The organism is Streptococcus oralis (assembly GCF_002386345.1).
GTDB lineage: Bacteria > Bacillota > Bacilli > Lactobacillales > Streptococcaceae > Streptococcus > Streptococcus oralis_S.
Genome location: NZ_CP023507.1, coordinates 1,440,875 through 1,556,217, shown reverse-complemented (window position 1 = coordinate 1,556,217; position 115,343 = coordinate 1,440,875). Strand labels below are relative to the sequence as shown.

Genomic DNA, 115,343 nt, shown 5'->3' with positions numbered 1-115,343 from the left:
AAGTCGTGCATTGAAAAACACTAGCTACTTTGGTTCCTTTATGCCAGATGACCTCCCAGCTGCTCTTGAAGGTAGTTTTGGTTTGGTCTGGGACGGAGACAGCTCAGAAACCTGTCAAGGTTCTTACGGAAACTACCTACGCTTTAACAACTCGCACAAGGCTTCTCTTTATTTGGCATCAGGTTTCCCACTAGTAGTGTGGAAGGAATCGGCTCTGGCCCACTTTGTACTGGACAAACAGTGTGGAATAGCAGTTGATTCTTTACATGACCTCCAAAAGTCACTAGACGATTTGACAGATCGAGATTACATGAAACTGTCAGCTAATGCTAGACAAGTAGGAGTAGCGCTTCGAAATGGTGATTATCTGAAATCGGCTATTTCTAAATTGAAGTAAGAATTTGAAGCTACTCATTAATCAGTTCGTTAGAAAGGTTACTTCATTATGAAAGGTATTATTCTTGCGGGTGGTTCGGGAACGCGCTTGTACCCACTTACTCGAACTGCATCAAAACAGCTGATGCCAGTTTATGATAAACCCATGATTTACTATCCTTTGTCAACCTTGATGTTGGCTGGGATTAAGGACATTTTGATCATCTCAACACCACAGGATTTACCCCGTTTTAAGGACCTGCTCTTGGATGGTTCCGAATTTGGGATCAAGCTTTCCTATGCGGAACAGCCTAGTCCCGACGGACTTGCTCAGGCTTTTCTTATCGGTGAAGAATTTATCGGTGACGATAGTGTTGCATTGATCTTGGGGGATAATATCTATCATGGACCTGGTTTGAGCAAAATGCTTCAAAAGGCAGCCAAGAAAGAGAAGGGTGCGACTGTTTTTGGCTACCAAGTGAAGGATCCAGAGCGTTTTGGTGTGGTCGAGTTTGATACAGACATGAATGCCATTTCCATTGAAGAAAAACCAGAGAATCCTCGCTCTAACTATGCAGTGACAGGTCTTTATTTCTATGACAATGACGTTGTGGAGATTGCCAAACAGATCAAACCGAGTGCTCGTGGCGAGTTGGAAATCACAGATGTTAACAATGCTTATTTGAAGCGTGGGGATTTGTCAGTTGAAGTTATGGGACGTGGTTTTGCCTGGCTGGATACAGGGACACATGAGAGTCTGTTAGAAGCATCCCAATATATCGAAACGGTTCAAAGGATGCAAAATGTTCAGGTTGCCAATCTAGAAGAAATTGCCTACCGAATGGGTTATATCAGCCGCGAAGATGTGCTGAAGTTGGCGCAACCTCTCAAGAAGAACGAATACGGGCAATACTTGCTCCGTTTGATTGGAGAAATTTAGATGACAGATAATTTTTTCGGCAAAACACTTGCAGTGCGCAAGATTGATGCCATTCCAGGTTTGTTAGAGTTCGACATTCCGGTTCATGGTGACAATCGTGGCTGGTTTAAGGAAAATTTTCAGAAAGAAAAGATGCTACCGCTTGGTTTTCCTGAAAGCTTCTTTGCAGAAGGAAAACTGCAAAACAACATCAGCTTTTCTCGCAAAAATGTTCTCCGGGGCCTCCATGCTGAACCTTGGGACAAGTACATCTCAGTAGCAGATGGTGGCAAGGTTCTGGGTTCTTGGGTTGACCTACGTGAAGGTGAGACTTTTGGAAATGTTTATCAGACCGAGATTGATGCAAGTAAGGGAATCTTTGTCCCTCGTGGCGTAGCCAATGGTTTCCAAGTCCTATCGGATACAGTTTCTTATAGCTATCTGGTCAATGACTATTGGGCACTTGAACTCAAGCCTAAATATGCTTTTGTCAACTATGCAGACCCAGCTTTGGGAATCCAGTGGGAAAACCTAGCAGAAGCAGAAGTTTCGGAAGCAGATAAACATCATCCACTGCTCAAGGATGTCATACCTTTAAGAAAAGGAGATTTGTAAAAATTATGAGATTGTCAGAATATTCAGAAAGCCGTGAAGCTATTAAAGCTAAAGTAAATTTTGGTTTGTCTATAACTTTGCTATCAATTGTTTCTGTTATAAAAGGTGCGATAAACAATAGTAGTGAATTTCAATATTTAGATTGTTTATCAATATCAGTAACCGGCTTTCTCATCATGTTTGTTAGTTTGTTCTCTAATCAAGAAGTTTTTGATGAGTGGAAAGAAAGATTTCGAAAGCATACAAGAAATCTAAGGTTCTTATTTTTAGGAGCCCCAATCTTATTAATCGTAGTAATTATTGGCATAACTTGGTTTCTAAGAGATTTCAAATTTATGCCAAATTTGTCAGATTTGGCTTCTTTCCCTGAAACATATGATATATTTCGTATCGTTTTCTGGATTTTAGAATTTATTTTCCGTTCGGGAATTAATTTTATATTTTATTTTACGGGTAGTGCTCTACTTTCTATGGTGTGGATTTCTTTAAGTGCATATAGTTACGATTTCTTTTATAAAAAGTTGTTAGAAGGCCAAGATGAGAAAGGAAAAATCAATGACTGAATACAAAAATATCATCGTGACAGGTGGGGCTGGTTTTATCGGTTCTAACTTTGTTCATTATGTCTATAACAACTTCCCAGATGTCCATGTGACAGTACTGGACAAGCTGACTTATGCGGGTAATCGTGCCAATATTGAAGAAATTATAGGTGATCGTGTTGAGTTGGTTGTTGGAGATATTGCTGATGCAGTCTTGGTAGACAAGCTGGCAGCTGAAGCGGATGCTATCGTTCATTATGCGGCAGAAAGTCACAATGACAACTCGCTCAATGATCCGAGTCCCTTTATCCATACCAACTTCATCGGGACCTACACTCTTTTGGAAGCAGCACGTAAATACGACCTTCGTTTCCACCATGTGTCGACTGACGAAGTCTATGGGGACCTGCCTTTGCGTGAAGATCTGCCAGGTCATGGAGAAGGTCCAGGTGAGAAATTTACGGCTGAAACCAAGTACAATCCCAGCTCGCCTTACTCATCAACCAAGGCAGCTTCAGATCTGATTGTCAAAGCTTGGGTGCGCTCATTTGGTGTTAAAGCGACTATTTCCAACTGTTCAAACAACTATGGTCCTTACCAACATATCGAGAAGTTTATTCCGCGCCAGATCACCAATATCTTGAGTGGTATCAAGCCAAAACTCTATGGTGAAGGTAAGAATGTCCGTGACTGGATTCACACCAATGACCATTCATCAGGTGTTTGGACGATTCTAACCAAAGGTCAAATCGGGGAAACCTACTTGATTGGTGCGGATGGTGAGAAGAACAATAAGGAAGTCCTGGAACTCATCCTCAAGGAAATGGGACAGCCAGCTGATGCTTATGATCATGTGACAGACCGTGCGGGTCACGACCTTCGCTATGCTATCGATGCTAGCAAGCTCCGTGATGAACTAGGGTGGAAGCCAGAGTTTACTAATTTTGAAGCAGGTCTCAAAGAGACCATTAAGTGGTACACAGACAACCAAGACTGGTGGAAATCTGAAAAAGAAGCAGTCGAAGCCAACTATGCTAAGACACAACAAGTAATTAACTAATCAGATACTAAAAAGCAAGAGAATTTAAAGCCTCTTGCTTTTTATATATGTCATAAACTTTTATTTTCTTACTTCTTGTTTATAAAATTCTTTAAGGGCATCTTGCCAGGTTGGAATGACGAAACCTGTCGCCTTCGCTTTGGCTAAACTCATGGTTGAATTGAGGGGGCGTTTAGCCTTGGCAGGAAACTTGCTGGAGTCTACTGGAACTACTTCAACATCACTGTCTTTAAGAATCTCGACAGCGAAGTCATACCAAGTGGTATCTTCAGTGGAGTCATTTGATAAGTGGTAGTAGCCATACTCTTTTTGATTATCAGTCAGGTAGGTCATAAACTCAGCCAAGGTATGTGTCCAAGTTGGGCGGCCGTGTTGGTCGTTGACAACAGTGAGAGTTTTATGGGTTTTGGCAAGATTTTGCATTGTAAAGACAAAGTTTTTGCCATAATTTCCAAAGACCCAAGCAGTGCGGATGATGTAATACTGTGACGTAAGGGTTTCAACAAGTTCTTCCCCCATTCGCTTGGTACGCCCATATTCTGTCTGCGGATCAGGTAGGTCATCGACTTCCCATTCTTGTCCGACGGGTTTCTTTCCATCAAAGACGTAGTCTGTCGAGATATAGACCAGAGTAGCTCCGTATTTCTCAGAGGCCTTGGCTACATTTTCAGTTCCAGTTACGTTGATGGCAAAATCCAGTTCTTTCCCCTCGTCTTCTGCAGCATCAACAGCAGTGTAGGCTGCACAATGATAGACCAGAGTTGGCTTGACTTCAGCAAATACCTTCTCAACCATTTCAGCATTCGTGATATCCATTTCGGCCACATCAACTGCAACATAGTCTACATTTCGTTCATCTAGTAAATAACGTAGTTCGGTACCGAGTTGACCATTCGCACCTGTAATTAATATCATTGTCTTCTCCTTAACTTTTATTCTATCTAATCATAGCAAAAAAATGATAAAAAATCTGATTTTCGGTCCTTGTTTTACTGGTTTCTATCCGATAAGAATCTGTTTTTGAAATGAAACTGTTTATTAGATTCTTTGAGATAGAATTTTTTTATAGCTGTAAAGCGATTCTTAAAATTCTAAGCGTTAGCACTGTTCAGAAAAGAGAAAATTTTAGTGAATTTTACCTATTTCCTATTGCTTTCTGGTCTTTTATTTGTTATATTAAAAGTACAATTATTTTTTATTTATAACAGTTAAGCAGAGCACTTTCAGAGAAAGGAGTATTTTTTAAAAACGAAATGTAAACGCTTACTGGAAAATGAAAGGATTTAGGAGTTCATGGATAAACGATTTTTTGAAAAACGCTGTAAGTTCAGTATTCGTAAGTTTACGCTTGGAGTAGCTTCGGTGATGATTGGAGCGACTTTCTTCGCAGCTAGCCCAGTATTAGCTGATCAAGCAAGAGTTGGTTCAACAGATAATTTGCCGAGTGAACTAGCTGATTTGGATAAGAAGGCTAGTGATGAGGGGCACGATTTTGACAAGGAAGCTGCCGCTCAGAATCCTGGTTCAGCTGAAACTACTGAAGGCCCACAAACAGAAGAAGAGTTGTTGGCTCAAGAAAAAGAAAAGTCTGAAAAGCCAAGCAATCTGCCAAAAGAATTAGAAGATAAGTTGGAGAAAGCTGAAGACAATGGGCGCGAAGTTGACAAGGATCAATTGGCCCAAGATACTGGCAAGCTCGTCCCAGAAGATGTGGCTAAAACGACCAATGGGGAATTAAACTACGGCGCGACTGTTAAGATTAAGACGCCATCAGGAGAAGGTAGCGGTATTGTCGTTGCTAAAGACCTTGTCTTGACGGTTTCTCACAACTTTATCAAGGATAGCCAAGACGGCAATATCCGTAAGGTTGTGGATAATGACCAAGGGGATGGAGATATCTATAGCATCTCATATCCAGGATTGCCAGATGTCAAGTTTAGCAAGAAAGATATTATTCATTGGGATCGTGAAGGCTATCTGAAAGGCTTCAAAAATGATTTGGCCCTTGTGAGATTGCGTACAGTTCTAGAAAATACGCCTGTTGAAGTAACTAAAAAGCCAGTAGTTAAGAAAATTGGAGATAAGCTCCATGTCTTTGGTTATCCAGAAGGAAAATTGAATCCGATTGTCAATACTACAGTTGATTTTGCGGAACCATACGGAGAAGGTGTCCAAGGGATTGGTTACCAAGGAGGAAAACCGGGTGCTAGTGGCGGCGGTATCTTTGATACAGAAGGCAAACTAGTCGGTGTTCACCAAAATGGTGTAGTTGGAAAACGGAGCGGAGGCATTCTCTTCTCACCAGCTCAACTAAAATGGATCCAGGACCACATACAGGGAATTTCAAGTGTGAAACCAGCAGACTTGGAAGAGAAAGAAAACCGGCTGAAGAAAAACCAAAAGAGGATAAACCTGCAGCTACTAAACCTGAAACACCTAAGGCAGTAACTCCTGAATGGCAAACAGTAGCGAATAAAGAGCAACAAGGAACCGTCACTATTCGTGAAGAAAAGGGTGTTCGCTACAATCAATTGTCTTCAACGGCCCAAAATGACAATGATGGCAAACCAGCTTTGTTTGAAAAACAAGGATTGACTGTCGATGCTAATGGAAATGCGACAGTTGATTTAACCTTCAAAGATGATTCTGAAAAGGGCAAATCACGCTTTGGTGTCTTCTTGAAATTTAAAGATACCAAGAACAATGTTTTTGTTGGATATGACCAAGGTGGCTGGTTCTGGGAATACAAAACTCCAGGTAATAGCACATGGTATAAAGGCAACCGTGTGGCAGCACCAGAACCAGGTTCTGTAAATCGTCTTTCTATCACTCTCAAGTCAGATGGACAACTCAATGCCAGCAACAATGATGTCAATCTCTTTGACACAGTGACCCTACCTGGGGCGGTCAATGAGAATCTTAAAAATGAGAAGAAGATCCTTCTCAAGGCAGGAACTTATAGCAATGATCGCACGGTTGTCAGCGTTAAAACAGACAATCAAGAAGGTGTAAAAGCGGATGATACTCCTGCCCAGAAAGAAACAGGTCCGGCCGTTGACGATAGCAAGGTGACTTATGATACGATCCAGTCTAAGGTTCTCAAGGCAGTGATTGACCAAGCCTTCCCTCGTGTCAAGGAATACACCTTGAATGGACATACTTTGCCAGGACAGGTGCAACAGTTCAACCAAGTCTTTATCAATAATCACCGAATCACCCCGGAAGTCACTTATAAGAAAATCAATGAGACAACAGCAGAGTACGTGATGAAGCTTCGCGATGATGCTCACTTAATCAATGCGGAAATGACGGTTCGTCTGCAAGTTGTGGATAATCAATTGCACTTTGATGTGACCAAGATTGTCAACCACAATCAAGTCACCCCAGGTCAAAAGATTGATGACGAAAGAAAATTGCTTTCTACGATTAGTTTCCTTGGTAATGCTTTGGTCTCTGTTTCGAGTGATCAAGCTGGTGCTAAGTTTGATGGGGCAACCATGTCAAACAATACCCATGTCAGCGGGGATGATCATATCGATGTAACCAATCCAATGAAAGATTTGGCTAAGGGTTACATGTATGGATTTGTTTCTACAGATAAGCTTGCTGCAGGTGTTTGGAGTAATTCTCAAAATAGCTATGGTGGTGGTTCGAATGACTGGACTCGTTTGACAGCTTATAAAGAAACAGTCGGAAATGCCAACTATGTCGGAATTCACAGCTCTGAGTGGCAATGGGAAAAAGCTTATAAGGGCATTGTTTTCCCAGAATACACCAAGGAACTGCCAAGTGCCAAGGTTGTTATCACCGAAGATGCCAATGCTGACAACAAAGTCGACTGGCAAGATGGTGCCATTGCTTATCGTAGCATCATGAACAACCCTCAAGGTTGGGAAAAAGTCAAGGATATCACTGCTTACCGTATCGCGATGAACTTTGGTTCTCAAGCACAAAACCCATTCCTTATGACCTTGGATGGTATCAAGAAAATTAATCTCCACACAGATGGTCTTGGGCAAGGTGTTCTCCTTAAAGGATATGGTAGTGAAGGCCACGACTCTGGTCACTTGAACTATGCTGATATTGGTAAACGTATTGGTGGTGTTGAAGACTTCAAGACCTTGATCGAAAAAGCGAAGAAATATGGAGCTCATCTAGGTATCCACGTGAACGCATCTGAGACCTATCCTGAGTCTAAATACTTTAATGAAAATATTCTTCGTAAGAATCCAGATGGAAGCTACAGCTATGGTTGGAACTGGCTAGACCAAGGTATCAACATTGATGCTGCTTATGACTTGGCGCATGGACGTTTGGCTCGCTGGGAAGACTTGAAGAAAAAACTTGGTGATGGTCTCGACTTTATCTATGTGGACGTTTGGGGCAATGGCCAATCAGGTGATAACGGTGCCTGGGCTACCCACGTTCTTGCTAAAGAGATCAACAAACAAGGCTGGCGCTTTGCGATCGAGTGGGGTCATGGTGGTGAATACGACTCTACCTTCCAACACTGGGCAGCTGACTTGACCTATGGTGGCTATACTAATAAAGGTATCAACAGTGCTATCACCCGCTTTATCCGCAACCACCAAAAAGATTCTTGGGTTGGGGACTACAGAAGTTACGGTGGTGCAGCCAACTACCCACTTCTAGGTGGCTACAGCATGAAAGACTTTGAAGGCTGGCAAGGAAGAAGCGACTACAATGGCTATGTAACCAACTTATTTGCCCATGATGTCATGACTAAGTACTTCCAACACTTCACTGTAAGTAAATGGGAAAATGGTACACCAGTTACCATGACCGATAATGGTAGCACCTATAAATGGACTCCAGAAATGAAGGTTGAGCTAGTCGATGCAGCAGGTAACAAGGTTGTTGTGACTCGTAAGTCAAATGATGTCAATAGCCCGCAATACCGCGAACGTACAGTAACGCTCAACGGACGTGTCATCCAAGATGGTTCAGCTTACTTGACTCCTTGGAACTGGGATGCGAATGGTAAGAAACTTCCTACTGATAAGGAAAAAATGTACTACTTCAATACGCAGGCCGGTGCAACAACTTGGACACTTCCAAGCGATTGGGCAAATAGCAAGGTTTACCTTTACAAGCTAACTGACCAAGGTAAGACAGAAGAGCAAGAACTAACTGTAACAGATGGTAAGATTACCCTAGACCTTCTAGCAAATCAACCATACGTTCTCTACCGTTCAAAACAAACCAATCCTGAAATGTCATGGAGCGAAGGCATGCACATCTATGACCAAGGATTTAACAGTGGAACCTTGAAACACTGGACCATTTCTGGTGATGCATCTAAGGCAGAAATTGTCAAATCACAGGGTGCAAATGAAATGCTTCGTATCCAAGGTAATAAGAGCAAGGTCAGCCTTACTCAGAAACTGACTGGCTTGAAACCAAATACCAAGTATGCGGTTTATGTCGGTGTTGATAACCGTAGTAATGCTAAGGCAAGTATCACAGTGAATACTGGCGAGAAAGAAGTGACTACCTACACCAATAAGTCACTCGCTCTCAACTATATCAAAGCTTATGCTCATAACAATCGTCGTGAAAATGCTACAGTTGATGATACAAGTTACTTCCAAAACATGTACGCCTTCTTTACAACTGGATCGGACGTATCAAATGTCACTCTGACATTGAGTCGTGAAGCTGGTGATGAAGCAACTTACTTTGATGAAATTCGTACCTTCGAAAACAATTCAAGCATGTACGGGGACAAGCATGATACAGGTCAAGGAACCTTCAAACAAGACTTTGAAAATGTAGCTCAAGGAATCTTCCCATTTGTAGTGGGTGGTGTCGAAGGTGTCGAAGACAACCGGACTCACTTGTCTGAAAAACACGATCCATATACACAGCGTGGTTGGAACGGTAAGAAAGTCGATGATGTTATCGATGGAAATTGGTCACTCAAGACTAACGGACTGGTTAGCCGTCGTAACTTGGTTTACCAAACCATCCCACAAAACTTCCGCTTTGAGGCAGGTAAGACTTACCGTGTAACCTTTGAATACGAAGCTGGATCAGACAATACCTATGCTTTTGTAGTTGGTAAGGGAGAATTCCAGTCAGGTCGTCGTGGTAGTCAAGCAAGCAACTTGGAAATGCATGAATTGCCAAATACTTGGACGGATTCTAAGAAAGCCAAGAAGGCAACCTTCCTCGTGACAGGTGCAGAAACAGGCGATACTTGGGTAGGTATCTACTCAACTGGAAATGCAAGCAATACTCATGGAGATGCTGGCGGAAATGCCAACTTCCGTGGTTATAACGACTTCATGATGGATAATCTTCACATCGAGGAAATTACCCTAACAGGTAAGATGTTGACAGAAAATGCTCTCAAGAACTACTTGCCAACGGTTGCCATGACCAACTATACGAAAGAGTCTATGGATGCTTTGAAAGAGGCGGTCTTTAACCTCAGTCAGGCAGATGATGACATTAGCGTAGAAGAAGCGCGTGCAGAGATTGCTAAGATTGAAGCCTTGAAGAATGCTTTGGTTCAGAAGAAGACAGCCTTGGTAGCAGAAGACTTTGAAAGTTTGGATGCGCCAGCTCAACCAGGTGAAGGTCTAGAGAATGCCTTTGATGGCAATGTTTCTAGCCTATGGCATACATCTTGGAATGGAGGAGATGTAGGCAAGCCTGCAACCATGGTCTTGAAAGAACCTACTGAAATCACAGGACTTCGCTATGTTCCACGTGCCTCTGATTCAAATGGAAACTTGCGAGATGTGAAACTGGTTGTCACAGATGAGTCTGGTAAGGAACATACTTTCACCGTAACAGATTGGCCAAATAACAACAAGCCAAAAGACATTGACTTTGGCAAGACAATCAAGGCTAAGAAAATTGTCCTTACTGGTACCAAGACTTACGGAGATGGTGGCGATAAATACCAATCTGCAGCGGAACTCATCTTTACCCGTCCACAGGTAGCAGAAACACCACTTGACATGTCTGGCTATGAAGCAGCTTTAGCTAAGGCGCAGAAATTAACAGACAAAGACAATCAAGAGGAAGTAGCTAGCGTTCAGGCAAGCATGAAATATGCGACGGATAACCATCTCTTGACGGAAAGAATGGTGGCCTACTTCGCAGACTATCTCAACCAATTACAAGATAAGGTTGCTAAACCAGACGCTCCTACAAGCAGCAAGGGTGAGGAGCAACCTCCAGTTCTTGAAGTTCCTGAATATACAGGTCCTTACGGAACAGCTGGAGAAGAAGCGGCTGTTCATGACCTACCTGAGTTCAAAGGCGGCGTCAATGCAGCAGAAGCAGCTGTACATGAGGTTCCTGAGTTCAAGGGCGGCGTTAATGCAGTTCAAGCCTTGGTTCACGAATTACCAGAATACAAGGGTGGAGCCAATGCGGTTCTAGCAGCTACAAATGAAGTCCCTGAGTTTAAGGGTGGCGTCAATGCGGTTCAAGCCTTGGTAAACGAGAAACCAGCCTACACAGGTGTATTGGCTACTGCTGGAGATCAAGCAGCTCCAACAGTTGAAAAACCTGAGTACCCGCTCACTCCAAGCCCAGTAGTTGATGCCAAAACTCTGGAAGATAAAGAAGAGCAACTTCCTGCTACAGGAGAACATGGTTCAGAAGCAGCCCTCTTCTTAGCAAGTGTGAGCATCGCTTTATCTGCTGCGGTCCTTGCGACAAAACGTAAAGAAGAGTAATGAGATTTGATTTCAGCAGTTCAAAGCAACTCGAATCAAAAAGGAACAAACAGCCGGAGAGGACCTCTTGGTTCTCTCCTTTTTCAAAGGAGAAATGATACCGCTTACTCAGGTATGCGGATGAAAGGAATAGGAGAAAGATGGATAGACATTTTTTTGAGAAACGCTGTCACTATAGTATAAGAAAATTTGCAATCGGTGCAGCCTCCGTGATGATTGGTGCTAGTATCTTTGGCGCCAATATGGTTCAGGCAGCAGAAACAGCAGCTCCTTCAGAAACAGAGGGAAGCATCACCCATGTTGAAGCACTGGATAAGTTACCCGATGATTTAGCCGATGCGCTTAAAAAGGCGGATGCAGAAGCTGCAACAGAAGCAAGTCATGAAGAAACTCCAGCGACTGATGAGGGAACCAATCCTGCAGCAAGTGAAGAGACAAAACCAGAGACAAGTCCTGCAAGTCCCAAGCCAGTTGAAACGCCGAAACCGGTTGAAACACCAAAGGCAGAAAATCGACCTGCGGAAACTACTACACCAGCAGTAAAACCAGCTGAAAAGACAATCGAAGATAGAGAGGATATCAATCATCTCGAAGGTGCTACTGCCCAAGCAAACAACCATGAGACTGGTACCAACTTTACTGCGGATAAGGCTATCGACGGAGATGACAATACTCGTTGGGCTACAGATAGAGATGCAGTAAAACCAACTTTTGAATTAACTCTTCCAAAAACTACCCTCATCAAACATGTGGAAATAGACTGGGATCGTCGTCTTCGTAATGGGCAAAATGATCCAAATATCAAATCTTGGAGTCTCTATTACGCAGGCCAAGAAGATGTGGGGGCTAATGGAGAAAAACAATGGAAACTAGCTCATACCAAAACTGGAGAACCTGTTTTAGATGAGAAAGTTGACCTAGCTGAAAGTATTCAAGCTAAATATCTTAAGTTAGAAATTAACGACTATCAAGCGGGCACAATGGGTTGGAGAAACGTTGGCATCCAAGAAATTCGAGCTTATTCAAACGTTCCGGACCATAGTAGGGTAACGGATATCCGCCAAGTAACCGAACTAACAGTAGCAGAAGACGGACAGTCTCTTGTCTTACCAACTTTGCCAGGGAAAGTTAGCCTTATCGGAAGCAACAAGCAAGGTGTGATTGACCTTCAAAATCACATCTATAAGCCTTTGACAGACCAACGCGTCAAGGTCATGGTGCAACAAATCAGAGACAGTCATACCTTTACAAAAGAGTTTGAAGTAGTCATCAAGGGGCTACATCAGGACGAAGGTGTGGGTATGAAGCCAAAAGTAGCACCAGCTGTTCAACAATGGTATGGGAAAGAAGGCCAATCTGCTATCACTTCAGATACAGTTCTTGCGACGGGTGATTCTGGCTTTGATCAGGCTGCAACCTTCTATCAGTCAGACCTTGCCAGCCGTGGATTGGAACTAGCAACAGGTGACAAGCAAGCTCAAAAACGAATTGAATTTAAAAAGGTTGAAAACAAGGGTTATGGTAAAGAAGGGTATGGCATCACTATCCAAAATGATGTGATTACCATCGAAGCTGCCACAAACACAGGAGCCTTCTACGCCACTCGGACTCTTCTTCAAATGGGAGAAACAGACCTACAAAATGGCGAAATTCGTGATTTCCCAAGTTTCAGCCACCGTGGCTTTATGTTGGATACAGGTCGTAAATTTATCCCTTACGACACCCTTGTGGACATCATGCTCAACATGGCTTACTACAAGATGAACGACTTGCAGTTGCACCTCAACGATAACTATATCTTCCTCAAGGAACACTTGGCAGGTAAGAATCTTTCTAAAGAAGAAGAACTCAAGTATGTACTTGAACATGCCAAGACTGGTTTCCGTGTGGAGACAGACATTGTCGGTAAGAATGGTCAAAAATTGACATCAGATGAGCATTATACCAAGGAAGAAATGCAAAATCTGATTAAACTTGCCAAGGCCTTACATATCAATCTAGTGCCAGAAATTGACACACCAGGTCACGCCTTGTCCTTTGTCAAAGTCCGCCCAGACCTCATGTATCAAGGTAGTTTGAGTGATTATGCTGGCAAACACAATGTTGAACGTGTTGCCATGCTGGACCTAGATAATAAATATGATGAAACGCTAGCTTTTGTCAAATCAGTTTATGACAAACTCCTCGATGGTCCAGATGCACCGCTTCATGGCGTGTCCACTGTTCATATCGGAACGGATGAATACTATGGCAGCAGAGAAAGTTACCGTCGCTATGTCAATGATTTGACCCAATATATCAAGTCTAAAGGTTACACCCCTCGTATCTGGGGCTCACTCAGTGCGAAACGTGGAAACACTCCTGTTGATTGGAACGGAGTAGAGGTTGATATCTGGAGTATCGGATGGCAACGACCAAATGAAGCCATTGCTCAGGGAGCTAAGATTATCAACATCACGGATGTACCGACCTATAGTGTTCCAAGTGGAAGCAATAGTCAAGCAGCCTACGGGGACTATGCTAACTACGAACGTCAGTACAATAGCTGGACACCAAATGATTTTAGAACAGGTGGAGGTCCACTTCTACCAGCTTCTCATCCAAGTATCCTTGGTGGTGGTCACGCAGTTTGGAATGACAATATTGACCTTCATGAGACAGGTTTGACCTCTTATGATATCTTTAAACGCTTCTTCAAGAGCATGCAAACTACTGCGGAACGCACCTGGGGATCCGATCGTGCAGCTGCGACCTTTGCAGAACGCACCCTACCAACCAGTCCTTATGCGCCGCAGTCAAATCCTGATAAAGAGATTGATCAAAGCGACTTGTTTACCATCAATCCTGAAACAGTCAAGAACTATGCAAGCAAGAAAGTGAAGGCAAGCGAACAGGGATTGGCTTTTGAGAAAGATAGCAGTATCGAAGGCTTGGCTGGTGATGTTGGTCCAAGTCATGTCTTGAAGTTTGATGTAACTGTCACTGGAGACGGGGAACAAACCTTCTCAACAAGTGGGGACAACCGTATCTATCTAGCTGATAAAGACGGCTACCTTGCTTATCAATTTGAACAGTTCCATATCCAATTCAATAAAAAACTTGAAAAGAACAAACGTTATCAAATCTCTATCGTAACCAAACCACAATCTACAGAAGTCTATGTGGATGGTGAAAAGATTGAGCGTATTGCAAATCCAGCCCACCCTCGCTTTGCCCACAATAGCTTGGTACTACCGCTTGAAAGCATCGGTGGTTTCAAAGGGATCTTGCATAGTGCAGAGTTGTCAGACAAACCATTTGTAAATCCTCGTTTGATTTCAAATGATAAGATTACTGCAACGGCAAGCAGTCAGCAACTTCCAGGAAACGCGACTGAAGGCGCTGTTGAAAAGGCCTTTGACAATGATCCAAATACCTTCTGGCATACTAAGTGGACTGGTGACACTGCGCCATACACCCTTACTATGACCTTGAAAGAAGCAGAAAAAGTCAATGGCTTGACTTATCTCCCACGTCCAGGTGGTGGAAATGGTGTCGTGACGCGCTACGAAATCTACGCACAAAAAGATGGCCAAATGGTCAAGGTTTCAGAAGGAAACTGGGACAACAACGCCCAAGAAAAAACAGTCAACTTTGCGGCGGTGCATACCAACAAGATTGAGTTGAAAGTATTGGAAGGCGTTGGTGGTTTTGCAAGTGCAGCCGAAGTTCATCTATTAAAACCTGTGAAAGAAGAGCAAGAAACGCCTGCACCAAGTCAACCAGAAAAACCAACTACACCAGAAAAACCAAATGTAGACCAAACAGGTGATGGAACAGTTGAATTGGCAGATCAATTTACTGCAAGTAAACCAGCTAGCGAAGACAGCATTGCAGCTGCCAGCAAGAGCGCAGACTATCTCAAGAAAGAGTACAAGGTCTTCCCAACTCCACAAAAAGTGACTTATGGAGAAGGTGTCACAGCTCTTCGCAAGCAAGTCAATCTGGTCATGGGCGATCAACTCGATATCTATACTCGCAATCGCTTGAAGAGTGTTTTGCAGGACAATCAAGTATCTTATACAACTGGTAAGGCGGCAATCGTTGGCGCAACCAATATCTATCTTGGAGTGCATGGACAAGGTTCACAAGCAGAGCAAAACTTGTCCAATGTTTCAGCAGGTCTCTTTGACAAGATTGACGCCTATGTCTTGAGCATCAAGGATAACTCGATTTCCATCGTCGGAAAAGACACAGATGCAGTCTTCTATGGTTTGACAACCTTGAAACACATGCTCAAGGAAAGCCAAGTACCAGTCCTTCGCAATGTGACAGTAGAAGATTACGCAGAGCTCAAGAACCGTGGTTTCATCGAAGGTTACTATGGAAATCCATGGTCTAATGCCGATCGTGCAGAGCTCATGCGTTATGGTGGCGATTTGAAATTGAACCAATACTTCTTTGCACCAAAAGATGATCCATACCACAACAAGAAATGGCGTGAACTCTATCCAGAAGAAAAATTAGCTGAAATCCGTGAACTTGCTCGTGTCGGAAATCAAAGTAAAACCCGCTATGTCTGGACTATCCATCCATTCATGAACAACCGCATCCGCTTTGGCAATGAAGCGCATTACCAAGAAGATTTGGCAACCATCAAGGCTAAATTTACCCAGTTGATGAAAGTGGGTGTCCGCGAATTTGGTATCCTTGCAGATGATGCTCCAAGCCCAGTCGGAGGCTACAATAGCTACAACCGCTTGATGCAAGATATGACCAAGTGGTTGACTGAAATGCAGGGAACCTACAGCGGTCTTCGCAAAGAAATGATCTTTGTTCCTGGCCAGTATTGGGGTAATGGACGTGAGGATGAGTTGAAATCCCTCAATGAAAATCTCCCAAGTTCAACATCCATGACCTTGACGGGTGGTAAGATTTGGGGTGAAGTCTCTGAAAGCTTCCTTTCAACTCTCAAGAACAATCTATCCGCAGGTGGCAAAACCTATCGCCCCGTTTCACTTTGGATTAACTGGCCTGTAACAGATAACTCTAAACAACACTTGATTCTAGGTGGTGGTGAGAAATTCCTTCATCCAAATGTGGATCCTAGCTTGCTATCTGGTATCATGTTGAACCCAATGCAACAGTCTGAACCATCTAAGATTGCCCTCTTTTCAGGAGCTCAATACTCATGGAAACAGTGGAAATCAGAAGAAGAAGCTAAGAAAATCAATGATATTGCCTTCAACTTTGTAGAAAATGGTCATTTTGAAGATAGCAAGGTATCGGCAGCCTTCCGTGAACTTGGTAAGCACATGATCAACCAAAACATGGATAATCGTGTCGTCAAACTAGAAGAATCGGTAGACTTGGCTCCAAAATTAACAGACTTTATGACCAAGCTTAAAGCAGGTCAGGATGTGACTGCAGAACGTGCAGCCTTGCGTGCAGAATTTGCCAAGATTAAAGAAGCAGCTGAACTTTATAAAGCATCAGGCGATAAAAAAATGGTTGCCCAAATCCACTATTGGTTGGATAATGCAATCGACCAAATGAATGCTCTCGATGCCTTCCTTACAGGAACTGAAGCCATGGCTACAAACGATGCAGCCAAACTTTGGGATAGCTACTATAAAGGTTTGAAATTGTACGAACAGTCTCAAACTCACACCTTCCATTATGTAGACCATATGGAAAAAGCTGAATTGGGTGTTCAACATATTCGTCCATTTATCCTATCCTTGAAAGAAGTTCTAGCGTCTGAAGTTCAAAAAATCTTGCATCCAGACCAAATCATCAGCACATTTATCACCAATCGAACAGGTGTAGAAGGTGGTTTGGCAGAAGTAACGGATGGCGACTTGGCAACTCATGCGATTATTAAATCACCAAATAGCATCAAGACAGGTGATTATATTGGTATGAAGTTCAACAAGCCGGTATCAATCCAAACCTTGACCTTTGCAATGGGAACGCAGGCAAATCCACGTGATACCTTTAGTAAGGCAGAAGTGCAGTATCTAGATGAAAATGACAACTGGGTAACCTTGAAAGAGCCAAGCTATGTCGGAAATGAATCCCTACTTAAGTTTGAAAATCTCAATATCAAGGCCAAGGCAGTTCGCATGATTGCGACAGCAGACCGTGAGAATACTTGGTTTGCAGTTCAGGAAATTGCAGTCAACCGTCCAGTTGAAAAAGCTCGTAGCCAACAAGCAACGACAGTTAGTCTAAGCTCAAACTTAGTTTACAAACTAAATACCTCAGCTCGTCAAATCACTGATGGCAAGGACAATACAGAAGCCATGATGGCAAATGCTGATGGAAGCAATACAACTCCAGTAGATGCCTGGGCACAACTGGACCTCGGTGAAGTCAAGTCAGTCACTAAAGTACGACTTCGCCAAGGAACGGGTGATAAGCTTGCCGCAGGTGTACTTGAGTACTCTACAGATGGGACTGCATGGCAAGAGTTAGATCGCCTATCAGGAGAACAAACCAAGGAAGTGACCAGAGCTATTAATGCTCGTTACATCCGAGTCCGCAATACCAAGGCTCTCGACCTCTGGTGGCGTATCCAGGACTTCTCTGTTGAGACACGTTCTGGAAATAGTGAGTTAACAGACACCAACGTGGAATCATTGAAGGAAACGCCGGTAGTGGATAGCTTAGGCAGTTACGAGCTTCAAATTCCAGCTGGAACCAAACTCCCTGCTCATAGCTATCTAGGTATGAAGCTTGACCGTATCCATCAGGTCAAGAGCATCCAGCTCCAAGGTCAGGCCAATCCAGCTCTTACTCTAGAGTACTCTGCAAATGCGCAAGAATGGACGCCGGCTAGCCAATTGACAGACAGAACTTTTGCAACCCACTTGGTTCGTTATGTTCGTCTGGTCAATAAAACAGATCAGGAACAAGCTGTGACAGCCACTTCTCTCCTTGTGACAACCAAAGAAGTACAACCAACCAAACTAGAATCTACAACTATGGGCATTCATCCAACATACGGAAGCAATGATGTTCGTAAACTGAACAACCTAGATCAACTGTTTGACGGTGTTTACAACAACTTCGTTGAGTTTTCAGACTATGCCCATAAAGATGGCCACGTAACCTTGAAACTTGGTAGCGAACGTACTATCAAGAAGATTAGAGCTTACATCCAAGACGGAACTCAAAACTATCTTCGTGATGGTAAGATTCAAGTCAGCCAAGACGGTAAAACTTGGACTGATGTCGTTACAGTAGGAGATGGTGTGGCCAACAGCCAACACGATGATTCATTGACAGATGGTTGGACACACGATTCTAAGATGCCAGGAAATCGCTACATCGAGGGTGAATTGACGACACCAGTCAAAGCCAACTATCTCCGTGTCCTCTATACAGCAGACTATGATGCCCGTTTTGTAGGATTTACAGAATTGGTCATCAACGATGTTGAGTTTGTCAAACCAATCAATGATCCAACAGTAGAAGGAAGTAGTGGAGAAAGCCAAGGCAACCTTTATAATAATCTTGTAGACGGCAAAGTCTTGACCAGCTACAAGTCTGAAAAAGATAAGGGTGAATTGGTGTATCACTTGTCAGAACCAACCAAAGCTAACCACCTTCGTCTTGTTTCTAGTCTTCCTGAAGGAGCGCAAGCACGTGTGCTTGCTAGAACACTTAAGGATGGCCAAGACAGTTGGCTAGACCTCGGTGCCATTACATCCAGCCTCCAAACCTTCGCTATCCGAGATGGTGGCTCTCTTCTAGACGTCAAATTAGTCTGGGAAGGCGGCAAGGCTGAGTTTTATGAATTGGCAAGCTTCCATCAAGAATTAACAGAAGAACCGGTTCAATCAAGCAAGGGTGAAGAACCAGCACCTGTTCTTGAGGTTCCTGAATTCACAGGTGGTGTCAATGCAGTTGAAGCCCTAGTACATGAACTTCCAGAGTACACAGGCCCAATAGCGACAGTAGGTGACCAAGCTGCTCCAACAGTAGAGAAACCTGAGTTCAAGGGTGGTGTCAATGCAGTTGAAGCCTTGGTACATGAGCTTCCAGAGTACACAGGCCCAGTAGCAACAGTAGGTGACCAAGCTGCTCCAATAGTAGAGAAACCTGAGTTCAAGGGTGGTGTCAATGCAGTGATGGCTCTAGCACATGAATTGCCAGAATACACAGGCCCGCTAGCAACAGTAGGTGATCAAGCTGCTCCAACAGTAGAGAAACCTGAGTTTAAACTTAGCTCACTTGCTTCAGATGAAGGTAAGGCACCGGCACCGGAACTAAAACAAGAAGTGACGAAGCGAGAAACAGCTGAACAAAGCTTGCCAGCAACAGGTGAGAGTCAATCTGACACAGCCCTCTTCCTAGCAGGTGTTAGCCTAGCCCTATCTGCTCTCTTTGTAGCAAAAACAAAGAAAGACTAGTATTTAGTAAAACCTCTTAACAAGATTACGAAATCCGTTTCCTATCTTTCCCAATGAGGTTTAAAGTACAGAAAAAGCCTGAGAAGATGTCTTCTCAGGCTTTTGTTAAGCATATAAATGCAATAGTGCTATGAAAAAATCACCCAGAGTATTTTATTTTAATAGTCTTTTTACAGAAAATAATTTTTTAAATTCAATAAATGTTCACATATACATTATTTAACTTTTTAAGACTCAAGATAACTTACAAATTTTATCCCCGTATTCTGAATCATGATTTTTCTTCCTGTCTATTTTATTACAAAAAATTCTGACAACTACTCAAAAATACTTTATCAGTAGTTTTTAAAGTGAATATTATTAAAGATTTCTGCCTTTAAATTAATTAAAAGTATATTACCTAAACTAGGTATATTTGTGTTATCAAATACCTCTAACAATATCGCTATAATATCCCTTAGAACAAATTTTTCAGTAGAATCGTCAATATTTTTTTCATCTCTTAATACACTTAGATTTCTCCGCATACAATCAATAAAATCCATCATGAAAAAAGTATCAATATCATCCAATGAATCAAAATAACCAATTGCTCTAGGTAAATTATAGACTATATAGGATTCTTTATTCAATATATATTCTATATTAAAATCAAATTTTTTAATTTCATCAAAACAATCTGTGTTGTATTTTAAAATATCTAACACATCTTGCAATACTGCATACACACTGGAAAGTTCCACTGTATTTGCTTCAATTTCATATGAAAAGAACATGAATAAGGAATGTAAAAGTTTATTGAAATTCCTTGATTCTACAATATCTTTAACTTTATTTGTATTCAGAAAAACATTTTCTCTAATGTCGTATGTGTTATAAAAGAAAATTTCAGAAAACGTTGAATCAGTCGGCACACTAATATTGTTGTAGTCTCCCCAATCTTTAGAAGACGATTTATCACTATAATTTCCAATACCAGGATGTAATGCATTCCCCTTCGATTTTAAATATTTATAAATCTTTATGCCTCCATTGAGATACCCAAAAAGAATTTCCTCACCAATTATTGTTGTAGCTGTAATATAAAATGAACGTGGTATTTTTTTAGAAACAATATCTCCCGACTTTAAAGATACTTTACTAATACAATTTTTCGTATTATCACTAGAATCATAATACTTTACATTCTCTATATATAAAGTATCTTCTCGCATTATCAAGATTATACCTTTAGTAGCATCAACCACAAAACTAGGTCTATAATGATCTTTATATTGCTCTAATTCTTTTTCCTTTTCTTTTCTATCTTTTTCACGTTCTTTTTCACGTTCTTTTCTATCTTTTTCACGTTCTTTTCTATCATCACGGTATCTATTCCTTTCATTACTGACAAACACAAATACTGTGAAAGAAATAGTCAGTGCAGTTGAATAAAACGAAAAGTTCTCAACCACAACATTCAATGCTAACTTCAAAGACTCTGTAGGAATTGTAGCACCGTAATAAACGAAGTACCTAACCGCCTTAACTATAATCGGGAAAATGAATATAAAAACAATAAATAATATAAGTGGCCAAGTGAAGAACTTAAAATCATCTTGTTTATTCTTCTTATTTTTCAAGATATTTTCTCCTTATTTTAAATATGTACATAGAATAAAAAATAATTTATATTTGATTTTTTTACTTAAACAGCTATTAGATTTTTGCAATGGATTTCTGCTTTAAGAGGAGATAAGAAGGCTTCTCAGGAGTCCCGTATTTTTTCGCAACTATTATAAGTAGCGTGTGAAAGGTAAATTTTCAAACTCTATCCATTAGTTTTTTGTTGTATCGCTTTTTCTTGATTTCAAATCTAGACATATAAATTCATTACCTACCTTTTTTAAAAGTTTTATTCAATTTTGGTATGACTTTTTTGCCTATATTTTACTCTGTTGTTATATTAAATAAGTTTAGATTTAAACCTCATCCCAAAAGGTAGAAAAATTTAACTTTTGGAGTGAGGTTCAAAAGAGGGTTGAATAGATTTTATGGTTGTGCTGGTTGAGGATTCTGATTTTGGTTCTGGTTTTGTTGACCAGGCGTTGTATTTGGTTGCTGGTTATTGGTATTATTGTTTGCACTATTATTCGTACTTGGAGTAGTTGAGCTTGACTGTGTAGTTGAACTTTCTGATGTCGAGCTCGAACTTTCAGGTGTTGGGGCCTGTTGCGGAGCAGGGGCAGTCCATGCAGAACGAGCACCGTTTTTAAAGACGAACTCACCACTTCGATAGAGGCCTTCTGGCATAGTCCAGTCGCCAGGGTTGTTATCCTCAGACAGATAAGTCATCATTGAACGGTAAACCTTAGCTGCAACATAGAAGCCATCACCAACGATAGGAGTAAGGCGGTTTGAGTAACCTGTCCACACAGCCATTGAATATTTGCGAGTATAACCAACAAACATTTCGTCTGGAGCTACATAACCAGTATTTTTGATGTAGTTTTCAATTTCATCATCTGTATAGTTTGATGTACCAGTCTTACCAGCTTGAGGTAGCCAAGGGAGATAAGCACCACGACCAGTTCCGTATGCCAAGACAGTCTTCATCATTTCTGTCATCATATAGGCGGTCGTCTCTTTCATGGCACGAGTACCAGGATCAGCGTATTCTTTTGAGCTACCATCGCTAAAGACGATTTTGTTGATATACATTGGTTTATGGTAGATACCACCGTTAGCAAAAGCAGCGTAAGCAGCAGCCATTTTCTCACTACTTGCTCCATACTTTTTGTTTGACTCAGTCGTATTACTTGAAATCGCGTTGGCATAGTGCATATCTGGATAGTCAATGCCGATTCCATTTAGGAAGGTCTTGGCTCTATCCAAACCGACTTTGTTCAAGGTTTCTACAGCTGTAACGTTCCGTGATTGTTGGAGCGCATATTGGATGGTAATATTTCCAAAATAACTTCTATCCCAGTTGTAAACAGGGGTATCTGTTCCAGGATAGTTATAAGGAACATCATGTACAATCGAAGCAGTTGAGTCGTAGATGTCATACTCCAAGGCAGGAGCATAGTCTGTGATTGGCTTCATGGTAGAACCCCAGTCACGGTTGGTTTCAACAGCTTGGTTGATTCCGAAGGAGACATTGCTTGATTGGTGACGAGAACCTAACTGAGCAATGACTTTCCCATTTGTCACATCCACAATCGTTGAAGCTACTTGCATTTCATCATCTGGATAGTTGACATACTCGTCGGTATTGTAGATATCCCAGAGATGTTGTTGAACTTTAGGATCAACGTTGGTGTAGACATCCATACCAGTCGTTAAGAGGTTGTAGCCTGTTTCTTGTTCGACTTGATCGATTACCTCTTTGAGATAGTTGTCCATGTATGGAGGATAACTATTAGCCGATTTTAGACTTTGAAGTCCATCTGTAATCGGAGTATTAATCGCTTTTTCATATTGCTCAGCTGAAATGTAACCTTGCCCCTTCATCTCAGAGAGGACGAGATTACGACGTTCTTGAGCAGCTTCTGGATGCGAGTATGGATCATACTGGTTTGGAGCCTGAGGCATACCAGCAAGGAGAGCCAGTTGAGGAATACTTAGATCTTTGAGATCCTTGCCATAGTAACTTTGGGCAGCTGTCTGCATTCCGTAATTACCGTTTGACATGTAAACCTTGTTGATGTAGTAGGTCAAGATCTCTTGTTTAGTCGCTTTTTGTTCTAACTGAACGGCTAACCAAGCTTCCTGAGCCTTACGAGAAAGAGTTTGATCAGAAGTTGACGTAGAGAAATAGGTTAACTTGATCAACTGCTGTGTCAAGGTGGAAGCTCCTTGCAGACCTCCACCACCACGAAGGTTTCGTAGGGTAGCACCTAGGATACGGATCGTGTCGATTCCTCGGTGATTAAAGAAGCGATGGTCCTCAATCGAAACAATAGCGTTGACCAAATCTGTCGGTATTTCGTTTGCTTGGGCATTGACCCGACGTTCCGATCCAAGATCAGCGATAAGTTCATCATTGCTATCATAGATCTTACTTGACGTTGTAGCGACTAGTTTACTTTCAGAAAGTTCTGGAGCCTTGCTAACATAGTAGAGGAAGAGACCTCCACCAAGCATTACAGCTGCGATAAATACAGTTAAGAGACTGATGCTGACATACTTAGCTATTCGCAGAAAAGTTTGTTTGTTCATCTTGTTTTACCACCTAGTAAATGTTCTTTGATAACGTCGAGGTAGGGAATTTGAGGAAAGGCCCCAGGCTCAATCCTATATCCATTTTCTCGAATATATCCAAGTGGCATTGACTTCTGTCCCTTATCTTGATGATAGAAACGGATGAGATCAATAGCCGGTAATAAGTAGGTTTCTTGCTGAGAAGAAAAGTGAAGGAGTACAAAGCAGATTCCTTGCTGGGCAAGGACTTGTTCCATATGCTGGATCTGATGGAGATGAAAATTCTTCATCGGTATCGCATGTTTTTGCCTGGTTTCCTTTGCTTCAAAGTCGATGTAGTATCCATCATAAACCCCTGAATAGTCAGTAGTTGAGGCTTGTCTAAAGTAGGCTTCAACGATCTTGGCTCGACTTCGTTGGGGATAGTCGACACGTACGATTTGGATGGGAGTCGGTTTCTTGTGAATAACAGCTAACCCATGCGACAAATAGTAGTCGTTCGTAGCATTGATCATCTTTTCAAAAGACATTCCCCGATTTGCGAAATTTTTAGTTTGTGACAGGGGTGCTTGTCTCTTTTGAGATGAAATTTTATGTGGATAGTTGACCATAATTCTCCTTATTGGTACAATAACATCACTCTATTATATCATAAATTTACAAAGAAAGGGTTAAAAATGACATCAGCCTTGATTTTAGGCTATTCAGCCTTCGACCTTGGTCTCTTTAATGACAAGGATATTCGCGTTGATATTATCAAAACAGCCATTCGGAGAGACCTGGAACGTCTAGCAGAGGATGGGGTGACCTGGCTTGTCTTTACAGGGACTTTGGGCTTTGAGTACTGGGCGCTTCAGGTAGCGAAAGACATGAAAGCAGACTATGGATTTCAGCTGGCGACCATTTTTGATTTTGAAACCCATGGCAGTAATTGGAATGAAGCAAATCAAGCGAAATTGAGTGAGTTCAAGCAAGTTGATTTTGTCAAATACGCCTATCCACAATATGAGCACAAGGGACAATTACGCGATTATCAGAAATTTCTGCTGGAAAATACAGATACTTGTTACCTTTTTTACGACGAAGAAAACGAAACCAAGTTACGATATTTTTACCAAATGATGAAAAATCAAGCGGACTATGTTACAAGAAGATTAACATTTGAGGACTTGAATGAAATAGTAGAAAATTTTTCTGAAAAGTAAGCCTTTGACCTTGATTTTTACTTGTCTTTTTTTATATAATAATACTAGTAACCCAGAATGGAGAGAGACATGGCAAGTATTATATTTTCAGCGAAAGATATTTTTGAACAAGAATTTGGACGTGAAGTACGTGGATACAGCAAAGCAGAGGTAGATGAATTCCTAGACGATGTGATTAAGGACTATGAAACCTACGCAGCTTTGGTCAAATCCCTTCGTCAAGAGATTGCTGATTTGAAGGAAGAATTATCTCATAAACCACAGGTAGCTCCAACTCAACCAGACTCTATTGAAGTAACAGCTTCTACTTCAATGACAAACTTTGATATTTTGAAACGCTTAAATCGTCTCGAAAAAGAAGTATTTGGTAAGCAAATCTTAGACAACCAAGATTTATAATTGACTAAGGAATGAGTGCAATTTTTGGATAATCGCGTGAAGAGGTTCTCTTTTCATGAGGAAAGTCCATGCTAGCACAGGCTGTGATGCCTGTAGTGTTTGTGCTAGGCGAATCCATAAGCCTAGGGACGAGAAATCGTTACGGCAGTCGAAATGGCTAAGTCTTCGGATAGGTCAGAATAGGCTTGAAAGTGCCACAGTGACGGAGTCTTTCTGGAAACAGAGAGAGTGGAACGCGGTAAACCCCTCAAGCTAGCAACCCAAATTTTGGTCGGGGCATGGAGTGCACGGAAACGAACGTAGTACTCTGACTGCTAGCAGCTTTATGCTGTTAGCGGTAGACAGATGATTATCGAAGGAAGTGGTCCTAGTCACTTCTGGAACAAAACATGGCTTATAGAAAATTGCATATAGGTTGGGGCTGAGAAATCTTTCTCAACCTCATTTTTTAAAGTGAACAAGAGAAAGGTCTTGCAAGACTAGAAATGAAAGAACAATTTAATTTAATCGCAACTGCTGCTGCGGGCCTTGAGGCTGTCGTTGGACGTGAGGTGCGAGATCTTGGTTATGATTGCCAGGTTGAAAATGGGCGTGTCCGCTTCCAAGGAGATGTGAAGGCAATCATCGAGACCAATCTTTGGCTTCGTGCAGCGGATCGCATCAAGATTGTAGTCGGAAGTTTTCCGGCTAAGACTTTTGAAGAGCTTTTTCAAGGTGTTTTTGCTCTAGATTGGGAAAACTATCTCCCGCTAGGAGCACGTTTCCCGATATCAAAGGCAAAATGTGTGAAGTCTAAACTCCACAACGAACCCAGTGTTCAGGCTATTTCTAAGAAGGCTGTTGTGAAGAAATTACAAAAACACTATGCCCGTCCAGAAGGAGTTCCCTTGATGGAGACTGGTCCCGAGTTTAAGATTGAGGTATCTATCCTGAAAGATGTGGCAACTGTCATGATTGACACGACAGGTTCTAGCCTTTTTAAACGTGGTTATCGTACGGAAAAGGGTGGAGCGCCGATCAAGGAAAATATGGCAGCGGCCATTTTACAACTCTCTAACTGGTATCCAGACAAGCCCTTGATTGATCCGACTTGTGGTTCAGGAACTTTCTGTATCGAGGCGGCTATGATTGCCAGAAAGATGGCTCCTGGCCTTCGCCGTTCCTTTGCTTTTGAGGAATGGAACTGGGTCAGCGATCGGTTAATACAGGAAGTTCGCACAGAGGCGGCTAAGAAAATTGATCGTGAATTCGAGCTGGATATTATGGGCTGTGATATAGATGCTCGCATGGTGGAAATTGCCAAAGCAAATGCTCAAGCAGCAGGTGTCGCAGGTGATATCACCTTTAAGCAAATGCGGGTACAGGACTTGCGCACAGACAAGATTAATGGCGTTGTCATTTCCAATCCACCATATGGGGAACGCTTGTCTGATGATGCAGGAGTTACCAAACTCTATGCTGAGATGGGACAAGTCTTTGCACCACTGAAAACGTGGAGTAAGTTTATCCTGACGAGTGACGAAGCTTTTGAAAGCAAGTACGGAAGTCCAGCTGATAAAAAGCGAAAACTGTATAACGGGACCTTAAAAGTGGATTTGTATCAATACTTTGGTCAGCGTGTGAAACGCCAAGAGGTAAAATAGAAAGGTGAACTCATGAGTAAGAAAAGACGTGATCGTCATAAAAAAGGACATCAAGAACCACAATTCGACTTTGACGAAGCAAAAGACTTGACTGTTGGTCAAGTCATTCGTAAGAATGAAGAGGTTGAAGCAGGAGTATTGCCTGAGGACAGTATCTTAGACAAATACATCAAACAGCACCGTGAAGAAATCGAAGCTGACAAGTTTGAAACTCGTCAGTTTAAAAAAGAAGAGCTAGCTTCTACTCAAAACCTAGAGGAAATGGTCCAAGAAGTTCGTGAATCAAGTGAACCTTCTGATCAGGTAGACGATTCAGAGCTGGTTTCTGAGGAATCTATTGAAGAGATAGAAAATGAAGAGACTACTCAGTTTGTCCCACCCCTTCAAGATGAAGAAAATGCTGAAATAGAGCCTATCGTTTTAACAGAAACAGAGCCCAAGCAAATAAATGAGGAACAAGAAGAGGAGAATTATACACCTCTATCACGTTCGGCTCAAACAGAACCTGAAACAGGCTCTAAGAAGAAAGCTGTCATCATCATTGCTTCGGTAGTAGCTGCAATCCTTGTGCTTGCTGGAACATATTATGTCTACCGCCAAGTATCTCGTTCAAACCAAGAAATCCAGTCTTCTCAAGCAGCCTCTTCGGATGATCAAGGGACACAAACAGCTTTGAAAGACTTCAATGATCTCTATGATACTTTCTATACAGATGCTAATAAGACTGCTCTGAAAAACAGCCAGTTTGATAAATTGAGCCAACTGAAAACCTTGCTAGATAAGTTAGAAGGTAGCCGTGATTATACACTAGCTAAGTCAAGATATGATAGTCTAGCAACTCAAATTAAGGCCATTCAAGATGTTAATGCCCTCTTTGAAAGCCCAGCAATCACTGACGGTGTCTTGGATACCAATGCGAAAGCCAAAGCGGATGCTAAATTTACAGAAATCAAGACAGGGAACACAGAACTAGACAAACTCTTGGATAAGGCCATTAGTCTTGGCAAGAGTCAACAAACCAGTGCTTCCAGCTCAAGTTCGAGCTCTAGCACGAGTCAAGCAAGCTCAAGTTCAGCTACAGAAAGCAATGCAAGCAGTACGACACCTTCAACCAGCACTACGGCACCAGCTAGAGACACAAATGGTGGTTTGTCTGGCGATGGGGTTAATCTTCAAAGAAGTGCTAGTCGTGTACCTTACAACCAATCAGCTGTAGATGATAGCAATAACCCTGCTTGGACCTTTACGGATGGTGTATTGGAACAAGTCCTAGCAACATCACGTGCTCGTGGCTATATCACTGGAAATCAATATATCCTAGAACGTGTCAATATCGTAAACGGAAATGGTTATTACAACCTCTATAAACCAGATGGAACCTATCTCTTCACCCTCAACTGTAAGACAGGTTACTTTGTAGGGAATGGTTCTGGTCATGCAGATGACTTGGACTACTAGGACTCCGTTACAAAATTCTTTCCTTTCATAGGTAAAAATGATAAAATAAAACATATTAAACAAGAGGAGTGTCACATGACAAAAGCTAACTTTGGTGTCGTTGGTATGGCCGTAATGGGTCGTAACCTTGCCCTAAATATCGAATCTCGTGGTTATACAGTTGCCATTTACAACCGTAGTAAAGAAAAAACAGAAGACGTAATTGCTTGCCATCCTGAAAAGAACTTTGTGCCAAGCTATGACGTGGAAAGCTTTGTAAACTCAATCGAAAAACCTCGTCGTATCATGCTGATGGTTCAAGCTGGACCTGGTACAGACGCAACTATCCAAGCCCTTCTTCCCCACCTTGACAAGGGAGATATCTTGATTGACGGAGGAAACACTTTCTACAAAGATACCATCCGCCGTAATGAAGAATTGGCAAACTCAGGCATCAACTTTATCGGTACGGGGGTTTCTGGTGGTGAAAAAGGTGCCCTTGAAGGTCCGTCTATCATGCCTGGTGGACAAAAAGAAGCCTACGAATTGGTTGCGGATGTTCTCGAAGAAATCTCAGCTAAAGCACCAGAAGATGGAAAACCATGTGTGACTTACATCGGTCCTGATGGAGCTGGTCACTATGTGAAAATGGTCCACAACGGTATCGAGTATGGTGACATGCAATTGATCGCAGAAAGCTACGACCTCATGCAACACTTGCTTGGCCTTTCTGCAGAAGACATGGCAGAAATTTTTACTGAGTGGAACAAGGGCGAGTTGGACAGCTACTTGATCGAAATCACAGCTGATATCTTGAGCCGTAAAGATGATGAAGGTCAAGATGGACCAATCGTAGACTATATCCTTGATGCTGCAGGCAACAAGGGAACTGGTAAATGGACTAGCCAATCAGCTCTTGACCTTGGTGTGCCATTGTCACTCATCACTGAGTCAGTATTTGCGCGTTACATCTCTACATACAAAGAAGAGCGTGTACATGCTAGCAAGGTGCTTCCAAAACCAGCTACTTTCAAATTTGAAGGTGACAAGGCTGAGTTGATTGAAAAGATCCGTCAAGCCCTTTACTTCTCAAAAATCATCTCATACGCACAAGGTTTTGCTCAATTGCATGTGGCTTCTAAAGAAAATAACTGGAACTTGCCATTTGCGGACATCGCATCTATCTGGCGTGATGGCTGTATCATCCGTTCTCGTTTCTTGCAAAAGATCACAGATGCCTACAACCGTGATGCAGACCTTGCAAACCTTCTCTTGGATGAATACTTCTTGGATGTCACTGCCAAGTACCAACAAGCAGTGCGTGATATCGTAGCTCTTGCTGTTCAAGCTGGTGTACCAGTGCCAACCTTCTCAGCAGCTATTACTTACTTTGATAGCTACCGTTCAGCTGACCTTCCTGCTAACTTGATCCAAGCGCAACGTGACTACTTTGGTGCCCACACTTACCAACGTAAAGACAAAGAAGGAACATTCCACTACTCTTGGTATGACGAAAAATAAGTAGGTCTGCCATGGGGAAACGGATTTTATTACTTGAGAAAGAACGAAATCTCGCTCATTTTCTCAGTCTGGAACTCCAAAAAGAGCAATACCGTGTTGATCTGGTCGAGGAGGGGCAAAAAGCCCTCTCCATGGCTCTCCAGACAGATTATGACTTGATTTTACTGAATGCTCGTCTGGGGGATATGACGGCCCAGGATTTTGCAGAGAGGCTGAGTCGGACAAAACCTGCCTCAGTGATCATGGTCTTGGACCATCGCGAAGAATTGCAAGACCAGATTGAGACAATCCAGCGCTTCGCCGTTTCTTACATCTATAAGCCAGTGATTATTGATCAGCTGGTGGCTCGTATTTCAGCGATTTTCCGAGGTCGGGACTTTATCGACCAACATTGTAGTCAGATGAAGGTCCCAACGTCTTACCGCAATTTGCGTATGGATGTAGAACATCATACCGTTTATCGTGGCGAGGAGATGATTGCTCTGACGCGCCGTGAGTATGACCTTTTGGCCACTCTCATGGGAAGCAAGAAGGTCTTGACTCGTGAGCAGTTGTTGGAAAGTGTTTGGAAGTACGAAAGTGCGACAGAAACCAATATCGTGGATGTTTATATCCGTTATCTACGTAGCAAGCTTGATGTAAAAGGTCAAAAAAGCTACATTAAAACCGTGCGTGGTGTTGGTTACACCATGCAAGAATAGAAAAGCAGTTGCAGTTGTGTAACTGCTTTTTTTGAGAAGTTTCTATATATTGACATACAATAAAGTCTTTGCTACAATCAGTTATGGAGGAAAGATCTAATGAAAAAATTTAAAATAATGATGCAAGTTGGACTGACAGTCTTTTTCTTTGCTTTGTTAGCGACAAGCACCGTCTTTGCGGATGATGTTGATTCAGAAGGCTGGCAATTTGTCCAAGAAAATGGTAGAACCTACTACAAGAAGGGTGACATCAAAGAAACGGACTGGCGAGTGATTGATGGCAAGACCTATTATTTTGATTATAATGGTGAAATGGTTGTTGGTTGGCAATATATTCCAATGCCAGTTAAAGGATATACAATTGGTCCTTACCCAAATGGTATCAGATTAGAAGGTTCCCCAATGCCAGAATGGTACTACTTTGACAAAAATGGAGTGCTACAAGAGTTTGTTGGTTGGAAAGCATTAGAGGTTAAAACTAAAGACAGTGTTGGAAGAAAGTATGGGGAAAAACGTACAAACCCAGAAGATAAAGAAGAGAAGAGTTTTTACACGAACTATTACTTTAATCAAGATCATTCTTTAGAGACAGGTTGGCTTTATGACCAGTCTAATTGGTATTATTTAGCTAAAACGGAAATTAATGGAGAAAACTATATTGGTGGTGAAAGACGTGCAGGTTGGATAAACGATGGTTCAGCTTGGTACTACTTAGATCCAACAACTGGCATCATGCAAACTGGTTGGCAGCAACTTGGCAATAAGTGGTACTACCTTCGTTCATCAGGAGCAATGGCGACTGGCTGGTATCAGGTAGGCTCATCTTGGTATTATCTAGATGCTCAAAATGGTGATATGAAGACAGGTTGGGCTTATGTTGGTAACAAGTGGTACTATCTCCGTTCATCAGGAACTATGGCAACCGGCTGGCTTCAAGACGGCTCAACTTGGTACTACCTCAATGCAAGTAATGGAGATATGAAGACAGGTTGGTTCCAAGTCAATGGCAAATGGTACTATGCTTATAGCTCAGGTGCTTTAGCAGTGAATACCACTGTAGATGGCTACTACGTCAACTATAATGGCGAATGGGTTCAATAATGAAAGAGGCGATTGTGAAGGAAACAATCGCTTTTTTTGTGAAAATATAATAAAATAGATAGGAGAAAATACTACTGTATGAAATGAGACGGTCTTTTCGTCTGGTTAAAGGAAAACATGACAAAAAAAGTTGGTGTCGGTCAGGCACATAGTAAGATTATTTTAATAGGAGAGCACGCTGTTGTATACGGCTATCCTGCCATTTCCTTGCCTCTCATAGAGGTGGAGGTGACCTGTAAGGTGGTCCCTGCTGAAAGTCCATGGCGTCTTTATGAGGAGGATACCTTGTCCATGGCGGTTTATGCCTCGCTGGAGTATTTGGATATCAAAGAAGCCTGCATTCGATGTGTGATTGACTCGGCTATCCCTGAAAAACGGGGGATGGGTTCGTCAGCGGCTATCAGCATAGCGGCCATTCGTGCGGTATTTGACTACTACCAAGCCGACCTGCCTCACGATGTGCTAGAAATCTTGGTCAATCGGGCTGAGATGATTGCCCATATGAATCCAAGCGGTTTGGATGCCAAGACCTGTCTCAGTGACCAACCCATTCGCTTTATCAAGAACCTTGGATTTACAGAGCTTGAGATGAATCTATCTGCCTATTTGGTGATTGCTGATACAGGTGTGTATGGCCACACTCGTGAAGCCATCCAAGTGGTTCAAAGTATGGGGAAGGATGCCCTACCGTTTTTGCATGCCTTGGGAGAATTGACCCAGCAGGCAGAAGATGCGATTAGACGAAAAGATGCTGAAAGACTGGGACAAATCCTCAGTCAAGCGCATCTACATTTAAAAGAAATTGGTGTCAGCAGCCCTGAGGCAGACTCCCTCGTTGAAACGGCTCTGAGCGACGGTGCTCTGGGTGCCAAGATGAGTGGTGGTGGCCTAGGAGGTTGTATCATTGCCTTGGTAGCCAATCTGGATCAAGCACAAGAACTAGCAAAACGATTAGAAGAGAAAGGAGCTGTTCAGACATGGATCGAAAGCCTGTAACAGTACGTTCCTACGCAAATATTGCCATTATCAAATACTGGGGAAAGAAAAAAGAGAAAGAGATGGTTCCTGCTACTAGCAGTATCTCTCTGACTTTGGAAAATATGTATACAGAGACGACCTTGTCGCCTCTACCAGCCCATGCGACGGCGGATGCCTTTTATATCAATGGTCAGCTCCAAAATGAGGCGGAGCATGCCAAGATGAGCAAGATTATCGACCGCTACCGTCCAGAAGGTGAGGGTTTTGTCCGTATCGATACCCAAAACAACATGCCGACCGCGGCGGGTCTGTCTTCCAGTTCCAGTGGTTTGTCCGCCTTGGTCAAGGCTTGCAATGCTTATTTTCAGCTTGGTTTGAATCGGAGTCAGTTGGCACAGGAGGCTAAGTTTGCTTCAGGTTCATCCTCTCGCAGTTTTTATGGACCACTCGGTGCTTGGGACAAGGATAGTGGGGAAATCTACCCTGTAGAGACAGACTTGAAACTAGCTATGATTATGTTGGTGCTGGAGGACAAGAAAAAACCAATTTCTAGCCGTGATGGGATGAAACTCTGTGTGGAAACCTCGACGACCTTTGGTGATTGGGTTCGCCAGTCTGAGAAGGATTATCAGGATATGCTGGTTTATCTCAAAGAGAATGATTTTGCTAAGGTTGGGGAATTAACGGAGAAAAATGCCCTAGCCATGCACGCTACGACCAAGACTGCTAGTCCAGCCTTTTCTTATCTAAAGGATGCTTCCTATGAAGCCATGGACTTTGTTCGCCAGCTTCGTGAGCAAGGTGAAGCCTGTTACTTTACCATGGATGCCGGTCCCAATGTCAAGGTCCTCTGTCAGGAGAAAGACTTGGAGCATCTATCTGAAATATTTGGTCAACGTTACCGCCTGATTGTGTCAAAAACAAAGGATTTGAGCCAAGATGATTGCTGTTAAAACTTGCGGGAAACTCTATTGGGCAGGTGAGTATGCTATTTTAGAGCCAGGGCAGTTAGCCTTGATAAAGGCCATCCCCATCTATATGAAGGCTGAGATTGCTTTTTCTGAGAACTATCGTATCTACTCAGATATGTTTGATTTCGCAGTGGACTTGACGCCAAATCCTGACTACAGCTTGATTCAAGAAACGATTGCTCTAGTGGAAGATTTCCTCGTTTATCGTGGGCAAACCTTGAGACCTTTTTCTTTGGAAATTCGTGGAAAAATGGAACGGGAAGGCAAAAAGTTTGGTCTAGGTTCTAGTGGTAGCGTCGTTGTCTTGGTGATTAAGGCCCTACTGCCTCTATATGATATTACGGTTGATTCGGAACTCTTATTCAAGCTGGCAAGCGCGGTCTTGCTCAAGCGAGGCGACAATGGTTCTATGGGAGACCTTGCCTGTATTGTGGCAGAAGATTTGGTTCTCTACCAGTCTTTTGATCGAAAGAAGATAGCTGCGTGGTTGGAAGAAGAAAGCTTGGCGACGGTTTTGGAGCGTGACTGGGGCTTTTCTATCTCACACGTACAACCAACCCTAGAATGTGATTTCCTAGTGGGATGGACCAAGGAAGTAGCTGTGTCTAGTGACATGGTTCAGCAAATCAAGCAAAACATCAATCAGAATTTTTTAACTTCTTCAAAAGCAACGGTGGCTGCTTTGGTAGAAGCCTTGGAGCAAGGGCATGCAGAAAAAATTATCGAGCAGCTGGAAACAGCCAGTCAGCTTTTAGAAGGCTTGAGTCTAGATATATACACACCTTCGCTGAGACAGTTGAAAGAAGCCAGTCAAGATTTGCAGGCTGTTGCCAAGAGTAGTGGCGCTGGTGGTGGTGACTGTGGTGTTGCCTTGAGTTTTGATGAGCAATCAACTGAAACCTTAAAAAACCGTTGGGCCAATCTGGGGATTGAGCTCTTATACCAAGAAAGGATAGGACATGACGACAAATCGTAAGGACGAGCATATCCGCTATGCCCTTGAGCAGAAAAGTTCCTATAATAGCTTTGATGAGGTGGAGTTGATTCATTCTTCCCTGCCTCTTTATGACCTAGATGAGATTGATTTGTCTACAGAGTTTGCAGGTCGAAAGTGGGATTTTCCTTTTTATATCAATGCCATGACGGGTGGAAGCGAAAAAGGTAAAGAAATCAATCAAAAACTGGCTCAGGTGGCAGAAGCCTGTGGGATTTTATTTGTGACAGGTTCTTATAGTGTAGCCCTCAAAGATCCAACAGATGACTCTTTTTCTGTCAAATCTAGCCATCCAAATCTCCTCCTTGGAACCAATATTGGATTGGACAAGCCTGTTGAGTTAGGTCTTCAGACTGTAGAAGCGATGAATCCTCTTCTCCTCCAAGTGCATGTCAATGTCATGCAGGAATTACTCATGCCCGAGGGAGAAAGAAAGTTTCGAAGCTGGCAATCGCATCTGGCAGATTATAGCAAGCGGATCCCTGTTCCTATTATTCTAAAGGAAGTGGGCTTTGGGATGGATGTGAAGACCATCGAGAGAGCCTATGAACTGGGTGTTCGAACGGTTGACTTGTCGGGTCGTGGTGGTACTAGCTTTGCTTACATTGAAAACCGTCGCAGTGGCCAACGTGATTACCTCAATCAATGGGGCCAGTCTACTATGCAAGCCCTTCTCAATGCCCAAGACTGGAAAGACAAGGTCGAACTCTTGGTCAGTGGAGGCGTTCGGAATCCGCTGGATATGATTAAGTGCTTGGTTTTTGGTGCCAAGGCTGTAGGACTGTCACGTACCGTTCTAGAGTTGATTGAAACCTACTCCGTCGAAGAGGTGATTGGTATTGTCCAAGGCTGGAAAGAAGACCTGTGCTTGATCATGTGTGCCCTTAATTGTGCAACCATAGCAGATCTGCAAAACGTAGACTACATTCTTTATGGTAAACTAAAAGAAGCAAAAGATCAGATGTAGAGAGGTCGGGACAAGAATCCCGCCCTTTTTTGTCTCTCTTTGTCAACGCCTTTTTTTCCATCCTCAGACCGAGGTGACTTTTTTGAATTGTGATAAAATAGAAGGGAGAGGATGCATCTATGAAAAAATTTCAAATCTTTTTATTTATCGAAGCCTGTCTATTGACGGGAGCTCTGATTTTGATGGTATCAGAGCATTTTTCGCGTTTTCTGCTGATTCTATTCCTCTTTTTGCTCTTGCTTCGTTATTATACAGGTAAAGAAGGCAACAACGTTTTCCTCCTTGTGGCGACTATTCTTTTCTTTTTTATCATCATGCTCAATCCCTTTGTGATTTTAGCCATCTTTGTGGCAGTTATCTATAGTCTCTTTCTTCTCTATCCGATGATGAATCAAGAAAGAGAGGAGACGGACTTGGTATTTGAAGAGGTGGTGACGGTAAAAAATGAACGCAATCCTTGGTTTGGCAATCTCCATCATTTTTCTAGCCACCAGACCTGCCAATTTGATGATATCAACCTCTTTCGCCTCATGGGCAAGGACACCATTCATTTGGAAAGAGTTATCCTAACCAATCATGACAATGTCATTATCCTTAGAAAAATGGTCGGAACGACTAGGATTATCGTACCTGTTGATGTGGAAATTAGCCTCAGTGTCAACTGCCTCTATGGAGATTTAACATTCCTTCATCAACCTAAGAAATCCCTCCGCAATGAACACTATCATCAGGAAACCAGAGACTATCTCAAGAGTAACAAGAGCGTCAAGATTTTCCTAACTACTATGGTTGGCGATGTGGAGGTGGTCAGAGGATGAAAAAGCAATCGTATCTGTTAATCGGCCTGACTTCTTTCCTCTTTATCCTCTTTTTGACCAATAGTCTACTTGATATTTTTGAACTAGACTGGTCCTATTTGCTACAGGATATCGAGAAAACAGAGAAACTCATCTTCTTGATCTTGGTCTTTAGCCTTTCCATGACCTTCTTTTTTGTCCTCTTTTGGCGCGTGATAGAAGAAGTCTCTCGCAGAAAAATGCAAGTCAATCTCAAGCGACTGCTAGCAGGGAAAGAGGTGGTTGCCTTTGCAGATCCAGACTTGGATGCCAGTTTTAAGTCCTTGTCTGGCAAGCTCAACCTCTTGACAGAAGCTGTTCAAAAGGCTGAAAATCAAAGCCTGGTCAAGGAAGAAGCAATCATCGAGAAAGAACGGAAGCGGATTGCACGCGACCTGCACGATACAGTTAGTCAGGAGTTGTTTGCAGCCCATATGATTTTATCAGGTGTCAGTCAACAGGCTTTGAAGCTGGATAGAGAAAAGATGCAGACCCAGTTGCAAAGTGTCGCGGCCATCCTAGAGACAGCCCAAAAGGATTTGCGGGTCTTGCTCCTACATTTGCGACCAGTTGAGTTGGAAGAGAAGAGTCTAGTTGAGGGGATTCAAATCCTCTTAAAAGAGCTTGAGGACAAGAGTGATCTCAAGGTTAGTCTCAAGCAGAATGTGTCTAAATTGCCCAAGAAGATTGAAGAACATATCTTCCGTATTTTGCAGGAGTTGATCAGCAATACCCTCCGCCATGCCCAGGCATCTTGCCTAGATGTCTACCTCTATCAGACAGATGTTGAAGTGCAGCTGAAGGTGGTGGACAATGGGATTGGTTTCCAGTTAGGGAGCTTAGACGACTTGAGTTATGGACTGCGAAATATCAAGGAGCGAGTCGAAGATATGGCAGGAACGGTTCAACTCTTGACAGCACCCAAGCAAGGACTGGCGGTTGATATCCGTATTCCCCTGCTAGATAAGGAATGATAAAGGAGTAGAGATGAAAATTTTACTGGTAGATGACCATGAAATGGTTCGATTGGGCTTGAAAAGCTATTTTGATCTCCAAGACGATGTGGAAGTTGTGGGCGAGGCTGCTAATGGGGCTCAAGGTATTGACTTGGCCTTGAAACTGCGTCCAGATGTCATTGTCATGGATATCGTCATGCCTGAGATGAATGGGATTGACGCGACCTTAGCCATCCTCAAAGAATGGCCTGAAGCCAAGATATTAATTGTCACCTCTTACTTGGACAATGAAAAAATTATGCCGGTCTTGAATGCGGGTGCCAAAGGTTATATGCTCAAGACTTCTAGTGCAGACGAACTGCTTCATGCCGTCCGCAAGGTGGCTGCTGGAGAGCTGGCCATTGAACAAGAGGTCAGCAAGAAGGTTGAATACCACCGTAATCATATGGAGCTTCATGAGGAGCTGACTGCGCGTGAGCGAGACGTACTTCAACTCATTGCCAAGGGCTACGAAAACCAGCGGATTGCAGATGAACTCTTTATCTCTCTCAAGACGGTCAAGACCCATGTGTCCAATATCCTTGCTAAACTTGAGGTCAGCGATCGCACCCAGGCGGCGGTCTATGCCTTCCAGCACCACTTGGTCGGGCAGGAGGACTTTTAGATGAGTCTTGCAGATTTACTTGAGGAGCTAGAAGCAGCAAAAGAGCCTGAGAAAGCAGGCCCAATGGAAGCCTATATGCGCCATCAATTTCCCTTTTTAGGTATTGCAGGTCCTGAAAGAAATGCCCTCTATAAAAAGTATTTTCCAGAAGCGAAAAAAACAAGAGTTATTGACTGGGATTTTGTAGATATTTGCTGGGAAAAGGAACCTAGAGAATACCAATATGTGGGCGCCAACTATTTGAAAGCTATGCAGTTTTATCTAACGAAGGATGATTTGCCTAAGCTTGAGCGTCTAGTAGTGACCAAGTCCTGGTGGGACACAGTAGATATTCTAGATAGAGTAGTTGGGAGTTTGGTGGCTAACCATCCGAAACTTGAAGAAGTGATTTTAAAATGGAGCCTATCGGACAATATCTGGCTGAGACGAGTTGCTATTGACCACCAGTTGTTAAGAAAAGAGAAGACAAATGTCCAACTGATGGAAAAGGTCCTGCTCAATAATCTAGACCAGACAGAATTTTTTATCAACAAAGCCATCGGCTGGGCCCTAAGAGACTACTCCAAAACCAATCCGGAATGGGTAGCAAGCTTCATCGAAAAAAACAAGGAAAGAATGGCTGAACTCAGTATCAAGGAAGCAAGCAAGTACCTTTAGCATCATTGAAAAGCGCATTCATTACTTGAAAATTAACCGTGGTTTATGCTATAATAGACTGTATTTAAAAAATTTTAAGGAGAAATGACAGAATGTCTGTATCATTTGAAAACAAAGAAACAAACCGTGGAGTCTTGACTTTCACGATCTCTCAAGACCAAATCAAACCAGAATTGGACCGTGTATTTAACTCAGTAAAGAAAACTCTTAACGTTCCTGGTTTCCGTAAAGGTCACCTTCCACGTCCTATCTTCGACCAAAAATTTGGTGAAGAAGCTCTTTATCAAGATGCAATGAACGCACTTTTGCCAAACGCTTATGAAGCTGCAGTAAAAGAAGCTGGTCTTGAAGTCGTTGCGCAACCAAAAATTGACGTAACTTCAATGGAAAAAGGTCAAGACTGGGTTATCACTGCTGAAGTCGTGACAAAACCTGAAGTAAAATTGGGTGACTACAAAAACCTTGAAGTATCAGTTGATGTAGAAAAAGAAGTAACTGACGCTGACGTTGAAGAACGTATCGAACGCGAACGCAACAACTTGGCTGAATTGGTTATCAAAGAAGGCGCTGCTGAAAATGGCGACACTGTTGTCATCGACTTCGTTGGTTCTATCGACGGTGTTGAATTTGACGGTGGAAAAGGTGAAAACTTCTCACTTGGACTTGGATCAGGTCAATTCATTCCTGGTTTTGAAGACCAATTGGTTGGACACTCAGCTGGTGAAACTGTTGATGTTATCGTAACATTCCCAGAAGACTACCAAGCAGAAGACCTTGCAGGTAAAGAAGCTAAATTCGTAACAACTATTCACGAAGTAAAAGCAAAAGAAGTTCCAGCTCTTGACGATGAACTTGCAAAAGATATCGACGAAGAAGTGGAAACTCTTGACGAATTGAAAGAAAAATACCGCAAAGAATTGACTGCTGCGAAAGAAGAAGCATACAAAGATGCCGTTGAAGGTGCAGCAATTGATAAAGCTGTAGAAAACGCTGAAATCGTAGAACTTCCAGAAGAAATGATCCACGAAGAAGTTCACCGTTCAGTAAATGAATTCCTTGGAAACTTGCAACGCCAAGGTATCAACCCTGACATGTACTTCCAAATCACTGGAACTACTCAAGAAGACCTTCACAAACAATACGAAGCAGAAGCTGAGTCACGTACGAAGACTAACCTTGTCATCGAAGCAGTTGCCAAAGCTGAAGGATTTGATGCTTCAGAAGAAGAAATCCAAAAAGAAATTGAGCAATTGGCAGCAGACTACAACATGGAAGTTGCACAAGTACAAAACTTGCTTTCAGCTGATATGTTGAAACACGATATCACTATCAAAAAAGCTGTTGAATTGATTACAAGCACTGCAACAGTTAAATAATCTTAAAAGAGAAAAAGCCCACCTGACTAGGTGGGTTTTCTGTTGCACTATTTTCCAAAAATCTCTTTGAGGTCTGCATCTGTAATCCCAATCATGGCTGGGATGCTAGACCAGTTTTCTTCGGTGAGGATGTAGGATTGTTCAGAGTCACTTGGTGTGGCAGTTTCAGAGAAGGCTTGTTTGCTTTCTTCAATATTATTTTCAATTAAATCACTGAAACGCTCAATCAGATAGGTCTTGCGGGCAGTCCCGATATGCTTAACTGCATAGTCAAAGGCCTGTAATTCACCTAGTAAGATAAGTTTGCTTTTGGCGCGTGTAATGGCTGTGTAGATGAGATTTCGCTCCAGCATGCGCTTGCTAGCACTAGTGATGGGCAGGATGACAACAGGAAACTCACTTCCCTGCGACTTATGAATACTCATGGCATAGGCCAGTCGAATCTTGTACCATTCGTTTCGAGGATAGATGACCTCATTGCCATCGAAATCAATGACAATCTCGTCTTGTTTGGACTCAGTGTATTTTCCAGGAATCAGGTCTGTGATGTAGCCTAGATCTCCGTTAAAGACATTAACTTCAGCGTCGTTGACTAGGTGAATGACCTTGTCCCCTGTTCGATAGTGACACTGAGTTGCTTCAAAGCTAACTTGCCCCTTTTGCTGAGGATTGAGCAGGTCTTGCATAAGTTGGTTGATGGCGTCAATACCAGCAGTTCCTCGATACATGGGTGCTAGCACCTGAATATCGCGAGCCGGAATGCCACTTCTGAGGGCAGCGCCAAGAATTTTCTCAATGGTAGCTGGGATATGGCCACTAGCGATTTCAAAGTAGGAGCGGTCTGCCTTTTTCTGGGTAAAGTCAGCTGGCAAGATGCCTTGTCGAATCTGACTCGCCAAGGTAACGATAGTTGATTCTTCGCTTTGACGGTAAATCCGTTCCAAGCGAGTCTGCGGAATCAGGGGTATCTGGAGCAGGTCTGCCAGGACTTGTCCGGGACTAACAGAAGGCAATTGGTCGCTATCCCCCACGATGAGAATTTTACTGTTTGAGGAGATGTTGGAGAAGAGCTGGTTGGCTAGCCAAGTATCCACCATGGAAAACTCATCTACAATGATAAAGTCGGCATCCAGATAATCTTCCAGATGGCTGGTATCATCGTCCCCCGTCATTCCCAAATGGCGGTGTATAGTAGCACTTGGCAATCCTGTCAATTCATTCATGCGCCGAGCCGCTCGACCAGTTGGAGCTGCTAGAAGGATAGGCAGACTGCTTTTTTTCCTGAGGTCAAGTCCTTCTAAAAGTGCATAAACAGCAATAATCCCATTGATAACAGTCGTCTTACCAGTACCGGGTCCACCTGTCAGGATAAAAACCTTGTTCTGGATAGCGTCACAGATAGCCTGCTTTTGAATGTCATCGTACTGGATACCCAGCTCTTCCTCAACACTAGCGATATGCTTGTGAATGGTTTCTAGATCTTGGCTCTTCTGTTTTTCTTTTTCAAGGATACGAACCAAGTGACTGCGAATTCCTTCTTCGGCGAAAAAGAGGCTGTTATCAAAGATTTTAGTGTCAATCTGTTGAACCTTGTCTTCTTCAATCAAATGAGATAATTCCTGAGCGACTTGGCTGGGGTCCAGTTCCACAGGACGAGAAGACTCGAGGAGAGTCAGGGTCTGTTCCAGCAAATCTCGAGCTTCCATATAGGTATCCCCCGTATCCATACATCCTTGAAAAAGACTATGGACAAGGCCAGCACGGAAGCGTTCAGGAGCTTGGCTTTCAATACCTAGTTCGGCTGCTAGTTGGTCAGCAATGGTAAATCCCAAGCCCTTGATATCCTCGACCAGCTGGTAGGGATAGTTTTCGACAATATTCAGCGTTTCTTCCTTGTAAAAGTCTTGAATCTGAAAGGCCAGTTTATTGGGAATGCCGTAGTTGGCTAGTTTTGCCAAAACCATTTCTGTCCCATAGTTTAGACGGAGAGTGGAAACAAAAGCCTCACGGTTTTTGGCAGAGAGTCCTGAGATGCCTTCTAGCTTTTCAGGATGTTCAAGAATTTCGTCAATGGTATTTTCACCATAGCTATCAACGATTTTTTGGGCCGTTTTGAGACCAATTCCCTTGAAATGACTGCTAGAAAAGTACTTGACGAGGCCCTTGCTAGTTGGTTTTGCGCGTTCATAACGGCTGATCTGAAGCTGTTCCCCATACTTGGAGTGCTGAACGATTTGCCCCCAAAAAGTGTAGTCTTCACCCTCAATCACGTCCGCCATGGTTCCTGTAACGATGATTTCAAAATCGTCAAAGTCCTCCGCATTGGTATCTTCGATATCTAGGAGGAGAATACGATAAAAATTACTGGGATTTTCAAAAATAATCCGTTCAATGGTGCCTGAAAAATAAACTTCCATAGTTTTCCTTTACATGAGTTCGTGAGAGTTGGACCCTTAGCCACTTTGAAAAGCTAGATTACTTTAAGGTTTTCTCTCGCAATAGAAAAAGAGACTGAGACTTAGCATTCTCGGCCTCTTCCTTATCTTAAAAAGTTCCGATACGGTTAAGTGGCCAGAAACGGAATTTTGCTTCGCCCTTGATATCGCTGGCCTTGAAGGTGCCGACATGGCGGCTGTCGCTAGAGACTAGACGATCGTCACCAAGGAGAAGGTATTCGCCTTGAGGGACAGTAAAGCTGAAGCTGGTATTTGAATTGACATCGACCGTAAAGGCTTGTGCTTTTTGAGCAAGTTCTCTAAAGTAAACTCCCTTATTGCCTTCAAATCCTTTGCCAGTATAGGTGTTTTGCAACTTTTCTGTTTTGAACAAGTTGAGATATTCAGCTAGGTAAGGTTCATTCGTTTCTTCACCGTTGATAAAGAGTTTGTCATTTTCGTAGCGGATGGTATCACCAGGCATGCCGATAACCCTTTTGACAATGTCTTTATTTCCGTCTTCCTCATGCGCAACCACGATGTCGAAGCGGTCAATTGGGAGGTGTTTAACAACGAAGAGAACTTCTCCGTCGGCTAGGGTAGGGTCCATCGAATGTCCTTCCACACGGACATTGCTCCAAAGGAAGATGCGGCTAAGACCTACCAGTGCGATAACCAGGAAGATGACTCCCCATTCTTTTATAAATGATTTTAAATAGTTCATGGTTTACCTCTATAGAAGTTTTTTTGCTTTTTCAGTGTTTTTAAAATGCAGTTTGGCACAGAAATGAAGTCCCTTCATGCCATAGGCCTGAAGGATTTTGCTAGCAACCTTATCTGATGCAGTCCCAGCGCCACTTGGCAGTTGATAGCCCAGTTCTCGTCCTAGATTTTCCAAGTTTTCGAGGAAGAGATCCCGCGCAATGATGGAGCTAACCGCAACAGCCAGGTATTTGCCCTCGGCTTTTTCTTCTAAGCTAATTTTGTTTGGAAAACGGTTGGCTTCTTGCGCCAAGTACTTGTCATAGTTTTTAGGACTTGTAAAAGCGTCAATCACGATTTTTTCTGTCTGGACTCCTTTTTGAAGCAGGAGAAAGATAGCCTGATTGTGAAGGGCAACCTTTACAGAAACAGCATTGTAACGCTCTCCGATAACTTCGTTGTACTTGCTCGGTGAAAGGAGGAGTGCTTGATGCTGGATTTTTTCCTTGAGGATAGGGGCAATCTGACGAATCTTTTGGTCAGTCAAGGTTTTTGAATCCCCTACGCCGAGTTTTCGCAAGAAGTCATGCTGGTCCGGTGTCACAAAGGAAGCCACGACAGCCAGCCCACCAAAGTAGGAACCATTCCCCACCTCATCGGTCCCAATCATAGGAAAATCTTGTCCACTGGTTTCCTCTACAACTTGATAGCCAAAGAAACTGGCGTACTGCTCAGCAGCTTCGCCCTGAAGGAGGACTTTTCCAGAAGTATAGATGGAAACCGTTGCCTGAGGGAAGCGCAAAAAATAGCGGATATAGGGATTTTTACTAGGACTGAGAGCCTTCTGATACTGACTTAAAAAGCTCTGAATTTCCTGTTCACTTGGTGTGAGTGTGATACTTGCCATAGTCTCTATTGTACCACAAAAGCAGGAGAATTGGTAAAAACTGACAAAGTTAGCGAAATTTGGTATAATATCGTGAGGTGAATTTTATGGCAAATCTAAATCGATATAAGTTTACATTCGGGAAAAAGACATTAACCTTGACAACCGAGCATGACAACCTCTTCATGGAGGAAATTGCCAAGGTTGCGACTGAAAAGTACCAAGCAATTAAAGAACAAATGCCTGGGGCAGATGATGAAACCATTGCGCTTCTTTTGGCGGTCAATTGTCTATCTACACAACTCAACCGTGAGATTGAATTTGATGACAAGGAGCAAGAGTTGTTAGAACTCCGCCACAAGTTGATTGCTGTCAAACAAGAACAGAGCAAGATTGAGGACTCCCTATGATTTCAATCCTACTCTTATTGGTTCTGGCTTGGGGCTTTTACATCGGCTACCGTAGAGGTTTGGTCCTGCAAGTTTATTATTTCCTCGTGGCAGTGATTTCAGCCTTTGTTGCGGGACAGTTTTATAAATCACTGGGCGACCACTTCCACTTGCTTGTCCCTTATGCCAATCCTCAGGAAGGACAGGGAACCTTTTTCTTCCCTTCAGACCAGCTGTTTCATCTAGACAAGGTCTTTTATGCGGGTCTAGCCTATCTTCTAGTTTTTGGGATTTGCTACACTATCGGACGTTTTATCGGTTTGTTCCTGCACTTGATTCCAACTAAAAAGCTTGATGTCAAATGGTTGCGTATCGGATCAGGCGTTTTGTCTCTATTGGTAACCTTATTTGTCTTGCAAATGGCTCTGACCATCCTTGCAACAGTACCTCTGGCAGTCATTCAAAATTCACTCGAAAAAAGTACAGTAGCCAAACACATCATCCAAAGTGTCCCTTTTACGACAAATCTTATCAAACAACTCTGGGTGACAAATTTAATCGGATAAAAAGGGCGGGATTTTTCCTAGCCCTTTGTTTACAGATTGGACGACTAGGTCAAAACACCTAGTTGCTATAATCTTTTAAACCAGCATACAAGGAAAAAATATGAATACAAAAATACTAGAAACCTTAGAATTTAATAAAATCAAAACCTTGTTTGAACCGCATCTCCTGACAGAACAAGGCCTAGAGGAGCTAAAAGGCTTGGCTCCAACTGCTAAGGTGGATAAGATCAAGCAAGCCTTTACAGAGATGGAGGAAATGCAAGCCCTATTTGTGGAGCAACCTCACTTTACTATCCTAGCGACACGTGAGCTTTCAGCTGTCTGCAAGCGTCTGGAGATGGGGGCGGACCTCAATATTGAGGAGTTCTTGCTTCTCAAACGAGTCTTGCTTGCTAGCAGAGAGTTGCAAAGTTTTTACGACAATCTAGAAAACGTACGCTTGGAGCAGTTGGCGAGATGGTTTGAGAAACTGCATGAGTTTCCACACTTGCAAGGAAGTCTCCAAGCTCTAAATGATGCAGGATTTATCGAGAATTTTGCCAGCGAAGAACTAGCACGTATCCGTCGGAAAATCCATGATAGCGAGAGTCAAGTTCGAGATGTCTTGCAAGACTTACTCAAGCAAAAAGCGCAGATGTTGACGGAAGGTATAATCGCTAGCAGAAATGGCCGTCAAGTTTTACCAGTAAAGAACACCTATCGCAATAAGATTGCAGGTGTTGTCCATGACATCTCTGCCAGTGGTAATACGGTTTATATCGAGCCACGTGAGGTGGTCAAGCTGAGCGAAGAAATCGCTAGTCTGCGAGCTGACGAACGCTATGAGATGATTCGCATCCTGCAGGAACTATCGGAACGGGTTCGTCCTCATGCTGCTGAGATTGCTAATGATGCTTGGATTATCGGCCATTTAGACTTGATTCGTGCCAAGGTGCGTTTCATTCAAGAAAGACAAGCAGTCGTTCCCCAACTTCCAGAGAATCAAGAGATTCAACTTCTTCATGTTCGCCATCCTTTGGTCAAAAATGCAGTGGCAAACGATGTACACTTTGGTAAGGAATTAACAGCTATTGTCATTACAGGTCCCAATACTGGTGGGAAGACCATCATGCTCAAAACCCTAGGCTTGACTCAACTCATGGCCCAATCTGGATTGCCCATTCTAGCTGACAAGGGAAGCCGTGTCGGTGTTTTTGAGGAAATCTTCGCAGATATTGGGGATGAGCAGTCTATCGAGCAAAGCCTGTCTACCTTCTCCAGCCACATGACCAATATCGTAGATATTCTTGGCAAGGTCAATCAGCACTCGCTCTTATTGCTAGATGAGCTTGGGGCAGGTACCGATCCGCAGGAAGGAGCAGCGCTTGCTATGGCTATTCTGGAGGATCTTCGTCTGCGTCAGGTCAAGACTATGGCTACGACCCACTATCCAGAACTCAAGGCTTATGGTATTGAGACAGCCTTTGTGCAAAATGCCAGCATGGAGTTTGATACTGCCAGCTTGCGTCCGACCTATCGCTTTATGCAGGGAGTTCCTGGCCGAAGCAATGCCTTTGAAATTGCCAAACGTCTGGGCTTGTCAGAGGTCATCGTAGGAGATGCCAGCCAGCAGGTCAACCAAGATAATGATGTCAACCGTATCATTGAACAATTGGAAGAGCAAACGCTTGAAAGTCGCAAACGCTTGGACAATATTCGTGAGGTGGAGCAAGAAAACCTCAAGATGAACCGTGCACTCAAAAAACTCTACAATGAGCTTAATCGTGAAAAGGAAACTGAGCTCAACAAGGCGCGTGAACAAGCTGCCGAGATTGTGGAACTCGCTCTAAGTGAAAGTGACCAGATTCTCAAAAATCTCCATAGCAAATCTCAACTCAAACCCCATGAAATCATTGAAGCCAAGGCTGAGCTGAAAAAACTAGCTCCTGAAAAAGTAGACTTATCTAAAAACAAGGTCCTTCAAAAAGCCAAGAAAAAACGAGCTCCGAAGGTGGGGGATGATATTGTGGTCCTCAGTTATGGACAACGTGGAACCTTGACCAATCAGCTTAAGGACGGCCGTTGGGAAGCCCAAGTCGGTTTAATCAAGATGACCTTGGAAGAGAAAGAATTTGACCTTGTTCAGGCTCAGCAAGAAGCCCCAGTCAAGAAAAAACAAGTCAATGTCGTCAAACGAGCTTCTGGTCGTGGTCCGCAAGCGAGACTGGATCTCCGAGGCAAACGGTACGAAGAGGCTATGAATGAGCTGGACGCCTTTATCGACCAAGCCCTGCTCAATAACATGGCGCAAGTCGACATCATCCATGGTATCGGTACGGGAGTCATCCGTGAGGGCGTCACCAAATACCTGCAAAGAAACAAGCATGTCAAGAGTTTTGGCTATGCTCCACAAAATGCTGGAGGCAGTGGCGCCACCATTGTAACCTTTAAAGGATAGAGAGAAGAAGGATTCACTCTTTCTGAAAAAAGAAGTGAAAAGTCAAAAATTTTCATAGAATATATTGACAAAGACTAACTTTTCTTGTAAAATAATAAAAAATTAAATACCAACACCGAATGAAGTTTAATAGAAGTGGAGAAAGGTTTGTTTTCCATGACTGTAAATGGACGGAACTCTGGAGAGACCGTAAAGGCACCGAAGGGGCAAGGCAGGTAACTGCTCAAACTCTCAGGTAAAAGGACAGAGCTAGGATAGACCGCTTTTTGGCATTTATCTAAGCATTCCAGAGTACATGTGTCTTGCATGTGCTCTTTCTTTTGGGGTTGAAAGATAGGAGAAGGACATGTTAGAATTGCTTAAAGCGCTTGATGCTTTTGCTTGGGGGCCTCCCCTCTTGATCTTATTGGTCGGAACGGGTATCTATTTGACCATCCGACTAGGCCTTTTGCAGGTAGCTCGTCTCCCAAAGGCCTTTCAGCTGATCTTTACCAAGGATAAGGGGCATGGAGATGTGTCGAGCTTTGCTGCTCTCTGTACGGCTCTAGCCGCCACCGTTGGTACGGGAAATATTATCGGGGTAGCGACAGCCATTAAGGTTGGAGGACCAGGGGCCCTCTTTTGGATGTGGATGGCGGCCTTTTTTGGGATGGCGACCAAGTATGCCGAAGGCTTACTGGCCATCAAATACCGTACTAAGGATGCAAATGGAGCTGTAGCTGGAGGACCCATGCATTACATCCTTTTGGGGATGGGAGAAAAGTGGCGTCCACTTGCTATCTTCTTTGCCCTAGCGGGTGTATTGGTAGCTCTTCTAGGGATTGGTACCTTTACCCAAGTTAATTCGATTACAGAATCCATTCAAAATACAGCCCAAGTTGATCCAGTTATCACAGCTCTGATTTTATCCATTTTTGTAGGGATTGCTGTCTTTGGTGGCCTCAAATCCATATCAAAAGTTTCGACAGCAGTGGTTCCTTTTATGGCTATTGTCTATATTCTGGGAACTCTTACAGTTATTCTCTTTAATATCGAGGAAATCCCAGCCACACTTGCACTGATCTTTACTTCAGCCTTTAGTCCGGCGGCCGCGGTAGGTGGTTTTGCAGGTGCCAGCATTCGGATGGCTATCCAAAATGGTGTGGCGAGAGGAGTCTTTTCTAACGAATCTGGCCTAGGATCAGCTCCCATTGCGGCGGCTGCGGCTAAGACAAATGAGCCTGTCGAGCAAGGCTTGATTTCCATGACAGGAACCTTTATTGATACCCTCATTATCTGTACGTTGACTGGTTTAACAATCTTGGTAACTGGTGTTTGGAGTGGTGATTTGAATGGGGTTGCCTTGACCCAGTCAGCCTTTTCAACAGTTTTTTCACATTTTGGACCTTCCCTCTTGACCATTTTCCTTGTACTCTTTGCCTTTACGACGATTCTCGGATGGAACTACTACGGAGAACGCTGTTTTGAGTTTCTCTTTGGTGTTCGTTTTATCTGGCTTTACCGTGTAGTCTTTGTAGTCATGGTCTTGTTGGGAGGATTTATCGAGTTGGATATGGTCTGGATTATTGCAGATATCGTCAATGCCTTGATGGCTTTACCAAACTTGATTGCCCTCATAGTCTTATCGCCAGTCGTTATTTCCGAAACCAGAAAGTATTTTAAACACTAACCCAATCACACTTTTAGTGTGATTTTTTTATTTCATAGACATTTCCTATCAAGGCTATTGAAAATATATATTATCCAAGTGGAAAATTCTATGATAGACTAAATGACAATAAAATGAAAAGAGGTTTCTTATGACAACATTTACCATCCACACAGTAGAATCAGCACCAGCAGAAGTGAAAGAAGTTCTTGAAACAGTACAAAAAGATAACAATGGCTATATTCCCAACCTAATCGGTCTCTTGGCCAATGCCCCAACCGCGCTTGAAGCCTACCGAACTGTCGGAGCCATCAACCGTCGCAATAGCTTAACACCAGTAGAACGCGAAGTAGTACAAATCACAGCTGCCGTAACCAATGGTTGTGCTTTCTGCGTCGCAGGTCACACAGCCTTTTCAATCAAACAAATCCAGATGAATGATGATCTTCTCCAAGCTCTCCGCAACCGCACTCCGATTGAAACAGATCCAAAACTAGATACTCTAGCTAAGTTTACCTTGGCGGTCATCAATACCAAAGGGCGTGTAGGAGATGAAGCCTTGGCTGAATTTTTGGAAGCTGGCTACACGCAACAAAATGCCTTGGACGTGGTTCTCGGTGTTAGTCTTGCCAGCCTCTGCAACTATGCCAACAACCTAGCCAATACGCCTATTAACCCAGAATTACAACCTTATGCATAAAAGGAGGAAAGAGTATGGGATTTTTTTCCGAAGAGTTTTTGAGCTGGTTAGACCAGCATGCTGATGAAATTGATAAACAGTCTTGTGAGGCTGGAGAGCAACTGATTGAAAGGATTGCAGCAGAAGGAGCTTTTCGTGTAGGTGTTCCAGAATCTCTCGGCGGTTCAGACGGAAGTGATCAAGATGTCATTGATATCCTAGCAGAGCTCGCTCAACATTCCTTGACGGCCTCCTTTATTTCTTGGGGACAACGCACCCTAATTGACAATATTATCCATTCAGAGAATTCCTATTTGAAAGAAAACTATCTGGAAAAACTCTTGTCTGGTGAATATGCAGGCGCAACTGCTCTGTCTAATGCGGTCAAGTATTTATCTGATTTAGAAGAGCTGAATGTTTATATCGTCGAAGAAAATGGACAATTTTATCTAAAAGGGCGACTGCCATGGGTAACCAATGCCCGTAGAAATCGTTTTTTAACCATTTTTGTAGCAGGATTTGCAGATGATCCAAGTAAAAGTTATGTGGTGGCTGTGCCATCAGATGCAGAGAATTTTAGTCGTTCGGAAGACTTAGAATTCGTTTCTCTTCAGGGAGGAAACACGGTTGCTTTGACATTTAATCGGGCTCCTTTAAAAGAAGAGTGGATTCTATCCAAGAATGCTAAAGAATTTTTAACTCAAAATCGTCCCGCTTTTTTAGGTTACCAATTTGGTTTAGCCTTTGGTTTAGCTGAACGTTCTCTATCAGAAGTAGAAAAAGAATTGGGGAAACGAAGTGTATTAACAGATGAGTGGAAGTATCAGGTAGAGCAGTTAGGTGTTATTCGGAAGGCTCTTTATCAGGGATTGGCTGACCGTTCCTATTTCGTTACCAATCCGCGTGAACTCTTTCAGTTAAGAATAGATATTGTGGATGTGGTTGCTCAGAGTCTGCTATTAGAGTTACAAGCTGGTGGAGGTAGAGGTTACTTTAGCAAATCAACATCTGGCTTTATCCGTCGTTGGAATGAAGGAGCCTTTCTTCCAATTGTTTCTCCAAGCGCTGTTCAGTTGCGCCATATCTTAGCAACGAGTTAAAAAAAAGTAGAATAAAAACGAAGTTTGAATTTCCAACTTCGTTTTTTAAGTCCTCATTTAAGCGCTTTTATGCTATACTAATAATAACATGATTATTGGAGGATCGGATGAAAAAGCTCCCCTTGGTATTCTCTGGCTGTTTATTAGGTTTAGCAGGTGCAGGAAATCTGATTGCAGATACTTGGCCAGTTCTGTCGCATTTATTGAGTCTGACTGGTTTGGTGCTGTGGATTTTCTTTCTGATTCTTCATCTTTTTAGTTGGGAAGAAACCAAGAAAGAATTGACTAAGCCCCCTCTTTTATCTGGGATGGCCACTTTTCCTATGGCTGGGATGATTTTATCGACCTATGTCTTTCGCGTGTTCCCTGCTCTTCCTATAGTAGCACAAGGGATCTGGTGGTTTTCCTTTCTCTTGGATTTGGCTTTGATTGCTACTTTTACCATCAAATTTGCCTGTCCAGGTCGGAAGGTCAATGCGACTCCAAGCTGGACGGTGCTCTATGTGGGGATAGCAGTAGCGGCCTTGACCTATCCTCTGGTAGGCATTATTGAGATTGCCTATGCGACCTTGAGTTTTGGTTTTGTCTTGACCTTCTATCTCTATCCCCTTATTTATAGCGATTTAAAGAAATCTCCACTCCCAGTGGCCTTGCTTGGACAGGAAGGAATCTACTGTGCTCCCTTTTCCCTACTCTTAGCTTCTCTAGTTCGAGTTGGAGGAGCAGGCCTACCGACTTGGCTCTTGATTGTCATGATTTTGGCATCTCAATCCTTCTTTTTCTTTGTTTTGACTCGCCTGCCCAATATTTTAAAACAAGGCTTTCAACCAGCCTTCTCAGCCCTCACCTTCCCAACCATTATCACAGCTACCTCGCTCAAGATGGCTCAGGGAATTTTGAAACTTCCATTTCTGGATTATCTGGTCTTGGCTGAAACCGTTATTTGCCTCACTATTTTATTCTTTGTCTTGGGTGCTTATCTGATTTGGTTACGAAAAAAGGTCTAGCTAGAAATAGCTAGGCCTTATTTTTATGGTTTGATAACTTCAGCGCCACCCATGTATGGACGAAGTGCTTCTGGAATAGTTACAGAACCATCTGCATTTTGATAGTTCTCAAGAATAGCAGCAACCGTACGTCCAACTGCAAGTCCAGAACCGTTCAAGGTGTGAAGGAGTTTAACCTTGCCATCGGCTTCATCACGGTAACGGATTTGGGCACGACGGGCTTGGAAATCTTCTGTATTTGAACAGCTTGAGATTTCACGATAGGTATTTTGTGCTGGAATCCAAACTTCCAAGTCATAAGTCTTGGCAGCTGAGAAGCCCATATCCCCAGTAGAGAGGGCAACGACACGGTATGGAAGGTTGAGTTTTTGAAGGATGTTTTCAGCGTTTGCTGTCATTTTTTCCAATTCTTCGTATGATTCTTCTGGTTTGGCAAATTTGACCATTTCAACCTTGTGGAATTGGTGCAGACGAATCAAACCACGTGTATCACGACCAGCAGAACCAGCCTCAGAACGGAATGATGGACTCATAGCGGTAAAGTAGATTGGTAGGTCTTTACCGTCAAGGATTTCATCACGGTAGTAGTTTGTCAGAGGCACTTCAGCCGTAGGAATAAGGACATAATTAGTGTCTTTCAATTCAAAAGTATCATCCTTAAATTTTGGATAATTTCCGGTACCAAACATAGAATCATGGTTAACCATGTAAGGTGTGATGACTTCCGTATAGCCTTCCTTGCCATGCTCATCCAACATGAAGTTGTAGATAGCACGTTCCAAACGAGCACCGAGTCCTTTATAGAAGAGGAAGCGAGCGCCTGTTACTTTACCGCCACGTTCCCAGTCAAGGATACCCAAGTCTTCACCAAGATCCCAGTGAGCTTTTGGTTCGAAGTCAAACTCGCGCGGAGTCCCCCAACGACGGACTTCCACATTGTCATCTTCATCAGCTCCAACAGGAACGCTGTCGGCAGGGATGTTTGGAAGAGTAGTGGTAAATTCTGTCAATTTAGCATCGATGTCCGCCAATTCAGCATCCAAGGCTTTGACTTCAGCAGATAGGGTTTGCATTGCAGCAATCTTGTCATCGGCATTTTCCTTGTTACGCTTAGCTTGGGCAATCTCAGCAGAAACTGTGTTACGTTCTGCTTTTAGAGTTTCAACCTTGACCAAGATGTCACGACGTTTAGCATCGATATCTTTCATCTCATTTAAGACAGCAGCATCTACACCACGTGTAGCTAATTTTTCAGCAACAGCATCAAAATCTGTGCGAATACGTTTAATATCTAACATAAGAACTCCTTTATGAAAAAAGCACACCTGACAAAGCGTTGGAGTGGCAGGGCCACGGTTCCATCCAACTTCACAGGTGTGCACTTGATTGTGTATGTAATTGTTACTAACGGTAGAATTTCACCTATCCCTCCTATCTGCTCGCAGCACCCGCAGACTTTCTGAAAGAAGGAGATAACCTACTTATCCGTTGCTATGATTATACTAAAGTTTCTACTTTTTTGCAAATAGATTTTTAAGTTTTTGTCCAATGGTCTGGAGTAGAGTCGGAAGTTTCACAACCTTATCGTTTCCTAATTTTTCACGAGCGATTTTGAGGATAGTCCCAGAGTCTTTTGAGGCAAAGAGGAATTTTCCTTGATCAGTGAAGACTTCAAAGTGACGGCTGATTTTGCGGCCACTTACGTTGGCTCCGATTTGTTGAATGCTGGACCAAGGGATTTGGATATATTGTTCGACATTGACATCAGGATAAAACTCTAAGGCTTGATCACCAACTAGAAATTTTCCAACTTTTCCAGAGATAGAGAGGTAAGATGTCCCAGTAGTTTGGAGGTCAATGACTTGATTGAGTGATTGGGCCATGATTAGTCTTCCTTACTTTCACCGAAAAAGGCATGATAGAGAGCCTTGATAGCTGCTTTTTCTTGCTCTTTATTGACAACAAACATGATGGAAACTTCACTTGAACCTTGGGACATCATCTGGATGTTGATTTTATTCTCAGACAAAGCACGTGTTGCAGTAGCAGTTACCCCGATATGGCTCTTCATCTTTTCTCCAACAATCATAATGATGGAAAGGTCATGTTCGATTTCAGCATGGTCCACTTCTGCCTTTTGAACGAGTTGACGTAGAATTTCTTCTTCTTTGATAGGAGTCAATTCGCGGGAGCGGAGGATGATTGAAAGATCGTCGATACCTGTAGGCATGTGTTCCCAACCGATGTTGAGGTCCTCAAGGATTTGCAGAACCTTGCGACCAAACCCGACTTCGCGGTTCATGAGGTATTTTGACATGTTGATGCTGACGAATCCTGAGTCACCCGCAATCCCTACTACTGGGAATTTATCACTACTGTGTTCTAAAACAATGCGTGTTCCTGGGTGGTCAGGGTTGTTGGTATTCTTGATGACAAGAGGAATTTTTCCTCGGTAGGCAGGAAGAAGGGCTTCGTCATGAAGAACTGAAAATCCAGCGTAAGCCAACTCACGCATTTCACGGTAGGTTAATTCAGGAATGGAGTGTGGTTGGTGGATAATACCAGGATGGGCAGCAAAGATACCATCTACGTCTGTAAAGTTCTCATAGAGATCAGCCTTAACACCTGCTGCAATGATAGAACCTGTGATATCTGAACCTCCACGTGAAAAAGTACAGATTTGATTTTCCTTAGTCACACCAAAGAAACCAGGGATGACAAGGACTTCGTTGCTATCAGCCAAGCCTTCAATCTTATCATAACTAGATGGAATGATACGTGCGTTTCCAGGTTCACTTGTGACAACGATCCCAGCTTCTCTTGGGTGAACATAGCGTGCATCGATACCGTTTTGGTTAAAGTAGGCTGCAATCAATTTGGCATTGTTATTTTCTCCAGCCGCTAGGAAGGTATCATAGAGAAATTCATTGTCCTCTATAGGAAGAGTTGCCAAGGCCCGAATACTTTTAGAGATTTTTTCTAAAACAGCAGGTTTTAACCCAAGTTCACTAACCATAGCGGCATAACGGTCAATGATCCAGCTTTGGCTAGCACTGATGTCATTTCCAGCCACATAGTCGCGATAGTATTTAATCAAGGCATCAGTTACCTTGGTATCTTCAGCATTGCGTTTGCCGGGTGCAGAAACGACTACAAAACGGCGTTCTTTATCACTTTTAACGATGTTTAAGACTTTTTCTAACTGACCAGCAGAGGCAAGCGAGCTTCCGCCAAATTTTACAACCTTCATAAGGACTCCTCAAGTAAGTATTTTATACGATTATAGCAGAAAGAGGGGCATTTTTCAATGAAGAAAATAACTTCCTATTATAATAGAAGAAAACACTAACTTATTTTGAAAAGCGATAACCGTTTAAAAGTAAGGGTGTCAAATTTTACTCACACTCATAAATGATGGGTAAATAATCAGCTGAGACACTTTCCTTTAGTTTTTCCTTGCCTCTTTATCCAAAAAAAGGTATACTTTGATGATAAAACAATTTTATTGCCTTACAAAATAAAAGGAGAAGCTATGAATCATATCTTATATCAGATCGTAGATGATCTGGCTATCATTACTTTGAATCGTCCCGAAGTGGCAAATGGTTTCCATATCCCAATGTGTGAGGAAATTTTAGAAGCTTTGACTCTAGCGGAGCAGGATCAAGCTGTGCAGTTCATCTTGATTAATGCGAATGGGAAGGTCTTTTCAGTTGGAGGAGACTTGGTTGAGATGAAACGCGCAGTAGACGAAGATGATATCCCTTCTTTGAATAAGATTGCAGAATTAGTCAATACAATTTCTTTTAAAATCAAGCAAATTCCTAAACCTGTTTTGATGGAGGTAGATGGAGCGGTTGCTGGTGCTGCAGCAAATATGGCAGTAGCAGTTGATTTCTGTTTAGCGACTGACAAGGCAAAATTCATTCAAGCCTTTGTCGGAGTTGGATTGGCGCCAGACGCTGGTGGGATTCATCTCTTGAGTCGTAGTATCGGGGTAACACGGGCTGCACAGCTTGCCATGACAGGTGAAGCTTTGACTGCTGAAAAAGCGCTAGAATGGGGCGTGGTATACCGTGTTTGTGAAGTTGACAAATTAGAAAAAACAAGAGAACAAGTTCTGAAAAAATTAAGAAGAGGTTCAGCAAACTCATACGCAGCGATTAAAAAGTTAGTTTGGGAAAGTCAATTCAAGGATTGGCAGAATTATGCCGAATTAGAATTGAAACTACAAGAATCGTTATCTCTAACTGAAGATTTCAAAGAAGGGGTTCGAGCGCATTCTGAAAGAAGAAGACCAAAATTTACAGGAATGTGAAAAAATACTTGCACAATTTTTTGAAGTTTGTTATACTTCTTTTATCAAATGTTTTGATTGTAAAAGTTTTTTGAGGGGGAGGGAAACGATTTGGACTACCAACAAGTAAATGATTATCTAACATCTATTTTTAATAACGTCCTTGTGATTGAGGAGGTTAGCTTACGAGGTAGTCGATTCAAAGACATCTCCATCAAAGAAATGCACACGATCGATGTGATTGGGAAGTTCCCGGAGGTAACACCAAGTAAGGTTTCAAAGGAACTGATGGTAACTCTTGGGACAGTGACGACGAGTTTGAATAACCTGGAGAGAAAAGGTTATATTGAGCGTATTCGTTCTGACCAAGACCGTCGAGTGGTCTATCTGCATTTGACAAAGAAAGGTCGTTTGGTTCACCGCCTTCATAAACGGTTCCACAAGGCTATGGTCGAAAAAATCATCGATGGCATGAGCCCTGAGGAAAAAGAAGTCATGGGCAGAGGCTTAACGAACCTTTATCAATTTTTGGAGGATTTGAAATAATGGCTTTTGCAAAAATAAGCCAGGTTACTCATTATGTTCCAGAGCAAGTGGTCACTAATCATGACTTAGCCCAAATCATGGACACAAGCGATGAGTGGATTTCAAGTCGGACAGGAATTAAACAGAGACATATCTCAAAATCAGAGTCTACCAGTGATTTGGCGACAGAAGTAGCTAAGAGCTTGTTGGCTAAAGGGAGCTTAACAGCGGATCAGATTGATTTTATCATTGTAGCGACGATTACCCCAGACTCGATGATGCCTTCCACAGCAGCTCGAGTTCAGGCAAATATCGGAGCGCACAGAGCTTTCGCCTTTGATCTGACAGCAGCTTGCAGTGGTTTTGTATTCGCTCTTTCAACTGCAGAAAAATTTTTAAGTTCTGGACAGTTCAAAAAAGGGATTGTTATCGGGGCTGAGACCTTATCCAAGGCAGTTGACTGGTCAGATCGTTCAACAGCTGTTCTCTTTGGGGATGGTGCTGGTGGGGTTCTCTTGGAAGCGAGCGAAACACGTCACTTCCTTGTGGAAAGTCTCTATACGGATGGCTCTCGGAGCGAGTGTTTGACCTATGGTCAAACGGCTTTGGCTTCTCCTTTCTCAGATCAAGAAGCAGTTCCTGCTTTTTTGAAGATGGATGGACGAGCAGTTTTTGATTTTGCAAATCGTGATGTTGCTAGGTCGATCAAAGAAACCATTGAAAATGGTCCAATTGCAGCATCGGAATTGGATTATCTCTTGCTTCATCAGGCAAATATCCGCATTTTGGATAAGATGGCTAAGAAGATCGGTGTAGACCGACACAAGCTTCCTGCCAATATGATGGAGTATGGAAATACCAGTGCAGCAAGTATCCCGATTTTGCTCTCAGAGTGTGTGGAGAATGGCATGATTCGTTTAGATGGTAGCCAGACGATTCTCCTATCAGGCTTCGGTGGAGGTTTGACATGGGGCACACTCATTCTTACAATCTAGGTAATCATGTGGTAAACACATAGTTATAAATTTTTTATATTTTAAAGGAGTCCTATCATGGCAGTATTTGAAAAAGTACAAGAAATTATCGTTGAAGAACTTGGGAAAGACGCATCAGAAGTAACACTTGAATCTACTTTTGATGATTTGGATGCAGATTCATTGGACTTGTTCCAAGTAATCTTTGAAATCGAAGATGCTTTCGATATCCAAATCGAAGCAGAAGATAACTTGAAAACAGTTGGTGACTTGGTTGCCTACGTTGAAGAGCAAACAAAATAATTAACATATTACTAGAAGGAGTAGGGGAAACCCACTCCCTCTTGTTTAGGTAATAGTTTGAAACTCAAATGATAAACTCATCGAACTATTACGTAAGCAAGGAATGATGGAGGCACTATGAAAACACGTATTACAGAATTATTGAACATTGATTATCCTATTTTTCAAGGAGGAATGGCCTGGGTTGCGGATGGTGACTTGGCTGGTGCAGTATCAAAAGCTGGTGGTCTAGGGATCATCGGTGGTGGGAATGCACCTAAAGAGGTCGTAAAGGCTAATATCGATAAAATCAAATCACTTACGGACAAACCTTTTGGTGTTAACATCATGCTCTTGTCACCTTTTGTAGAAGACATCGTTGATCTCGTGATTGAAGAAGGGGTCAAGGTGGTGACAACTGGTGCAGGAAATCCAAGTAAATATATGACTCGTTTCCATGATGCAGGAATTACAGTTATTCCTGTTGTTCCAAGTGTTGCTTTGGCAAAACGCATGGAAAAAATTGGTGCAGATGCAGTTATTGCAGAGGGGATGGAAGCCGGTGGACATATTGGTAAATTAACAACGATGACCTTGGTTCGCCAAGTTGCTGCAGCTGTTTCAATTCCAGTTATCGCAGCTGGAGGAATTGCGGACGGTGAAGGTGTCGCTGCAGGCTTTATGCTTGGTGCTGAGGCCGTTCAAGTTGGTACGCGTTTCGTAGTAGCTAAGGAATCTAACGCCCATCCAAAATACAAGGAAAAAATCTTGAAAGCGCGTGATATCGATACGACTATTTCAGCTCAGCACTTTGGACATGCTGTTCGTGCCATTAAAAACCAATTGACACGTGACTTTGAGCAGGCTGAAAAAGATGCCTTTAAACAAGAAAATCCAGATTTAGAAATCTTTGAACAAATGGGAGCTGGTGCTCTAGCTAAAGCCGTTGTTCATGGAGATGTAGAAGGTGGATCTGTCATGGCAGGTCAGATCGCTGGTTTGGTTTCTAAAGAGGAAACTGTCGAAGAAATTCTAAAAGATCTATACTATGGCGCAGCCAAAAAAATTCAAGAAGAAGCCTCTCGTTGGGCAGGAGTTGTAAGAAATGACTAAAACAGCCTTTCTATTTGCGGGTCAAGGTGCTCAGTATCTAGGAATGGGGCGTGATCTCTATGATCGTTACCCTATCGTCAAGGAAACAATTGACCAAGCCAGTCAGGTTTTGGGTTATGACCTTCGTGACTTGATCGATAAGGAAGAAACCAAGTTAAACCAGACTCGCTATACGCAGCCAGCTATTTTAGCGACTTCGGTAGCTATTTACCGACTATTAAAAGAAAAGGGTTATCAGCCGGATATGGTGGCAGGACTGTCTCTTGGGGAATATTCTGCTCTTGTAGCAAGTGGTGCCTTGGACTTTGAGGCTGCAGTTGCCTTGGTTGCTAAACGTGGTGCTTATATGGAAGAGGCTGCACCTGCAGGCTCTGGGAAGATGGTTGCCGTTCTTAATACTCCAGTTGAAGTAATTGAGGAAGCTTGTGAAACAGCCTCTAAAGTTGGAGAAGTGACTCCAGCTAACTACAACACCCCAAGCCAAATCGTTATCGGTGGTGAGGTGGCTGCAGTTGACCGCGCAGTTGAACTCTTGCAGGAAGCAGGAGCAAAACGATTGATTCCTTTAAATGTATCTGGTCCTTTCCATACAGCCCTTCTTGAGCCAGCCAGTCAGCAACTAGCTGGAGCTCTTGAGGGAGTGAGTTTCTCAGATTTTACTTGCCCTCTAGTCGGCAATACGGAAGCTACTGTTATGGAAAAAGATCGAATCCAAGAGCTCTTGACGCGTCAGGTGAAAGAACCTGTTCGTTTTTATGAAAGTATTGCTGTGATGCAGGATGCTGGTGTGACCAATTTTATTGAAATTGGTCCAGGGAAAGTCCTGTCAGGCTTTGTCAAAAAAATCGATAAAACAGCTAAGCTAGCTAACGTTGAAGACCAAGCAAGCTTGGGTGCTTTGTTAGGAAACTAATGATCCCTTCTCCCACAAAATACAACAGGAAATAGGAGAGATAGAATGCAACTTACAAACAAAAATGTCTTTGTAACAGGTTCAAGTCGTGGTATCGGACTTGCCATTGCTCACAAATTTGCCCAACTAGGCGCTAATGTAGTCTTGAATAGTCGAGGAGCAATCTCAGAAGAATTGCTAGCTGAGTTTTCAAACTATGGTGTCAAAGTAGTACCGATTTCAGGTGATGTTTCAGACTTTGCAGATGCCAAGCGTATGGTAGATCAAGCGATTACAGAACTCGGTTCTGTTGATGTCTTGGTCAACAATGCTGGGATCACTCAAGATACGCTTATGCTCAAGATGACCGAAGAAGACTTTGAAAAAGTGATTAAGATCAACTTGACAGGTGCCTTCAACATGACGCAAGCAGTCTTGAAACAGATGATCAAGGCACGTGAAGGTGCGATTATCAACATGTCTAGTGTGGTCGGTTTGATGGGAAATATCGGACAAGCCAACTATGCAGCTTCTAAAGCAGGCTTGATTGGTTTTACCAAGTCAGTTGCACGTGAAGTTGCCAATCGCAACGTACGCGTAAATGCTCTTGCACCAGGGATGATTGAGTCAGATATGACTGCTGTTTTATCTGATAAGGTCAAGGAAGCGACATTGGCCCAAATCCCAATGAAACATTTTGGTCAAGCAGAACATATCGCAGATGCTACAGTGTTCCTGGCTGGACAGGATTATTTGACTGGACAAGTTCTCGCTGTTGATGGCGGACTTAGCATGTAAAAAATAAGGAAAGATATAGGTAAGACAGATGAAACTAAATCGAGTTGTAGTAACAGGTTACGGATTGACCTCTCCTATCGGAAATACTCCAGAAGAATTTTGGAACAGTTTGCAAACTGGAAAAATTGGAATTGGAGAAATCACTAAATTTGACCACAGCGAATTTGCTGTGCACAATGCAGCAGAAGTCCAAGATTTCCCATTTGATAAATACTTTGTTAAAAAAGATACCAACCGTTTTGACAACTATTCTTTGTATGCCTTGTATGCGGCTCAAGAAGCAGTGACGAATGCAAATCTTGATGTAGAAGCAATTGATAAGGATCGCTTTGGTGTCATCGTGGCTTCTGGTATTGGGGGAATTAAAGAAATCGAAGATCAGGTTATCCGTCTTCATGAAAAAGGTCCAAAACGTGTTAAACCAATGACACTTCCAAAAGCCTTGCCAAATATGGCTTCAGGAAATGTTGCCATGCGTTTCGGAGCAAATGGTATCTGTAAATCAATCAATACAGCCTGTGCCTCATCAAACGATGCCATTGGGGATGCCTTCCGTTCCATCAAGTTTGGTTTCCAAGATGTCATGTTAGTTGGTGGATCAGAATCATCTATTACTCCTTTTGCTATCGCTGGTTTCCAAGCATTGACTGCCCTATCAACTACAGAGGATCCAACTCGTGCTTCTATCCCATTTGACAAAGATCGTAATGGTTTTGTGATGGGAGAAGGTTCAGGTATGTTGGTTCTTGAAAGTCTTGAACATGCTGAAAAACGTGGCGCAACTATCTTGGCTGAAGTAGTTGGCTACGGTAATACCTGTGATGCTTACCATATGACTTCACCTCATCCAGAGGGTCAAGGTGCGATTAAGGCTATGAAATTGGCTTTGGAAGAAGCAGAAATTTCTCCAGAGCAAGTAGCATATGTCAATGCCCACGGAACTTCAACTCCTGCTAATGAAAAAGGAGAAAGTGGAGCGATCGTAGCTGTTCTTGGTAAAGAAGTACCTGTATCTTCAACCAAGTCCTTTACAGGACACTTACTTGGTGCTGCAGGAGCAGTAGAAGCCATCGCTACCATCGAAGCCATGCGTCATAACTATGTACCAATGACCGCTGGAACAAGTGAGTTATCAGACTATATCGAAGCGAATGTCGTTTATGGACAAGGCTTGGAGCAAGAAATCCCTTATGCTATTTCAAACACTTTTGGTTTTGGTGGACACAATGCGGTTCTTGCTTTCAAACGTTGGGAGAATAAATAATTATGAATTTAAATGAAATCAAGGACTTGATGGCTCAATTTGACCAATCAAGTTTGAGAGAATTTTCTTATAAAAATGGAACGGACGAATTGCAGTTCAGTAAGAATGAAGTAAGAATGGCTTCTGAAGCACCAGCTCAAGTTGCTCCAGTGCCAACTGCAGTAGCTGCAAGTCCAGTAGTTTCGGCCCCTTCAACTCCAGTAGAGAGTGCAGTGGAAGAAGCTCCAGCACCAGCTGAAACGTCGGTTGCTCCAGAGGGTGATGTCGTTGAAAGTCCACTTGTAGGGGTGGCTTACTTGGCTGCTGGACCAGATAAACCTGCCTTTGTCACAGTCGGAGACAGTGTTAAAAAAGGTCAGACTTTGGTGATTATCGAAGCCATGAAGGTTATGAATGAAATTCCTGCACCTAAGGATGGTGTGGTGACAGAAATTCTCGTTTCAAATGAAGAAATGGTTGAGTTCGGTAAAGGATTGGTACGCATCAAATGATCGATATTCAAGGAATCAAAGAAGCTCTACCCCATCGCTACCCCATGCTCCTAGTGGATCGTGTCTTGGAAGTGAGCGAGGATACCATTGTTGCCATTAAAAATGTCACCATCAACGAACCTTTCTTCAATGGTCATTTTCCACAATACCCAGTTATGCCAGGTGTTCTTATCATGGAAGCCTTGGCTCAGACTGCTGGTGTCTTGGAATTGTCCAAACCTGAAAATAAAGGGAAACTGGTCTTCTACGCTGGAATGGACAAGGTTAAGTTCAAGAAGCAAGTTGTACCAGGTGATCAATTAGTCATGACGGCTACTTTTGTCAAACGTCGTGGTACGATTGCTGTGGTTGAAGCAAAGGCTGAAGTAGATGGTAAGCTTGCAGCGAGTGGTACTCTTACCTTTGCAATTGGAAACTAAGGAGGATCTCCATGTTTCGTAAAATTTTGATTGCCAACCGTGGTGAGATTGCGGTTCGCATTATTCGAGCTGCGCGTGAATTGGGCATTGCGACCGTGGCAGTTTATTCAACTGCTGATAAGGAAGCCCTTCACACACTCCTAGCGGATGAAGCTATCTGTATCGGACCTGGTAAGGCGACAGAATCTTATCTCAATATCAACGCTATTTTGTCTGCTGCAGTCTTGACAGAAGCAGAAGCCATCCACCCAGGTTTTGGTTTTCTTAGCGAAAACTCCAAGTTTGCTACGATGTGTGATGAAGTGGGGATTAAGTTTATCGGCCCTTCTGGGGCTGTAATGGATACCATGGGAGATAAGATCAATGCGCGTGAGCAAATGATCAAGGCTGGAGTTCCAGTTATCCCAGGATCTGATGGTGAAGTTCACACGGCTGAAGAGGCACTTGCAGTTGCAGAAAAAATTGGCTATCCAGTCATGCTTAAGGCATCGGCAGGTGGTGGTGGAAAAGGGATTCGTAAGGTTGAAAAGGCAGAAGACTTGGTCGCAGCCTTTGAAACAGCATCCAGCGAAGCCAAGGCCAACTTTGGAAATGGCGCTATGTATCTTGAGCGTGTGATTTATCCAGCTCGCCATATCGAAGTTCAGATTCTTGCGGACCAAGAGGGTCATGTTGTCCATCTTGGTGAACGGGACTGTTCACTCCAACGGAATAACCAAAAGGTCTTAGAAGAAAGCCCATCTATTGCGATTGGCAAAACCCTTCGTCATGAAATTGGTGCTGCAGCCGTTCGTGCAGCAGAGTCTGTAGGCTATGAAAATGCAGGGACGATTGAATTTCTTCTCGATGAAGCCAGTGGCAATTTTTACTTCATGGAAATGAATACTCGTGTGCAAGTTGAACACCCAGTCACAGAGTTTGTTTCAGGTGTTGATATCGTGAAGGAACAGATTCGCATTGCTGCCGGGCAACCTTTACCTTTCAAACAAGAAGATATCGTCCTACGAGGTCATGCTATCGAGTGCCGGATCAATGCGGAAAATCCAGCATTTAACTTTGCTCCAAGCCCAGGAAAAATCACCAACCTCTACCTTCCAAGTGGAGGAGTTGGATTGCGTGTAGACTCTGCAGTCTATCCAGGTTATACCATTCCTCCTTACTATGATAGTATGATTGCTAAAATCATTGTTCATGGGGAGAATCGTTTTGATGCTCTTATGAAGATGCAACGGGCACTTTATGAACTTGATATTGAAGGAGTGCAAACCAATGCAGACTTCCAGTTGGATCTGATTTCAGACCGCCGAGTTATCGCTGGTGATTACGATACTTCCTTCTTGATGGAAACTTTCTTGCCAAAATACCAAGAAAAAGAATAGACTTTCAAACAGTATGAGAACTAAAAGGGGGAGTTATGGCTCTATTTAGTAAAAAGGATAAGTATATTCGGATCAATCCTAACCGTTCCGTAAGGCAGAAACCACAAGCCAAGCCTGAGGTTCCGGATGAACTCTTCTCCCAGTGTCCTGGTTGTAAACACACCATTTACCAAAAGGATCTTGGGAGCGAACGAATTTGTCCCCATTGTAGCTATACTTTCCGTATTTCAGCTCAGGAACGCTTGGATTTGACGATTGATTCTGGTAGCTTTGTGGAGATGTTTACAGGTATTGAAACTCAAGATCCATTAAACTTTCCTGGCTACCAGAAAAAATTGGCTACTATGCGTGAAAAGACAGGTCTGGATGAAGCAGTACTGACTGGTACAGCTAGCATTAAGGGACAAAAAATTGCCCTTGGGATCATGGATTCAAACTTTATCATGGCTTCTATGGGAACCGTTGTGGGTGAAAAAATCACGCGCTTGTTTGAGTATGCAACGGTAGAAAACTTGCCAGTCGTTCTCTTCACAGCTTCTGGTGGAGCCCGTATGCAAGAAGGAATCATGAGCTTGATGCAGATGGCTAAGATTTCTGCGGCAGTTCAACGTCATTCCAAGGCCGGACTTTTTTACCTAACTATTTTAACCGATCCGACAACAGGTGGGGTGACCGCTTCTTTTGCTATGGAAGGTGATATTATCCTAGCGGAGCCACAGAGTTTGGTTGGTTTTGCTGGGCGTCGTGTTATTGAAAATACAGTTCGTGAGACCTTGCCGGATGACTTCCAAAAGGCAGAATTTTTGCTGGAACATGGATTTGTTGATGCAATTGTCAAACGGAGAGAATTGCCTGAAACAATTGCTAAATTAGTAAGATTGCATGGAGGAAGTCGCGGATGAATATTGCAAAAATAGTCAGAGAGGCACGCGAGCAGAGTCGTTTGACAGCACTTGATTTTGCCAATGGAATTTTTGACGAGTTTATCGAATTGCATGGAGATCGCTCTTTCCGAGATGATGGTGCGGTTATCGGTGGAATTGGTTGGTTAGGTGATCAAGCAGTAACTGTCGTTGGTATCCAAAAGGGGAAGAGTCTTCATGACAACCTCAAACGAAATTTTGGGCAACCTCATCCAGAAGGCTATCGTAAGGCCTTGCGCCTGATGAAACAGGCGGAAAAGTTTGGCCGTCCAGTTGTGACCTTTATCAATACGGCGGGTGCTTACCCAGGTGTAGGAGCCGAGGAACGTGGACAAGGTGAAGCAATTGCTCGAAACCTGATGGAAATGAGTGACCTCAAGGTTCCAATCATCGCGATTATTATCGGTGAAGGTGGATCTGGTGGAGCCCTAGCTCTAGCTGTAGCTAACCGTGTATGGATGTTAGAAAACTCAATCTACGCCGTACTTAGCCCTGAAGGATTTGCCTCTATCCTTTGGAAGGATGGAAGTCGTGCTATGGAAGCAGCAGAGTTGATGAAAATCACTTCGCATGAACTTCTAGAAATGGGAATCGTAGACAAGGTAATCTCAGAGGCAGGGTTGTCAAGTAAAGAACTGCTAGCTTGTGTTAAAAATGAATTGCGTGCAGAACTAGATAGGTTGCAAGGATTACCACTCGACCAACTTATTGAAGAACGTTACCAACGCTTTAGAAAATACTAAGAAAATTTAAAAGCTAGAACATTTTGTTCTAGCTATTTTGATAATAGAGCATGGATAAACATGAATACTCTAGATAAATAAGAAAAACAATCAATGGTCTATCCTCTATATTGCCCTAATAGAGAGTTTACCATTAGGAGAGAAAGAATGAAAAAGACAATACATTTAGGAATCTGTATGATTTTAATGTTCCTGTACATTTATTTAACTCCATTAGGGGCTATAACTCTAGCTAGGACCTTTGGTTTAGGAATGGACAGCTATATAATCTTCCTAGTTGGAGAAGTGTTACTTATTTTCTTTTTATTCGTTTTGTGGTTGAAAAAGAAGAAGATGCTCTTTATCTTCGAGAAAAAGAGTTGGCGCTGGTCTTATCTCGCTTTCTTAGTGGCTTGTTTTCTTATCTATTCTTTTTTAAATGGATTTAGAATGCAGAATATTCGATTAATTGACCATAGCTTTATTTTCCAAGACCTTCTTTCAGAACTTTACTCAAACGGAAGAGAAACGACTCTATCAAGTCTTATATTTTTAATATTTAACATTTCGATTGTACCTGTTGTTGAGGAGACAATCTATAGGGGTTATTTTATGAATACTTTCTTTCCGAAGTCGGAGTTTTATTTGGATGTGATCTTGTCTTCTTTCATCTTCGGGCTCAGTCACTTGGTTCTATCCCATCGTGATCCCATCAGTCTCATCATTTATAGTATTCTCGGTCTTCTATTTGCAGTTGCTTATCGAGTTACAGGCAGTCTTCGATTTACCATTGTTTGTCATAGTTTCTATAATGTTATTCCCTATGCTCCGTCAATCTTATTTTATATTTATTATTTGATTTTTAGATAGTAGGAAGTAAAGAAAAAAGTGTTTGATATCTATCAAACACTTTTTCTTTTTACTGTTCTTCTGTTACAAACTGGCTGAGTAGTCCGTTGATAAAACGGGCAGATTTTTGATCTGAGAAGTCCTTTGCAAGCTCGATAGCTTCGTTAACAGCAACCAACTGTGGAGTGTCAAATGAAGTGATTTCAAAGACTCCCAAGCGAAGGAGGTTTCTCTCCACGAGTGTTAAACGCTCGATGGTCCAACCTGCTTTTAAATGCTGTGTGATTTGCTTGTCTAGTTCTTCCTTTTTAGCTTGAACACCAGAAACTAGCTCTGTCAAAAAGGCTGGAAGTTGCACATCCGTATCTTCACGATCATGAGTATAGGCGAAACGACAAGCAGTTTCGACATCCGTACCGAACTCAAGACTCATGAGTGCTTGAAAAGCGCATTTACGGAGTTGGCGTCTAGATTCTAATAGTGGACTAGTCATTGAGGAAGTCCTCGTCAAATAGATCTTTCAATTCTGGTTTTGGTGTTTTATCTGGAACGATACCTGCAACGTGAATATTGATAGCAGCGAGTTCTACATCAGCCATATTACGGACGGCATCTTTGACCGCTTTCTGGATAGCAACCGCTACTTTAGGAACTTTTACTCCGTACTCTAGGTAGAGGTAGATATCAGCTGTGAGTTCTTCGTCCACGTTTTTTAGATAAACGCCACGGCCGAGTGAAAGTTTTGAGAGGGTATCAGATACTGATTTGTTTGAAAAAGAGTGAACACCCTCTACTTTTGCAGTAGCAATAGCAATGATTTTTTCAAGTACACGTGGGGCGATAACAATTTCGCCAAGTTGTTCTTCAATTCCCATAGAATGACCTCTTTCTAGAGATTAGGCACGAGAAACGTAAGTTCCTTCTGCAGTGTTGATAACGAGTTTTTGTCCTGCTTCGATGAAGTCTGGAACGTTTACGACAAGTCCAGTTTCCATCGTTGCTGGTTTACCAGAACCTGTAACCGTAGCACCTTTGATAGATGGTTGAGTTTCTGCAACTGTCAATTCAACAGTAGTAGGAACGGTGACACCAATCACTTCAGTTCCGTAGAATTGGATCTTCACATCTGAGTTTTCAAGGATGTAAAGCAATTCGTTTTCAACGTTGACTACAGGGATTTCGTATTGGTCGTAAGTTTCTGTATTCATGAAGTAGGCTGTGTCATCCATTTTGTACAAGTATTGAGCTGGGACAGTCTCGATGATAGCTTGTTCAAATTTTTCCTCTGGACGGTAGCTTGTGTCAAATGTAGAACCAGTACGGACATCACGCAATTTCATACGCATGATGGTATTTCCTTTACCTGGTTTGTGGTGGCTAGCTTCCAAAACGCGGATCAATTTTCCGTCAGCTGTTTCAAAGGTCATACCAGCCTTTAATTTACTTGCTTCAATCATGTTTTTACCTCTTTAATAAAATAATTTACTCTTTATTGTACCATAAAAGACAACATTACTCAAATATCAGAAGGAGCTTAATTAGTTGACTGGTACGATATTTCCATCTTCGTCTTTAGTAACGAGGACGTATTTTCCATCGACTTCGATGTAAAAATTCTTGCTGGCAGTTTGCCCAGTATTTTGAGCCGGTGCTTGATTTTGAACTTGTTGGCTTAGTTGACCACCGAGAGTTTGGCCAAGATTCATGCCCATAAACATGTTCATCCCATTGCCATTTCCTTCGTTGGAAGCTGCAGCAATGAGTGCTTCGTTACGCGCACGGCGTTCTTCGATTTCAATCGTGTTGTACTTCATTGCCACGAGCTCACTATCAAGCTTGCGAACGATATCAAGACTTTCTTGGTCGTAGCTGAGGTCTTCAAGCAAGATATTAGTTGCTTCAATCCCGTAGAGGCCTGTCCAAACCTTGTTGACCTCTTGTTTAGCGAGTTCGTTAAAGGTGTCTTGGTTGGCATTGAGGCTATAGATATCAACCTTGTTTTCGTTGGTATATTTGGCAATGGCAATCGCGATTTTCGGTGCGATATTTTGACGGAGCGTTCCTTGAGCTACATCTTGGAGAGTAAATGGCTGTCCGTCAGTAATTTGACGGCTAACAGAGCTCACGTAGAAGAGGACTGGATCTGCTATTTTTACATCAAACAAGCCATAGAAACGGATGTTAAGCAGTTGTTGATAACGTTCGCTGAAATATTCGACCGCATTTTGTGTGCCGAACTTATTACCTGCAATAGGTTGCATGCGGATAAAGATAATTTCTTGTTGGGTGATGACTTGTCCACCAAAAGAGAAACGGTTTTTAAAGTTTTCCCAAGTGCCTTTTAAACCACCTTTTTCAAGGAGCCAGGCGTTATCACCAGCTTGCCATTCGTGGCTACCAGCTTCGAGAACTTCACCAAGGAAGGTACCGTTGTTTACCAAAAGAGCGGTATAGCCTTGGGGAACGATAACCACACTGCCATCCGACAAGAGTCCAGTATTTTGATTGCTGTGACGAGAACGTCCATCTGGGTCTTTTGTGAGTAATTGTCCCTTGACGGCCAAGGCGTCGCCAGAGACATTATCTGGAAGGACAATGGCTTCCTTGAATTTACTATCATTAAAACTATTTAAGCCTGCTGATAAGGCTGCACGTATAAATCCCATAATTCCTCCTAATTATAAAGCTCGTCTTCATCCACAACATCATAGGTATCGAGTACCCATTGGTTTGGACTGCGTGAGAGATTGGCACCACAGTAGTCGCACTCGCTAACTGCAGAGATTTTCAATGGGGCGCCACAGTTTGGACAGTGGTCGCTCACAACTTGGTCTGGATTGACTGCTTGCGTTTGGCTACCGTGTTGACGGATAAAGTTCAATTGATACACGGTGAAGAGATCTTTTTTAGGATCTCCTTCAAGAACACGGCGAGTCTCATCGTCAATGACATAGTCTCGTAAAATTGATGATAGAATCACCACTAAGGTATCGTTTCCGTCTGGATTTTCAATAAACTCCTTGATGCGAACATTTTCGATACAAACTTTCTCTAAAACATTGGTTGTTTTAGCACGAATATGGTCTTCGAGTTGGGCACTGTGTTGGGAGTAGAGACTGGTACTTTCTAAAGCGCGGACAGAGTTCCAATTTTTCTCAGTCCAGGCAACCTGCAATTTAAGGTAGACTTCCTTAACCCAAGATGTGAAAGCTTCCGCGTCAAAGTTTGGATCTCCGTATTTCACACGACTAATGGCCAGTGTGTTGTGTTCAACTCGACGATGGAGCGTTTGAGAATCATTACTAGTGTCGGTTGAACTCGAATCTCCAGACTTATTCTGCAAGGATTTGACGATAACAACTAGTATGATTCCTCCGACTAATATGAACATAAATCCTAGATAGGGAGAGCTAGCAGAACTGTCAGAGGATGATCCATATCCAGAGCGGTAGTAGTGGTAGGATGAGCCACCAGAACGACTTCCACCTCCACCTGAGCGGCTACTACTTCTGGAGCTACTGCGGCTGCTTCCTCCACTTCTGGAATGTCCGACACCCGCATCAACGATTTGAGGCACGGATAGAAAAACAAGTAATAAACAGGTCATTAAAAGAGCGTAAAACTTTTTCATGTGTCTCCTAACTATATGATTGAAAGGGTAGTTGGTTAGACTACTGGGTGGCTACTAGAGAATTACTCACTTTCTTTCAATTTCGCCAATTCCTGTGCAAGCAGTTTAAGGGCAACTTGTGGGTTGGCTTGGCCTTTAGTTGCCTTCATAAGGAATCCTGTGAAGGCCTTGTCTGCGTTGCGTTTACCTGATTTGAAGTCGGCAACGGCAGCTTCGTTATCCGCAAAGACTTGATGGATGATTGGAATCAGAACATCTGGATCAGAGATTTGCACCAAGCCTGCTTTTTCCACGTATTCACGCGCGCCACCGCCATTTTTAGCCAGGTGGACAAAGACTTTCTTGGCAATCTTAGAAGAGATCGTGCCGTCTTCGATGATGGCAATCATTTCTACCAAGTTTTCTGGTGTTAATTCGATTTGTTCCAGTGTTTTGCCTTCAGCATTCAAGAACTGAGCAACTTCACCTTGGAGCCAGTTAGAGACTTGTTTGGCATCGCCACCGAGGGCAACAGCTTTTTCAAAGAAGTCAGAAGTGACTTTGTTTGCAGTCAACTGGCTAGCATCGTAGTCTGACAAGCCAAGGTCAGATACGTAGCGCGCACGGCGTTCTTTTGGAAACTCTGGCAATTCTGTACGCATTTCCTCAATCCACTCATCTGAGATTTCAAAGAGAGGTAGGTCTGGTTCTGGGAAGTAGCGGTAGTCTGCAGCACCTTCTTTGACACGCATGAGGATGGTTGCCTTGTTGGCTTCATCGTAACGACGTGTTTCTTGGCGGATTTGACCACCTGAGCGAAGGATTTCAGACTGGCGTTGGACTTCGTATTCAAGCCCTTTACGGACGTTAGAGAAGGAGTTGAGGTTTTTCAACTCAGTCTTGGTACCGAATTTTTCTTGACCATAAGGGCGAAGGGAGATGTTAGCATCCACACGCATCGAACCTTCTTCCATCTTAACGTCAGAAATACCAGCGTACTGGATGACTTCCTTGAGGGCAGTTAGATAAGCATAGGCTTCTTCTGGCGAGCGCATGTCAGCCTCAGATACAATCTCAATCAATGGTACCCCTTGGCGGTTGAGGTCAACATAAGAGTAACCATCTGTACCGTGGGTGTTTTTACCAGCATCTTCCTCTAGGTGAGCACGTTCGATACCGATTTTCTTAGTCGTACCGTCTTCTAGCTCCACTTCAATCCAGCCGTTGTAGCCGATTGGCTCATCAAATTGAGAAATTTGGTAGGCTTTTGGATTATCAGGATAGAAGTAGTTCTTGCGGTCAAAATGCATCTTTTTGTGGATGTCCATGTTGAGGGCAAGAGCAGCCTTGATACCAGCATCGACAACCCCTTTATTGAGAACCGGAAGTACTCCTGGGAAAGACCAGTCAATCACGTTAGTGTTGGCATTTTGGTCATTTCCAAAGTGAGCAGAAGTAGGTGAGAAGATTTTTGAATTGGTGTTGAGCTCTACGTGGACTTCAAGTCCAATGACTGTTTCAAAGTTCATTAGTTGTCACCTCCAAAAATCACGGGTTGTTGTTTGTGGTAGTCTGTTGTTGCTTCAAAGGCAGCAGCAGCTTGGTAAATGGTTTCCTCAGAGTATTTAGGACCGATCAATTGGAGACCGACTGGTAGACCTTGAGCAAATCCAGCAGGAATCGAAATTCCTGGAAGACCAGCTAAGTTGACTGGGATGGTCAAAAGGTCAGCCAAGTACATGGCAACGGGGTCATGGTTGAGGGAGTCCAAGTCATAGGCAACGCTTGGAGCAGTTGGTCCCAAAATCAAGTCGTAATCCGCAAAGACGTTTTCGAAATCTTGAATGATGAGGGTACGGACCTGACCAGCCTTCTTGTAATAGGCATCATAGTAACCTGATGAAAGGCTAAATGTTCCAAGCATGATACGGCGTTTCACCTCTTCACCGAAACCTTGGCTACGGCTGTTTACATAGATTTCATCAAGGTTGCTTGCATCTTCTGCGCGGTAGCCGTAACGGATACCGTCAAAGCGTTGCAAGTTTGATGAGGCTTCTGATGAAGCGATAATGTAGTAAACGGCAACACCGTATTTAGAGTGAGGAAGGCTGACTTCTTCGACGATAGCACCAAGTTTTTCAAAGTGTTTGGCTGCATTTAGAATGGTTTCCTTAACCTCTGGGTCAATCCCTTCACCAAGGTATTCCTTAGGCAAAGCAATTTTCATTCCTTTGATGTCTTGACCAATTTTTGAAGTAAAGTCGGCAATGCGGACAGGAGCAGAAGTAGAATCTTTGACATCTTCGCTGGCAATAGCGTTGAGCAAGAGAGCATTTTCCTTAACAGTAGGTGCAAAAGGTCCGATTTGATCTAGAGAGCTACCAAAGGCAATGAGACCGAAACGAGAAACCGTTCCGTAGGTTGGTTTGAGACCAACAATCCCGTTGAAGGCGGCAGGTTGGCGGATGGAACCACCAGTATCAGAACCGAGTGACAAGCGGACTTGCCCTGACGCTACAGCTGCAGCAGAACCACTTGATGAACCACCAGGAACCTTGCTGTGGTCCCAAGCATTTTTAGTGGCACCGTAATGAGAAGTCTCACCAGAACCACCCATGGCAAACTCGTCCATGTTGGTCTTTCCGACAACAATCATGCCCTTGGCTTTTGCATTGGCAACGGCTGTCGCATCAAAGATAGGCTCGTAGTTGTAGAGCATTTTTGAGGCTGCAGTTGTGAGGATACTGTCTGTAGAGATATTATCCTTAACTGCCAGTGGAATTCCTGAAAGGACATTGTCCGCGTCAATTCCAGCTTCATCAATAGCCTTAGCTTGAGCAAGGGCTTGTTCTTCAGCGATGGTAACAAAAGCGTTAATAGCTGTCTCGCGAGACTTGATATCTTCAAGCGTGGCTTGGGTCAATTCAGTTGCTGAAATCTCCTTAGAGACAAGGAGATTGTGCAAGTCTTCAATAGTTTTGTTATTAAAAGTCATTAGGCATCTCCTCCATCATCTAGGATAGCTGGTACCTTGATATAGTAGTTGTCTTTTTCAGGTACGTTTTTAAACAAGCGGTCACGGTCTGTTCCTTCTTCAGCCACATCAGGGCGGAGTACGGTCTTACGGTCAGCCATGGTCGTAGTAGGTGCGACACCAGTTGTGTCGACTTCGCCCAGCAACTCAACCATATCTACAATCTTAGACAGGGTGGTCGCAAAAGCAGCAGTTTCTTCTTCAGAGAATCTTAATTTTGAAAGATTGGCAACGTGCGTTACCTCTTCTTGCGTAATTTTCATCTTGCATCCTTTCGTGAAATGATGATTTTTAGTCTGTTCTATTTTACCATATTTTCCTATAAATAAGGGAGCCAAACTGAAAAGAAATAGAAATTGAAAAATCGCTTTTAATTCGCTATAATGGTTAAACTAGAGAATAGAAAAAATAAGAGTTAGGATAGAAATATGTTCCATCAATTTATCACCAGATCTCAGACGGTTCCTCCTCCCATTTCCCTCTTTTGGTATGGGATTATGATGCTTACTTTAGTGCTTTGTATTTATGGAGCGCTTGTTTATCACAAAAATCCGAAATTTGTCCGCTTGTTTAAGGGGATTCAGATCCTCCAGTTACTAGCCCTATATAGTTGGTATGTTGGCTTTGGGATTCCATTTTCTAATAGCCTTCCATTTTACCATTGCCGTTTGGCTATGTTTGCGGTGGTTTTCTTGCCTGATAAATGGCGGAGCAAGCAATATTTTGCCCTCTTAGGAGCAAGTGGAGCGATATTTGCTTTGGTTTACCCGGTTTTTGACCCCTATGATTTCCCCCATATCACCAGTTTTTCATTTTTGATTGGGCACTATGCCCTTCTAGTGAATTCCTTGATTTACTTGATGAATCACTATGACAAGACCTTGCTCAAGAAATATATGATTGTAGCCTATACCTTTATTCTCAATCTCTTTCTAGTTGGGGTTAATCAGGTGACGGGTGGAAATTATGGTTTGTTAAACAAGACACCTTTTATTCCAGATGCGCCCTTGTGGTTAAAGTATCTTCTTGTGTCCGTCATCCTCTCACTGGCTCTGGTTCTTTTTGATATCTTGTTCAAGAAACGGTGGAAAAAGAGAAATCAGGTGAAATCTGTGCTCTAGCTCGCCTTTTCATCGGATGAGCAATTGAAAAACTCCCCAAAATCCGCTATAATGGAGAGTTGAAAGGAATGGTAAAATCCAATGTAAACATCATTCTTAGCTACTGAAACAACTAAAAATAGAAAATCAAAGAAAGAGAACTTATGACTATTCAAGAAGAAATTAAGAAACGCCGTACCTTTGCCATCATCTCCCACCCGGATGCCGGGAAAACAACTATTACTGAGCAGTTGCTCTATTTTGGAGGCGAGATTCGTGAGGCTGGTACGGTTAAAGGAAAGAAAACAGGGACTTTTGCCAAGTCTGACTGGATGGATATTGAGAAACAACGTGGGATTTCGGTCACTTCATCTGTTATGCAGTTTGACTACGATGGCAAGCGCGTCAATATCCTAGACACACCAGGGCACGAGGACTTCTCAGAAGATACCTATCGTACTTTGATGGCGGTGGATGCTGCGGTCATGGTCGTGGACTCTGCCAAGGGTATCGAGGCCCAAACCAAGAAATTGTTTGAGGTTGTGAAGCACCGTGGCATTCCAGTCTTTACCTTTATGAACAAGCTGGACCGTGACGGTCGTGAGCCACTGGACCTCTTGCAAGAACTAGAAGAAGTCCTTGGCATTGCGAGTTATCCAATGAACTGGCCAATCGGGATGGGGAAAGCCTTCGAAGGATTGTATGACCTCTATAACCAACGCTTGGAGCTCTATAAAGGGGATGAACGTTTTGCCAGTCTGGAAGAAGGGGATAAGCTCTTTGGAAGCAATCCTTTCTACGCTCAGGTTAAGGACGATATCGAACTGTTGCAAGAAGCAGGAAATGAATTTTCAGAAGAAGCTATTCTTGCAGGAGAACTGACTCCGGTCTTCTTTGGTTCAGCCCTCACTAACTTTGGGGTGCAGACCTTCCTTGAGACCTTCCTTAAGTTTGCTCCAGAACCACATGGCCACAAGAAAACAGATGGCGAAATTGTGGATCCTTATGACAAGGATTTCTCAGGATTTGTCTTTAAAATCCAAGCCAACATGGACCCTCGTCACCGGGACCGTATTGCCTTTGTTCGTATCGTATCAGGTGAATTTGATCGTGGAATGAGTGTCAATCTGCCTCGTACTGGTAAGACTGCCAAACTATCTAATGTCACTCAGTTTATGGCCGAAAGTCGTGAAAATGTGACCAATGCTGTTGCAGGTGATATTATCGGGGTTTACGATACTGGTACTTATCAAGTTGGAGACACTTTGACAGTTGGAAAAAACAAGTTTGAATTTGAACCACTGCCAACCTTTACTCCTGAGATTTTCATGAAAGTTTCTGCTAAGAACGTCATGAAACAAAAATCCTTCCACAAGGGGATCGAGCAGTTGGTACAAGAGGGTGCCATTCAGCTTTATAAGAATTACCAAACAGGCGAGTATATGCTAGGCGCTGTTGGTCAACTCCAGTTTGAAGTCTTTAAGCACCGTATGGAAGGCGAGTACAATGCCGAAGTGGTCATGAGCCCAATGGGTAAAAAGACCGTTCGCTGGATCAAGCCAGAGGACCTAGACGAGCGCATGTCATCAAGCCGCAATATCTTGGCCAAAGACCGTTTTGACCAACCAGTCTTTCTCTTTGAAAATGACTTTGCCCTTCGCTGGTTTGCGAACAAGTATCCAGACGTAGAGTTGGAGGAAAAAATGTAACTCAGCACCAACAATTGGAACTAAAGTTCCTAATTGTTGGACGCTAGTCGCTATTTGGCGAACTAGCTAACTGCCTTACTAACTACGTTTGGCAAATAGAATCGATTTGCCAAACTCCGTGTCGTAGTGTAAAATCGGCTTACCTAAACGCTTCACTAGGAATAATCCACGAATATTATAGCTTCGTGGATTTTTCCGTCGTAACCACGTTTTACAAATGAAATCGATTTGTAAAACTTAGTGTCGTAGATTACGGCCATTAATTAGTATGGCATTTTGCTTAAATACGTCGTAAGAAAAGTCCGCGAATGCTTTCGATTCGTGGAGTTTTTTGTTGGAAAGGATAGAAAGTTGCTATACCTAGAGATATGATTGGTCTATTTTACTGTTTTATTGAGGCAATTTTGCCCTATTTGAGCAAATTTTATAAGAGTAAGTTGGTTTCTGTTCTTTATGGTATACTAGAGATACAGATAAAATGTGAATACACCAAACCGGAGGAACATATGGAAAAACAGATTAATGAGAAAATTATCGAAATCGTGCATCAAGCCAACGATATGATTCCAGTTGAGTGGGATGACTTGTATATTGTAACCGAGATGGACAAGACATATAGTGGTGAAGCCTATTTCTATTTTAAGTATAAAAATCACTATCATTACCATCTGGAAATGTCAGAAGATTTTGGCCTATCGATGATGGATATTCTAAGCGAAAACAAGGTTTTATTTAAAAAATCAGAAGATCTGAAAAGAGTGTTTATTGAAAATAATTTGGCAGATTGGTACATTTGTATCATCCATTTAGATGATAACAACAAGCTTTCAGTCGACTATGACTATGCTCCATGGAATAAAAGTAATTTTGGACCAACTGCTCAAATGAACTTTTTCAGATATCAATTTTTAGGATTTGAACCAAGAAACGAAAAAGAACAAGAACAGTTCAAGGCTATGGAAGCCTTCCAGCAGGAACATAATGGAAAATAGTTTGCTTGGATAAGAGGAATAAGACCAGATTAGTGAGGAAATTCAATGGTTAAATTTTCAAAAATAGATAAACAACTAAAAAAAGAATTGAAAAAAGTTCAGCGCAATGCAGCAAAAAAATTACAGTTAAAGTCTCGAGATTGGGCCTATTTCAACAAAGTGGGAGACTATTTGGTTTCGTATATGATTGATATTAAATTTCCAGATAATAAGTTTCGTCTAATTATTCGCACGGATATCAAACCATATATTTTGGATGATATTTTTTGGGAAGTTTTTGATATGGCGAGTAATTCGCAGGAACCAATGAGTCTTCGAGCTGTTGGAGCTTTCACAGTTGATTCCTTATCCTTACCAACCAAAATAAATGAAGAAGACTGGACGATGGAGGACCTTGACTTAGAAAAAGTCGAAGCTAGGGTTTTCGAGGTGCTCTCAGAAGTGCATGAAGAAGTTCTTAAACGTATCAATGGGTTCGACAGTTTTGAAGATTTTTATAACTATGCTGTTGAGAATTCATCAAATCCTGCTCGATATGATTTGATGGGGATGCTATTAATGATCCATCGCGAGAAATATCAAGAGGCACTCCAAATGGCAGAAGATTTGATCGCAAAGCGTAAATTCGGAGGTTTCCAAAATAAGAATAAATGGATCAATGAATACATTGTGGATTATTGTAAAGAAAAACTCAAGGCAGATTAGGAAGTCTTGTGTTTAAATGTATAATCCAAATCGGAGGATAAAATGGAAAAACAGATTAATGAGAAGATGACCGAGATTATATATAAAGTAAATGATATGATTCCAGTTGAGTGGGATGATCTTTATATTAATTTTGAAGTGGATAAGACGCTTAGTGGTGGCGTGATATTTTTCTTTAAATATAAAGGAGAATATCATTATTACATGGATATTCCATCTTTATATGGTATCCCTAAGACAGAATTCAGAATAGAATACATAAATCTTTTTGCTTTGGGTGAAGACATGAAGAAAATATTCAATGAGCACGGTCTCGCAGAGTGGTCTGCTTTTACAATCAAAGTGGATGAACAGAATAAAACCTCTTTGGATTTTGACTATGCACCATGGAATGAAAGTAAATTTGGACCAACGGATAGAATAGAATTTTTTGAATACAAATACCTCGGCAAGCAACCAGCTAACGAAAAAGAACTAGAACAGTTCAAGGCTATGGAAGCTTTCCAAAGAGAGCATAATCAAAAGTAGAGTAAGCTTGATTACATTTTGAAGAATACGATTTTTGAGTATTGCTGTTATCGTGAAATGGAGGATAATATGTTAGAAAACTTTGTTAAAGTGGCAGATATGCCCCAAGAAGTGATTGAAAAATACAAGGATCAAGTTCCAGCTGAGTTAGTTCAAATTTGGCAGGAAGATGGTCTAGGAACTTTTCTTGATGGTTATCTGAAGGTAATTAATCCGGATGATTATCTTGAGCTTCTCCAAGATAGCTATTTCAGAGGAGATGTCGCTTTTCCTATGTTCGCGACGGCATTTGGAGATATTATTACTTGGGAAGAGAATGCCTATGTGGGAATTGTCCAATACAATATTCAGGATTTAGATATTATGATTAAGCGTATGGATCGTTTCATAGAGTATGTTGATGATGAAGATTTCAAAGATGATTATTTTGATATCCTACTCTATAAAAAAGCTGTTGCCAAACATGGTCAATTAGCCTACGATGAGTGTTTCGGTTTCGTTCCACTTTTGGCATTAGGTGGCTTTAAAGATGTAGACCACATGGATAAGGTAAAAGTCTTGGAGCACATTTACCTCATGTACCAGCTTACAGGCGGTGTGATGGACGACTAGGAGTTGCTATTTCTTTTTTGAGAACAGTACGAGAGGAAGAACTTTCCTCCAAATGCAAAACACAAGAACCTCAGAGGAATTTTCTGAGGTTCTTTGCGTTCTAGTTTCCATATTTCTGGTAAAAATCGACCTTAACCTGGATAAAGGTTTCGGCTTCGCGTAGTAGTTGCAGGAGGGTGGCACGGGTTTCAAACTCCTCACGTGTTTTAGGGAGACTCCGGTTGCGGAAGACTTGCAGATAGCGTTCGATGTCATCAAGTAAGTCATGAGCAGGATTGGTCTGGCTTAGCTGGGCAGCAATCTTTGAAAAGAGCTGGGCCAAGATCAAACTCTCACTTGCGGCCAGATGACAGGTATTGATCTGCTGGGCCATATTTCGCAGGATACGACTTTGTCGCTGTCTCATCTCAAAGTAGTGGATGTGGTAGTCCGTCTGGTGAAAGAGATGGTCCGAGTGATCCAGGTAGACCAGTTTGAGAGCTTCATCAAGGAGCTTGTCTAATTGGTCAACGAGTTGGGCTTGATTGCGACCGTCTCCCCTAGACAGATAGTATTTAAAGCGAAGCAGGATGTCTTTTAATTTTTCTTCGACCTGAAGGTGGTAGCTTTGGATGGCTTTCTCACGAGAGGGCATATAAAGGTTGACCAATAGAGCAAAGCTTGTCCCGATGAGAAAGAGGAGTACTTCATTAAGCAAGAGATTTGGGGAAGTAGACTCCTGTACCAAGAGATGACCTACCAAGACACTGCTAGGGGTGATGCCGATTTCCCAGCCCATTTTGTAAGCAAGAGGGACATAGAGAGCCAGGTAGAGGCCCAGACTCCAGATGTGAAAGCCCGTCAGCTGAAAGGCTAGAACACCGATAGCGAGCGCTAGGAGCATGGAAAAGAGGCGGTTACGTGCTAATTTCAGCGTGCTTCTGCGCGTGTCGGAGAGGCTTAAGAGAGCTATGATTCCAGCTGAAACTGCTGATGATAAATCTAAAAAATAAGCGAGAAAACAAGCGAGACAGGTCGCTAAGACCAGTTTGGTCGTACGTTGAGTGAGGGACATGAAAATTTCCTAAACTAATAGAATCAAGTTTTTAACGAGGAGTTAGAGACTAGGGACGAAGTTTTCGGTTTGTAGCATACTCGGCAACCGCTGTAAAGAGGACATCTGTTGAAGAGTTCAGAGCTGTTTCGCAGGAGTCTTGAACGACTCCGATCACAAAACCGACTCCGACAACTTGCATAGCCAAGTCGTTGGAAATCCCAAAGAGGCTACAAGCCACAGGAATGAGGAGAAGGGATCCCCCAGCGATTCCAGAGGCACCGCAGGCAGAAATGGCAGCCACGACACTGAGCACAAATGCTGTCCCAAAGTCTACCGAGATTCCGAGTGTATTGACGGCAGCTAGAGTCAGGACATTTATGGTAACAGCAGCACCAGCCATATTGATGGTTGAACCAAGCGGGATGGAGACAGAGTAGGTGTCAGGATTCAGCCCCAAGTCTTGACAGAGTTTCATATTGACAGGGATATTTGCAGCAGAGCTACGAGTGAAAAAGGCTGTAATACCAATGACACGTAGGCATTTCAAAACAAGGGGATAGGGATTTTTCCTCATAAAGAGAAAGGCGATGAGCGGGTTGATGATGAGAGCAACAAAGGCCATAGTAGCAATCAAAAGTCCTAGGAGGATACCGTAGTTAGCCAAACTGGCAATGCCCTTGTCAGAGATGGTCTTGAAAACCAAGCCTAAAATCCCAAAGGGAGCTAGGTTGATAATCCATTCCACGATTTTAGAGGTGACATCTGCCATGGTTCTCAGTAATTCTTTACTGTGTTTACTTGCCTCTCTCATAGCCAAGCCAAAGATGACTGCCCAAGAGAGAATCCCGATATAGTTGGCTTCAACAATAGCATTCAAAGGATTATCCACCAGTTTGAGCAAGAGGTTGCTGAGGACTTGACCGATACCGTCAGGAGCAGCAACTTCTGTATTTGCACTGGTCAGGGTGATTTGCACAGGCAGTAAGAAACTAGCTAGAACGGCTACCAATGCAGCAGCAAAGGTTCCGAGCAAGTATAGGAAAATAACAGTTTTCATATTGGTGTTTTGTCCCTTTTGGTGTTGGGAAAGGGCGTTGGCAACAAGGGCAAAAACCAAAATAGGAGCGATAGCTTTCAGTCCGCCTACAAAGAGGTCTCCAAGCAGGCCAATTCCTGTAAGGTTTGGAAAGAGCATCCCTAATGTAGCTCCCGAAATCATTCCAATAAGGATTCGTTTGATGAGGCTTGCCTTGGTCCAGGCTCTAATGATTCGTTTCATAGCAGTCTCCTTCAAATGTATTGTTTATAATTATAGTATAAATATGCTATAGAGGCAAGTGATATTTTGAAAATAGGGCCGATAATTGAATAATTATGAAAGAAAAGAGAAGGGCGATTTTATGGTATAATAGGAAAAAGGAGTTTTATATGCAAGATTTTTTTCAACGCTATTTTGATAAACTTGATTTAACAACCATATTAGAGAATCTCTTGACCAAGGTGATTTCTCTTTTGATTTTGTTTTTACTATTTTATATAGCTAAAAAGATGCTTCATGCGACTGTACGAAAGATTGTCAAGCCCTCACTTAAATTTTCAAATCGAGATGCAGGAAGGCAAAAGACCATCTCGCGTTTGCTGGAGAATGTCTTTAACTACATTCTTTATTTCTTCTTGCTCTACTGTATCCTGTCTATTTTAGGACTGCCAGTTTCTAGCCTCCTTGCTGGTGCGGGGATTGCTGGGGTGGCCATTGGTATGGGGGCGCAAGGCTTTCTATCTGATGTCATCAATGGCTTCTTCATTCTTTTTGAACGCCAGCTTGATGTGGGTGATGAAGTCGTTCTCACAAATGGACCGATTACCGTTTCTGGAAAGGTCGTTAGCGTAGGGATCCGTACAACGCAACTGCGAGGTGATGATCAAGCCCTTCACTTTGTTCCCAATCGCAATATCACCGTCGTCAGCAATCTATCTCGTACTGAATAGGCCGGCTATTTTAGCAGATTTATGGTACAATAGAAGGAGTTTGGTAAAGGAGAGAGTATGCTATTTGTAGAGAAAAAATTAGGTCACGATTGTACATGGATAGATCTTGATGTAGACAAGATCAAAAACATGGAAGACCTTTCGGATGTCTATGGATTGGACAAGGAAACTATCGAGTATGCTCTGGATAGAAATGAGCGTGCCCACATGGACTATCACCGTGAAACGGGAACGGTAACCTTCATTTATAATGTTCTTGATTTAGAAAAAGATAAAGAATATTATGAAGCGATTCCGATGACCTTTATCGTTGAAAAACAACGGCTGATTACAATTAGCAATCACAAGAATAGTTATGTGATTAAACGTATGGCAACCTACCTTGAAAGCCATGAAGTTGTTTCAATCTATAAATTTCTTTTTGCCAGTTTAGAGATTATTAGCAATGCTTACTATCCAGTGATTGAAGAGATGGATAAAAGTAAGGATGAAATCAGTGCACTTCTTCGTCAAAAAACAACTAAAAAAAATCTTTTTGCCCTCTCTGACTTGGAAACTGGTATGGTTTACCTGACAGCAGCTGCCAAACAAAATCGTCTCCTCTTGGAACACATCCAAGGGCATGCTCTTTATCGCAATTTTAATGAGGTAGAAAGAGAGCAGTTTGACGATGCCATGATTGAAGCACATCAGTTGGTTTCGATGACAGACTTGATTTCTCAAGTTTTGCAACAACTCTCAGCCTCTTACAACAACATCCTAAATAATAATCTAAATGATAATTTGACAACTTTGACAATTATCTCAGTCTTGTTAGCTATCCTTGCGGTTATTACAGGATTCTTCGGAATGAATGTTCCTTTACCGTTTGCAGATGAACCAAATGCTTGGATTTATATTTTGATAGCTAGTCTCATTTTATGGGTAGTCTTAGCCCAATGTTTAAAGAATATTGCTAGAAATTAAAAAGAAAAGGAGCCAGAATGGCGATTGAAAATTACATGCCAGACTTTGCTGTGGAAGCAGTTTATGATCTGACAGTCCCAAGCCTGCAAGCGCAGGGGATCAAGGCTGTTTTGGTCGATCTGGACAATACCCTCATTGCTTGGAACAACCCTGATGGGACGCCAGAGATGAAGCAATGGCTACATGACCTTCGGGACGCGGGCATTCGCATTATCGTGGTCTCAAATAACACCAAAAAACGAGTTCAACGTGCAGTTGAGAAATTTGGGATTGATTATGTTTATTGGGCCTTGAAGCCTTTCACATTTGGGATTGACCGTGCCATGAAGGAATTTCACTATGAGAAAAATGAAGTGGTCATGGTCGGCGACCAACTTATGACGGATATTCGTGCAGCACATCGTGCAGGCATTCGCTCGATTTTAGTCAAACCCTTGGTCCAACACGACTCCATCAAAACGCAGATTAACCGGGCTCGCGAGCGCCGTGTTATGCGAAAAATCACTGAAAAGTACGGACCGATTACATTTAAAAAAGGAATTTAACTATGGAAGAAATTCTCTGTATTGGTTGTGGGGCAACCATTCAGACGACAGACAAGGCTGGTCTTGGTTTCACTCCCCAGTCGGCACTCGAAAAAGGTTTGGAGACTGGCGAAGTCTATTGCCAACGCTGTTTCCGTCTCCGTCATTACAATGAAATCACAGATGTCCAGTTGACGGACGATGATTTCCTCAAGCTCTTGCACGAGGTGGGAGACAGTGATGCCTTGGTGGTCAATGTCATTGATATCTTTGACTTTAATGGCTCTGTCATCCCAGGCTTGCCACGTTTTGTCTCGGGCAATGATGTCCTCTTGGTTGGAAATAAAAAAGATATCCTGCCCAAGTCTGTTAAACCAGGCAAGATTAGCCAGTGGCTGATGGAGCGTGCCCACGAAGAAGGTCTTCGCCCTGTGGATGTCGTCCTGACTTCAGCACAGAATAAGCATGCTATCAAGGAAGTCATTGATAAGATTGAGCATTATCGTAAGGGACGCGATGTCTATGTGGTCGGTGTGACTAACGTTGGAAAATCAACCCTCATCAATGCCATTATTCAAGAAATAACGGGTAACCAAAATGTCATCACGACTTCGCGCTTCCCAGGAACAACCTTGGACAAGATTGAGATTCCGCTTGAAGACGGATCTTATATCTACGATACGCCGGGAATTATCCACCGACACCAGATGGCCCACTACTTGACGGCTAAAAACCTCAAGTATGTCAGCCCTAAAAAGGAAATCAAGCCCAAAACCTATCAGCTTAACCCTGAACAAACCCTGTTTCTAGGTGGTCTCGGACGATTTGACTTTATATCAGGAGAAAAGCAAGGTTTTACAGCCTTCTTTGATAATGAACTCAAACTCCACCGTACCAAGCTTGAAGGCGCTAGTGCTTTCTACGACAAGCACCTTGGAACCCTTCTCACACCACCAAATAGTAAAGAAAAAGAAGATTTTCCAAAACTAGTCCAGCATGTCTTTACCATTAAGGACAAGACAGATCTGGTCATCTCAGGCCTAGGCTGGATCCGCGTAACAGGCATCGCCAAAGTCGCCGTCTGGGCACCAGAAGGCGTCGCCGTCGTCACACGAAAAGCCATTATTTAAAATAAAATCACTGAGCGAACAAAGTGAGCTCATAAAAAGATAGTTATTGCCGTGGTGTCTTGCCAATCTTTAGATTGGCAAGGGGCACACTTGAGACCTAGGCTCAAGTGTGAGGTTAGGAAATCCATTTTTCAAAGATGAATTCTTTGGAAAATTAGTTCCGACCGTCCCCCACCACCTAAAATAACTATCCAAAAAGGAAGAAAGAATATGTCATTAACCTCAAAACAACGTGCCTTCCTCAACAGCCAGGCACACACCCTCAAACCCATCATCCAAATTGGGAAAAATGGTCTTAACGACCAAATCAAGACCAGCGTTCGTCAAGCTCTTGACGCCCGCGAATTGATTAAAGTTACACTCTTACAAAACACAGATGAAAATATCCATGAAGTAGCTGAAATCTTGGAAGAAGAAATCGGTGTGGATACGGTCCAAAAAATCGGACGCATCTTGATCTTGTTTAAACAATCCAGCAAGAAAGAAAATCGCAAGATTTCCAAGAAAGTTAAAGAAATCTAAACACCTACTCCAAACAACTGTTTTTACAGAGAATTAAAGGAAGACGAGCCTATGGCAATCGAATTATTGACTCCCTTTACTAAGGTAGAGTTGGAGCCAGAAATCAAGGAGAAAAAACGCAAACAAGTCGGGATCCTAGGAGGGAATTTTAACCCCGTTCACAATGCCCATCTTGTTGTAGCGGACCAAGTACGACAACAGTTAGGACTGGATCAAGTTCTGCTTATGCCCGAATACCAACCACCTCATGTAGATAAAAAGGAAACCATTCCCGAGCACCATCGGCTCAAGATGCTTGAGTTGGCGATTGAGGGGATTGAAGGCTTAGCCATTGAAACAATCGAGTTAGAGCGCAAGGGCATTTCCTACACCTACGACACCATGAAGATTTTGACAGAGCAACATCCAGATACGGATTATTACTTCATTATCGGAGCTGATATGGTGGACTATCTGCCTAAGTGGTACCGAATTGATGAGCTGGTCGACATGGTTCAGTTTGTAGGGGTTCAGCGTCCACGCTACAAGGCAGGAACTTCCTATCCAGTTATCTGGGTGGATGTGCCTCTCATGGATATTTCCTCCAGCATGGTACGTGACTTCATTGCCCAAGGTCGGCAACCCAACTTTCTCCTACCTCAGCCAGTGCTAGACTACATCGAGAAGGAGGGGCTCTACTGATGGCCTATCAAGACTATATCAACTGTTCACGTGAGGTTTTGTTGGGAAGAATGGCAGAGCTTCTACCCGAAAAACGTCTAACCCATTGCTTGGGGGTGGAGCGTGCAGCCATAGAACTGGCTCAGCGTTTTGGTTTGGATAGTGAGAAAGCTGCTCTTGCAGGACTTCTCCATGACTATGCTAAAAAGTTGTCAGATCAGGAATTCCTAGACTTGATTGACCGTTATCAGCTAGACCCTGACCTCAAAAACTGGGGCAATAATGTCTGGCATGGCATGGTTGGCATCTACAAGATTCAGGAAGATTTGGATTTGCATGATCCAGAAGTCCTGCGAGCCATTGAAATTCATACAGTTGGTGCTGGTCAGATGACGGACTTAGACAAGGTCATCTATGTAGCAGACTATATCGAGCACAATCGTGCCTTCCCTGGAGTGGACCAGGCGCGTGAGATTGCAAGTTTGTCGCTCAATAAGGCAGTGGCTTATGAGACAGCTCGTACCGTGGAGCATTTAGCTCATCAGGGATTTCCCATCTATCCCCAAACCCTTGAAACCTATAACGCCTTTGTGCACTATTTGAAAGAGGACTAAATGAACGAAAAAGAATTACTAGAACTAGTCGTGAAAGCGGCTGATGAGAAACGTGCGGAGGATATCCTTGCACTTGATGTACAAGATTTGACCAGTGTGACGGACTACTTTGTCATCACGAGCTCGATGAATAGCCGTCAGTTGGACGCTATCGCTGACAATATCCGTGAAAAAGTAGCTGAAGCTGGCTTTAAAGGTAGCCATGTTGAAGGCGATGCAGCGGGAGGTTGGGTTTTGTTGGACCTCGGCGGTGTCGTTGTGCATATCTTCTCAGAAGAAATGCGTGCCCACTATAACCTAGAAAAACTATGGCATGAGGCGGCTTCTGTAGATATTTCAGAAGCCTTAGCATAGTAGATGAACTCAGTTGCACTCAACTGGGTTTCTTTGCTTATTTTAGAAAAAATGGATGGAAAGGTGAGGGCGTCGTGTTTGGTTGATCTTGAAACTGAACACGAGCTAAAAGCTGTGAGAAAAAGAGGAACTTCCTTTGTATCTGACGCTACGTCGGTAAGATTCCTATTTTCTCTTAGCTTTTAACGCTCTTTGTATCTTAGAAAGGATTTGAACCCGTCCTGTAATCGTCGGAAAATAGATAGCCTTCCTTGGAGCTCGGCTCCATCGTCAAGCTCCTAATTTTCATTCCGATTACGGGCGGACTTGGTATCATGAATATGGCGACTTATGAAACCTTTGCGGCGGTCTATGATGCGGTCATGGATGACAGTTTATACGATAAATGGACGGATTTTTCTCTGCGTCATTTGCCTAAGACCAAGGAGAGAAAGAAGCTTTTGGAATTGGCTTGTGGAACAGGTATCCAGTCTGTGCGCTTTTCTCAAGCAGGCTTTGATGTGACGGGGCTTGACTTGAGCGCAGATATGCTGAAGATTGCGGAGAAGAGAGCTGCTTCAGCCAAGCAAAAGATTGATTTTATTGAAGGCAACATGCTGGATTTGTCCAAAGCAGGGAAATATGATTTTGTTACTTGTTATTCGGACTCGATCTGTTACATGCAGGATGAGGTGGAAGTAGGAGACGTCTTTAAGGAAGTGTATAATGCCCTCAATGAAGACGGAGTATTTATCTTTGATGTACATTCGACCTACCAGACAGATGAAGTTTTTCCAGGCTATTCTTACCATGAAAATGCGGAAGATTTCGCTATGCTTTGGGACACCTATGAGGACGAAGCACCTCACTCCATCGTGCATGAGTTGACCTTCTTTATCAAGGAGGCTGACGGTTCCTTTAGTCGCCACGATGAAGTGCATGAGGAGCGAACCTATGAGGTTTTGACCTATGATATTTTGCTGGAACAAGCTGGTTTCAAGTTCTTCAAACTATATGCGGACTTTGAGGACAAGGAACCAACAGAAAACAGTAGACGTTGGTTTTTTGTCGCGCAGAAGTAGGAGATTACCATGACCATTACAGGTATTATCGCGGAGTTCAATCCTTTTCATAATGGGCATAAATACCTGCTGGATCAGGCGAAGGGACTGAAAATCGTTGCCATGTCTGGGAATTTCATACAGCGTGGAGAGCCTGCTATCGTGGACAAGTGGACTCGGGCTCAGATGGCGCTGGAAAATGGAGCGGATCTGGTAGTGGAATTGCCCTTTTTAGTCAGTGTTCAGGCAGCGGATTTCTTTGGTCAAGGGGCTGTGGATATCTTGGATCGGTTGGGCATTGATAGCCTAGCTTTTGGGACAGAGGAAGTTCTGGACTACCAGAAAATTGCTGAATTATACGCAGAGCAAGGCGTTGAGATGGAGAATTTTGTGGACAATCTACCTGATTCATTCTCCTACCCTCAGAAAACCCAAGCCATGTGGAAGGAATTTGCTGGCCTTGATTTTTCTGGCAATACGCCCAATCATGTTCTAGCTCTAGCTTATGCCAAGGCAATTGCAGGACGAAACGTCAACCTGCATCCAATTCAACGTCAGGGGGCGGGTTACCATTCTGTGGATAAGGATGTGGACTTTGCCTCGGCGACAGCCCTTCGTCAGCATCAATCAGACCAAGGTTTCTTAGAACGCTTTATGCCTTCTCTTGCCCTCTTTGAGCAGACCAGTAAGGTGAGCTGGGAAGACTATTTTCCCTTGCTCCGCTATCAAATCTTGTCAAATCCAGACCTAACCGCCATCTATCAGGTCAATCAAGAAATGGCTGTGCGCATCAAGGATGCTATCAAAACAGCCCAGTCTGTGGAGGAATTGGTCGAGGCGGTTGCGACCAAACGTTACACAAAAGCGCGTGTCAGACGCCTATTGACTTATATCTTGGTTCAAGCTAGAGAAAGTGACTTGCCAGAAGGTATCCATGTCCTTGGTTTTACCGAAAAAGGCAGACAACATCTCAAGTCTCTGAAAGACCAAGTCCAACTAGTCAGCCGAATTGGCAAAGAACCTTGGGATACCATGACGCAAAAGGCAGACCAGATTTACCAACTAGGACAGCCAAGCATCGCAGAGCAGAATTTCGGCAGGGTGCCCATTAGAATAGAAACAAACTAAGTCTACTGAAAGGTGGACTTTTTTAGAAGATTTTCGAATAAATAGATAGAAAAGAAAAATCTTGTACAAGTTCCTGACAATTTCTTTCTTTTTGTGTATAATAGTGGAAAAGAGGTAAAATGAGGTATGGTTATGGAAGCAGTTCTTTATTCAACATTCCGAAATCATTTAAAAGACTACATGAAAAAGGTAAATGAAGAATTTGAGCCTTTGACGGTGGTCAATAAAAATCCTGATGAGGATATTGTTGTCCTTTCAAAGAGCGAGTGGGATAGTATTCAAGAAACCTTGAGAATCGCTCAGAACAAGGAGCTTTCTGACAAGGTCTTGCGAGGAATTTCTCAAGTCCGAGCTGGAAGTACTCAGGTCCATGTTATTGAGGAGTGAGAAATGCTGCTCAAGTTTACAGAAGATGCCTGGGCAGATTATTGCTATTGGCAAACTCAGGATAAGAAGACATTAAAAAGAATCAACATGCTAATCAAGGATATTCAACGCGATCCTTTTTCAGGAATTGGGAAACCAGAACCGCTCAAGTATGATTATCAAGGAGCTTGGTCACGACGTATTGATGCAGAAAATCGCTTGATTTATATGATGGATGGAGATAGCATCGCTTTCTTGTCCTTCAAATATCACTACTAAGTCTACTGAAAGGTAGGCTTTTTATTTTAGAAATTTTAGCTAATAAATTAAAGATAAAATTTTTTGGAAAATGACAGATTTCCTAAGTTAAGAAATCAGTGAAAAATTTTAGTATAATAACTAGATTCTTGTCCCTTTAATCCGCTTTATAACTCTTATTTTGTGGTATAATCATGATAATATAGATTAAAAGGGGTATATATGAAAAATATAATGATGAGGATTCTTAATTTTATTCTGAATTTCAAACCATTGAAATATTTATTGAAAAGACCATCATGGAGTAGTAATGTAAGAGTTGTTGAATGGTACAAAATATTTATAGCCAGTATATGGGTACTGTATCTTGCACTGGAGATTGAACAATTTAAACGCTTTGTTTTGCCTATCTATAAATTTGTATCTAATTATAATATTTTAAAAGATATTATTTCGATTTTGTATGCGAATCGTGTAATAATATTGTTAGCACTGACTATACCAACAATACTATTCTGGTTTTTAGACATAATTTTTAAAAAAGTTAGTTATAAGAAACTGGACCCAGAGCTATTTCCGGAATATGACTTGGATGACTATCCTTATCAAACTTATCTGGTGGAGTTTTTAAATAGTTCAGATTCTATTCATAATGTGTTCTGGTTGGATGGTTCTTGGGGGAGTGGGAAAACATTTTTTATAAAGACGTTTTTTGAAAATCAAATTTACAAAAAGAAAGAAATCTACTATATTTCCTGCTTTGGGATAAAAACAAGAGAGCAAGCCGAGAAAATATTGATCAATGAAATAGAAAAACAATCCATACTCGGAAATTTGGACTTTATTCCACTTGTTGGAGGAGTTTTTAAATGGTTCTTTAAAACAGTTGGAACGGATTTGATGAAGCGAGATTCTATCATTATTTTTGATGATTTCGAACGGGTTTCATATGCAGAAACATCAGATAACCCTTCAGATTACAATGATTTATTGGGTTATATTGACTATCTTTCTGAGAATAAAAGATTTAAAATTATTGTAATTTTAAATATTAAGGAAATAGGGTCAGCAGAGAGACTCATTTATAGTAAATTTAAGTTAAATCAAAATAAAATGGTATCTGCAGAAGAAGTCATAGATAATATTTTGAAAAAGAGTAAATTGAGAGATGATGACTTTGGAAAAATGTTATCATTGATTTTTAAAATTCATTATGTAGATATAGGTGAAAGAGTTGTAGAAGATAAAAATAAAGATTCAAAACTAAAAAAACTAAGCTTGAGAGAGTTCCAGAAGTCGTTAGAAAAACTTTCAAATATAACTGATAATAATGAGAAAGCAGACTACATTATCAATTGGATGAATGGTTGGGAAGAAACAGATAGTATTCTAGTATTATTTTTTCAATGTTATAAATATTTTAATGGCATAGATATGTATAACAAGTTATTTGAGTCTAACGGATATTTTCATTTTGAAATGTTAGCAAAGATTGTAGATTTTAATATTGAGGATCTTATAGCAAGTTCAGATGTTTATTTGAACGTAGATGGAAACTCATATAATAAGAAAAAGGACTATCTTTCTCAACTTTTATCGTGTTTATGGGAGATAGGGCTAAGAAATTTATTTTTATCAGAAGAATTTAAGGATATATTTTATAGTGACTATAATTATTCTAGTTATGAAATAGAGGAGCGTCTAGTTGAAATATACTATGATGTTTTAGACAAGAATATAAAAGATGATTATCGAATTAATAACATAGAGAAACTAGAAAATCCAGAATATCAGAACTTTATAAAAAAATGCCTACCTTTGGAATCAAAAGGGCAAATTACAATTAATCAAATTCCACTAGATAACTTAGTATTAAGTGATAGCTGAACTAGAAATCTTTTCTTCTAAAATTCACACAAAACTCTTCAATTTGGGTTTGTGAAAATCGGTTTTTTATGATAGAATATTAAGGAATGTATGTCATTCGATAAACAAATTTAATGAGGTAAAAACATGGAAATCATGACACTTGCGATTGCTGTTTTTGCCGTCATCATTGGTTTAGTCATTGGATATGTCAGCATCTCAGCTAAGATGAAATCATCTCAAGAGGCTGCAGAGTTGATGCTTCTAAATGCTGAACAAGAAGCAACTAATTTACGAGGACAAGCTGAGCGCGAAGCGGATTTATTACTAAATGAAGCCAAGAGCGAAAGCAAGTCTCTTAAAAAAGAAGCACTATTGGAGGCCAAAGAGGAAGCCAGAAAATACCGTGAAGAAGTGGACGCTGAATTTAAGTCAGAACGTCAGGAGCTCAAGCAAATTGAAAGTCGTTTGACGGAGAGAGCTACGAGCCTTGACCGTAAGGACGACAATTTGACGAACAAAGAAAAAACACTTGAACAAAAAGAACAAAGTATTTCTGATAGAGCAAAAAACCTTGATGCACGTGAAGAGCAATTAGAGGAAGTCGAAAGACAAAAAGAAGCTGAACTTGAACGTATCAGTTCCCTTTCCCAAACTGAGGCTCGAGATATTATCTTGGCTCAAACAGAGGAAAACTTGAGCAAGGAAATTGCTAGTCGCATTCGTGAGGCTGAGCAAGAGGTGAAGGAACGTTCAGACAAGATTGCCAAAGATATCTTGGTTCAGGCTATGCAGCGTATCGCTGGTGACTATGTAGCAGAGTCAACAAACTCGACAGTTCACCTACCAGATGATACCATGAAGGGGCGCATTATCGGTCGTGAAGGTCGCAATATTCGTACCTTTGAAAGTTTGACAGGGGTAGATGTCATCATCGACGACACGCCAGAAGTGGTAACCTTGTCAGGATTTGATCCGATTCGACGTGAGATTGCTCGTATGACTATGGAAATGTTGCTCAAGGATGGCCGCATCCACCCAGCTCGTATCGAGGAGTTGGTGGAGAAAAACCGTCAAGAGATTGACAATAAGATCCGTGAATACGGTGAGGCTGCTGCCTATGAGATTGGTGCGCCAAACCTTCATCCAGACTTGATGAAGATTGTGGGACGCTTGCAGTTCCGTACTTCTTATGGACAAAATGTCTTGCGTCATTCGATTGAAGTCGCTAAGTTGTCTGGTATCATCGCCAGTGAACTTGGTGAAAATGCAGCTCTTGCCCGTCGTGCTGGGTTCCTTCATGACATCGGGAAAGCTATTGATCGCGAGGTTGAAGGTAGCCACGTTGAGATTGGTACGGAGTTGGCTCGTAAGTACAAGGAACACCCAGTTGTAGTGAATACTATTGCTAGCCACCACGGTGATGTCGAAGCCGAAAGCGTCATTGCGGTGATCGTTGCTGCAGCAGATGCCTTGAGTGCAGCGCGTCCAGGTGCTCGTAGTGAATCTCTTGAAAGCTACATCAAGCGTCTCCATGATTTGGAAGAAATCGCAAATGGCTTTGAAGGAGTGCAAAATAGCTTTGCTCTTCAAGCAGGACGTGAAATCCGTATCATGGTTAATCCAGGACAAATCAAAGACGACAAAGTCACAATCTTGGCTCACAAAGTTCGTGAGAAAATTGAAAACAATCTCGATTACCCAGGAAATATCAAGGTAACCGTGATTCGCGAACTTCGTGCAGTAGATTATGCTAAATAAAAAAATGAAATCAGATAAAAATCTGATTTCATTTTTTTATTATTACTAAACAAGAGATATTAACCATTTATCTAGGCGAGACCTCAATTGGAGATAAGTAAATTAAATCTTGTGTGGCATTATAGGCTCCAACTTTGGCCTTTATATGAACATTTTGTCCTTTTCTGATATTTTCACCATTGAATGGTTTGAAAACAGGGTTAGAAATAAGGTTAATTTCAATAAATTTAAAATTAGGTCCAGTTGCTTCATCAGGATGATAATCTCCAGAATGAATAAGGATATCATACTTTGACTTCACCTTAGCTAAATCAGCAAAATTTCCATCAAATTCAATCGTTTTACCTTTATATTTTTGTACAAAATCTGTTATTGTACTTTGGTCCTCTGTTTGTAGTAGCGCTTGAAATTCGGAGTTGTTTTCTATGGTAATTGTTGAAGATTGTGAGGGGCTAGTTGACGAAGTTTCAACAGAGTTTGATGATGAACTAGTTGAACTAGATTGGCTACTTGAACTTGTTGAGGATTCTTTAGAGGTAGATGAAGGTTTAGTAGTTTTTTCAGTAGATTTTTCTGTAACTGAACTAGGATTTGTAGATGAAGACAAAGAAGTAGACGAATTAGATTTGTTATTTTGGCTTACTCCAATTAAGATAAAAAATAAAATTAAAATAACAAAACCTCCAGCACTCAAATACGGAGCTAATTTCTTTAATTTGAGTTCCTTCTCAGTTAAAGGTGTTATTTCTACCTCAGCTTCTTTTTCAAAAAAACCAAAGATTCCAGCTTGGCCTTTTTCAATAACGTGTATATGAACATCTTCTTTTTTGAGGTTTAAATCTAATAAACCATTTTCGATTGCCTCATCAACAGATTTTCCTTTATAAACTCCCATAAAAATCTCCTTTTTAATATTATTATTACAATTATCTCTTAAATAGAATAAAATAGCAAGTCTTTTTATATGTAATTCCTTTTTTGATACTACTTTATGCTAAATAAATAAGAAAGAGCAGTTGAAATATTACTGCTTTTTTGTTACACTAGATAGAAAGACTGTAGAAGGATAACTGACGCAATCATCAGTATCCGAGAGAAATTTTACTTTATTTCACAGACTAACTAAAGGAGACATAATGGCAGACCGAGGCTTGCTAATCGTTTTTTCTGGTCCTTCAGGAGTTGGGAAAGGAACGGTTAGAAGAGAGATTTTTGAGAGTTCTGAGAATCAATTTCAATATTCTGTATCGATGACGACGCGCGCGCAACGTCCTGGTGAAGTGGACGGAGTGGACTATTTCTTCCGTACTCGGGAAGAGTTTGAAGAGCTGATCCGTCAAGGCCAGATGTTGGAATATGCAGAATATGTCGGTAACTACTATGGAACTCCTCTGACCTATGTCAACGAAACCCTAGATAAGGGAATCGATGTCTTTCTTGAGATTGAAGTCCAAGGAGCCCTTCAGGTTAAGAAAAAGGTTCCAGATGCTGTCTTTATCTTTTTAACGCCACCAGACTTGGATGAATTGCAAGATCGTTTGGTAGGTCGTGGTACAGATAGTGCTGAAGTGATTGCCCAACGAATCGAAAAAGCCAAGGAAGAAATTGCCCTCATGCGTGAGTATGATTATGCCATTGTCAACGATCAGGTGCCCCTCGCTGCTGAACGTGTCAAGCGTGTAATCGAAGCAGAACACTTCCGTGTGGACCGTGTCATTGGTCACTACCAGGAGATGTTGCCAAAATCTCCAACTACTCGATAAACTATAGGAAACAGGTACAAGCAAATGATGTTAAAACCCTCTATTGATACCTTGCTGGACAAGGTACCATCAAAATATTCACTCGTAATCTTGGAAGCAAAACGCGCCCACGAACTAGAAGCAGGAGCGCCAGCAACTCAAGAGTTTAAGTCTGAAAAATCAACTCTTCGCGCTTTGGAAGAAATCGAGTCTGGAAATGTAACCATTCACCCAGATCCAGAAGGAAAACGTGAAGCGGTTCGTCTCCGTATCGAAGAAGAAAAACGCCGCAAAGAAGAAGAAGAAAAGAAAATCAAAGAGCAAATCGCTAAAGAAAAAGAAGATGGTGAAAAAATTTAAGGTTGGGGGGACTCAATCTTATTTTTTCTATTGCAAGAATGTACTGACAAGGAGGAGGTGAGAAGATGGCAATCGCAAAGATTATTGTGGATGTTCCCCTTATGCAGACGGACCAGCCCTATAGTTATAAGGTCCCTGAGGAATTTGTAGAGATGCTGGAAGTCGGTATGCGGGTTCATGTCCCCTTCGGAAAGGGTAATCGTTTGATACAAGGGATTGTGCTTGGCCTGGAGTCCCAGTCGGATGAAGAGATGGAAGGTCAGGACTTGAAGGAGATTGCAGAGGTGCTAGACTTTTCTCCCGTCTTGACTCAAGAGCAACTCTGGCTGGCTGAGGAGTTACGCAAGTCTGTCTTTTCTTATAAAATCTCCATTCTAAAAGCCATGTTGCCGGGATTTTTAAACTCCAGTTATGATAAGATTCTTTATCCTTTAGAAGGTCTCAGTCAGGCAGACCGAGAGCGTTTGTTTGGTTCAGAAGCTTCGCTCGCCTTTTCTTCTCTAGATTTGGCCAAACAGGCAGAAATGATGCGCTTGACTAGAAAAGGGCTACTCCGTTTAGAATACCAGGCAGTCGATCAAAAGAAGGTCAAGACCCAGTCTTGGTATGAGGTTGATGCTACTCAGCTAGAGCGGATTGAGATTTCTGCGCGTGCTAAGAAAAAGGCAGAGCTGAGAGATTATCTGCTGTCTCATCCTGAAAGTGCTCCTCTGGCTAGCTTGTTAGAATCCTACTCACGGGAGCAAGTCAACTTTTTTGTGGAGCAAGGAGCTTTAACTCTAGTCCAAAAGGAAGTGCAACGTTCAGCTGCTTATTTTGAAGGCATTGAAGCAAGTACACCTTTGGAGCTGAACCCAGAGCAAAGACAAGCTCGCGATGCGGTTGTCAGTGCTATTGGTAGTCAACAGCCTCCATTCCTCCTTCAAGGGATTACAGGAAGTGGGAAAACGGAGGTTTACTTGCAGATTATCCAAGGAGCCTTGGATAAGGGTAAGACGGCTATTTTGCTGGTGCCTGAGATTTCTCTGACGCCACAAATGACGGAGCGTTTTATTGCTCGATTTGGTGAGAAAGTAGCCATTCTTCACTCAGGCCTGTCCAATGGTGAAAAGTACGACGAATGGCGCAAGGTTGAGCGTGGCGATGCCCAAGTTGTTGTTGGCGCTCGATCAGCTATCTTTGCTCCTTTGAAAAATCTAGGTGTTATAATTATCGACGAAGAGCATGAAGCTAGCTACAAACAAGACAGCAATCCCCGTTATCATGCTAGAGAGGTCGCCATTCTACGGGCCCAGTACAATCAAGCAGCCCTAGTCCTTGGCTCAGCGACACCGAGCTTAGAGAGCCGTGCGCGTGCTGGAAAAGGTGTCTATCAACACTTACGTCTGACCCAACGGGCCAATCCTTTAGCCACTATTCCTGAAGTTCAAGTGATTGACTTTCGGGACTATATCGGGCAGAATGAGACATCAAACTTTACGCCTCCTTTGCTAGAGGCCATTCGAGACCGTTTGGATAAAAAAGAACAGGCAGTCCTCATGCTCAACCGTCGGGGTTATTCTAGTTTTGTTATGTGTCGGGAGTGTGGAACGGTAGATAGCTGTCCCAACTGTGATATTTCTCTGACTCTCCACATGGATACCAAGACCATGAACTGCCATTACTGTGGTTTTTCGAAGGGGATTCCTCATGTCTGTCCCAACTGTCAGAGTCGCAGTATTCGTTACTATGGGACGGGGACTCAGAAAGCCTACGATGAGCTAGCAGATCTCTTTCCTCAGGCCCGCATTCTGCGGATGGATGTGGATACGACCCGCAAGAAAGGCAGTCACCAAGTTCTTCTTGACCAGTTTGGCCGAGGGGAAGCAGATATCTTGTTGGGAACTCAGATGATTGCTAAGGGCTTGGATTTTCCCAATGTGACCCTAGTCGGAGTGCTCAATGCGGATACGGCCCTAAACTTGCCTGATTTCCGTTCTTCTGAGAGAACCTTCCAACTCTTAACCCAGGTGGCAGGCCGTGCAGGTCGGGCTGAAAAAGCTGGGCAGGTCTTGATCCAGTCTTACAATCCGGAACACTATGCCATTCGTTTTGCCAAAGATCAGGACTACGAAGGTTTTTATGCTTATGAAATGAGTATCAGGCGCCAACTCGGCTATCCGCCTTATTATTTTACGATTGGGATTACCCTCTCTCACAAGAAAGAAGAAGAGGTTGTCAAACGTGTCTATGAGGTCATGGGAATTTTGCGCTCAGGTTTATCGGAAACTAGTAAAATCCTTGGACCAACGCCAAAACCCATTGCCCGTACCCACAACCTTTATCATTACCAGATTTTGATTAAATACCGTTTAGAAGATGAGCTGGGTCCAACCCTCAACCAGGTCTTGGCCTTGACTCAAGAACGTGAAAATAGCGAGCTTCGTCTCAGCATTGACCACGAACCGCAGCAATTTTTATAAGAAGGAGAAGAAATGACAAAACTAATCTTTATGGGGACACCTGATTTTTCAGCGACAGTTTTGAAGGGGTTGTTATCAGACGACCGTTACGAAATTCTAGCTGTTGTGACCCAGCCAGATCGCGCTGTCGGTCGTAAAAAAGTCATCCAAGAAACCCCAGTCAAGCAGGCTGCCAAAGAAGCAGGCCTTCCCATCTACCAACCTGAAAAATTATCTGGAAGCCCAGAGATGGAAGCCATTATGAAGCTAGGGGCGGATGGGATTGTGACCGCTGCTTTTGGGCAGTTCCTCCCAAGTAAACTTCTTGATAGCATGAACTTTGCGGTCAACGTTCACGCTTCCCTCCTTCCAAAACACCGTGGTGGTGCGCCTATCCATTATGCCTTGATTCAAGGGGATGAGGAAGCTGGTGTGACCATTATGGAGATGGTTAAGGAAATGGATGCAGGAGATATGATTTCCCGTCGCAGTATTCCTATCACAGATGAGGATAATGTTGGAACCTTATTTGAGAAATTAGCGATTGTTGGTCGGGACTTGCTTTTGGACACCCTTCCTGGTTATATTGCTGGAGAGATCAAACCTGAACCACAAGATCCTAGTCAAGTCACTTTCTCGCCAAATATTAAGCCAGAAGAAGAGAAACTTGATTGGACTAAAACCAATCGCCAACTCTTCAACCAAATCCGTGGGATGAATCCGTGGCCTGTTGCCCATACTTTCCTTAAGGGCGACCGCTTTAAAATCTATGAAGCCTTACCAGTAGAAGGTCAGGGAGCTCCAGGGGAGATCCTTTCTATCGGCAAAAAGGAATTGATCGTCGCAACGGCAGAAGGTGCTCTATCTCTCAAGCAAGTACAGCCAGCTGGTAAGCCTAAGATGGATATTTCTTCCTTCCTCAACGGAGTTGGACGGACATTGACTGTAGGAGAACGATTTGGTGACTAAAGTAGAAACGGCTAGAAGTCTAGCTCTAGCAGTGCTAGAGGATGTTCTAGTCAACCAAGCATATTCGAATATTACTTTAAACAAACACCTCAAGGGGAGTCAACTCTCAGTAGCAGATAAGGGTTTGGTGACAGAGATTGTCTACGGTACGGTAGCCCGAAAACTGACTCTGGAATGGTATCTGTCCCACTTTATCCAAGACAGAGACAAGCTAGACAACTGGCTCTATATCCTGCTCCTTCTGAGCGCTTACCAACTTCGGTATCTGGATAAGATTCCTAATCACGCTGTTGTTAATGAAGCGGTAGAGCTAGCCAAAGCCCGTAAAAAAGGCAGTGAGAAATTGGTCAACGCCGTCCTTCGTCGTATCTTAAGAGAAGGCTGGCCAGATATTGACAGCATCAAACGCAAAAACAAGCGTGATTCCATTGCCTATTCTCTCCCAGTTTGGCTAGTATCTAAGCTCAAGGAAGAGTACGGTGAAGAGCGAGCACAAGCCATCTTTAAAAGTCTCTTGGTGCGCAACAAAGCTAGCATCCGGGTGACTGACTTGAGTCGAAAAGAGGAAATCAAAGCCGTGTTAGAGGCGAGTGATTCACCTTTGGCGGCCACTGGTCTGGTCAAGGAGCAAGGCCACTTTGCGGGACATGATTTGTTCGCAGAAGGGGCCATTACCATCCAAGACGAGTCCAGTCAACTGGTTGCTCCGACTCTTGATCTGCAAGGCCATGAGCAGGTTCTGGATGCCTGTGCCGCTCCGGGTGGGAAAACAGCCCATATAGCTTCCTACCTCACATCCGGTAACGTGACAGCTTTGGATCTTTATGATCATAAGTTGGACTTGATCCAAGAAAATGCGGAGCGTTTGGGTGTGGCAGATCGGGTTCAAACACAAAAGTTGGATGCCAGAAAGGTGCATGAGTTTTTCGGTCAGGACTCTTTTGATAAGATTTTGGTAGATGCTCCCTGTTCTGGGATTGGACTTTTACGCCGCAAACCAGACATCAAATACAATAAAGAAACAGCAGATTTCACCTCCTTACAGGAAATTCAGCTGGAAATATTAGGTAGTGTTTGTCAAACGCTACGAAAAGGTGGTATAATAACTTATAGTACCTGTACTATTGTCTCTGAGGAGAACTTTCAAGTCGTTGAGGCGTTTTTAGAAAGTCATCCCGAGTTCGAGCAGGTTAAACTAGAACACGAATGTAAAGATATCCTGAAAGATGGCTGCATCCTGATCACTCCTGAATTGTATGGAAGTGATGGATTCTTTATCAGCCAATTTCGCAAGATATCAGAATAGGAAGGAACTGACACAATGGAAATAGCATTATTAACAGATGTTGGTCAGAAACGGACAAATAATCAGGACTATGTCAATCACTTTGTCAACCGAGCAGGACGCACTATGATCATCTTGGCTGACGGGATGGGAGGACACCGTGCAGGAAATATCGCTAGTGAGATGGCGGTAACAGACCTTGGTGTGGCTTGGGTGGATACCCAAATCGACTCAGTCAATGAAGTTCGTGAGTGGTTTGCCCACTACCTAGAGATTGAAAATCAAAAAATTCATCAACTAGGTCAGGACGAAGCCTACAGAGGCATGGGAACAACGCTAGAAGCTGTTGCGTTTATTGACAACCAAGCCATCTATGCTCACATTGGAGATTCTCGTATCGGTTTGATTCGTGGAGAAGAATACCACCAGTTGACGAGTGACCATTCCTTGGTCAACGAATTGCTCAAGGCTGGTCAATTGACTCCAGAAGAAGCAGAAACTCACCCTCAAAAGAATATCATCACCCAGTCTATCGGACAAAAAGATGAAATCCAGCCAGATTTTGGGATGATTACACTGGAGTCAGGAGATTATCTCTTGCTCAATAGTGATGGTTTGACCAATATGATTTCGGCAAGTGAGATTTATGATATCGTAACCAGCGATATTTCCCTAGCAGACAAGGCGGCAACCCTTATTCGTTTTGCTAACAATGCAGGAGGTTTAGACAACATTACGGTTGCCCTTGTTTACATGAACGAGGAGGCAGCAGAATGATCCAAATCGGCAAGATTTTTGCCGGGCGGTATCGGATTGTCAAGCAGATTGGTCGAGGAGGCATGGCAGATGTTTACTTGGCCAAGGATTTGATCCTAGACGGGGAAGAAGTGGCAGTGAAGGTCCTGAGGACCAACTACCAGACGGACCCGATTGCTGTGGCACGTTTCCAACGTGAAGCGAGAGCCATGGCGGATCTGGACCATCCTCATATCGTTCGGATAACAGATATTGGTGAGGAAGACGGTCAACAGTACCTAGCTATGGAATACGTAGCAGGCCTTGACCTCAAGCGTTATATCAAAGAACACTATCCTCTTTCAAATGAAGAAGCAGTTCGGATTATGGGGCAAATCCTCTTGGCCATGCGCTTAGCCCATACTCGAGGAATTGTTCACCGGGATTTGAAACCTCAAAATATCCTCTTGACACCTGACGGCACAGCTAAGGTCACGGACTTTGGGATTGCTGTAGCCTTTGCGGAGACTAGTCTGACCCAGACCAACTCAATGTTAGGCTCTGTTCATTATTTGTCACCTGAGCAAGCACGTGGTTCTAAAGCGACTTTCCAGAGTGATATCTATGCAATGGGGATTATCTTCTATGAGATGCTGACGGGACATATCCCTTACGATGGGGATAGCGCGGTTACGATTGCCCTCCAGCATTTCCAGAAACCACTTCCGTCCGTCATAGCTGAAAATCCATCTGTCCCTCAGGCTTTAGAAAATGTTGTCATCAAGGCAACTGCTAAGAAGCTGTCAGATCGTTATCAGTCTGTTTCGGAAATGTATGTGGACTTGTCAACTAGCTTGTCTTATAATCGTCGCAATGAACCGAAGCTGGTCTTTGATGATGCGAGTAAGGCAGACACTAAGACTTTACCTAAAGTTCCACAAAGTACACTGACATCGATTCCTAAAGCTTCGGCGCAGGAAGAACGCCCTCAGCCAAAGAAACCAACTCAACCAGTGGCAGAGCCGGCTCCAGCGCCAAAGCCAGCCAAGAAACGGAAGTTTAAGGCTCGCTATATGATTCTTTTGGCCAGTCTTCTATTGGTTGCAGCCTCTTTGGTCTGGATTTTGTCAAGAACACCAGCAACGATTGCTATTCCTAACGTAGCTGGACAAACCGTTGCAGAGGCTAAGGAAGCTCTTAAAAAATCCAAGTTTGAAGCCGGTGAAGAAAAGTCAGAAGCCAGCGATACAGTAGCAGAAGGACGTGTTATTCGAACGGATCCAGAAGCTGGTAGTGGCCGAAAAGAAGGAACCAAGGTCAATTTGATTGTTTCTTCTGGTAAGCAATCCTTCCAATTGAGCAATTATGTCGGACGCAAGTATACGGATGTCGTAGCTGAACTCAAGGAGAAGAAGGTTCCTGAAAATCTAATCAAGATGGAAGAGGAAGAATCCAGCGAAAGCGAACCTGGCACCGTCCTCAGACAGACCCCTGCTTCGGGTTCGACCTATGATCTCTCAAAAGCCACTACGATTACCTTAACAGTGGCTAAGAAGGTGACTAGTGTCAGCATGCCGAACTACATCGGTTCAAGTCTCGAGTTTACAAAGAATAACTTGACTCAGATTGTCGGTGTGAAGGAAGCAAATATTGAGGTTGTAGAAGTATCGAATGCTCCTGAAGGAACGGCAGAAGGAACTGTTGTAAGTCAAACGCCAAGAGCAGGAGAACTGGTTGATCTTGCAAGTACGCGTATCAAACTTTCCATCTACAAACCAAAAACACCACCATCAACTTCATCCTCTAATCCTGCCCAACGTGGGAACCAGGGTTCTCCTACAAGTCCAACCCAGGGGAACCAGCAAGGAAATCAACAAGGTAACCAACAAGGCAACAATCCTCCAACGAATCAACCAAACGGTGAAAGAAACCACGAAAGTTCTCGAGATTAAACGAATCTTTGTCATGATTTCATGACAAAGATTTTTTTTCACAAGATTTTGTGATAAAATATAGGGAGTAGAAAAAAGGAGGAGAAAATGGACGAATCGAGAGAGTTGAATGCCGTCATTGATGTGATTATGCTAGCAGGAACCATTCTCCTGAAAAGTGGCTCAGAGATTCATCGGGTTGAGGATACTATGATCCGTATTGCCCATTCGCAGGGAATAATGGATTGCAATGTTCTTGCCATGCCCGCTGCTATTTTCTTTTCTATCGAAAACACCAATATTTCTCGGATGAAACGGGTAACCTCATCCTCTTATAACATTGAAAAAGTCTGTGATGTCAACCAAGTATCACGGGAGCTTGTTGGAGGGCAGATTGATCTTTCGACAGCCTTTAAAAAGCTGAAAGAAATCGGCAATCAAGCCCTTCCTTATACCAAGTTCCAAGTGACCGTAGCAGCGACCCTCAGTGCCCCTTTCTTCTCGATTATGTTTGGGGGCAATGTTTATGACGCTTTTGGTGCGGCTATTGCGACTTTATTTGGATTTGCCTTCTCTCTCTACGTAGAGAGGTTTGTCCGCATTCCTTTTGTAACGGCCTTTGCGGGTGCCTTTGTTTTCGGATTGATCGCCCAGTTCTGGGCCCGCTATACAGGATTTCCTTCGACGGCAGACCTGATTATAGCAGGAGCGGTTATGCCCTTTGTTCCAGGGATTGCTCTGACAAATGCGGTACGGGATATCATGACCAACCATATCAACTCTGGTATGAGCAAGATGTTTGAATCTTTGCTCATTACCCTCGCTTTAGGGGCTGGCACCTCTGTCGCCCTGGTTTTGATGACATAAGATGACTCTAACAAGTATTTTGCTGCAAGCAGTGGCGAGTTTACTCGCCATTATCACCTTTCTAATCGTACTGAATGTTCAACGCTCCATGCTCCTACCTGGTGGTGTTTTGGGAATGGGCGTTTGGCTCCTCTATCTCGTGCTCAAAGAACCAACCAATGTTATTCTTGCGACCTTTATCGCAGCAGTAATTGGCTCTTGCATCAGTCAGATTTTAAGTATTGTCTATAAGACACCAGCGGTGGTCTTTGTCTTGGCCATTCTTGCCCCCTTGGTGCCGGGTTATTTATCCTATCGAACGACAGCTTTCTTTGTGACAGGAGATTACAGCCATGCTATTGCCAGCGCGACTTTGGTGGTTATGTTAGCCCTCGTTATTTCTATTGGAATGGCAAGTGGAACAGTAATTCTAAAGCTTTATTACTACATCCGCAAACAACGAGGAATCTCTTCCTAATGCAGTCAAAGCAAAGACTTGATTTGTTGAATCAAGTCTTTTTTCTCTCTTTTGTCCCTATTTGTGATAAAATAGAATGAAACGATTTTTTACAATGAATGAAAAAACAGAGGTAAATATGACAATCGGTATTGATAAGATTGGTTTTGCGACCAGTCAATATGTCTTGAAATTACAAGACTTAGCAGAAGCGAGGGGAGTTGACCCCGAAAAATTTAGCAAGGGACTCTTGTTAAATGAAATTAGTATTGCATCACTGACTGAGGACATTGTTACCTTGGCTGCTAGTGCCAGCAACTCTATCCTCACAGATAAAGAAAAAGAAGAAATCGATATGGTCATCGTGGCAACCGAGTCAGGGATTGACCAGAGTAAGGCAGCGGCAGTCTTTGTTCATGGCTTGTTAGGTATTCAGCCTTTCGCTCGTAGCTTTGAAATTAAAGAAGCATGCTATGGAGCGACAGCTGCCCTTCATTATGCTAAATTGCATGTGGAAAATTCTCCAGAGTCTAAGGTTTTGGTCATTGCCAGTGATATTGCCAAGTATGGTGTGGGAACTCCAGGTGAGCCAACCCAGGGTGCTGGAAGTGTGGCGATGCTAATCACTCAAAATCCGCGCATCATGGCCTTTAACAATGATAACGTTGCTCAAACGCGAGACATCATGGATTTCTGGCGTCCGAACTACTCAAGCACTCCTTATGTAAACGGCATGTACTCGACCCAACAGTATCTTGATTGCCTGACAACGACTTGGGATGAATACAAGAAACGCTATGATTGGACTATGGATGACTTTGCGGCTATCTGCTTCCACTTGCCTTATCCTAAGTTGGCCCTAAAAGGCTTGCGCAAGATGATGGACAAAACTTTGTCTAAAGAAAAACAGAATAGTTTGCAAGAGAACTTTGATAAGTCCATCCTTTACAGTCAGATGATTGGAAATATCTACACGGGTTCCCTCTTCCTCGGACTTCTCTCCCTTTTGGAAAATGCAGAGACTTTGAAGGCTGGAGATAAAATTGCCCTCTACAGTTATGGAAGTGGAGCGGTTTCAGAGTTCTTTAGTGGTGAATTGGTCGAAGGCTATGAGGCTTACCTTGATAAGGAGCGCTTGAGCAAACTCAAGCAACGTACAGCCCTATCCGTTGCAGACTATGAAAAAGTCTTCTTCGAAGAGGTGCAGTTGGATGAATCTGGTTCAGCCCAATTTGCAGGCTATGAATATCAAGACTATGCCTTGGTTGAAATTGTCGACCACCAACGCCGTTATAGCAAGGTTGAAAAATAATGAAGTTAAGTTGGAATGGATTTTCTAAAAAAACATACCATGAGCGCCTGGAGTTGCTGAAAGCTCAGGCGCTCCTTAGTCCTGAAAAGCAAACGAGTCTTGAGCAGGATGAGCAAATCAGCTTGGCAGTTGCAGATCAGCTGAGTGAGAATGTGGTAGGAACTTTTTCTCTGCCTTATTCCATCATTCCAGAGATTTTGGTGAACGATCAGGACTACACAGTTCCCTATGTGACAGAAGAACCGTCTGTGGTTGCTGCGGCTAGCTATGCCAGCAAAATCATCAAGCGAGCAGGCGGCTTTACTGCTCAAGTACATGAGCGCCAGATGATCGGTCAGGTAGCCCTTTATCAAGTTGCTGATCCTGAACAAGCGCAAGAGAAGATTGCCAGCAAGAAAGCGGAGCTCTTGGAACTTGCCAATCAAGCCTATCCTTCTATCGTCAAACGTGGTGGCGGCGCGCGTGATTTGCATGTAGAGCAGATCAAAGGTGAAACAGACTTTCTCGTTGTCTATCTCTATGTCGATACCCAGGAAGCCATGGGAGCCAATATGCTCAATACCATGCTAGAAGCCTTGAAGCCGGTCTTAGAAGAACTCAGTCAGGGGCAGAGTCTCATGGGAATCCTGTCCAATTACGCGACCGATTCTCTGGTGACATCAAGCTGTCGTATCGCCTTTCGCTACTTGAGCCGACAAAAGGATGAAGCCAGAGAAATAGCAGAGAAAATAGCTTTGGCTAGCCAGTTTGCGCAGGCAGATCCTTACCGAGCAGCTACTCACAATAAAGGGATTTTTAATGGTATCGATGCCATTTTAATAGCCACGGGTAATGACTGGCGTGCTATCGAAGCTGGGGCTCATGCCTTTGCCAGTCGAGATGGACGCTATCAAGGTCTCAGTCAATGGACGCTGGACATGGAAAGAGAAGAATTGGTCGGTGAGATGACCCTACCCATGCCGGTAGCGACCAAGGGTGGCTCTATTGGTCTCAACCCTCGTGTAGCCCTCAGTCATGAACTACTAGGAAATCCTTCAGCTAAGGAATTAGCTCAGATTATCGTGTCCATCGGTCTTGCCCAAAACTTTGCGGCTCTCAAAGCCTTGGTAAGTACGGGCATCCAGCAAGGCCACATGAAATTACAGGCCAAATCCCTAGCTCTCCTAGCTGGTGCTAGTGAGTCCGAGGTTGCTCCCCTCGTTGAGCGCCTTATTGCAGACAAAACCTTTAACCTAGAGACAGCCCAGCGCTATCTAGAAAACTTAAGATCATAAAAAAACTCAGACGAATCAGTCTGAGTTTTCTTGTGTTTATACTCAATGAAAATCAAAAAGCAAACTAGGAAGCTAGCCGCAGGCTGCTCAAAATACTGTTTTGAGGTTGCAGATGGAAGCCGACATGGTTTAAAGAGATTTTCGAAGAGTATTAAATACTTTTTCCTGGTAATAGGGTGACGGGTAAGAAGTAACCAGTTGTCGCGACCTCTTTACCTTCAATCTTCTGCAAGAGAAGATCGACAGTGAGGTGGGCAATCTCTTTCATAGGTTGCTTAATCGTTGTCAAATGAGGATAGTAGTTCTCGATAAAGTAGGTCCCATCATAGCCGATGACCTTGAGCTCTTCAGGAACAGAGATCCCTAGCTCCTGAGCGATTTTGATCACCAGGATAGCTGTCAAATCATCCGAAGCAAAAATCGCATCTGGTTTCTGATGGGTCAAGATATTCTTGATTTCCATTTCTTTTCGGATGGGAGAAAAGTCGCTCGAAACATTGATAATAGGCGCTTTCGGGAGAACAGAGGCAAAGCCAGCATGGCGCAGTCCAGTCGGTGAGTTAGAGTTGTCATTTCCTGTAATCATGATGATAGACTGGGCACCTGTCTTGACCAAGGTTTGGGCAGCGAGAACCCCGCCACCGTAGTTGTCAGAGGAGACAACAGGAATGTCTGGAGACAAGTTTCGGTCAAAGGAAATAATCGGTGCCGTCACACGATTGTAGTCTTCGATTCCCAAGTTGTGACTTCCAGAAATGATACCATCGACCTGGTTGGCCTCCAGCATTTCAATGTACTCCCGTTCTTTTTCAGAGTCATGTTCGCTGTTACAGATGATGGTTTTGTAACCATTTTTGAAGAGTTGGTGTTCCAACTTGTCAATCAACTCTGCATAAAAGACATGACTGATGTTTGGAAAAATAAGTCCAATCAACTTGGCAGATTTTCCTTGGAGACTTCGAGCCAGATTATTGGGCTTGTAGCCCAATTCTCGCATGGCTTCATTAACCTTTTGGATGGTTTTCTCAGATAGATAACCCTTTTTATTGATGACCCGTGAGACGGTAGTGGGGCTGACGCCTGCAAGTTTTGCGACATCAGTTAGTTTTGCGACCATAATCTAATTCATAGTAAGTTCCAGTTGGGTTTCCAGACTTGATCAGGATACCATTTTGGTCTGCATGTGGGAAGACACGACCAGAAAATACTTTTTCTCCTTTATTGATGAAAATTTCAAAGACTGACTTGTCGATGAAGATAGTGGCAGTAGTAGCTTGGTTATCGATAGGGCAAGAACGAGTCGTACCAAATTCTTGGGCGTACTGTTCACCAGCCTGACTACGATCCACTGTCACCTGTCCATTGACAAGGTCAAAGTTGATTGAAAGCCCCTTGCCTTCTTTATCAGCAAGTAAGACAATCTCGCTTTGGCTATTGGCCTCCAAGTTGAGCTCGAGTTCATAGGTGTTGTTGGTTTGAGTACGATTTGAGAAGACCTCTTCAGAAGCACGAAGTTCTTTGACGGCTGCGACAGGATATTGGTAGAGTTTGCCATCTTTGATAGTGAGTTCTTTGACCAATGAGAAGGTTCCTTGGTGGTCAAAACGGTCAGATGGGTAAGAAACATCTGGTAACCCAAGCCAACTTACTGCTAGTGCACGTCCATCTGGAGCGTTGAATGCTTGAGTTGCATAGGCTTCAAAGCCATAGTCTAGATTTTGCAATGGAGACACATCTACCATTTCGGCATTTTCAGGATCAAAGGAAGCACCGATTTTGTACATGTTTGGATAGATATTATCATAGTCTAGAACACCCTTATCCAATCCTTGTGGACAGTAGAGAAGGACAGGGTGCTCCCCTACAAAGACTAGATTTGGACATTCCATCATGTAGGCAGTGCGGTCATTAGCAAAGTCAAGGTCGCCAACTGCTTGCCAGTTTGTGTAATCATTGTCCACAGCCTTGTAGAGACGGACGAAGCCTTTTTTCTCTAAGTCCTGTCCACCGACGATAGCATAATATTGTCCCTTAAAGTTGAAAATTTGTGGGTCACGGAAGTGGTCAGTAGAGTCTGCTGGCTGGTCAATCAAGATCTTGTCAATCTTTGTAATCTTGCCATCCTTGTCCATCAAAGCGCCAATCTGGTATGGGTGACGGATCCAGTTTTCATCACGGACATTTCCTGTATAGAATAGGAACAACTGATCGCCAAACTGCATGGCAGAACCAGAGTAGGCACCGTGGCTATCAAATGGAGTATCTGGCAAAACTTTGACTCCAGTTTCTGTAAAGTGCACCAAATCATCACTTTCAAGCTGCACCCAAGACTTCAACCCATGGGCTGCACCAAAGGGGAAGTTTTGGTAAAAGAGAATCCATTTGCCATCAAAATAAGAAAAGCCATTTGGATCATTGAGAAGCCCCATTTTAGGCTCAACATGGTAACGAGTATGCCAAGGAGATTGTGCCATCTTTTCCTTGATTTGCTTGACTTCATCATTTGTCCAGTCTTCGTAGCGTCTGTAACGACGCTCAGTTGTCCATTCCATTTTATCTTTCCTCCATAAGTTCTATTCTATTATTAATAGTAAACGTTTTCGGCAAAAAAAGCAAGCCTTTTATGTTAAAAAAGAGAAAAATATGTCAAACGATTGCCAAAAATCAAGTAAAGGAAATCTGGCAAATTTTCACGAAAATATGAAAGAAAATGTAAATAAAAACCTTTATTCCTCAAGTATAAAGATATTTTTTTGAGGAAAAAGAGAATTTCCCTCAAAAACGAGCAAAAATAATCAGAGAAAAAAGAAAGGGTTTAAAAATTTCTGCAAAACGCTTGACATATTTTTGAAAGATGATAAAATAATACTCGTAGGGCGAGTAAAATCGCTTTCAAATAAGAACAAATTTTTTTATAAGGAGATTTTTGCAAATGACCAATACAGAAATTGCAAAAAAAGTCATCGAAGCCTTAGGTGGACGTGAGAACGTTAACAGTGTTGCGCACTGTGCGACTCGCCTCCGTGTGATGGTTAAAGATGAAGCGAAAATTAACAAAGATGCTATCGAGAACTTGGAAAAAGTTCAAGGTGCTTTCTTTAACTCAGGTCAATACCAAATCATCTTTGGGACTGGTACAGTAAACAAGATGTACGACGAAGTGGTTGCACTTGGTTTACCAACATCTTCTAAAGAAGATATGAAAGCAGAAGCTGCTAAACAAGGAAACTGGTTCCAACGTGCTATCCGTACTTTCGGTGACGTCTTTGTACCAATCATTCCAGTTATCGTAGCGACAGGTCTCTTCATGGGTCTTCGTGGTCTCTTGAACGCTCTTGGAATCACACTTCCAGAAGATGTTACCATTTACAGCCAAATCCTCACAGATACAGCCTTCATCATCTTGCCAGGTTTGGTTGTATGGTCAACCTTCCGCGTATTCGGTGGTAACCCAGCCGTTGGTATCGTCCTTGGTATGATGCTCGTATCTGACTCACTTCCAAATGCCTGGGCTGTTGCTTCTGGTGGTGAAGTAACTGCAATGCAGTTCTTCGGATTTATCCCAGTTGTAGGTTTGCAAGGTTCAGTTCTTCCAGCCTTCATCATCGGGGTTGTCGGAGCTAAATTTGAAAAAGCTGTTCGTAAAGTTGTTCCAGATGTACTTGACCTCTTGGTAACACCGTTCGTAACACTCCTTGTAATGTCAATCCTTGGATTGTTTGTTATCGGACCAGTCTTCCACGTTGTTGAAAGTTACATCCTCATTGGAACAAAAGCTATTCTTAACTTGCCATTCGGACTTGGTGGTTTCTTGATTGGTGGAGTTCACCAATTAATCGTCGTATCAGGTGTTCATCACATCTTCAACTTGCTTGAAGTTCAATTGCTTGCTGCTGACCATGCTAACCCATTCAACGCCATCATCACTGCAGCGATGACAGCTCAAGGGGCTGCGACAGTAGCCGTTGGTGTGAAAACTAAAAATCCTAAACTTAAAACACTTGCTTTCCCAGCTGCTCTTTCTGCCTTCCTAGGTATTACTGAGCCTGCTATCTTCGGGGTTAACTTGCGTTTCCGTAAACCATTCTTCCTTTCATTGATTGCTGGTGCAATCGGTGGTGGATTGGCATCTATCCTTGGACTTGCTGGTACTGGTAATGGTATCACAGTCATCCCTGGTACAATGCTTTACATTGGTAACGGACAACTTCTACAATACCTTCTTATGGTAGCTGTATCATTTGTACTTGGTTTTGCTCTTACTTACATGTTTGGTTACGAAGATGAAGTAGAAGAAGTTTCAGGAGCAATTTCTGAAGCTGAAACTGACCGTTTAACAGAAGAAGCAGTAACTGGTACTGTGGTTTCACCTAGCGAAGGTGTTATCCAAACACCAATCGTTGGTGACGTTGTTGCTCTTTCAAATGTGAATGACCCAGTATTCTCAAGTGGAGCTATGGGACAAGGTATCGCCGTGAAACCTAGCCAAGATGTTGTTTATGCACCAGCTGATGCTGAAGTAACAATCGTCTTCCCAACTGGCCATGCTTATGGATTGAGAACAGCTAACGGTGCTGAAATCTTAATTCACGTTGGTATCGACACTGTTTCAATGAACGGTGAAGGCTTCAACCATAAAGTTGCCCAAGGTGACAAGGTTAAAGCTGGAGATGTTCTTGGAACATTTGACTCAGCTAAGATTGCTGCTGCAGGTCTTGATAACACAACTATGGTTATCGTAACAAACACTGCAGACTTTGCTTCAGTAAATCCAGTTGCTTCTGGATCAGTTGCTAAGGGTGACGCAATCATCGAAGTTAAAGCCTAATCCTCTTCAAAAATCAAATCTAAAAACAAAACGAACAAATGACATGTTTGTTCGTTTTTGCTTGAATGGTAAGATTTACAGAGGAAAATCTAAAATATAGAGAAATCTAGACTTTCAAAATATGCTATAATAAAGAAAATAAAAACAAGAGGTTTATCATGACAAAATTATATGGAAGCTTGGAAGCGGGCGGTACAAAGTTTGTCTGTGCTGTCGGTGATGAAAACTTTAACATTGTAGAAAAAACACAGTTTCCTACAACAACTCCTATCGAAACGATCGATAAAACCATCGAATTCTTTTCTAAATTCGATAATCTTGCAGGCCTTGCCATCGGTTCCTTCGGTCCGATCGATATCGACAAAAACTCAAAAACCTATGGCTTTATCACAACGACTCCAAAACCTCACTGGGAAAATGTAGACCTACTTGGTGCCCTTCGTCGTGCCCTCAACGTACCCATGTATTTTACAACTGACGTAAATAGCTCTGCCTATGGTGAAGTGGTTGCTCGTAACAATGCTGGTGGCCGTATCGAAAACTTGGTTTACTACACGATCGGTACAGGTATTGGTGCAGGTGTTATCCAACGTGGTGAGTTTATTGGTGGTGTGGGTCACCCTGAGATGGGTCACTACTATGTGGCTAAACACCCAATGGATGTAGAAAAAGAATTTAACGGCGTCTGTCCTTTCCACAAGGGCTGTTTGGAAGGCTTTGCGGCTGGTCCAAGTCTAGAAGCTCGTACAGGTGTTCGTGGCGAAAACATCGAACTCAACAGCTCTGTCTGGGATGTTCAAGCCTACTATATCGCTCAGGCTGCGGTCAATGCTACAGTGACTTTCCGTCCAGATGTGATCGTCTTTGGTGGCGGGGTTATGGCCCAACAACACATGCTGGACCGTGTGCGTGAGAAATTTACAGCACTTCTCAATGGCTACCTACCAGTACCAGACGTGCGTGACTATATCGTGACGCCAGCAGTTGCTGGAAATGGTTCTGCCACACTTGGGAACTTTGTCCTTGCTAAGAGTGTCGCAAAATAAAACAAAGAAAACATCCGCTTGGGAAACCAAACGGATATTTTCTTTGAAGACAATTTTTTTGAGCCTTTCCTTAAGTGATTACGGACGGTAGCGACTTTCTTCGAAATTCCATATCGAAACTTTGAGCCTACTGTCTCAAAGTTTCCGAACACCTGAAACCATTAGATTTCAGGTGTTTTTATCACGGCGGAAAGGCTAGGTAAATCCTCGCTTCACTATTGACAAATAGGCATGATTTCCATACCAAAGTATATTTAGTATCAGGCTATATTCTATCCTCAAAACATCTGCCAGAAGAAATCAATAATATAAGTCAAACCATAAGTATAAACCACTAGGGTAAAGGGCTTGGTCAAAACGATGATAATCATATAGCGCTTGAAGGTCATCTTGGTGAGGGCAGCCAGCATACAGAGAAAGTCAGCCGGGCTAACTGGCCAGATCATCATAAAGATAAAGAACCGCTCGAAACGATTGCCCTTATCTAGCCAACCGATATACTTGTCATAGGTGCGCTTGCTAACGACCGACTGAACAAAGGCAGCTCCGTAGAGGCGCACAAGGTAAAAGATAATGGCACAGCCAATCACGATGCCGATATAGTTATAGATAGTCCCGATGATGTGGCCGTAAATAAAGACCCCAGCCACTGAGGTCAAAGCTCCCGGAATGATCGGTACAACGGTTTGTAGAATCTGTAAAAAGATAAAGAGTGGTGGCCCCCAGACTCCAGCTTGCTGGATAAAGGCTGATAGGGTTTCCTTTGACTGTAACACTCCTGCCTGATAGGCCCAAATACAGAAAATCAAGGTACCGACTCCCCCGACGATAGATGAGATATTGATGACTTGCTGTAGAAGGGGAGAAACAGCTTTCATTTGCTTATCCTGTGACATGTAAACTCCTCATAGATAGTATGATTCTACTATACCATATTTTATGGAGAAAAACTATCTGGATTATCTGACTGGAGAAATAAGTGTGGTAAAATGAGAATAAGAAAATGACGGTATAGAATGAGGGGTATCATGTTAGGTTTAAACTTTAAAGGAAGCTGGCGCCAATATCAAAAACAGGTCTTGGATTGTTTTCAGGACTATCAAGCAGACGGTCATGTTCATCTAGTGGCCGCTCCAGGGTCTGGAAAGACAACCATTGGTATCGAGCTAATCGCTCGTTTTGGCAACCCAGCCCTCATCTTAGTTCCGACTGTCACCATTCGCGAACAATGGGTAGATAGGATCCAAACTGCTTTTCTAGAGGATGGTCAGAGGCTTTCAGACCTCGTTTCCCAAAACTTAAAGGAGATGAAGGCATTAACAATTGTGACCTATCAGGCTTTTCATAGTGCCATGAACCAACTGCAATCACAAGAAGATGGAGAAGCAGAGGATTTTGTGGGGTTTGATTTGTTTGCAAGCCTAAGAGCTCAGAAAGTTGCGACTCTTTGTTTGGACGAGTGCCACCACCTGCGCAATGAATGGTGGAAAAGTCTGGAAGTCTTTCGCAAGCAGTATGGACCGCTGAAACTCATCTCCCTGACAGCGACACCACCTTATGACAGTGAGCCTGAACTCTGGGAACGCTATATCCGTATGTGTGGGGAGATCGATCAAGAAATCACGGTACCTGAACTAGTCAAGGAAGACACTCTTTGCCCTCATCAGGATTTTGTCTATATGTGTTCACCAACAGCTGAAGAGTCGGAACGTCTCAAACAGTTTGAGGAGACTAAGTGGGACTATATTCATCACCTTATAGTCGATCCTGATTTTCAAACATTTGTAGCAGGGTCTAAGGTCCTCAAAGGGGATATATCATCTGATTTGCTCTTAGAAGATCCCAAGTACTTGTCAGCTATGTTGATTTATATGCATTCTCAGGGGTTAACGATTCCTTCCTCTTTGCAAAATTTACTGGGAACCCAGAAGCTTCCAGCATTGACCTCCTACTGGTTGGAGACGCTGTTGCAGAGCATACTCTATCTGACACCAGATTGGTATGAGGATCCAGATGGATATAAGAAAAAGTTAGAGGCTGACTTGAAGGCGCGTGGGTTGGTGGAAAAACGTCAGGTTTATCTAGTTAAGTCCAAGGCTTCTGACCAGCTTTTAACCCAATCTCTGGGGAAGTTGTCTGCCATTGCCGATATCTTCTTGACAGAGTATGAGAGTCTAGGTCAGGAACTGAGACAGTTAGTACTAGCTGACTATATTCGCAAGGATTTTGCCACCTATCTGGGAGATAATCAAGCAACCATTTCTCAGTTGGGGGTTCTCCCTTATTTTGAAAGCATTCGTCGAAAAGCTCAGGAGCAAGAGATAACTGTGTCTTTGGCTGTCTTGTCAGGTAGTGTCGTTATTTTGCCTACCGATGTGGCAGCAGAGTTGAAGGAACTCTTGCCTCAGGTTCCTCTTAGTTTCTCATCTATTGGTCACTTGGATCCAAAAGATTATGTGCAGGTTGGTTTTCCGAGCTCAGCTAAGGGAATCGTAGCGGCAGTGACGGAGCTTTTTCAACGAGGCCGGATTCAAGTCCTAGTCGGAACTAAATCTCTCCTTGGAGAGGGTTGGGATGCTCCTTGTGTTAATTCCCTAATCCTCGGAAGCTTTGTGGGGAGCTTTAT

At 42.7% G+C, this 115,343-nt stretch carries 102 protein-coding genes, 1 other RNA gene, 1 pseudogene and 1 riboswitch (2 of these 105 running past the window's edge); of the genes and pseudogenes, 80 read left to right on the top strand and 24 right to left on the bottom strand.

The features are described from left to right. The 5 genes in view from CO686_RS07660 to rfbB are tightly spaced (at most 48 nt apart) and all read left to right on the top strand, a layout consistent with a single transcriptional unit that may run on beyond the window. Positions 1–397 carry the final stretch of a glycosyltransferase gene (locus CO686_RS07660; RefSeq protein WP_000878648.1) on the top strand. The gene continues 656 nt to the left of window position 1, outside the view, so 397 of the gene's 1,053 nt are visible here — the last part of the coding sequence; the start codon falls outside the window, past its left edge; it ends in the stop codon at positions 395–397. A 48-nt stretch (positions 398–445) separates the two neighbouring features. Next, positions 446–1,315 (top strand): glucose-1-phosphate thymidylyltransferase RfbA, encoded by an 870-nt coding sequence (gene rfbA, locus CO686_RS07655; RefSeq protein WP_096753692.1) that lies wholly within the window; start codon positions 446–448, stop codon positions 1,313–1,315. Beyond that, positions 1,316–1,909 carry a dTDP-4-dehydrorhamnose 3,5-epimerase family protein gene (locus tag CO686_RS07650; RefSeq protein ID WP_096753691.1) on the top strand — a complete coding sequence of 198 codons (594 nt, stop codon included), beginning with the start codon at positions 1,316–1,318 and terminating at the stop codon, positions 1,907–1,909. It abuts the gene before it with no gap. Between the two features lie 5 nt (positions 1,910–1,914). Continuing rightward, positions 1,915–2,472, top strand: coding sequence for a hypothetical protein (locus CO686_RS07645; RefSeq protein ID WP_049479861.1), 558 nt, complete (start codon positions 1,915–1,917; stop codon positions 2,470–2,472). Next, entirely contained in the window at positions 2,465–3,511 is a 1,047-nt protein-coding gene (gene rfbB, locus CO686_RS07640; protein WP_049479885.1) for a dTDP-glucose 4,6-dehydratase, read from the top strand. The genes CO686_RS07645 and rfbB overlap by 8 nt, the downstream gene beginning before the upstream one ends. Before the next feature lie 60 nt (positions 3,512–3,571). On the opposite strand, the gene rfbD is transcribed toward rfbB, so the two are convergent. Continuing rightward, positions 3,572–4,426, bottom strand: coding sequence for a dTDP-4-dehydrorhamnose reductase (gene rfbD / locus CO686_RS07635; RefSeq protein WP_096753690.1), 855 nt, complete (start codon positions 4,424–4,426; stop codon positions 3,572–3,574). 378 nt (positions 4,427–4,804) lie between these two features. On the opposite strand from rfbD, the pseudogene CO686_RS10585 reads away from it, so the two are divergent. The 3 genes and pseudogenes from CO686_RS10585 to CO686_RS07620 form a co-directional block, all read left to right on the top strand. Next, positions 4,805–5,704 (top strand): annotated as a pseudogene (locus CO686_RS10585) (YSIRK-type signal peptide-containing protein); the annotation flags it as partial. A 122-nt stretch (positions 5,705–5,826) separates the two neighbouring features. Next, positions 5,827–11,226, top strand: coding sequence for a SpGH101 family endo-alpha-N-acetylgalactosaminidase (locus CO686_RS07625; RefSeq protein ID WP_436404985.1), 5,400 nt, complete (start codon positions 5,827–5,829; stop codon positions 11,224–11,226). Between the two features lie 140 nt (positions 11,227–11,366). Next, entirely contained in the window at positions 11,367–19,622 is an 8,256-nt protein-coding gene (locus CO686_RS07620; protein ID WP_096753688.1) for an SIALI-17 repeat-containing surface protein, read from the top strand. Positions 19,623–19,957: 335 nt separating this feature from the next. On the opposite strand, the gene CO686_RS07615 is transcribed toward CO686_RS07620, so the two are convergent. The 3 genes from CO686_RS07615 to recU form a co-directional block, all read right to left on the bottom strand. After that, positions 19,958–21,244, bottom strand: a complete 1,287-nt coding sequence (locus tag CO686_RS07615) for a hypothetical protein (protein WP_096753687.1) — start codon at positions 21,242–21,244, stop codon at positions 19,958–19,960. Between the two features lie 409 nt (positions 21,245–21,653). Further along, positions 21,654–23,822, bottom strand: a complete 2,169-nt coding sequence (gene pbp1a, locus CO686_RS07610) for a penicillin-binding protein PBP1A (protein WP_084917713.1) — start codon at positions 23,820–23,822, stop codon at positions 21,654–21,656. Continuing rightward, a complete protein-coding gene (gene recU, locus CO686_RS07605; RefSeq protein ID WP_000248757.1) occupies positions 23,819–24,415 on the bottom strand; it encodes a Holliday junction resolvase RecU in 597 nt (198 codons plus the stop codon). The genes pbp1a and recU overlap by 4 nt, the downstream gene beginning before the upstream one ends. Before the next feature lie 66 nt (positions 24,416–24,481). Between recU and CO686_RS07600 the strand changes: the two genes are divergently transcribed. The 17 genes from CO686_RS07600 to tig all read left to right on the top strand — a co-directional run bounded on the left by CO686_RS07600 (position 24,482) and on the right by tig (position 40,210). Further along, complete coding sequence (locus CO686_RS07600; RefSeq protein WP_000199581.1) at positions 24,482–25,009, top strand: SLOG family protein; 528 nt, start codon at positions 24,482–24,484, stop codon at positions 25,007–25,009. A 69-nt stretch (positions 25,010–25,078) separates the two neighbouring features. Further along, the gene (gene gpsB / locus CO686_RS07595; RefSeq protein ID WP_000146523.1) at positions 25,079–25,408 is read left to right on the top strand and encodes a cell division regulator GpsB; all 330 of its coding nucleotides are present in this window, start codon (positions 25,079–25,081) and stop codon (positions 25,406–25,408) included. 20 nt (positions 25,409–25,428) lie between these two features. Further along, positions 25,429–25,810, top strand: an RNA gene (rnpB, locus tag CO686_RS07590) — RNase P RNA component class B. Between the two features lie 83 nt (positions 25,811–25,893). Continuing rightward, a complete protein-coding gene (locus CO686_RS07585) occupies positions 25,894–27,051 on the top strand; it encodes a THUMP domain-containing class I SAM-dependent RNA methyltransferase (protein WP_096753686.1) in 1,158 nt (385 codons plus the stop codon). A gap of 12 nt (positions 27,052–27,063) precedes the next feature. Then, on the top strand, positions 27,064–28,509 hold the full coding sequence (gene mapZ, locus CO686_RS07580; RefSeq protein WP_096753685.1) for a cell division site-positioning protein MapZ: 1,446 nt from the start codon (positions 27,064–27,066) through the stop codon (positions 28,507–28,509). A 75-nt stretch (positions 28,510–28,584) separates the two neighbouring features. Next, positions 28,585–30,009, top strand: a complete 1,425-nt coding sequence (gene gnd / locus CO686_RS07575; RefSeq protein WP_000158773.1) for an NADP-dependent phosphogluconate dehydrogenase — start codon at positions 28,585–28,587, stop codon at positions 30,007–30,009. 11 nt (positions 30,010–30,020) lie between these two features. Next, positions 30,021–30,710 (top strand): response regulator transcription factor, encoded by a 690-nt coding sequence (locus CO686_RS07570; protein ID WP_000518005.1) that lies wholly within the window; start codon positions 30,021–30,023, stop codon positions 30,708–30,710. Positions 30,711–30,809: 99 nt separating this feature from the next. Continuing rightward, complete coding sequence (cbpJ, locus tag CO686_RS07565) at positions 30,810–31,811, top strand: choline-binding protein CbpJ (protein ID WP_096753684.1); 1,002 nt, start codon at positions 30,810–30,812, stop codon at positions 31,809–31,811. Positions 31,812–31,928: 117 nt separating this feature from the next. Further along, a complete protein-coding gene (gene mvk / locus CO686_RS07560; RefSeq protein ID WP_000163295.1) occupies positions 31,929–32,807 on the top strand; it encodes a mevalonate kinase in 879 nt (292 codons plus the stop codon). After that, positions 32,789–33,742: a diphosphomevalonate decarboxylase gene (mvaD, locus tag CO686_RS07555; protein WP_096753683.1), complete on the top strand. Its 954-nt coding sequence runs from the start codon at positions 32,789–32,791 to the stop codon at positions 33,740–33,742. Before mvk ends, mvaD begins: the two co-directional genes overlap by 19 nt. Next, entirely contained in the window at positions 33,729–34,736 is a 1,008-nt protein-coding gene (locus CO686_RS07550; RefSeq protein ID WP_000562391.1) for a phosphomevalonate kinase, read from the top strand. The genes mvaD and CO686_RS07550 overlap by 14 nt, the downstream gene beginning before the upstream one ends. Next, positions 34,720–35,721 carry a type 2 isopentenyl-diphosphate Delta-isomerase gene (fni, locus tag CO686_RS07545; protein ID WP_000210653.1) on the top strand — a complete coding sequence of 334 codons (1,002 nt, stop codon included), beginning with the start codon at positions 34,720–34,722 and terminating at the stop codon, positions 35,719–35,721. The genes CO686_RS07550 and fni overlap by 17 nt, the downstream gene beginning before the upstream one ends. A gap of 119 nt (positions 35,722–35,840) precedes the next feature. After that, the gene (gene liaF, locus CO686_RS07540; RefSeq protein ID WP_000714481.1) at positions 35,841–36,539 is read left to right on the top strand and encodes a cell wall-active antibiotics response protein LiaF; all 699 of its coding nucleotides are present in this window, start codon (positions 35,841–35,843) and stop codon (positions 36,537–36,539) included. Then, a complete protein-coding gene (locus CO686_RS07535; protein WP_096753682.1) occupies positions 36,536–37,531 on the top strand; it encodes an envelope stress sensor histidine kinase LiaS in 996 nt (331 codons plus the stop codon). The genes liaF and CO686_RS07535 overlap by 4 nt, the downstream gene beginning before the upstream one ends. A gap of 13 nt (positions 37,532–37,544) precedes the next feature. Next, entirely contained in the window at positions 37,545–38,177 is a 633-nt protein-coding gene (locus CO686_RS07530; RefSeq protein WP_000698407.1) for a response regulator transcription factor, read from the top strand. After that, positions 38,178–38,834: a DNA alkylation repair protein gene (locus tag CO686_RS07525; RefSeq protein WP_070535863.1), complete on the top strand. Its 657-nt coding sequence runs from the start codon at positions 38,178–38,180 to the stop codon at positions 38,832–38,834. Between the two features lie 92 nt (positions 38,835–38,926). Then, the gene (gene tig, locus CO686_RS07520; RefSeq protein WP_000116504.1) at positions 38,927–40,210 is read left to right on the top strand and encodes a trigger factor; all 1,284 of its coding nucleotides are present in this window, start codon (positions 38,927–38,929) and stop codon (positions 40,208–40,210) included. Positions 40,211–40,257: 47 nt separating this feature from the next. Here the strand turns inward: tig and recD2 are convergent, their stop codons facing one another. From recD2 to rnhC, 3 genes are all read right to left on the bottom strand, one after another. Further along, on the bottom strand, positions 40,258–42,627 hold the full coding sequence (gene recD2, locus CO686_RS07515) for an SF1B family DNA helicase RecD2 (RefSeq protein WP_000454463.1): 2,370 nt from the start codon (positions 42,625–42,627) through the stop codon (positions 40,258–40,260). A gap of 127 nt (positions 42,628–42,754) precedes the next feature. After that, positions 42,755–43,369, bottom strand: coding sequence for a signal peptidase I (gene lepB, locus CO686_RS07510; protein ID WP_001108432.1), 615 nt, complete (start codon positions 43,367–43,369; stop codon positions 42,755–42,757). A 9-nt stretch (positions 43,370–43,378) separates the two neighbouring features. After that, positions 43,379–44,254 (bottom strand): ribonuclease HIII, encoded by an 876-nt coding sequence (gene rnhC / locus CO686_RS07505; protein WP_096753681.1) that lies wholly within the window; start codon positions 44,252–44,254, stop codon positions 43,379–43,381. Positions 44,255–44,340: 86 nt separating this feature from the next. Here rnhC and zapA point away from each other — a divergent pair, with 86 nt between their 5' ends. The 7 genes from zapA (at position 44,341) to CO686_RS07470 (ending at position 52,059) form a co-directional block, all read left to right on the top strand. Further along, the gene (gene zapA / locus CO686_RS07500) at positions 44,341–44,643 is read left to right on the top strand and encodes a cell division protein ZapA (protein WP_000002028.1); all 303 of its coding nucleotides are present in this window, start codon (positions 44,341–44,343) and stop codon (positions 44,641–44,643) included. After that, positions 44,640–45,188: a CvpA family protein gene (locus CO686_RS07495; RefSeq protein WP_000623540.1), complete on the top strand. Its 549-nt coding sequence runs from the start codon at positions 44,640–44,642 to the stop codon at positions 45,186–45,188. The genes zapA and CO686_RS07495 overlap by 4 nt, the downstream gene beginning before the upstream one ends. Before the next feature lie 100 nt (positions 45,189–45,288). Next, a complete protein-coding gene (locus CO686_RS07490; protein WP_096753680.1) occupies positions 45,289–47,625 on the top strand; it encodes an endonuclease MutS2 in 2,337 nt (778 codons plus the stop codon). Positions 47,626–47,793: 168 nt separating this feature from the next. Then, positions 47,794–47,882: riboswitch (glycine riboswitch) on the top strand. A gap of 89 nt (positions 47,883–47,971) precedes the next feature. Next, positions 47,972–49,294 (top strand): alanine/glycine:cation symporter family protein, encoded by a 1,323-nt coding sequence (locus tag CO686_RS07485; protein WP_049499981.1) that lies wholly within the window; start codon positions 47,972–47,974, stop codon positions 49,292–49,294. Positions 49,295–49,424: 130 nt separating this feature from the next. Continuing rightward, on the top strand, positions 49,425–49,973 hold the full coding sequence (locus CO686_RS07480; RefSeq protein WP_000206774.1) for a carboxymuconolactone decarboxylase family protein: 549 nt from the start codon (positions 49,425–49,427) through the stop codon (positions 49,971–49,973). Between the two features lie 14 nt (positions 49,974–49,987). Continuing rightward, complete coding sequence (locus tag CO686_RS07475; RefSeq protein ID WP_096753679.1) at positions 49,988–51,052, top strand: acyl-CoA dehydrogenase family protein; 1,065 nt, start codon at positions 49,988–49,990, stop codon at positions 51,050–51,052. Between the two features lie 107 nt (positions 51,053–51,159). Beyond that, positions 51,160–52,059 carry a TDT family transporter gene (locus CO686_RS07470; protein WP_042902840.1) on the top strand — a complete coding sequence of 300 codons (900 nt, stop codon included), beginning with the start codon at positions 51,160–51,162 and terminating at the stop codon, positions 52,057–52,059. Between the two features lie 23 nt (positions 52,060–52,082). On the opposite strand, the gene serS is transcribed toward CO686_RS07470, so the two are convergent. The 3 genes from serS to CO686_RS07455 form a co-directional block, all read right to left on the bottom strand. Beyond that, complete coding sequence (gene serS / locus CO686_RS07465) at positions 52,083–53,357, bottom strand: serine--tRNA ligase (protein ID WP_049519407.1); 1,275 nt, start codon at positions 53,355–53,357, stop codon at positions 52,083–52,085. A gap of 213 nt (positions 53,358–53,570) precedes the next feature. Further along, positions 53,571–53,942 (bottom strand): DUF956 family protein, encoded by a 372-nt coding sequence (locus CO686_RS07460; RefSeq protein WP_049519405.1) that lies wholly within the window; start codon positions 53,940–53,942, stop codon positions 53,571–53,573. Positions 53,943–53,944: 2 nt separating this feature from the next. Further along, positions 53,945–55,309, bottom strand: coding sequence for an aspartate kinase (locus tag CO686_RS07455; RefSeq protein WP_000869634.1), 1,365 nt, complete (start codon positions 55,307–55,309; stop codon positions 53,945–53,947). A 282-nt stretch (positions 55,310–55,591) separates the two neighbouring features. On the opposite strand from CO686_RS07455, the gene CO686_RS07450 reads away from it, so the two are divergent. The 14 genes from CO686_RS07450 (at position 55,592) to CO686_RS07385 (ending at position 67,008) form a co-directional block, all read left to right on the top strand. Then, positions 55,592–56,377, top strand: coding sequence for an enoyl-CoA hydratase (locus CO686_RS07450; protein ID WP_001015588.1), 786 nt, complete (start codon positions 55,592–55,594; stop codon positions 56,375–56,377). Between the two features lie 90 nt (positions 56,378–56,467). Further along, a complete protein-coding gene (fabT, locus tag CO686_RS07445; protein ID WP_049519401.1) occupies positions 56,468–56,902 on the top strand; it encodes a fatty acid biosynthesis transcriptional regulator FabT in 435 nt (144 codons plus the stop codon). Beyond that, positions 56,902–57,876, top strand: coding sequence for a beta-ketoacyl-ACP synthase III (locus CO686_RS07440; protein WP_049519399.1), 975 nt, complete (start codon positions 56,902–56,904; stop codon positions 57,874–57,876). Before fabT ends, CO686_RS07440 begins: the two co-directional genes overlap by 1 nt. 57 nt (positions 57,877–57,933) lie before the next feature. Next, positions 57,934–58,158, top strand: coding sequence for an acyl carrier protein (locus tag CO686_RS07435; RefSeq protein ID WP_096753678.1), 225 nt, complete (start codon positions 57,934–57,936; stop codon positions 58,156–58,158). A 117-nt stretch (positions 58,159–58,275) separates the two neighbouring features. Next, the gene (gene fabK / locus CO686_RS07430; protein WP_000857452.1) at positions 58,276–59,250 is read left to right on the top strand and encodes an enoyl-[acyl-carrier-protein] reductase FabK; all 975 of its coding nucleotides are present in this window, start codon (positions 58,276–58,278) and stop codon (positions 59,248–59,250) included. Next, positions 59,243–60,163, top strand: a complete 921-nt coding sequence (fabD, locus tag CO686_RS07425; protein ID WP_049519398.1) for an ACP S-malonyltransferase — start codon at positions 59,243–59,245, stop codon at positions 60,161–60,163. The genes fabK and fabD overlap by 8 nt, the downstream gene beginning before the upstream one ends. 45 nt (positions 60,164–60,208) lie before the next feature. Next, positions 60,209–60,940 carry a 3-oxoacyl-[acyl-carrier-protein] reductase gene (fabG, locus tag CO686_RS07420; protein WP_033583751.1) on the top strand — a complete coding sequence of 244 codons (732 nt, stop codon included), beginning with the start codon at positions 60,209–60,211 and terminating at the stop codon, positions 60,938–60,940. A 28-nt stretch (positions 60,941–60,968) separates the two neighbouring features. Further along, positions 60,969–62,204, top strand: coding sequence for a beta-ketoacyl-ACP synthase II (gene fabF / locus CO686_RS07415; RefSeq protein ID WP_000774052.1), 1,236 nt, complete (start codon positions 60,969–60,971; stop codon positions 62,202–62,204). A 2-nt stretch (positions 62,205–62,206) separates the two neighbouring features. Then, a complete protein-coding gene (accB, locus tag CO686_RS07410) occupies positions 62,207–62,695 on the top strand; it encodes an acetyl-CoA carboxylase biotin carboxyl carrier protein (protein WP_033583749.1) in 489 nt (162 codons plus the stop codon). Further along, positions 62,692–63,114, top strand: a complete 423-nt coding sequence (gene fabZ, locus CO686_RS07405) for a 3-hydroxyacyl-ACP dehydratase FabZ (protein ID WP_000565515.1) — start codon at positions 62,692–62,694, stop codon at positions 63,112–63,114. The genes accB and fabZ overlap by 4 nt, the downstream gene beginning before the upstream one ends. Before the next feature lie 11 nt (positions 63,115–63,125). Then, on the top strand, positions 63,126–64,493 hold the full coding sequence (accC, locus tag CO686_RS07400) for an acetyl-CoA carboxylase biotin carboxylase subunit (protein ID WP_000488663.1): 1,368 nt from the start codon (positions 63,126–63,128) through the stop codon (positions 64,491–64,493). A gap of 35 nt (positions 64,494–64,528) precedes the next feature. After that, entirely contained in the window at positions 64,529–65,395 is an 867-nt protein-coding gene (accD, locus tag CO686_RS07395) for an acetyl-CoA carboxylase, carboxyltransferase subunit beta (protein ID WP_049550249.1), read from the top strand. Then, positions 65,392–66,159 (top strand): acetyl-CoA carboxylase carboxyl transferase subunit alpha, encoded by a 768-nt coding sequence (locus tag CO686_RS07390; RefSeq protein WP_033583746.1) that lies wholly within the window; start codon positions 65,392–65,394, stop codon positions 66,157–66,159. The genes accD and CO686_RS07390 overlap by 4 nt, the downstream gene beginning before the upstream one ends. A 147-nt stretch (positions 66,160–66,306) precedes the next feature. Then, positions 66,307–67,008, top strand: a complete 702-nt coding sequence (locus CO686_RS07385) for a CPBP family intramembrane glutamic endopeptidase (RefSeq protein WP_049550250.1) — start codon at positions 66,307–66,309, stop codon at positions 67,006–67,008. A gap of 49 nt (positions 67,009–67,057) precedes the next feature. Here the strand turns inward: CO686_RS07385 and nusB are convergent, their stop codons facing one another. The 8 genes from nusB to gatC all read right to left on the bottom strand — a co-directional run bounded on the left by nusB (position 67,058) and on the right by gatC (position 73,894). Beyond that, entirely contained in the window at positions 67,058–67,480 is a 423-nt protein-coding gene (gene nusB / locus CO686_RS07380; protein ID WP_000203659.1) for a transcription antitermination factor NusB, read from the bottom strand. Next, entirely contained in the window at positions 67,473–67,862 is a 390-nt protein-coding gene (locus CO686_RS07375; RefSeq protein WP_000510584.1) for an Asp23/Gls24 family envelope stress response protein, read from the bottom strand. Before CO686_RS07375 ends, nusB begins: the two co-directional genes overlap by 8 nt. Positions 67,863–67,883: 21 nt before the next feature. After that, entirely contained in the window at positions 67,884–68,444 is a 561-nt protein-coding gene (efp, locus tag CO686_RS07370) for an elongation factor P (protein WP_000568640.1), read from the bottom strand. An 81-nt stretch (positions 68,445–68,525) separates the two neighbouring features. Continuing rightward, entirely contained in the window at positions 68,526–69,653 is a 1,128-nt protein-coding gene (locus CO686_RS07365; protein ID WP_049550251.1) for an SPFH domain-containing protein, read from the bottom strand. A gap of 8 nt (positions 69,654–69,661) precedes the next feature. Continuing rightward, a complete protein-coding gene (locus tag CO686_RS07360; RefSeq protein WP_049550252.1) occupies positions 69,662–70,618 on the bottom strand; it encodes a zinc-ribbon domain-containing transport protein in 957 nt (318 codons plus the stop codon). A 62-nt stretch (positions 70,619–70,680) separates the two neighbouring features. After that, positions 70,681–72,126 carry an Asp-tRNA(Asn)/Glu-tRNA(Gln) amidotransferase subunit GatB gene (gene gatB, locus CO686_RS07355; RefSeq protein ID WP_001008672.1) on the bottom strand — a complete coding sequence of 482 codons (1,446 nt, stop codon included), beginning with the start codon at positions 72,124–72,126 and terminating at the stop codon, positions 70,681–70,683. Beyond that, positions 72,126–73,592, bottom strand: coding sequence for an Asp-tRNA(Asn)/Glu-tRNA(Gln) amidotransferase subunit GatA (gatA, locus tag CO686_RS07350; protein WP_049550253.1), 1,467 nt, complete (start codon positions 73,590–73,592; stop codon positions 72,126–72,128). The genes gatB and gatA overlap by 1 nt, the downstream gene beginning before the upstream one ends. Continuing rightward, a complete protein-coding gene (gatC, locus tag CO686_RS07345; RefSeq protein WP_000705419.1) occupies positions 73,592–73,894 on the bottom strand; it encodes an Asp-tRNA(Asn)/Glu-tRNA(Gln) amidotransferase subunit GatC in 303 nt (100 codons plus the stop codon). Before gatC ends, gatA begins: the two co-directional genes overlap by 1 nt. A 165-nt stretch (positions 73,895–74,059) precedes the next feature. On the opposite strand from gatC, the gene CO686_RS07340 reads away from it, so the two are divergent. From CO686_RS07340 to CO686_RS07315, 6 genes are all read left to right on the top strand, one after another. Beyond that, positions 74,060–74,752 (top strand): YwaF family protein, encoded by a 693-nt coding sequence (locus tag CO686_RS07340; protein ID WP_049550254.1) that lies wholly within the window; start codon positions 74,060–74,062, stop codon positions 74,750–74,752. A gap of 143 nt (positions 74,753–74,895) precedes the next feature. Next, positions 74,896–76,440 (top strand): peptide chain release factor 3, encoded by a 1,545-nt coding sequence (locus CO686_RS07335; RefSeq protein ID WP_049501115.1) that lies wholly within the window; start codon positions 74,896–74,898, stop codon positions 76,438–76,440. 506 nt (positions 76,441–76,946) lie between these two features. Beyond that, positions 76,947–77,432: an immunity protein YezG family protein gene (locus CO686_RS07330; protein WP_049501116.1), complete on the top strand. Its 486-nt coding sequence runs from the start codon at positions 76,947–76,949 to the stop codon at positions 77,430–77,432. A 45-nt stretch (positions 77,433–77,477) separates the two neighbouring features. Continuing rightward, positions 77,478–78,137 carry a hypothetical protein gene (locus CO686_RS07325; protein WP_049501117.1) on the top strand — a complete coding sequence of 220 codons (660 nt, stop codon included), beginning with the start codon at positions 77,478–77,480 and terminating at the stop codon, positions 78,135–78,137. Positions 78,138–78,179: 42 nt separating this feature from the next. Further along, on the top strand, positions 78,180–78,665 hold the full coding sequence (locus CO686_RS07320) for an immunity protein YezG family protein (RefSeq protein ID WP_049501118.1): 486 nt from the start codon (positions 78,180–78,182) through the stop codon (positions 78,663–78,665). 69 nt (positions 78,666–78,734) lie between these two features. After that, positions 78,735–79,277 carry a T6SS immunity protein Tdi1 domain-containing protein gene (locus CO686_RS07315; protein WP_049501119.1) on the top strand — a complete coding sequence of 181 codons (543 nt, stop codon included), beginning with the start codon at positions 78,735–78,737 and terminating at the stop codon, positions 79,275–79,277. A 100-nt stretch (positions 79,278–79,377) separates the two neighbouring features. Here CO686_RS07315 and CO686_RS07310 read toward each other — a convergent pair whose 3' ends face one another. Both CO686_RS07310 and sstT read right to left on the bottom strand, forming a co-directional pair. After that, on the bottom strand, positions 79,378–80,331 hold the full coding sequence (locus tag CO686_RS07310; protein ID WP_049550255.1) for an aromatic acid exporter family protein: 954 nt from the start codon (positions 80,329–80,331) through the stop codon (positions 79,378–79,380). 49 nt (positions 80,332–80,380) lie between these two features. Then, on the bottom strand, positions 80,381–81,592 hold the full coding sequence (gene sstT / locus CO686_RS07305) for a serine/threonine transporter SstT (RefSeq protein ID WP_096753677.1): 1,212 nt from the start codon (positions 81,590–81,592) through the stop codon (positions 80,381–80,383). A gap of 149 nt (positions 81,593–81,741) precedes the next feature. Between sstT and CO686_RS07300 the strand changes: the two genes are divergently transcribed. From CO686_RS07300 to CO686_RS07230, 14 genes are all read left to right on the top strand, one after another. Next, positions 81,742–82,302 carry a mechanosensitive ion channel family protein gene (locus CO686_RS07300; RefSeq protein WP_001150569.1) on the top strand — a complete coding sequence of 187 codons (561 nt, stop codon included), beginning with the start codon at positions 81,742–81,744 and terminating at the stop codon, positions 82,300–82,302. Between the two features lie 57 nt (positions 82,303–82,359). After that, positions 82,360–83,268, top strand: a complete 909-nt coding sequence (locus tag CO686_RS07295) for a magnesium transporter CorA family protein (RefSeq protein WP_049550257.1) — start codon at positions 82,360–82,362, stop codon at positions 83,266–83,268. Between the two features lie 17 nt (positions 83,269–83,285). Beyond that, positions 83,286–83,813 (top strand): YqeG family HAD IIIA-type phosphatase, encoded by a 528-nt coding sequence (locus CO686_RS07290; RefSeq protein WP_096753676.1) that lies wholly within the window; start codon positions 83,286–83,288, stop codon positions 83,811–83,813. Between the two features lie 2 nt (positions 83,814–83,815). Beyond that, on the top strand, positions 83,816–84,922 hold the full coding sequence (yqeH, locus tag CO686_RS07285; protein ID WP_096753675.1) for a ribosome biogenesis GTPase YqeH: 1,107 nt from the start codon (positions 83,816–83,818) through the stop codon (positions 84,920–84,922). 210 nt (positions 84,923–85,132) lie between these two features. Next, the gene (gene yhbY / locus CO686_RS07280) at positions 85,133–85,444 is read left to right on the top strand and encodes a ribosome assembly RNA-binding protein YhbY (protein ID WP_000060169.1); all 312 of its coding nucleotides are present in this window, start codon (positions 85,133–85,135) and stop codon (positions 85,442–85,444) included. A gap of 51 nt (positions 85,445–85,495) precedes the next feature. Further along, the gene (locus CO686_RS07275) at positions 85,496–86,125 is read left to right on the top strand and encodes a nicotinate-nucleotide adenylyltransferase (protein WP_096753674.1); all 630 of its coding nucleotides are present in this window, start codon (positions 85,496–85,498) and stop codon (positions 86,123–86,125) included. After that, the gene (gene yqeK / locus CO686_RS07270) at positions 86,125–86,718 is read left to right on the top strand and encodes a bis(5'-nucleosyl)-tetraphosphatase (symmetrical) YqeK (protein WP_096753673.1); all 594 of its coding nucleotides are present in this window, start codon (positions 86,125–86,127) and stop codon (positions 86,716–86,718) included. The genes CO686_RS07275 and yqeK overlap by 1 nt, the downstream gene beginning before the upstream one ends. Next, the gene (gene rsfS, locus CO686_RS07265) at positions 86,719–87,072 is read left to right on the top strand and encodes a ribosome silencing factor (protein ID WP_070800091.1); all 354 of its coding nucleotides are present in this window, start codon (positions 86,719–86,721) and stop codon (positions 87,070–87,072) included. A gap of 320 nt (positions 87,073–87,392) precedes the next feature. After that, complete coding sequence (locus tag CO686_RS07255) at positions 87,393–88,133, top strand: class I SAM-dependent DNA methyltransferase (RefSeq protein ID WP_162279113.1); 741 nt, start codon at positions 87,393–87,395, stop codon at positions 88,131–88,133. Between the two features lie 9 nt (positions 88,134–88,142). Next, the gene (locus tag CO686_RS07250; RefSeq protein WP_065371603.1) at positions 88,143–89,240 is read left to right on the top strand and encodes a nucleotidyltransferase; all 1,098 of its coding nucleotides are present in this window, start codon (positions 88,143–88,145) and stop codon (positions 89,238–89,240) included. A gap of 132 nt (positions 89,241–89,372) precedes the next feature. After that, positions 89,373–89,627, top strand: coding sequence for a type II toxin-antitoxin system Phd/YefM family antitoxin (locus tag CO686_RS07245; RefSeq protein WP_172844178.1), 255 nt, complete (start codon positions 89,373–89,375; stop codon positions 89,625–89,627). A 3-nt stretch (positions 89,628–89,630) separates the two neighbouring features. After that, a complete protein-coding gene (locus CO686_RS07240; protein ID WP_096753672.1) occupies positions 89,631–89,885 on the top strand; it encodes a Txe/YoeB family addiction module toxin in 255 nt (84 codons plus the stop codon). 201 nt (positions 89,886–90,086) lie between these two features. Next, complete coding sequence (locus CO686_RS07235; RefSeq protein ID WP_096753671.1) at positions 90,087–91,751, top strand: P-loop NTPase fold protein; 1,665 nt, start codon at positions 90,087–90,089, stop codon at positions 91,749–91,751. A 126-nt stretch (positions 91,752–91,877) separates the two neighbouring features. Further along, entirely contained in the window at positions 91,878–93,491 is a 1,614-nt protein-coding gene (locus CO686_RS07230) for a ribonuclease Y (protein ID WP_096753670.1), read from the top strand. Between the two features lie 67 nt (positions 93,492–93,558). On the opposite strand, the gene CO686_RS07225 is transcribed toward CO686_RS07230, so the two are convergent. After that, positions 93,559–94,386: a DUF4839 domain-containing protein gene (locus CO686_RS07225; protein ID WP_000539525.1), complete on the bottom strand. Its 828-nt coding sequence runs from the start codon at positions 94,384–94,386 to the stop codon at positions 93,559–93,561. A gap of 241 nt (positions 94,387–94,627) precedes the next feature. Between CO686_RS07225 and gmk the strand changes: the two genes are divergently transcribed. The 11 genes from gmk (at position 94,628) to CO686_RS07170 (ending at position 106,843) form a co-directional block, all read left to right on the top strand. Beyond that, a complete protein-coding gene (gene gmk, locus CO686_RS07220) occupies positions 94,628–95,254 on the top strand; it encodes a guanylate kinase (protein ID WP_000775041.1) in 627 nt (208 codons plus the stop codon). Between the two features lie 24 nt (positions 95,255–95,278). Then, positions 95,279–95,593: a DNA-directed RNA polymerase subunit omega gene (gene rpoZ / locus CO686_RS07215; RefSeq protein ID WP_002874282.1), complete on the top strand. Its 315-nt coding sequence runs from the start codon at positions 95,279–95,281 to the stop codon at positions 95,591–95,593. Between the two features lie 65 nt (positions 95,594–95,658). Further along, complete coding sequence (locus CO686_RS07210; protein WP_084880479.1) at positions 95,659–98,055, top strand: primosomal protein N'; 2,397 nt, start codon at positions 95,659–95,661, stop codon at positions 98,053–98,055. A 12-nt stretch (positions 98,056–98,067) separates the two neighbouring features. Beyond that, a complete protein-coding gene (fmt, locus tag CO686_RS07205; RefSeq protein ID WP_096753669.1) occupies positions 98,068–99,003 on the top strand; it encodes a methionyl-tRNA formyltransferase in 936 nt (311 codons plus the stop codon). Continuing rightward, positions 98,996–100,309: a 16S rRNA (cytosine(967)-C(5))-methyltransferase RsmB gene (gene rsmB / locus CO686_RS07200; RefSeq protein ID WP_172844177.1), complete on the top strand. Its 1,314-nt coding sequence runs from the start codon at positions 98,996–98,998 to the stop codon at positions 100,307–100,309. Before fmt ends, rsmB begins: the two co-directional genes overlap by 8 nt. Before the next feature lie 15 nt (positions 100,310–100,324). Then, positions 100,325–101,065, top strand: a complete 741-nt coding sequence (locus tag CO686_RS07195) for a Stp1/IreP family PP2C-type Ser/Thr phosphatase (RefSeq protein WP_000401527.1) — start codon at positions 100,325–100,327, stop codon at positions 101,063–101,065. Then, positions 101,062–102,975: a Stk1 family PASTA domain-containing Ser/Thr kinase gene (pknB, locus tag CO686_RS07190; protein ID WP_096753667.1), complete on the top strand. Its 1,914-nt coding sequence runs from the start codon at positions 101,062–101,064 to the stop codon at positions 102,973–102,975. The genes CO686_RS07195 and pknB overlap by 4 nt, the downstream gene beginning before the upstream one ends. A gap of 87 nt (positions 102,976–103,062) precedes the next feature. After that, positions 103,063–103,821: a threonine/serine exporter family protein gene (locus tag CO686_RS07185; RefSeq protein WP_000344543.1), complete on the top strand. Its 759-nt coding sequence runs from the start codon at positions 103,063–103,065 to the stop codon at positions 103,819–103,821. Position 103,822: 1 nt separating this feature from the next. Further along, complete coding sequence (locus tag CO686_RS07180; RefSeq protein WP_000176908.1) at positions 103,823–104,278, top strand: threonine/serine exporter family protein; 456 nt, start codon at positions 103,823–103,825, stop codon at positions 104,276–104,278. A gap of 118 nt (positions 104,279–104,396) precedes the next feature. Next, positions 104,397–105,569, top strand: a complete 1,173-nt coding sequence (locus CO686_RS07175) for a hydroxymethylglutaryl-CoA synthase (RefSeq protein ID WP_096753809.1) — start codon at positions 104,397–104,399, stop codon at positions 105,567–105,569. Beyond that, the gene (locus CO686_RS07170) at positions 105,569–106,843 is read left to right on the top strand and encodes a hydroxymethylglutaryl-CoA reductase, degradative (protein ID WP_049489528.1); all 1,275 of its coding nucleotides are present in this window, start codon (positions 105,569–105,571) and stop codon (positions 106,841–106,843) included. Before CO686_RS07175 ends, CO686_RS07170 begins: the two co-directional genes overlap by 1 nt. Positions 106,844–106,994: 151 nt before the next feature. On the opposite strand, the gene CO686_RS07160 is transcribed toward CO686_RS07170, so the two are convergent. Together CO686_RS07160 and CO686_RS07155 are read right to left on the bottom strand one after the other, a co-directional pair. Then, positions 106,995–107,960: a LacI family DNA-binding transcriptional regulator gene (locus tag CO686_RS07160; protein ID WP_049501092.1), complete on the bottom strand. Its 966-nt coding sequence runs from the start codon at positions 107,958–107,960 to the stop codon at positions 106,995–106,997. Then, entirely contained in the window at positions 107,941–109,395 is a 1,455-nt protein-coding gene (locus CO686_RS07155; RefSeq protein ID WP_044021231.1) for a sucrose-6-phosphate hydrolase, read from the bottom strand. The genes CO686_RS07160 and CO686_RS07155 overlap by 20 nt, the downstream gene beginning before the upstream one ends. A 380-nt stretch (positions 109,396–109,775) precedes the next feature. Between CO686_RS07155 and CO686_RS07150 the strand changes: the two genes are divergently transcribed. Then, positions 109,776–111,671 (top strand): sucrose-specific PTS transporter subunit IIBC, encoded by a 1,896-nt coding sequence (locus CO686_RS07150; RefSeq protein WP_049501091.1) that lies wholly within the window; start codon positions 109,776–109,778, stop codon positions 111,669–111,671. A 158-nt stretch (positions 111,672–111,829) separates the two neighbouring features. After that, positions 111,830–112,717, top strand: a complete 888-nt coding sequence (scrK, locus tag CO686_RS07145; protein ID WP_049501090.1) for a fructokinase ScrK — start codon at positions 111,830–111,832, stop codon at positions 112,715–112,717. Between the two features lie 278 nt (positions 112,718–112,995). Here the strand turns inward: scrK and CO686_RS07140 are convergent, their stop codons facing one another. Beyond that, positions 112,996–113,613 carry a TVP38/TMEM64 family protein gene (locus CO686_RS07140; protein WP_000076177.1) on the bottom strand — a complete coding sequence of 206 codons (618 nt, stop codon included), beginning with the start codon at positions 113,611–113,613 and terminating at the stop codon, positions 112,996–112,998. A 132-nt stretch (positions 113,614–113,745) separates the two neighbouring features. On the opposite strand from CO686_RS07140, the gene CO686_RS07135 reads away from it, so the two are divergent. After that, a protein-coding gene (locus tag CO686_RS07135; protein WP_096753665.1) for a DEAD/DEAH box helicase family protein crosses the window boundary here: on the top strand, positions 113,746–115,343 show its 5' portion. It continues 1,036 nt past the right edge of the window; 1,598 of the gene's 2,634 nt are visible here — the first part of the coding sequence; its start codon is at positions 113,746–113,748; its stop codon lies beyond the right edge, outside the window.

Bases quoted from the DNA above. Each gene is read 5' to 3' on its own strand.
- CO686_RS07335 (WP_049501115.1), top strand. From the start codon at position 74,896: ATGACTATTCAAGAAGAAATTAAGAAACGCCGTACCTTTGCCATCATC.
- rnhC (WP_096753681.1), bottom strand. From the start codon at position 44,254: ATGGCAAGTATCACACTCACACCAAGTGAACAGGAAATTCAGAGCTTT.
- CO686_RS07240 (WP_096753672.1), top strand. From the start codon at position 89,631: ATGCTGCTCAAGTTTACAGAAGATGCCTGGGCAGATTATTGCTATTGG.
- rfbB (WP_049479885.1), top strand. From the start codon at position 2,465: ATGACTGAATACAAAAATATCATCGTGACAGGTGGGGCTGGTTTTATC.
- CO686_RS07255 (WP_162279113.1), top strand. From the start codon at position 87,393: ATGGCGACTTATGAAACCTTTGCGGCGGTCTATGATGCGGTCATGGAT.
- CO686_RS07585 (WP_096753686.1), top strand. From the start codon at position 25,894: ATGAAAGAACAATTTAATTTAATCGCAACTGCTGCTGCGGGCCTTGAG.
- CO686_RS07460 (WP_049519405.1), bottom strand. From the start codon at position 53,942: ATGGCCCAATCACTCAATCAAGTCATTGACCTCCAAACTACTGGGACA.
- pknB (WP_096753667.1), top strand. From the start codon at position 101,062: ATGATCCAAATCGGCAAGATTTTTGCCGGGCGGTATCGGATTGTCAAG.
- cbpJ (WP_096753684.1), top strand. From the start codon at position 30,810: ATGAAAAAATTTAAAATAATGATGCAAGTTGGACTGACAGTCTTTTTC.
- CO686_RS07535 (WP_096753682.1), top strand. From the start codon at position 36,536: ATGAAAAAGCAATCGTATCTGTTAATCGGCCTGACTTCTTTCCTCTTT.
- rsfS (WP_070800091.1), top strand. From the start codon at position 86,719: ATGAACGAAAAAGAATTACTAGAACTAGTCGTGAAAGCGGCTGATGAG.
- CO686_RS07645 (WP_049479861.1), top strand. From the start codon at position 1,915: ATGAGATTGTCAGAATATTCAGAAAGCCGTGAAGCTATTAAAGCTAAA.
- lepB (WP_001108432.1), bottom strand. From the start codon at position 43,369: ATGAACTATTTAAAATCATTTATAAAAGAATGGGGAGTCATCTTCCTG.
- CO686_RS07495 (WP_000623540.1), top strand. From the start codon at position 44,640: ATGATTTCAATCCTACTCTTATTGGTTCTGGCTTGGGGCTTTTACATC.
- CO686_RS07330 (WP_049501116.1), top strand. From the start codon at position 76,947: ATGGAAAAACAGATTAATGAGAAAATTATCGAAATCGTGCATCAAGCC.
- CO686_RS07385 (WP_049550250.1), top strand. From the start codon at position 66,307: ATGAAAAAGACAATACATTTAGGAATCTGTATGATTTTAATGTTCCTG.
- CO686_RS07325 (WP_049501117.1), top strand. From the start codon at position 77,478: ATGGTTAAATTTTCAAAAATAGATAAACAACTAAAAAAAGAATTGAAA.
- mvaD (WP_096753683.1), top strand. From the start codon at position 32,789: ATGGATCGAAAGCCTGTAACAGTACGTTCCTACGCAAATATTGCCATT.
- CO686_RS07620 (WP_096753688.1), top strand. From the start codon at position 11,367: ATGGATAGACATTTTTTTGAGAAACGCTGTCACTATAGTATAAGAAAA.
- CO686_RS07295 (WP_049550257.1), top strand. From the start codon at position 82,360: ATGCTATTTGTAGAGAAAAAATTAGGTCACGATTGTACATGGATAGAT.
- CO686_RS07210 (WP_084880479.1), top strand. From the start codon at position 95,659: ATGGCAATCGCAAAGATTATTGTGGATGTTCCCCTTATGCAGACGGAC.
- fabG (WP_033583751.1), top strand. From the start codon at position 60,209: ATGCAACTTACAAACAAAAATGTCTTTGTAACAGGTTCAAGTCGTGGT.
- gatC (WP_000705419.1), bottom strand. From the start codon at position 73,894: ATGAAAATTACGCAAGAAGAGGTAACGCACGTTGCCAATCTTTCAAAA.
- efp (WP_000568640.1), bottom strand. From the start codon at position 68,444: ATGATTGAAGCAAGTAAATTAAAGGCTGGTATGACCTTTGAAACAGCT.
- CO686_RS07485 (WP_049499981.1), top strand. From the start codon at position 47,972: ATGTTAGAATTGCTTAAAGCGCTTGATGCTTTTGCTTGGGGGCCTCCC.
- CO686_RS07470 (WP_042902840.1), top strand. From the start codon at position 51,160: ATGAAAAAGCTCCCCTTGGTATTCTCTGGCTGTTTATTAGGTTTAGCA.
- CO686_RS07300 (WP_001150569.1), top strand. From the start codon at position 81,742: ATGCAAGATTTTTTTCAACGCTATTTTGATAAACTTGATTTAACAACC.
- gpsB (WP_000146523.1), top strand. From the start codon at position 25,079: ATGGCAAGTATTATATTTTCAGCGAAAGATATTTTTGAACAAGAATTT.
- CO686_RS07550 (WP_000562391.1), top strand. From the start codon at position 33,729: ATGATTGCTGTTAAAACTTGCGGGAAACTCTATTGGGCAGGTGAGTAT.
- fabK (WP_000857452.1), top strand. From the start codon at position 58,276: ATGAAAACACGTATTACAGAATTATTGAACATTGATTATCCTATTTTT.
- CO686_RS07235 (WP_096753671.1), top strand. From the start codon at position 90,087: ATGAAAAATATAATGATGAGGATTCTTAATTTTATTCTGAATTTCAAA.
- CO686_RS07275 (WP_096753674.1), top strand. From the start codon at position 85,496: ATGGCAATCGAATTATTGACTCCCTTTACTAAGGTAGAGTTGGAGCCA.
- scrK (WP_049501090.1), top strand. From the start codon at position 111,830: ATGACAAAATTATATGGAAGCTTGGAAGCGGGCGGTACAAAGTTTGTC.
- rfbA (WP_096753692.1), top strand. From the start codon at position 446: ATGAAAGGTATTATTCTTGCGGGTGGTTCGGGAACGCGCTTGTACCCA.
- CO686_RS07195 (WP_000401527.1), top strand. From the start codon at position 100,325: ATGGAAATAGCATTATTAACAGATGTTGGTCAGAAACGGACAAATAAT.
- yhbY (WP_000060169.1), top strand. From the start codon at position 85,133: ATGTCATTAACCTCAAAACAACGTGCCTTCCTCAACAGCCAGGCACAC.
- CO686_RS07185 (WP_000344543.1), top strand. From the start codon at position 103,063: ATGGACGAATCGAGAGAGTTGAATGCCGTCATTGATGTGATTATGCTA.
- CO686_RS07230 (WP_096753670.1), top strand. From the start codon at position 91,878: ATGGAAATCATGACACTTGCGATTGCTGTTTTTGCCGTCATCATTGGT.
- CO686_RS07290 (WP_096753676.1), top strand. From the start codon at position 83,286: ATGGCGATTGAAAATTACATGCCAGACTTTGCTGTGGAAGCAGTTTAT.
- CO686_RS07450 (WP_001015588.1), top strand. From the start codon at position 55,592: ATGAATCATATCTTATATCAGATCGTAGATGATCTGGCTATCATTACT.
- CO686_RS07160 (WP_049501092.1), bottom strand. From the start codon at position 107,960: ATGGTCGCAAAACTAACTGATGTCGCAAAACTTGCAGGCGTCAGCCCC.
- yqeK (WP_096753673.1), top strand. From the start codon at position 86,125: ATGGCCTATCAAGACTATATCAACTGTTCACGTGAGGTTTTGTTGGGA.
- CO686_RS07435 (WP_096753678.1), top strand. From the start codon at position 57,934: ATGGCAGTATTTGAAAAAGTACAAGAAATTATCGTTGAAGAACTTGGG.
- recU (WP_000248757.1), bottom strand. From the start codon at position 24,415: ATGGTCAACTATCCACATAAAATTTCATCTCAAAAGAGACAAGCACCC.
- CO686_RS07625 (WP_436404985.1), top strand. From the start codon at position 5,827: ATGGATCCAGGACCACATACAGGGAATTTCAAGTGTGAAACCAGCAGA.
- yqeH (WP_096753675.1), top strand. From the start codon at position 83,816: ATGGAAGAAATTCTCTGTATTGGTTGTGGGGCAACCATTCAGACGACA.
- gatA (WP_049550253.1), bottom strand. From the start codon at position 73,592: ATGACTTTTAATAACAAAACTATTGAAGACTTGCACAATCTCCTTGTC.
- CO686_RS07525 (WP_070535863.1), top strand. From the start codon at position 38,178: ATGAGTCTTGCAGATTTACTTGAGGAGCTAGAAGCAGCAAAAGAGCCT.
- CO686_RS07225 (WP_000539525.1), bottom strand. From the start codon at position 94,386: ATGGGAGTTTATAAAGGAAAATCTGTTGATGAGGCAATCGAAAATGGT.
- CO686_RS07360 (WP_049550252.1), bottom strand. From the start codon at position 70,618: ATGAAAAAGTTTTACGCTCTTTTAATGACCTGTTTATTACTTGTTTTT.
- fni (WP_000210653.1), top strand. From the start codon at position 34,720: ATGACGACAAATCGTAAGGACGAGCATATCCGCTATGCCCTTGAGCAG.
- CO686_RS07650 (WP_096753691.1), top strand. From the start codon at position 1,316: ATGACAGATAATTTTTTCGGCAAAACACTTGCAGTGCGCAAGATTGAT.
- CO686_RS07180 (WP_000176908.1), top strand. From the start codon at position 103,823: ATGACTCTAACAAGTATTTTGCTGCAAGCAGTGGCGAGTTTACTCGCC.
- CO686_RS07365 (WP_049550251.1), bottom strand. From the start codon at position 69,653: ATGGGATTTATACGTGCAGCCTTATCAGCAGGCTTAAATAGTTTTAAT.
- CO686_RS07245 (WP_172844178.1), top strand. From the start codon at position 89,373: ATGGAAGCAGTTCTTTATTCAACATTCCGAAATCATTTAAAAGACTAC.
- CO686_RS07455 (WP_000869634.1), bottom strand. From the start codon at position 55,309: ATGAAGGTTGTAAAATTTGGCGGAAGCTCGCTTGCCTCTGCTGGTCAG.
- CO686_RS07440 (WP_049519399.1), top strand. From the start codon at position 56,902: ATGGCTTTTGCAAAAATAAGCCAGGTTACTCATTATGTTCCAGAGCAA.
- CO686_RS07320 (WP_049501118.1), top strand. From the start codon at position 78,180: ATGGAAAAACAGATTAATGAGAAGATGACCGAGATTATATATAAAGTA.
- nusB (WP_000203659.1), bottom strand. From the start codon at position 67,480: ATGACTAGTCCACTATTAGAATCTAGACGCCAACTCCGTAAATGCGCT.
- gatB (WP_001008672.1), bottom strand. From the start codon at position 72,126: ATGAACTTTGAAACAGTCATTGGACTTGAAGTCCACGTAGAGCTCAAC.
- CO686_RS07390 (WP_033583746.1), top strand. From the start codon at position 65,392: ATGAATATTGCAAAAATAGTCAGAGAGGCACGCGAGCAGAGTCGTTTG.
- liaF (WP_000714481.1), top strand. From the start codon at position 35,841: ATGAAAAAATTTCAAATCTTTTTATTTATCGAAGCCTGTCTATTGACG.
- CO686_RS07155 (WP_044021231.1), bottom strand. From the start codon at position 109,395: ATGGAATGGACAACTGAGCGTCGTTACAGACGCTACGAAGACTGGACA.
- zapA (WP_000002028.1), top strand. From the start codon at position 44,341: ATGGCAAATCTAAATCGATATAAGTTTACATTCGGGAAAAAGACATTA.
- accB (WP_033583749.1), top strand. From the start codon at position 62,207: ATGAATTTAAATGAAATCAAGGACTTGATGGCTCAATTTGACCAATCA.
- CO686_RS07140 (WP_000076177.1), bottom strand. From the start codon at position 113,613: ATGTCACAGGATAAGCAAATGAAAGCTGTTTCTCCCCTTCTACAGCAA.
- CO686_RS07530 (WP_000698407.1), top strand. From the start codon at position 37,545: ATGAAAATTTTACTGGTAGATGACCATGAAATGGTTCGATTGGGCTTG.
- fmt (WP_096753669.1), top strand. From the start codon at position 98,068: ATGACAAAACTAATCTTTATGGGGACACCTGATTTTTCAGCGACAGTT.
- accC (WP_000488663.1), top strand. From the start codon at position 63,126: ATGTTTCGTAAAATTTTGATTGCCAACCGTGGTGAGATTGCGGTTCGC.
- fabD (WP_049519398.1), top strand. From the start codon at position 59,243: ATGACTAAAACAGCCTTTCTATTTGCGGGTCAAGGTGCTCAGTATCTA.
- serS (WP_049519407.1), bottom strand. From the start codon at position 53,357: ATGTTAGATATTAAACGTATTCGCACAGATTTTGATGCTGTTGCTGAA.
- fabF (WP_000774052.1), top strand. From the start codon at position 60,969: ATGAAACTAAATCGAGTTGTAGTAACAGGTTACGGATTGACCTCTCCT.
- recD2 (WP_000454463.1), bottom strand. From the start codon at position 42,627: ATGGAAGTTTATTTTTCAGGCACCATTGAACGGATTATTTTTGAAAAT.
- CO686_RS07170 (WP_049489528.1), top strand. From the start codon at position 105,569: ATGAAGTTAAGTTGGAATGGATTTTCTAAAAAAACATACCATGAGCGC.
- CO686_RS07340 (WP_049550254.1), top strand. From the start codon at position 74,060: ATGTTCCATCAATTTATCACCAGATCTCAGACGGTTCCTCCTCCCATT.
- mapZ (WP_096753685.1), top strand. From the start codon at position 27,064: ATGAGTAAGAAAAGACGTGATCGTCATAAAAAAGGACATCAAGAACCA.
- CO686_RS07310 (WP_049550255.1), bottom strand. From the start codon at position 80,331: ATGTCCCTCACTCAACGTACGACCAAACTGGTCTTAGCGACCTGTCTC.
- CO686_RS07150 (WP_049501091.1), top strand. From the start codon at position 109,776: ATGACCAATACAGAAATTGCAAAAAAAGTCATCGAAGCCTTAGGTGGA.
- rfbD (WP_096753690.1), bottom strand. From the start codon at position 4,426: ATGATATTAATTACAGGTGCGAATGGTCAACTCGGTACCGAACTACGT.
- CO686_RS07175 (WP_096753809.1), top strand. From the start codon at position 104,397: ATGACAATCGGTATTGATAAGATTGGTTTTGCGACCAGTCAATATGTC.
- pbp1a (WP_084917713.1), bottom strand. From the start codon at position 23,822: ATGAACAAACAAACTTTTCTGCGAATAGCTAAGTATGTCAGCATCAGT.
- CO686_RS07570 (WP_000518005.1), top strand. From the start codon at position 30,021: ATGGGGAAACGGATTTTATTACTTGAGAAAGAACGAAATCTCGCTCAT.
- CO686_RS07480 (WP_000206774.1), top strand. From the start codon at position 49,425: ATGACAACATTTACCATCCACACAGTAGAATCAGCACCAGCAGAAGTG.
- fabZ (WP_000565515.1), top strand. From the start codon at position 62,692: ATGATCGATATTCAAGGAATCAAAGAAGCTCTACCCCATCGCTACCCC.
- tig (WP_000116504.1), top strand. From the start codon at position 38,927: ATGTCTGTATCATTTGAAAACAAAGAAACAAACCGTGGAGTCTTGACT.
- CO686_RS07375 (WP_000510584.1), bottom strand. From the start codon at position 67,862: ATGGGAATTGAAGAACAACTTGGCGAAATTGTTATCGCCCCACGTGTA.
- gnd (WP_000158773.1), top strand. From the start codon at position 28,585: ATGACAAAAGCTAACTTTGGTGTCGTTGGTATGGCCGTAATGGGTCGT.
- mvk (WP_000163295.1), top strand. From the start codon at position 31,929: ATGACAAAAAAAGTTGGTGTCGGTCAGGCACATAGTAAGATTATTTTA.
- sstT (WP_096753677.1), bottom strand. From the start codon at position 81,592: ATGAAACGAATCATTAGAGCCTGGACCAAGGCAAGCCTCATCAAACGA.
- CO686_RS07315 (WP_049501119.1), top strand. From the start codon at position 78,735: ATGTTAGAAAACTTTGTTAAAGTGGCAGATATGCCCCAAGAAGTGATT.
- CO686_RS07490 (WP_096753680.1), top strand. From the start codon at position 45,289: ATGAATACAAAAATACTAGAAACCTTAGAATTTAATAAAATCAAAACC.
- CO686_RS07475 (WP_096753679.1), top strand. From the start codon at position 49,988: ATGGGATTTTTTTCCGAAGAGTTTTTGAGCTGGTTAGACCAGCATGCT.
- CO686_RS07600 (WP_000199581.1), top strand. From the start codon at position 24,482: ATGACATCAGCCTTGATTTTAGGCTATTCAGCCTTCGACCTTGGTCTC.
- CO686_RS07250 (WP_065371603.1), top strand. From the start codon at position 88,143: ATGACCATTACAGGTATTATCGCGGAGTTCAATCCTTTTCATAATGGG.
- accD (WP_049550249.1), top strand. From the start codon at position 64,529: ATGGCTCTATTTAGTAAAAAGGATAAGTATATTCGGATCAATCCTAAC.
- gmk (WP_000775041.1), top strand. From the start codon at position 94,628: ATGGCAGACCGAGGCTTGCTAATCGTTTTTTCTGGTCCTTCAGGAGTT.
- rpoZ (WP_002874282.1), top strand. From the start codon at position 95,279: ATGATGTTAAAACCCTCTATTGATACCTTGCTGGACAAGGTACCATCA.